The organism is Methanoregula sp., from assembly GCF_041663825.1.
Lineage (GTDB): Archaea > Halobacteriota > Methanomicrobia > Methanomicrobiales > Methanospirillaceae > Methanoregula.
Map to the genome: position 1 here is coordinate 1 of NZ_JBAYLY010000009.1, position 99,637 is coordinate 99,637.

Annotated in this window: 113 protein-coding genes, 1 tRNA gene and 1 pseudogene; 55 read left to right on the top strand and 60 right to left on the bottom strand. The window is 56.3% G+C overall.

Annotation, left to right across the window (positions count from 1 at the left end):
• Positions 1-522, top strand: a 522-nt coding sequence (locus tag WCX19_RS05685; RefSeq protein WP_373006028.1) for a hypothetical protein, incomplete at its 5' end; no start/stop codon positions are given.
• A gap of 239 nt (positions 523-761) precedes the next feature.
• Here the strand turns inward: WCX19_RS05685 and WCX19_RS05690 are convergent.
• Positions 762-2,264, bottom strand: a complete 1,503-nt coding sequence (locus WCX19_RS05690) for a small ribosomal subunit Rsm22 family protein (protein ID WP_373006030.1) — start codon at positions 2,262-2,264, stop codon at positions 762-764.
• A gap of 156 nt (positions 2,265-2,420) precedes the next feature.
• Here WCX19_RS05690 and WCX19_RS05695 point away from each other — a divergent pair, with 156 nt between their 5' ends.
• A complete protein-coding gene (locus WCX19_RS05695; protein WP_373006032.1) occupies positions 2,421-2,696 on the top strand; it encodes a hypothetical protein in 276 nt (91 codons plus the stop codon).
• A 36-nt stretch (positions 2,697-2,732) separates the two neighbouring features.
• Here WCX19_RS05695 and WCX19_RS05700 read toward each other — a convergent pair whose 3' ends face one another.
• The 5 genes from WCX19_RS05700 to nifS are packed head-to-tail and all read right to left on the bottom strand — an operon-like array spanning position 2,733 to position 5,899.
• Positions 2,733-3,155 (bottom strand): molybdenum cofactor biosynthesis protein MoaE, encoded by a 423-nt coding sequence (locus WCX19_RS05700; protein ID WP_373006034.1) that lies wholly within the window; start codon positions 3,153-3,155, stop codon positions 2,733-2,735.
• 17 nt (positions 3,156-3,172) lie between these two features.
• On the bottom strand, positions 3,173-3,451 hold the full coding sequence (locus WCX19_RS05705) for a ubiquitin-like small modifier protein 1 (protein ID WP_373006036.1): 279 nt from the start codon (positions 3,449-3,451) through the stop codon (positions 3,173-3,175).
• The gene (locus WCX19_RS05710) at positions 3,448-4,233 is read right to left on the bottom strand and encodes a ThiF family adenylyltransferase (RefSeq protein ID WP_373006038.1); all 786 of its coding nucleotides are present in this window, start codon (positions 4,231-4,233) and stop codon (positions 3,448-3,450) included. The genes WCX19_RS05705 and WCX19_RS05710 overlap by 4 nt, the downstream gene beginning before the upstream one ends.
• A 43-nt stretch (positions 4,234-4,276) precedes the next feature.
• On the bottom strand, positions 4,277-4,711 hold the full coding sequence (nifU, locus tag WCX19_RS05715; RefSeq protein WP_373006040.1) for a Fe-S cluster assembly scaffold protein NifU: 435 nt from the start codon (positions 4,709-4,711) through the stop codon (positions 4,277-4,279).
• On the bottom strand, positions 4,712-5,899 hold the full coding sequence (nifS, locus tag WCX19_RS05720; protein ID WP_373006042.1) for a cysteine desulfurase NifS: 1,188 nt from the start codon (positions 5,897-5,899) through the stop codon (positions 4,712-4,714). It abuts the gene before it with no gap.
• 258 nt (positions 5,900-6,157) lie between these two features.
• Here nifS and WCX19_RS05725 point away from each other — a divergent pair, with 258 nt between their 5' ends.
• The 3 genes from WCX19_RS05725 to fdhD are packed head-to-tail and all read left to right on the top strand — an operon-like array spanning position 6,158 to position 8,170.
• Positions 6,158-6,499, top strand: coding sequence for a transcriptional regulator (locus WCX19_RS05725; RefSeq protein WP_373006044.1), 342 nt, complete (start codon positions 6,158-6,160; stop codon positions 6,497-6,499).
• Positions 6,500-6,546: 47 nt separating this feature from the next.
• Positions 6,547-7,365, top strand: a complete 819-nt coding sequence (gene larE / locus WCX19_RS05730) for an ATP-dependent sacrificial sulfur transferase LarE (RefSeq protein WP_373006046.1) — start codon at positions 6,547-6,549, stop codon at positions 7,363-7,365.
• Complete coding sequence (gene fdhD, locus WCX19_RS05735) at positions 7,331-8,170, top strand: formate dehydrogenase accessory sulfurtransferase FdhD (RefSeq protein ID WP_373006048.1); 840 nt, start codon at positions 7,331-7,333, stop codon at positions 8,168-8,170. The genes larE and fdhD overlap by 35 nt, the downstream gene beginning before the upstream one ends.
• Here the strand turns inward: fdhD and WCX19_RS05740 are convergent.
• Both WCX19_RS05740 and WCX19_RS05745 read right to left on the bottom strand, forming a co-directional pair.
• Positions 8,156-9,091, bottom strand: coding sequence for a TIGR00269 family protein (locus WCX19_RS05740; RefSeq protein ID WP_373006050.1), 936 nt, complete (start codon positions 9,089-9,091; stop codon positions 8,156-8,158). The genes fdhD and WCX19_RS05740 overlap by 15 nt on opposite strands.
• A gap of 4 nt (positions 9,092-9,095) precedes the next feature.
• Positions 9,096-9,290, bottom strand: a complete 195-nt coding sequence (locus WCX19_RS05745) for a MoaD/ThiS family protein (protein ID WP_373006052.1) — start codon at positions 9,288-9,290, stop codon at positions 9,096-9,098.
• 136 nt (positions 9,291-9,426) lie between these two features.
• On the opposite strand from WCX19_RS05745, the gene nadA reads away from it, so the two are divergent.
• The 5 genes from nadA to WCX19_RS05770 all read left to right on the top strand — a co-directional run bounded on the left by nadA (position 9,427) and on the right by WCX19_RS05770 (position 14,658).
• On the top strand, positions 9,427-10,335 hold the full coding sequence (gene nadA / locus WCX19_RS05750; RefSeq protein WP_373006054.1) for a quinolinate synthase NadA: 909 nt from the start codon (positions 9,427-9,429) through the stop codon (positions 10,333-10,335).
• A 19-nt stretch (positions 10,336-10,354) separates the two neighbouring features.
• Complete coding sequence (locus WCX19_RS05755) at positions 10,355-10,954, top strand: thiamine-phosphate synthase family protein (RefSeq protein WP_373006056.1); 600 nt, start codon at positions 10,355-10,357, stop codon at positions 10,952-10,954.
• Entirely contained in the window at positions 10,926-11,969 is a 1,044-nt protein-coding gene (locus WCX19_RS05760) for an AIR synthase family protein (protein ID WP_373006058.1), read from the top strand. Before WCX19_RS05755 ends, WCX19_RS05760 begins: the two co-directional genes overlap by 29 nt.
• An 858-nt stretch (positions 11,970-12,827) precedes the next feature.
• On the top strand, positions 12,828-13,628 hold the full coding sequence (locus tag WCX19_RS05765; protein ID WP_373006060.1) for a sulfite exporter TauE/SafE family protein: 801 nt from the start codon (positions 12,828-12,830) through the stop codon (positions 13,626-13,628).
• 166 nt (positions 13,629-13,794) lie between these two features.
• Positions 13,795-14,658 carry a methanogenesis marker 8 protein gene (locus tag WCX19_RS05770; RefSeq protein ID WP_373006062.1) on the top strand — a complete coding sequence of 288 codons (864 nt, stop codon included), beginning with the start codon at positions 13,795-13,797 and terminating at the stop codon, positions 14,656-14,658.
• A gap of 337 nt (positions 14,659-14,995) precedes the next feature.
• Here WCX19_RS05770 and WCX19_RS05775 read toward each other — a convergent pair whose 3' ends face one another.
• Positions 14,996-17,290 carry a PAS domain S-box protein gene (locus tag WCX19_RS05775; RefSeq protein ID WP_373006064.1) on the bottom strand — a complete coding sequence of 765 codons (2,295 nt, stop codon included), beginning with the start codon at positions 17,288-17,290 and terminating at the stop codon, positions 14,996-14,998.
• 1,301 nt (positions 17,291-18,591) lie between these two features.
• Here WCX19_RS05775 and WCX19_RS05780 point away from each other — a divergent pair.
• Positions 18,592-19,095, top strand: coding sequence for a hypothetical protein (locus WCX19_RS05780; protein WP_373006066.1), 504 nt, complete (start codon positions 18,592-18,594; stop codon positions 19,093-19,095).
• Positions 19,088-19,243 carry a hypothetical protein gene (locus tag WCX19_RS05785; RefSeq protein ID WP_373006068.1) on the top strand — a complete coding sequence of 52 codons (156 nt, stop codon included), beginning with the start codon at positions 19,088-19,090 and terminating at the stop codon, positions 19,241-19,243. Before WCX19_RS05780 ends, WCX19_RS05785 begins: the two co-directional genes overlap by 8 nt.
• Positions 19,244-19,318: 75 nt before the next feature.
• Here the strand turns inward: WCX19_RS05785 and fen are convergent, their stop codons facing one another.
• Positions 19,319-20,320 (bottom strand): flap endonuclease-1, encoded by a 1,002-nt coding sequence (gene fen / locus WCX19_RS05790; protein ID WP_373006070.1) that lies wholly within the window; start codon positions 20,318-20,320, stop codon positions 19,319-19,321.
• Positions 20,321-20,360: 40 nt separating this feature from the next.
• Positions 20,361-20,675: a hypothetical protein gene (locus WCX19_RS05795; protein WP_373006072.1), complete on the bottom strand. Its 315-nt coding sequence runs from the start codon at positions 20,673-20,675 to the stop codon at positions 20,361-20,363.
• A gap of 57 nt (positions 20,676-20,732) precedes the next feature.
• Here WCX19_RS05795 and WCX19_RS05800 point away from each other — a divergent pair, with 57 nt between their 5' ends.
• A complete protein-coding gene (locus WCX19_RS05800) occupies positions 20,733-21,716 on the top strand; it encodes a presenilin family intramembrane aspartyl protease PSH (protein ID WP_373006074.1) in 984 nt (327 codons plus the stop codon).
• Here the strand turns inward: WCX19_RS05800 and WCX19_RS05805 are convergent.
• The gene (locus WCX19_RS05805) at positions 21,654-22,634 is read right to left on the bottom strand and encodes an NOG1 family protein (protein ID WP_373006076.1); all 981 of its coding nucleotides are present in this window, start codon (positions 22,632-22,634) and stop codon (positions 21,654-21,656) included. The two genes, WCX19_RS05800 and WCX19_RS05805, sit on opposite strands and share 63 nt — an antisense overlap.
• Before the next feature lie 61 nt (positions 22,635-22,695).
• Between WCX19_RS05805 and WCX19_RS05810 the strand changes: the two genes are divergently transcribed.
• Both WCX19_RS05810 and WCX19_RS05815 read left to right on the top strand, forming a co-directional pair.
• On the top strand, positions 22,696-23,574 hold the full coding sequence (locus WCX19_RS05810) for a CBS domain-containing protein (RefSeq protein ID WP_373006078.1): 879 nt from the start codon (positions 22,696-22,698) through the stop codon (positions 23,572-23,574).
• Positions 23,575-23,741: 167 nt separating this feature from the next.
• Positions 23,742-23,996, top strand: coding sequence for a PRC-barrel domain-containing protein (locus WCX19_RS05815; protein ID WP_373006080.1), 255 nt, complete (start codon positions 23,742-23,744; stop codon positions 23,994-23,996).
• On the opposite strand, the gene WCX19_RS05820 is transcribed toward WCX19_RS05815, so the two are convergent.
• From WCX19_RS05820 to WCX19_RS05840, 5 genes are all read right to left on the bottom strand, one after another.
• Positions 23,978-24,676 (bottom strand): phosphoglycolate phosphatase, encoded by a 699-nt coding sequence (locus tag WCX19_RS05820; protein ID WP_373006082.1) that lies wholly within the window; start codon positions 24,674-24,676, stop codon positions 23,978-23,980. The genes WCX19_RS05815 and WCX19_RS05820 overlap by 19 nt on opposite strands.
• Positions 24,670-25,647, bottom strand: a complete 978-nt coding sequence (gene radA, locus WCX19_RS05825; protein ID WP_373006084.1) for a DNA repair and recombination protein RadA — start codon at positions 25,645-25,647, stop codon at positions 24,670-24,672. Before radA ends, WCX19_RS05820 begins: the two co-directional genes overlap by 7 nt.
• An 80-nt stretch (positions 25,648-25,727) precedes the next feature.
• A complete protein-coding gene (locus WCX19_RS05830; RefSeq protein ID WP_373006086.1) occupies positions 25,728-27,035 on the bottom strand; it encodes a nucleic acid-binding protein in 1,308 nt (435 codons plus the stop codon).
• 15 nt (positions 27,036-27,050) lie between these two features.
• Positions 27,051-28,343 (bottom strand): diaminopimelate decarboxylase, encoded by a 1,293-nt coding sequence (gene lysA, locus WCX19_RS05835; protein ID WP_373006088.1) that lies wholly within the window; start codon positions 28,341-28,343, stop codon positions 27,051-27,053.
• Entirely contained in the window at positions 28,340-29,488 is a 1,149-nt protein-coding gene (locus WCX19_RS05840) for an LL-diaminopimelate aminotransferase (RefSeq protein ID WP_373006090.1), read from the bottom strand. Before WCX19_RS05840 ends, lysA begins: the two co-directional genes overlap by 4 nt.
• A 145-nt stretch (positions 29,489-29,633) precedes the next feature.
• Here WCX19_RS05840 and cutA point away from each other — a divergent pair, with 145 nt between their 5' ends.
• The 19 genes from cutA to WCX19_RS05935 all read left to right on the top strand — a co-directional run bounded on the left by cutA (position 29,634) and on the right by WCX19_RS05935 (position 44,964).
• Positions 29,634-29,957 (top strand): divalent-cation tolerance protein CutA, encoded by a 324-nt coding sequence (cutA, locus tag WCX19_RS05845; RefSeq protein WP_373006092.1) that lies wholly within the window; start codon positions 29,634-29,636, stop codon positions 29,955-29,957.
• 98 nt (positions 29,958-30,055) lie between these two features.
• Positions 30,056-30,532, top strand: coding sequence for a DUF1890 domain-containing protein (locus WCX19_RS05850; protein WP_373006094.1), 477 nt, complete (start codon positions 30,056-30,058; stop codon positions 30,530-30,532).
• Positions 30,520-30,804, top strand: a complete 285-nt coding sequence (locus tag WCX19_RS05855; protein WP_373006096.1) for a DUF1894 domain-containing protein — start codon at positions 30,520-30,522, stop codon at positions 30,802-30,804. The genes WCX19_RS05850 and WCX19_RS05855 overlap by 13 nt, the downstream gene beginning before the upstream one ends.
• A gap of 128 nt (positions 30,805-30,932) precedes the next feature.
• Entirely contained in the window at positions 30,933-31,322 is a 390-nt protein-coding gene (locus tag WCX19_RS05860; protein ID WP_373006098.1) for a response regulator, read from the top strand.
• 91 nt (positions 31,323-31,413) lie between these two features.
• Positions 31,414-33,072, top strand: coding sequence for a 2-oxoacid:acceptor oxidoreductase subunit alpha (locus WCX19_RS05865; protein ID WP_373006100.1), 1,659 nt, complete (start codon positions 31,414-31,416; stop codon positions 33,070-33,072).
• On the top strand, positions 33,069-33,917 hold the full coding sequence (locus WCX19_RS05870) for a thiamine pyrophosphate-dependent enzyme (RefSeq protein WP_373006102.1): 849 nt from the start codon (positions 33,069-33,071) through the stop codon (positions 33,915-33,917). The genes WCX19_RS05865 and WCX19_RS05870 overlap by 4 nt, the downstream gene beginning before the upstream one ends.
• Before the next feature lie 34 nt (positions 33,918-33,951).
• The gene (locus WCX19_RS05875; protein WP_373006104.1) at positions 33,952-34,830 is read left to right on the top strand and encodes a hypothetical protein; all 879 of its coding nucleotides are present in this window, start codon (positions 33,952-33,954) and stop codon (positions 34,828-34,830) included.
• Positions 34,831-35,533: 703 nt separating this feature from the next.
• On the top strand, positions 35,534-36,346 hold the full coding sequence (locus WCX19_RS05880; RefSeq protein WP_373006106.1) for a sulfite exporter TauE/SafE family protein: 813 nt from the start codon (positions 35,534-35,536) through the stop codon (positions 36,344-36,346).
• Between the two features lie 53 nt (positions 36,347-36,399).
• A complete protein-coding gene (locus tag WCX19_RS05885; RefSeq protein WP_373006108.1) occupies positions 36,400-36,528 on the top strand; it encodes a hypothetical protein in 129 nt (42 codons plus the stop codon).
• A gap of 5 nt (positions 36,529-36,533) precedes the next feature.
• Positions 36,534-36,695, top strand: a complete 162-nt coding sequence (locus WCX19_RS05890) for a rubredoxin (protein WP_373006110.1) — start codon at positions 36,534-36,536, stop codon at positions 36,693-36,695.
• A gap of 12 nt (positions 36,696-36,707) precedes the next feature.
• A complete protein-coding gene (locus WCX19_RS05895; protein ID WP_373006112.1) occupies positions 36,708-37,892 on the top strand; it encodes an FprA family A-type flavoprotein in 1,185 nt (394 codons plus the stop codon).
• A 14-nt stretch (positions 37,893-37,906) separates the two neighbouring features.
• Positions 37,907-38,287 (top strand): desulfoferrodoxin, encoded by a 381-nt coding sequence (locus WCX19_RS05900; protein ID WP_373006114.1) that lies wholly within the window; start codon positions 37,907-37,909, stop codon positions 38,285-38,287.
• A gap of 78 nt (positions 38,288-38,365) precedes the next feature.
• Positions 38,366-39,823, top strand: a complete 1,458-nt coding sequence (locus tag WCX19_RS05905; protein ID WP_373006116.1) for a TrkH family potassium uptake protein — start codon at positions 38,366-38,368, stop codon at positions 39,821-39,823.
• A 77-nt stretch (positions 39,824-39,900) separates the two neighbouring features.
• On the top strand, positions 39,901-40,713 hold the full coding sequence (gene cfbC / locus WCX19_RS05910; protein WP_373006118.1) for a Ni-sirohydrochlorin a,c-diamide reductive cyclase ATP-dependent reductase subunit: 813 nt from the start codon (positions 39,901-39,903) through the stop codon (positions 40,711-40,713).
• Positions 40,694-41,719: a nitrogenase component 1 gene (locus WCX19_RS05915; RefSeq protein ID WP_373006120.1), complete on the top strand. Its 1,026-nt coding sequence runs from the start codon at positions 40,694-40,696 to the stop codon at positions 41,717-41,719. Before cfbC ends, WCX19_RS05915 begins: the two co-directional genes overlap by 20 nt.
• Positions 41,712-42,842 (top strand): nitrogenase component 1, encoded by a 1,131-nt coding sequence (locus WCX19_RS05920; protein ID WP_373006122.1) that lies wholly within the window; start codon positions 41,712-41,714, stop codon positions 42,840-42,842. The genes WCX19_RS05915 and WCX19_RS05920 overlap by 8 nt, the downstream gene beginning before the upstream one ends.
• A 146-nt stretch (positions 42,843-42,988) precedes the next feature.
• Positions 42,989-43,408, top strand: coding sequence for a hypothetical protein (locus WCX19_RS05925; RefSeq protein WP_373006124.1), 420 nt, complete (start codon positions 42,989-42,991; stop codon positions 43,406-43,408).
• Between the two features lie 175 nt (positions 43,409-43,583).
• Positions 43,584-44,513, top strand: a complete 930-nt coding sequence (locus tag WCX19_RS05930) for a PAS domain-containing protein (protein ID WP_373006126.1) — start codon at positions 43,584-43,586, stop codon at positions 44,511-44,513.
• A 292-nt stretch (positions 44,514-44,805) separates the two neighbouring features.
• The gene (locus tag WCX19_RS05935; protein WP_373006128.1) at positions 44,806-44,964 is read left to right on the top strand and encodes a hypothetical protein; all 159 of its coding nucleotides are present in this window, start codon (positions 44,806-44,808) and stop codon (positions 44,962-44,964) included.
• 112 nt (positions 44,965-45,076) lie between these two features.
• On the opposite strand, the gene WCX19_RS05940 is transcribed toward WCX19_RS05935, so the two are convergent.
• From WCX19_RS05940 to WCX19_RS05950, 3 genes are read right to left on the bottom strand one after another with little or no spacing between them, the layout of a single operon-like run.
• On the bottom strand, positions 45,077-46,195 hold the full coding sequence (locus WCX19_RS05940) for an isocitrate/isopropylmalate dehydrogenase family protein (protein ID WP_373006130.1): 1,119 nt from the start codon (positions 46,193-46,195) through the stop codon (positions 45,077-45,079).
• Positions 46,174-46,722, bottom strand: coding sequence for a 3-isopropylmalate dehydratase small subunit (locus WCX19_RS05945; RefSeq protein ID WP_373006246.1), 549 nt, complete (start codon positions 46,720-46,722; stop codon positions 46,174-46,176). Before WCX19_RS05945 ends, WCX19_RS05940 begins: the two co-directional genes overlap by 22 nt.
• A gap of 17 nt (positions 46,723-46,739) precedes the next feature.
• Positions 46,740-47,990, bottom strand: a complete 1,251-nt coding sequence (locus WCX19_RS05950; RefSeq protein ID WP_373006132.1) for a 3-isopropylmalate dehydratase large subunit — start codon at positions 47,988-47,990, stop codon at positions 46,740-46,742.
• A 154-nt stretch (positions 47,991-48,144) separates the two neighbouring features.
• Here WCX19_RS05950 and WCX19_RS05955 point away from each other — a divergent pair, with 154 nt between their 5' ends.
• The 3 genes from WCX19_RS05955 to hisE all read left to right on the top strand — a co-directional run bounded on the left by WCX19_RS05955 (position 48,145) and on the right by hisE (position 49,788).
• A complete protein-coding gene (locus tag WCX19_RS05955; RefSeq protein ID WP_373006134.1) occupies positions 48,145-48,870 on the top strand; it encodes an SIMPL domain-containing protein in 726 nt (241 codons plus the stop codon).
• 163 nt (positions 48,871-49,033) lie between these two features.
• Positions 49,034-49,477: a NusA-like transcription termination signal-binding factor gene (locus WCX19_RS05960; RefSeq protein ID WP_373006136.1), complete on the top strand. Its 444-nt coding sequence runs from the start codon at positions 49,034-49,036 to the stop codon at positions 49,475-49,477.
• 32 nt (positions 49,478-49,509) lie between these two features.
• Positions 49,510-49,788 carry a phosphoribosyl-ATP diphosphatase gene (gene hisE / locus WCX19_RS05965; RefSeq protein WP_373006248.1) on the top strand — a complete coding sequence of 93 codons (279 nt, stop codon included), beginning with the start codon at positions 49,510-49,512 and terminating at the stop codon, positions 49,786-49,788.
• A gap of 23 nt (positions 49,789-49,811) precedes the next feature.
• Here hisE and WCX19_RS05970 read toward each other — a convergent pair whose 3' ends face one another.
• From WCX19_RS05970 to WCX19_RS05995, 6 genes are all read right to left on the bottom strand, one after another.
• Entirely contained in the window at positions 49,812-50,288 is a 477-nt protein-coding gene (locus WCX19_RS05970; protein WP_373006138.1) for a bifunctional nuclease family protein, read from the bottom strand.
• A 75-nt stretch (positions 50,289-50,363) separates the two neighbouring features.
• Positions 50,364-51,383, bottom strand: a complete 1,020-nt coding sequence (locus tag WCX19_RS05975; RefSeq protein WP_373006140.1) for a YbhN family protein — start codon at positions 51,381-51,383, stop codon at positions 50,364-50,366.
• A gap of 107 nt (positions 51,384-51,490) precedes the next feature.
• The gene (locus WCX19_RS05980; protein WP_373006142.1) at positions 51,491-52,072 is read right to left on the bottom strand and encodes a DUF357 domain-containing protein; all 582 of its coding nucleotides are present in this window, start codon (positions 52,070-52,072) and stop codon (positions 51,491-51,493) included.
• Complete coding sequence (gene dph5 / locus WCX19_RS05985; protein WP_373006143.1) at positions 52,066-52,818, bottom strand: diphthine synthase; 753 nt, start codon at positions 52,816-52,818, stop codon at positions 52,066-52,068. Before dph5 ends, WCX19_RS05980 begins: the two co-directional genes overlap by 7 nt.
• Positions 52,819-52,879: 61 nt before the next feature.
• Entirely contained in the window at positions 52,880-54,043 is a 1,164-nt protein-coding gene (locus tag WCX19_RS05990; protein ID WP_373006145.1) for a GTP-binding protein, read from the bottom strand.
• Positions 54,040-54,747: an RAD55 family ATPase gene (locus WCX19_RS05995; RefSeq protein WP_373006147.1), complete on the bottom strand. Its 708-nt coding sequence runs from the start codon at positions 54,745-54,747 to the stop codon at positions 54,040-54,042. Before WCX19_RS05995 ends, WCX19_RS05990 begins: the two co-directional genes overlap by 4 nt.
• Positions 54,748-54,894: 147 nt before the next feature.
• Between WCX19_RS05995 and WCX19_RS06000 the strand changes: the two genes are divergently transcribed.
• Positions 54,895-55,536: an undecaprenyl diphosphate synthase family protein gene (locus tag WCX19_RS06000; protein WP_373006149.1), complete on the top strand. Its 642-nt coding sequence runs from the start codon at positions 54,895-54,897 to the stop codon at positions 55,534-55,536.
• Positions 55,537-55,539: 3 nt separating this feature from the next.
• Here the strand turns inward: WCX19_RS06000 and WCX19_RS06005 are convergent, their stop codons facing one another.
• The 3 genes from WCX19_RS06005 to WCX19_RS06015 form a co-directional block, all read right to left on the bottom strand.
• The gene (locus tag WCX19_RS06005) at positions 55,540-56,208 is read right to left on the bottom strand and encodes a primase-like DNA-binding domain-containing protein (protein ID WP_373006151.1); all 669 of its coding nucleotides are present in this window, start codon (positions 56,206-56,208) and stop codon (positions 55,540-55,542) included.
• Between the two features lie 79 nt (positions 56,209-56,287).
• Positions 56,288-57,055: a polyprenyl diphosphate synthase gene (gene uppS / locus WCX19_RS06010; RefSeq protein WP_373006153.1), complete on the bottom strand. Its 768-nt coding sequence runs from the start codon at positions 57,053-57,055 to the stop codon at positions 56,288-56,290.
• Entirely contained in the window at positions 57,052-58,083 is a 1,032-nt protein-coding gene (locus WCX19_RS06015) for a radical SAM protein (protein ID WP_373006155.1), read from the bottom strand. Before WCX19_RS06015 ends, uppS begins: the two co-directional genes overlap by 4 nt.
• A gap of 163 nt (positions 58,084-58,246) precedes the next feature.
• Between WCX19_RS06015 and WCX19_RS06020 the strand changes: the two genes are divergently transcribed.
• Both WCX19_RS06020 and WCX19_RS06025 read left to right on the top strand, forming a co-directional pair.
• Positions 58,247-59,032 (top strand): hypothetical protein, encoded by a 786-nt coding sequence (locus WCX19_RS06020; RefSeq protein ID WP_373006157.1) that lies wholly within the window; start codon positions 58,247-58,249, stop codon positions 59,030-59,032.
• 598 nt (positions 59,033-59,630) lie between these two features.
• Positions 59,631-60,065, top strand: coding sequence for a hypothetical protein (locus WCX19_RS06025; RefSeq protein WP_373006159.1), 435 nt, complete (start codon positions 59,631-59,633; stop codon positions 60,063-60,065).
• Positions 60,066-60,376: 311 nt separating this feature from the next.
• Here the strand turns inward: WCX19_RS06025 and WCX19_RS06030 are convergent, their stop codons facing one another.
• A complete protein-coding gene (locus WCX19_RS06030; RefSeq protein ID WP_373006161.1) occupies positions 60,377-60,568 on the bottom strand; it encodes a hypothetical protein in 192 nt (63 codons plus the stop codon).
• Between the two features lie 46 nt (positions 60,569-60,614).
• On the opposite strand from WCX19_RS06030, the gene WCX19_RS06035 reads away from it, so the two are divergent.
• The 5 genes from WCX19_RS06035 to WCX19_RS06055 are packed head-to-tail and all read left to right on the top strand — an operon-like array spanning position 60,615 to position 62,013.
• On the top strand, positions 60,615-61,076 hold the full coding sequence (locus tag WCX19_RS06035; RefSeq protein WP_373006163.1) for a hypothetical protein: 462 nt from the start codon (positions 60,615-60,617) through the stop codon (positions 61,074-61,076).
• Positions 61,054-61,254 (top strand): hypothetical protein, encoded by a 201-nt coding sequence (locus tag WCX19_RS06040; RefSeq protein WP_373006165.1) that lies wholly within the window; start codon positions 61,054-61,056, stop codon positions 61,252-61,254. The genes WCX19_RS06035 and WCX19_RS06040 overlap by 23 nt, the downstream gene beginning before the upstream one ends.
• Before the next feature lie 58 nt (positions 61,255-61,312).
• Positions 61,313-61,456, top strand: coding sequence for a type II toxin-antitoxin system HicB family antitoxin (locus tag WCX19_RS06045; protein WP_373006167.1), 144 nt, complete (start codon positions 61,313-61,315; stop codon positions 61,454-61,456).
• Positions 61,457-61,468: 12 nt separating this feature from the next.
• Positions 61,469-61,810 (top strand): nucleotidyltransferase domain-containing protein, encoded by a 342-nt coding sequence (locus WCX19_RS06050; RefSeq protein ID WP_373006169.1) that lies wholly within the window; start codon positions 61,469-61,471, stop codon positions 61,808-61,810.
• A gap of 35 nt (positions 61,811-61,845) precedes the next feature.
• The gene (locus WCX19_RS06055) at positions 61,846-62,013 is read left to right on the top strand and encodes a hypothetical protein (protein ID WP_373006171.1); all 168 of its coding nucleotides are present in this window, start codon (positions 61,846-61,848) and stop codon (positions 62,011-62,013) included.
• A 193-nt stretch (positions 62,014-62,206) separates the two neighbouring features.
• Here WCX19_RS06055 and WCX19_RS06060 read toward each other — a convergent pair whose 3' ends face one another.
• A complete protein-coding gene (locus tag WCX19_RS06060; protein WP_373006173.1) occupies positions 62,207-62,896 on the bottom strand; it encodes a recombinase RecB in 690 nt (229 codons plus the stop codon).
• A 105-nt stretch (positions 62,897-63,001) separates the two neighbouring features.
• Here WCX19_RS06060 and WCX19_RS06065 point away from each other — a divergent pair, with 105 nt between their 5' ends.
• Together WCX19_RS06065 and WCX19_RS06070 are read left to right on the top strand one after the other, a co-directional pair.
• Positions 63,002-63,298 carry a DUF3467 domain-containing protein gene (locus WCX19_RS06065; RefSeq protein ID WP_373006175.1) on the top strand — a complete coding sequence of 99 codons (297 nt, stop codon included), beginning with the start codon at positions 63,002-63,004 and terminating at the stop codon, positions 63,296-63,298.
• Between the two features lie 59 nt (positions 63,299-63,357).
• Positions 63,358-63,429 (top strand) — tRNA-Thr (locus WCX19_RS06070).
• Positions 63,430-63,560: 131 nt separating this feature from the next.
• On the opposite strand, the gene WCX19_RS06075 is transcribed toward WCX19_RS06070, so the two are convergent.
• From WCX19_RS06075 to WCX19_RS06135, 13 genes are all read right to left on the bottom strand, one after another.
• The gene (locus tag WCX19_RS06075; protein WP_373006177.1) at positions 63,561-64,421 is read right to left on the bottom strand and encodes a pirin family protein; all 861 of its coding nucleotides are present in this window, start codon (positions 64,419-64,421) and stop codon (positions 63,561-63,563) included.
• 110 nt (positions 64,422-64,531) lie between these two features.
• Complete coding sequence (locus tag WCX19_RS06080; protein WP_373006179.1) at positions 64,532-64,957, bottom strand: Rieske (2Fe-2S) protein; 426 nt, start codon at positions 64,955-64,957, stop codon at positions 64,532-64,534.
• A 36-nt stretch (positions 64,958-64,993) separates the two neighbouring features.
• Positions 64,994-65,695 carry a CDGSH iron-sulfur domain-containing protein gene (locus WCX19_RS06085; RefSeq protein ID WP_373006181.1) on the bottom strand — a complete coding sequence of 234 codons (702 nt, stop codon included), beginning with the start codon at positions 65,693-65,695 and terminating at the stop codon, positions 64,994-64,996.
• A 119-nt stretch (positions 65,696-65,814) separates the two neighbouring features.
• Positions 65,815-66,249: an ester cyclase gene (locus WCX19_RS06090; protein WP_373006183.1), complete on the bottom strand. Its 435-nt coding sequence runs from the start codon at positions 66,247-66,249 to the stop codon at positions 65,815-65,817.
• Between the two features lie 203 nt (positions 66,250-66,452).
• Positions 66,453-67,070: an isochorismatase family protein gene (locus WCX19_RS06095; protein ID WP_373006185.1), complete on the bottom strand. Its 618-nt coding sequence runs from the start codon at positions 67,068-67,070 to the stop codon at positions 66,453-66,455.
• A gap of 73 nt (positions 67,071-67,143) precedes the next feature.
• Positions 67,144-67,629, bottom strand: coding sequence for a hypothetical protein (locus tag WCX19_RS06100; RefSeq protein ID WP_373006187.1), 486 nt, complete (start codon positions 67,627-67,629; stop codon positions 67,144-67,146).
• Positions 67,630-67,662: 33 nt separating this feature from the next.
• Entirely contained in the window at positions 67,663-68,043 is a 381-nt protein-coding gene (locus tag WCX19_RS06105) for a DNA polymerase ligase N-terminal domain-containing protein (protein WP_373006189.1), read from the bottom strand.
• Positions 68,040-68,678 carry a thiamine phosphate synthase gene (gene thiE / locus WCX19_RS06110; protein WP_373006191.1) on the bottom strand — a complete coding sequence of 213 codons (639 nt, stop codon included), beginning with the start codon at positions 68,676-68,678 and terminating at the stop codon, positions 68,040-68,042. The genes WCX19_RS06105 and thiE overlap by 4 nt, the downstream gene beginning before the upstream one ends.
• Before the next feature lie 10 nt (positions 68,679-68,688).
• Complete coding sequence (gene thiM / locus WCX19_RS06115) at positions 68,689-69,489, bottom strand: hydroxyethylthiazole kinase (protein WP_373006193.1); 801 nt, start codon at positions 69,487-69,489, stop codon at positions 68,689-68,691.
• Positions 69,490-69,618: 129 nt separating this feature from the next.
• Positions 69,619-72,261: an aminotransferase class V-fold PLP-dependent enzyme gene (locus WCX19_RS06120; RefSeq protein ID WP_373006195.1), complete on the bottom strand. Its 2,643-nt coding sequence runs from the start codon at positions 72,259-72,261 to the stop codon at positions 69,619-69,621.
• A gap of 70 nt (positions 72,262-72,331) precedes the next feature.
• A complete protein-coding gene (locus WCX19_RS06125; protein ID WP_373006197.1) occupies positions 72,332-74,308 on the bottom strand; it encodes a M3 family metallopeptidase in 1,977 nt (658 codons plus the stop codon).
• 87 nt (positions 74,309-74,395) lie between these two features.
• Positions 74,396-74,647, bottom strand: coding sequence for a hypothetical protein (locus WCX19_RS06130; RefSeq protein ID WP_373006199.1), 252 nt, complete (start codon positions 74,645-74,647; stop codon positions 74,396-74,398).
• Between the two features lie 85 nt (positions 74,648-74,732).
• Positions 74,733-75,347 carry an FmdE family protein gene (locus tag WCX19_RS06135; RefSeq protein WP_373006250.1) on the bottom strand — a complete coding sequence of 205 codons (615 nt, stop codon included), beginning with the start codon at positions 75,345-75,347 and terminating at the stop codon, positions 74,733-74,735.
• Between the two features lie 145 nt (positions 75,348-75,492).
• Between WCX19_RS06135 and WCX19_RS06140 the strand changes: the two genes are divergently transcribed.
• Entirely contained in the window at positions 75,493-75,897 is a 405-nt protein-coding gene (locus tag WCX19_RS06140; RefSeq protein WP_373006201.1) for a pyridoxamine 5'-phosphate oxidase family protein, read from the top strand.
• Positions 75,898-75,929: 32 nt separating this feature from the next.
• Here WCX19_RS06140 and WCX19_RS06145 read toward each other — a convergent pair whose 3' ends face one another.
• Complete coding sequence (locus WCX19_RS06145; RefSeq protein WP_373006203.1) at positions 75,930-76,235, bottom strand: carboxymuconolactone decarboxylase family protein; 306 nt, start codon at positions 76,233-76,235, stop codon at positions 75,930-75,932.
• Between the two features lie 141 nt (positions 76,236-76,376).
• On the opposite strand from WCX19_RS06145, the gene WCX19_RS06150 reads away from it, so the two are divergent.
• Positions 76,377-77,150, top strand: coding sequence for a 4Fe-4S double cluster binding domain-containing protein (locus WCX19_RS06150; protein ID WP_373006205.1), 774 nt, complete (start codon positions 76,377-76,379; stop codon positions 77,148-77,150).
• On the opposite strand, the gene WCX19_RS06155 is transcribed toward WCX19_RS06150, so the two are convergent.
• Positions 77,147-77,548, bottom strand: coding sequence for an MTH865 family protein (locus WCX19_RS06155; RefSeq protein ID WP_373006207.1), 402 nt, complete (start codon positions 77,546-77,548; stop codon positions 77,147-77,149). The two genes, WCX19_RS06150 and WCX19_RS06155, sit on opposite strands and share 4 nt — an antisense overlap.
• A gap of 137 nt (positions 77,549-77,685) precedes the next feature.
• Here WCX19_RS06155 and WCX19_RS06160 point away from each other — a divergent pair, with 137 nt between their 5' ends.
• Positions 77,686-78,462: an ArsR family transcriptional regulator gene (locus tag WCX19_RS06160; protein WP_373006209.1), complete on the top strand. Its 777-nt coding sequence runs from the start codon at positions 77,686-77,688 to the stop codon at positions 78,460-78,462.
• Between the two features lie 179 nt (positions 78,463-78,641).
• Complete coding sequence (locus WCX19_RS06165; protein WP_373006211.1) at positions 78,642-79,355, top strand: hypothetical protein; 714 nt, start codon at positions 78,642-78,644, stop codon at positions 79,353-79,355.
• 95 nt (positions 79,356-79,450) lie between these two features.
• On the opposite strand, the gene WCX19_RS06170 is transcribed toward WCX19_RS06165, so the two are convergent.
• Together WCX19_RS06170 and WCX19_RS06175 are read right to left on the bottom strand one after the other, a co-directional pair.
• Positions 79,451-80,368, bottom strand: coding sequence for an AEC family transporter (locus tag WCX19_RS06170; protein WP_373006212.1), 918 nt, complete (start codon positions 80,366-80,368; stop codon positions 79,451-79,453).
• Between the two features lie 205 nt (positions 80,369-80,573).
• Complete coding sequence (locus tag WCX19_RS06175; RefSeq protein ID WP_373006214.1) at positions 80,574-82,298, bottom strand: phospholipase D-like domain-containing protein; 1,725 nt, start codon at positions 82,296-82,298, stop codon at positions 80,574-80,576.
• 124 nt (positions 82,299-82,422) lie between these two features.
• On the opposite strand from WCX19_RS06175, the gene WCX19_RS06180 reads away from it, so the two are divergent.
• Complete coding sequence (locus WCX19_RS06180; protein WP_373006216.1) at positions 82,423-83,076, top strand: hypothetical protein; 654 nt, start codon at positions 82,423-82,425, stop codon at positions 83,074-83,076.
• Between the two features lie 75 nt (positions 83,077-83,151).
• Here the strand turns inward: WCX19_RS06180 and WCX19_RS06185 are convergent, their stop codons facing one another.
• The 7 genes from WCX19_RS06185 to WCX19_RS06215 all read right to left on the bottom strand — a co-directional run bounded on the left by WCX19_RS06185 (position 83,152) and on the right by WCX19_RS06215 (position 93,850).
• Positions 83,152-83,892, bottom strand: coding sequence for an MIP/aquaporin family protein (locus WCX19_RS06185; protein WP_373006218.1), 741 nt, complete (start codon positions 83,890-83,892; stop codon positions 83,152-83,154).
• Positions 83,892-84,104 (bottom strand): DUF2180 family protein, encoded by a 213-nt coding sequence (locus tag WCX19_RS06190; protein WP_373006220.1) that lies wholly within the window; start codon positions 84,102-84,104, stop codon positions 83,892-83,894. The genes WCX19_RS06185 and WCX19_RS06190 overlap by 1 nt, the downstream gene beginning before the upstream one ends.
• 35 nt (positions 84,105-84,139) lie before the next feature.
• On the bottom strand, positions 84,140-85,639 hold the full coding sequence (locus tag WCX19_RS06195; protein ID WP_373006222.1) for a DUF2193 domain-containing protein: 1,500 nt from the start codon (positions 85,637-85,639) through the stop codon (positions 84,140-84,142).
• A 215-nt stretch (positions 85,640-85,854) separates the two neighbouring features.
• Positions 85,855-86,997 carry an aldo/keto reductase gene (locus tag WCX19_RS06200; protein ID WP_373006224.1) on the bottom strand — a complete coding sequence of 381 codons (1,143 nt, stop codon included), beginning with the start codon at positions 86,995-86,997 and terminating at the stop codon, positions 85,855-85,857.
• 84 nt (positions 86,998-87,081) lie between these two features.
• Positions 87,082-87,780: a flavodoxin family protein gene (locus WCX19_RS06205; RefSeq protein WP_373006226.1), complete on the bottom strand. Its 699-nt coding sequence runs from the start codon at positions 87,778-87,780 to the stop codon at positions 87,082-87,084.
• Between the two features lie 165 nt (positions 87,781-87,945).
• Positions 87,946-88,539 (bottom strand): SET domain-containing protein, encoded by a 594-nt coding sequence (locus WCX19_RS06210; RefSeq protein WP_373006228.1) that lies wholly within the window; start codon positions 88,537-88,539, stop codon positions 87,946-87,948.
• A 247-nt stretch (positions 88,540-88,786) separates the two neighbouring features.
• Complete coding sequence (locus tag WCX19_RS06215; protein ID WP_373006230.1) at positions 88,787-93,850, bottom strand: IPT/TIG domain-containing protein; 5,064 nt, start codon at positions 93,848-93,850, stop codon at positions 88,787-88,789.
• A gap of 686 nt (positions 93,851-94,536) precedes the next feature.
• Here WCX19_RS06215 and WCX19_RS06220 point away from each other — a divergent pair.
• Complete coding sequence (locus WCX19_RS06220) at positions 94,537-96,192, top strand: C45 family autoproteolytic acyltransferase/hydolase (protein ID WP_373006232.1); 1,656 nt, start codon at positions 94,537-94,539, stop codon at positions 96,190-96,192.
• 136 nt (positions 96,193-96,328) lie between these two features.
• Positions 96,329-96,649, top strand: a pseudogene (locus WCX19_RS06225) (SAM-dependent methyltransferase); the annotation flags it as partial.
• Positions 96,650-96,716: 67 nt separating this feature from the next.
• Here WCX19_RS06225 and WCX19_RS06230 read toward each other — a convergent pair.
• The 5 genes from WCX19_RS06230 to WCX19_RS06250 form a co-directional block, all read right to left on the bottom strand.
• Positions 96,717-96,848: a hypothetical protein gene (locus tag WCX19_RS06230; RefSeq protein WP_373006234.1), complete on the bottom strand. Its 132-nt coding sequence runs from the start codon at positions 96,846-96,848 to the stop codon at positions 96,717-96,719.
• Between the two features lie 11 nt (positions 96,849-96,859).
• Positions 96,860-97,363, bottom strand: coding sequence for a hypothetical protein (locus tag WCX19_RS06235; RefSeq protein WP_373006236.1), 504 nt, complete (start codon positions 97,361-97,363; stop codon positions 96,860-96,862).
• A gap of 189 nt (positions 97,364-97,552) precedes the next feature.
• Positions 97,553-98,065 (bottom strand): hypothetical protein, encoded by a 513-nt coding sequence (locus WCX19_RS06240; protein WP_373006238.1) that lies wholly within the window; start codon positions 98,063-98,065, stop codon positions 97,553-97,555.
• A 220-nt stretch (positions 98,066-98,285) separates the two neighbouring features.
• Positions 98,286-98,522: a hypothetical protein gene (locus WCX19_RS06245; RefSeq protein WP_373006240.1), complete on the bottom strand. Its 237-nt coding sequence runs from the start codon at positions 98,520-98,522 to the stop codon at positions 98,286-98,288.
• A 218-nt stretch (positions 98,523-98,740) separates the two neighbouring features.
• Positions 98,741-99,304: a hypothetical protein gene (locus WCX19_RS06250; protein ID WP_373006242.1), complete on the bottom strand. Its 564-nt coding sequence runs from the start codon at positions 99,302-99,304 to the stop codon at positions 98,741-98,743.
• A 111-nt stretch (positions 99,305-99,415) separates the two neighbouring features.
• On the opposite strand from WCX19_RS06250, the gene WCX19_RS06255 reads away from it, so the two are divergent.
• Positions 99,416-99,637, top strand: a 222-nt coding sequence (locus tag WCX19_RS06255) for a hypothetical protein (RefSeq protein WP_373006244.1), incomplete at its 3' end; no start/stop codon positions are given.

The following is a 99,637-nucleotide window of genomic DNA, read 5'->3' on the forward strand; positions in this document are numbered from 1 at the left end:
CCATCAACCGGAACCTGGTATCTGGATTATAACTTCGATGGAACGGTCGACAAACAGGTAACCTTTGGCCAGAATGGTGACATACCGGTCGTTGGAGACTGGAACGGAGACGGAATATCCGAGATCGGTGTATTCCGGCCATCAACCGGTACCTGGTATCTTGATTACAACTTCGATGGAACGGTCGACAAACAGGTAACCTTTGGCAAGAGTGGCGACCTGCCGGTTATTGGAGACTGGAACAATGCCGGGCACTCCGATATCGGTGTATTCCGGCCCTCAACCGGTACCTGGTATGCAAGTTATAACTTCAGTTCAACGGTTGCCAGGCAGGCACGCCTGGGTAAGAGTGGGGACCTGCCGGTTATTGGAGACTGGAACAACACCGGGCACTCCGGGATCGGCGTGTTCCGGAACTCGACCGGAACCTGGTACCTTAATTATAATTTCGATGGAAAAGTAGACAAATCGGTAACGTTGGGGATTGCCGGGGATACACCCGTAGTGGGAAAGTGGATGTAAAGGTACCAGTTAAAACAATCTTTTTTTGTTCCGAAAAGACCAGGGAGCAGTATTCTGGGATTTTCAGACCGGGTTCCCCAGGGTTTTGAGTTCTTATCCTTTTCATGGGAGTACAATTCCGTTAAAACTCCGATCTTTATCGTTGTCGGTCTCTACGATATCTGGCGCAACCCGACAGGAATTACATCCCCCACATACACGATCATCACAACCGCCGCAAACGTTGTATATTGGCGGGGTCATGTTTCCATCGGAGTCGATTTGAGTATCTGTGTATTCCTGCTCACGAGCACATTATACGCGTCATGCGCCGGGTTGTACCGTACCAGCACATTCCGTATCACAAGCACCGCCCCATACGGCGCAGACACAAGTTCCTGATTTTCTGGAGTAATATGAAAAGCCGGCAGCACCCCGTACACCGGCTTTTCCGCAGAGCCATCGCAAAGCCTGAACATGTGGGTCTCCTTATCGCCGAGATCCTCGGACATCTTCGCCGCGACAACGTTGATCCGTTTTCCCACGTTCAGGTGTATCCGGGACAAACGCAGGGCATTAGTGTCCTTTGGAATGCAACAGGGAGAACGTGTTTTCCCGTCCTTCCGTAACATCACGTAACTGTACTTGATATCGGTGTTCACGTACCGGAACGGCTCGTTGCACGCCGCAAGCGTGTTCATGATCCGGATGGGCCGGATACAGGGTGCCGTCACAAAACTCCAGCACCGGTCCGGCGTGCAGTTGGTGCCCCAGACATAGGTACAGGGCGCGTAGATCGAGAGCCCCCGCTTTTTCAGCGCAAGGGACATGACACGTAGGCCGGTGGATGTCGCTTCCTCTGCCGGTTCAATAATCAGGATTGTTCCATCTGGCGAGAGCCTTTCTGCGTATTTCATCACGATGTCTGCACGTGCCGCAACAGGAAGGTCGGCAAGTTCGTTGAGAACGTTTGAAAAGACCATAAGGTCGATTCGTTCGGGCAGCGCCACATCCACGGGTGCGGTAATATCCGCTTCGAGAGCGGGTTTTATTGTTACCGGGGAATCCTTTGTGGCTACACTTTTGGCAAGATACGAAAACGCCTCGATGTGCTCTTTTGAACGCTCGACCGGGAATACCGTTGCCCGGGCCGTATCCAGACATGTCCAGAAATCCGCGATGGCAAGCGGTATGACACCCGGCCCGGTACCGAGATCGAGGATCGTCATCTCACGTTTCAGCAGGCCGTCACGGGCGAGCTGGGCAAGCAGGTACCGGCTCTGCATGAAGTAGACCGGGAAATGGTACGCAAGATAGCCAAGCACCGAATACCCTTTTGAATACTGGAGAGACCTTTTGTTTGTCGGTTTCCAGTAATCATCCTTCTGGGCAACAATGGCACGGCGGAGCCGTTCGATGATGACCGGGTCAGACCAGTCTTTGCCGGTTTTTCTGGTGATATACTGCCCGATGGCCTCTTCATATGTCGGGGGAAGGCCTTGGAGGTCAAGGTACTCCCCGAGGCGTTGTTCCTCAACAGCGTTCAGGCAATATGCCGGGGATGGCAGGAGCCGTGAGACCTCGTAATCCTTATCGATCTTTTTTGCAGTGAGCCCGAGATTGGCAAGGTGCGGCAGGAGCGCCGTGTACATCTGATCGACGGTCTCCGACTCATCAAGGTAGACTGCAATCTCGGAAAGCAGAAAAGCCGGTTTTGTGGATGCGACGTATTTTACCGTTGAAAGAAACTGCTTTTCGGACATAACCTGCCGGAATCTTTGCACCGGGCGCTCATACATCTTTGGATAGCAGCCACACGATTCTCCTGCCGTATCCTGCAGGAGACATGACAATAGACCCTATCACTCTCTTTACGAGCCTTCCCATTTATGAGATGAAACGGGAGAACCGTCCGGTTCATGTACCGGGAGGACAACATACGTGAGAGGAATGGCAGCATGTTCGATCACTGTCCCGGTGCGGCAAACATAAGAACACCGACACTTACGATCAAGAAGTGCCCGCAGTGCGGGGAAGAAGTGGAACTTTTCTCAAACGATGTCTCCGTAAAGTGCAGCAGATGCGGGTTTGTTATCTACAACGATATCGCATCGTGCGTGCAGTGGTGTAAGCATGCCAAAGAATGCGTGGGTGAAGAGATATACCGGAAACTCACGGAAAAGAAGGTGGCCTGACAGGAAATACCCAAGCAGTTTCCTGGTTTGCAAAGGTTATTTCCCGGCCCCGCACCCGTGCTGGTGCTCACCGGGCACCCACCGGCCGCCATCTTTTGTCAGCTCTTTTTTCCAGATCGGGACACCGGCTTTTATCGTCTCGATGATATACCGGGAGCCTTCGTAGGCCTGTTTGCGGTGCCCCGCGCTGACAACAATGATCAGGATATTCTCTCCGACGGCAAGGCGACCGATCCTGTGGATGATGTCGACAGAGAGGAGGTTGTAGGTCTTTTTTGCCTCGGTGGCGATCTTCTCCAGTTCAGGGAGCGCAACTTCTTCGTACGCCTCCAGTTCCATCTCGCGGATATCATCGTCCCGGACGATCCCGTCAAAGACAACGATAGCACCGGTTCCCCGCTGCTTTGCCTCGTTGATCAGCATCCCGATATCGACATCTTCGGTCTGGATCGCAATCATAACCGCACCCTTACCGCTTATCCCCCCGCAACCGGGGGGAATACCGCAATCTCATCGCCATCAGCAACCTTGATCTTCGGGGCATCGGAGGTTTCAAGGCGTTTCCCGTTCTGCATCAGGATAACAAACTCGCGGAAGGCGCCCTTCTCATCGAAGATCGCATCGTACCCTTCCTTGTTCCTGCTGACTACATCTTTTATGAGGTCAGACAATCCCTTGTTCTTCGGGACAGCGACCACGATATCGGTCCCGAGCAGTTCCCGGAACCGGGCGAAAAACCGGATCTTGATAGTCATTTTTTCTTCCCCTTTGGTATCTTCTTTGCATTTACTGCGGTTGTCTTCTTTGGTGCAGGCCCTGATCCGCACGACATGCAGGCCGGGTTTCTTACGACAGAAATTTCTTCCGCGTGCGCTGTCATCCCGTCCCAGATCAGGAGGCGGTTTGCCAGGAGTTCACCGGTGCCCAGCAGGTACTTGAGCACCTCGTTGACCTGGATCATCCCGATAAATCCCGGTGTCACCCCGACAACAGGGAAGACTTCCTTTGGGGGAGCAGACGGGAAGATACAGCGCAGGCACGCGGTCTTTCCCGGGATAATGGTCGTCGCCTGCCCATAGAATCCCCGTATGGCACCGTGGAAAAGCGGAATATTCTTTTGAAGTGCGATATCGTTGAGCAGGTACCGGGTGGGATAGTTGTCCATCGCATCGACAATGCCATCCGCCCGGCCGACGAGCCGGGCACAGTTCAATTCATCGATGGTCGTATCGATGACCTTCACAGTAATATCGGGATTGATCGCCCGAAGTTTTTCCTCCGCCGAGGCAACCTTCTTTTTACCGATATCCCGGTCGTAGTGCAGGATCTGACGGTTGAGATTGGTCAGCTCCACGACGTCCTTGTCAACTACCGTGAGGGTACCGACACCGGCCACCGCAAGGTAGATCGAGACCGGGGAGCCAAGCCCACCGGCCCCGGCAATAAAAATATTGGCCTTTTTAAGGCGTTCCTGCCCTTCGTCGCCAAAGAGCATCATCTGCCGTTTGTACCGCTCGCGTTCGCGTTTGGAGAGCATCAGTTTTACCTGAAATTACTGGATCGGATACGAAGTCTCTGCCCTACAGTTGACACCCGGACTCTTCACCGTGTTCATGTGAATGGGGGGACGTTTCTTCCCACTGGGGAAGGCCGTGCTTGACGCGATAATCGTTGATCGCCTTGTGGATGCCTTCTTCGGCGAGCACCGAGCAGTGCATCTTGATGGGCGGCAGGCCGTCAAGTGCCTCGGCGACCGCTTTATTGGAGAGCTTCCACGCATCCTCAAGTGATTTTCCCCGGACAAGCTCGGTTGCCATGCTGCTTGACGCGATGGCCGCCCCGCAGCCGAACGTCTTGAACTTTGCATCGACGACGATATTGTTCTCGATCTTCAAGAAGATCTTCATGATATCGCCGCAGACCGGGTTCCCGACCTCCCCGACACCATCCGGGTTCTCGATCTCCCCGACATTACGCGGGTTTTTGAAATGATCCATCACGGTTTCACTGTACATTTATGACCCTCCGGTCTTTGCCTTCTGGTACAAGGGAGACATGTCCCGCAGACGTGATACCACTTTCGGCAGCACTTCGAGCACGAAATCGACATCCTCTTCGGTATTGGCATCGCCAAGTGTCAGCCGCAGCGAACCATGCGAGATCTCCACCGGGAGGCCGGTGGCAAGCAGCACATGCGAGGGTTCGAGCGAACCTGATGTGCAGGCGCTGCCGGTCGATGCACAGATACCTTCATCGTCAAGCCAGAGAAGCATCGACTCTCCTTCGATAAATTCGAAACTGACGTTGAAGTTCCCCGGCAGCCGTTCGGTCGGGTGCCCGTTGAGCCGGGCATTGGGTATCTTCTCAAGAACGCCCTTAATGAGCCGGTCCCTCATCGCCCGGATCCTGATATTATGGCCTTTGATATCGGCGGTGGCAAGTTCAATCGCTTTCCCGCACCCGACAATCCCGGCAATATTCTCGGTACCGGCCCGCTTCTTCCTTTCCTGGCCGCCGCCGTGGATCAGGTTCTCGATCCGGACGCCTTTTTTAATATAGAGCGCCCCGACGCCTTTCGGGCCATAGAACTTGTGGGCGGAGAGCGAGAGCATATCGATATTCTGCGCTTTCACATCGATGGGCACGTTTCCTATCGCCTGCACCGCATCGGTATGGAAGTACACCTTGTGCTTCTTTGCGACCTCCGCGAGTTCCCGGATCGGTTCAATCGTGCCGATCTCGTTGTTCGCGTACATGATCGAGATGAGGATCGTCTTGTCGGTGATCGCCATCTCAAGGTCCGCAGGATCGACGCGACCGTACTGGTCGACCGGGAGGTAGGTCACCGCAAATCCCTCTTTTTCAAGGAACTGGCAGGTGTGGATGACTGCGTGGTGCTCGATCGCTGTCGTGATGATGTGGTTGCCCCGCTTTCGGTTGGCGTAGGCAACGCCTTTAATCGCCCAGTTGTCGGATTCGCTCCCGCATGAGGTAAAATAGATCTCGTCCGGGTCTGCCCCGAGCGCTTTTGCGACCTGTGCCCGGGCCGTGTCAATGGCATTCTTCGATTCGCGGGCGATCCCGTAGATGGACGAGGGGTTGCCGAAGTGCTGGGTAAAGAAGGGGATCATCGCATCGACGACTTCTTTCTTTGCATACGTCGTTGCGGAATGATCCATGTAGATGATGCGCTGGTGTCCCATACTCTCTTTCCTTCGTGTACGTGAATATGTGCGTTTGTCGTCTGATTATTCTTTTGTTGCCACAATGATGTGGCCCGGTGCTTCCCGGCCGGTGCAGTCATGAGGATGAACTGCCCCGGATCCTGTGGGTAGTGCGCCATGTGTTTCATTTTTTAGCGCACAAAGTAACAACTGTTTTTTATGGTTGAATGACCAATTCACAATTGTGAATACAACGTATTTATGTGACAATTGTAATAACTTAAAGGTTGTGATGTAATGGAAGCCCCCTGCCAGAAGATCGTATGGGATGTCCTGCCGGCGATACGTGCGGCTATCGCGGTGGAACTCGTGAAATGTGGCGTGTCGCAGGTAGAAGCGGCGCGGATGCTGGAGATCGCACCATCGGCAGTCTCCCAGTACCTCTCCGGGAAACGCGGTTACCGCATCGAGTTCGAGAACGATATCAAGCAGTCAATAGAACAGCTTGCCCGGGATTTAAAAGAGGGCAGGGATGTGAACCTCGTGCAGCGCACCTGCGATATCTGCCACCAGCTCCGGGAGGGCGAGGAGTACCAGTGCGGAAGCAGCAGTACCGAGAACCACCGGTGCGGCAGCTGATTTTTCATTTTATTTTAATTCCATTTTTCAGACTTCAGGGAGGTATTATGGACATTACGGCCTGTCGCAAACTTGTCCTTGGAAAGATTGCAGAGCAGGGGTCGATGCTTGTCGCATTCTCCGGTGGCGTGGACAGCAGCCTGCTTGCAGTGCTGGCACGGGAGGCACTTGGGGATAAGAGCCGGTGCGTCCTTCTCGACAGCCCGGTCGTCCCCCGCGAGGCAGTCGAAGAGGCGCGACGGATCGCCCGTGACTACCACCTTCACCTCGAAATCCTCCCGGTCACCGTGATGGACGACGAACGGTTCACGAAAAATCCGGCCGAGCGCTGCTACTGGTGCAAGAAGAACTCGGCGGCGGTCTTAAAACGGCGGGCTCAGGAACTGGGACTTGCCTGTGTCGCCGACGGTATCAATGTCTCGGATACCGGGGAACACCGGCCCGGTCTTGCTGCAAGCACCGAGGAGGGGATCGTCCACCCGTTCCTTGACGCGGGCATGACCAAGAACGATATCCGGGAGTGCGCCCGGGCCGGAGGATTTGACTTCTGGGACAAGCCCTCGGCGGCCTGCCTCTCCTCCCGCATCCCCTACGGGGATACGATAACGGATGAAAAACTCCATATGGTCGAAGAGGCCGAGGCCTTCCTGCACAAAAACGGGTTCCGTCAGGTACGGGTGAGAGTGCACGGGACGGTTGCACGGATCGAAGTGCCTAAAGAGGAGATGCACGCAGTACTGGATATGCATGCTGCGGTGGCAGGCACCCTCTCCGCGCTCGGGTTCTCCTACGTGACACTCGATCTTGCAGGATACCGCAGCGGGAGCATGGATGAAGTGCTCGCGCCTGCCAAAAGAAAATCCTGACCAGAATATTCCCGTGGTGACCCAGATGACCGTACCGATGTTCAAACACATCCCCTGCATAAAGATGGATGGCGACTCAGCGACAGCCGGGACCCACGAGGTCATCGACGAGGTGCCCGAGGCCCTGTTCGTAAACGGCAGGCACGCGATGACCGCGATGATGAGCCCGGTAAACCTTGAAGACTTTGTCACCGGCTACCTCTTTACCGAGCAGATCATCAAGGGCACCGACGAGATTGAATCCATCAGGATCGAGAAGAACCGGATCAGCGTGATCACAAAAAATCTCTTTAAAGTGCTCGGCCCCAAAAAGACCATCCTCTCCGGGTGCGGGGGCGCCACATCCTATATCGATACCGAGAAACTGCCAAAGATTACCTCGGCTCTCTCCCTCACCCCCGAGCTGATCCGGACAACCGTCAGAGACGTGCTCGAATCCGACCTGCATAAAATGACCGGCGGCATCCACGTAGTCGGGCTTGCATCGGCAAACGGTATCATTGCCCGTTCCGAGGACATCGGGAGGCACAACGCGCTCGACCGGGTGATCGGCTATGGGCTCCGGAACAGGATCGATTTTTCAGAGACGTTTGCCATCTGCTCGGGGCGCATCTCCTCGGAGATGGTACGCAAGTGCCTGATCGCAAACATCCCGGTGATGGTCTCGCGGGGAGCGACGACGACGCTTGCCGTCACCATCGCAGAACAGAACGGCTTGTGTATCGTCGGGTTTGTCAGAAGCACGAAACTCAATATCTACTCCCACCCCGGGCGCGTGCAGGGCGCCCCATCACTTGAGAAGTGAGTGCCGGAGCCGGCAGACCTGGCAGAGGTCCCCGGAACAAGGATCGCCACACTCCCGGCAGCGGTGCAAAGAGTCCATGACCGGTGTCCCGGCACAGTACTTTTCGAGGGTTCTTTTGCTTTTTATGAGGTACTGCATCGTCCCGGGGTGGCGGCACTCATACTCCGAAAGCAGGGTGCGGACTTCGGCCCGCAGGGCATACTTCGTGTACGGGCACTCGGGCAGCACCGAAAAAAGGTCCTGCACGAAGAGATAGGATGCGATCTCCTTCTCCGGGATTGCCATGAGCGGTTTGATCCTCGGAAGAAACGCTGCGGATGTACCGGTACCTGTCGTGCGGACAAGCCTGGGCAGGTCTCCCCTGAACGCATTCATCAGCACCGACTGTGCCTCATCATCGAGGTTGTGGCCGGTGGCAATCGCGGTCGCACCGGTGGCCCGCGCAGCATCCGCGAGGGCTTTTTTGCGCAGGATGCCGCAGATGGTGCAGGCCTGCGCCTCCCGCCCGATAAGCAGGGTATCGAGATCGTCACCGATAAGTTCGCGGAACGAGATGATGCGGTGTTCCACGCCAAGTCGTCTGGTAAGGCTCTCCGCTGCACGCATGGTGTCGGCACGGTAACCGGCAATACCCTCATCCACGGTGATGGCAACAAGGCTGGCACCCGGCCATGCAGGCAGGAGCCGGGAGAGGATCACAAGGAGCGCCGTGCTGTCCTTTCCCCCGCTTAAGCCCACCGCGATCCGGTCGCCCGGGTGGATCTGCCCGTATTCCTGTATGGTCGAAAGGACGCGCTCTTCTACATCCCGGACAAGGTGCGGGCCGCAGAGATGGCGCCGGGTGACCGGCTGGTAGACCACTGCTGGTTCGCCACAGCAGGCGCAGACCGGGACTCCAGCGGGTAAGGCACGCGGCTCCACGGACTTATCCCCCGTGCGCGATCCGGATGATCCGTATCTCGTCGTTCCCGCCGATTGGGGCCTGCTCGGGAACGAGCTTCCCGTTCCGGGACACGATCACCTCAAGGGGATTTATCCCGATCTCGTGCAGGAGCGCCCCGACTGTCCCCGGGCCCTCCTCCATCACCCGGACACCCTGATCCGGCAGAATGACTTTCATTGTCTGATGAAATGATAGGAAAGCCGGGGGCATAAACTGCCCGGTACCGGCCACCTGCCCGCAGGCTCCTGATAAGCGGGTATTTGATGCACCACGACATACTATTACGATACAACCGGGAGAGCGTGTTACCGTAATGCAGGACATCACCCTGCTGCAGGAAGAGATCCTGCGGCTTAAAGAGCAGAAGAACGCGATCATCCTCGCGCACAACTACCAGCGTCCCGAGATCCAGGACATCGCGGATGTCATCGGCGATTCGCTGGAACTCGCCCGTGCGGCTGTCGGAAAGAACGGCGACGTAATCGTCTTCTGCGGGGTCGATTTCATGGCCGAGACCGCCGCGATCCTCTCACCGGAAAAGACCGTTCTCCTGCCTGCACCGGATGCCTGCTGTCCCATGGCCGGGATGGTGAGTGCAGAGGAACTCAGGTTCGCACGCACCCGTCACCCCGATGCAGCAGTCGTCTGCTACGTCAACACGACCGCAGACGTCAAGGCAGAGAGCGATATCTGCTGCACCTCGGCAAACGCGGTAAAGGTGGTAAATTCGGTAAAAGAGGATACGGTGATCTTTGTGCCGGACAAGAACCTCGGGCAGTACGCGGCACGGTTCACAAAAAAGACCGTCCTCCCCTGGGAAGGGTTCTGCCTCGTCCACGACCGATTAACCCCTGCCGATGTGGCCCGCGCTAAAAGGGAGCACCCGGGTGCGGTCGTACTCGTCCATCCCGAGTGCAGGCCAGAGGTTATCGATTGCGCTGATCACGTGGCGAGCACGTCAGGGATCCTTACCCATGTAAAATCCAATCCAGAGAACGAGTTTATCATCGGCACCGAGAACGGCATGCTGCACCGACTCGCAAAGGAGTGCCCGGACAAGCACTGTTACCCGCTCTCGGACAAGGCAGTTTGTGTGAACATGAAAAAGACCGACCTTGTAAAAGTCCGCGACGCACTGGTCACGCTCAAACCCAGGATCACGGTACCCGAAGAGATCGCTTCCCGTGCCCGGGGTGCGATCGAACGCATGCTCGCACTCTGAAATGTACTAGGGTGACGAAATGGATGACGAGATAATCGATATGCGGGGAAGGTTCTGCCTTGCCCTTGACCAGATCGAAGAGTGCCGGGAATTTGCATCCCTGATCCCTGAGGTCAGGTCAAACCTTGTGTATGCAAAAAAAGAGGCACGGTCCCGTGACGATGTCCTTGCGGTCGACGGGCGGATCACGGTCATACAGGGTATGCCGCGTGCGGCCGGAAAACCCCGGTTCGGGGCATCCAGCCACATGGCGCGGCTGATTATAGAGTTGCGGAAAGTCGATCCCTCCGTGAGGGCAGGTGTCGATTTCGCAAACACCCCGCACCTTGCGGCATGGCTTGAAGATTACTGCCGTGCACGGGGCTGGATCTTTTCCGTGATTGACCGGAGGGGCGAGCCGGACGAGATCAAAGCGGCGGAAGGGGCGTCGATGCCCTGGAAGGTGGGCGAGGCCGTGCGCGCCGCCGGTGGCAGGGCACCCAAAATATTCTATGAGACGGGGGCAGTGGGGAAAGAGCCGGTCTCCGTTCTTGTCGGACACGATCCGCTTGAAGTCGCCGGCCAGATATGCACACTCGCGAAGGATTACCATGAGTACAGGCAAACCCAAAATCGGTAAGATCGACGTTGAGATCTTCACACAGTTCCTGTTGCACAGGTTAGGAAAACCGGATCCGTCCGTCATTGTACCGCCCGGCACGGGCATTGATGCCGGGGTGATCGATCTCGGTGACGGCCGGGTGCTGGTGGTTGCCGAGGACCCGATCTTTGCGACCCCCGGACAGCCGCTGGAGATGTTCGGCTGGTATACGGTCCATATCGGGGCAAGCGACGTGGCGGTGATGGGGGTACAGCCACAGTACATGACCTATTCCCTGCTGCTTCCTCCCGAGACTCCCGATGCGGACTTCAAAACAATCGTCAACGCTATTCACCGGACAGCCTGCGATCTCGGGATTGCCATTGTCGGGGGACATACGGGATACTACCCGGGATTTGCCTCGCCGACCATCGGGGGAGTGACTGTCTTTGCCATCGCGGACAAAAACACCATTGTCACCCCTGCGGGCGCACGGCCGGGAAACGATGTGATCCTTACCAAAGGGCCGGCGATCGAGACAGCGGCCATCCTTGCAGTCGTGCGCGAAAAAGATCTGCGTGGCAGGTACCCGGACGACCTCATAGGAAAAGCGCAGGCACTCTGCCGGCAGATGAGCGTGGTGCTCGATGCACAGGTCGCCAAAAAAGCCGGAGGAGTTACGGCCATGCACGATGCCACTGAAGGAGGGGTTATTGGCGGCCTCTTTGAGATCGCCGATGCAAGCGGGGTCGGCATGTGCATCGACGAGACCCGGTTTGTCTATCCCCCCGAGGTCCGGATGGTCTGCGAGGCGTTTGGCATCGACCCGGTGGCAGCGATTGCCGAGGGCTCGCTCCTCATTACCGCAGAGCCGGCATCCTCTCCCGCTATCATCCAGGCACTCAAGCTGGCTGGTATTGCCGCGTCGGTCATCGGAACAGTGACGGATTTGCCCCATCACCGGGTCATAACCCGGCGTGATGGATCCACGGTTCCACTTGCCGTTCCGAAGCAGGATCCATTCTGGCCGGTCTTCTTTGAGGGTGTCCGTTGAACGGGACTGTCCTGATTTTCTCTTTTTTTACGAAGGTTACCGCCAGTAGTGGTCTCCACCCCGGTCACGCATGCCGTCCCCTCAATAAACGTGCAGTTCTTAACAAGAATAGTGAAGAAACTCCTCCAGTCCCCAAAGCACTCATCAAAATGATCTGATCACGGATTGGAACTTGATTTTCAGGCATTTTTCACCGGCTCATCGGTACAAATGAACGTGAAAATTTCGGCAAAACCCGTCACTTTACTAACTTATTAATAGGGTACCGGCGCACATAAAATATAGTTCACAATTGTGAACGGAAACGAACCATGAGTTTCACCCTCACTCACCCGGACCATGCAGCACCCAGGGCAGCGCACACCCTGCTTACCGCTGCACTGTCCGGCCGGGACTGCGGGGTCAGGGGATCGGGGCAGGATTGTAGGCCCATGCAGTAATGTCAAGGCTCCACGAGCACTGCAACCAGCACCGGTTCGCAGGCCTCACAAAAGACGCGGGTCAATGTACCCGGCTTCCACACGTCCACGGTCAAACAGCCATCCCGGGCTCTATCGGGACACCACACATCAATAACACCACAGGAGGTCAGCCATGCGACACTCCTATAAGGGACGATCAAATCCCTGCGATCCGGATTATGCATCGGGTACAGGCGCATACGATCCGGATCGCCCACGCCTCATGCAATAACTGTCTTATAAGATATTCACCGGGGGGTACAGCACCTTCAGACCCCCGGTACTGTTTTTTGCAGGTTTTGCACGGGCCTTCCTGTTACGATTGCCACGATACTCCTGCCCGACCTCCCGCTTTCCGTGAGGGATACCAGTTCCTGACCAGTAGAGGTGATCCCGCATGATCCTGCCGGTTTTCGCATTCCTTATTGCCCTTGCAATCGGCATTGTTGCCGCACTCGTCGGACTTGGCGGCGGCTTTCTCTATGTTCCCACCCTTACCCTGATCTTTGGCCTCGACCAGCGGATGGCAGTAGGCACCAGTCTCGCCGTCACGGTCTGCGCCTCTGCTGCCGCAGCGTTCTGTTGTGCGCGGCAGAAAAAGATCCTGTATACGGCAGCCGGCTGCCTGATCATCCCCGGCATGATCGGAGCCGCACTCGGTGCCGCACTCACCGCGTACATCGACACACGAATACTTGTCATCCTGTTTGTCCTGGTCCTGTTCCTTATCTCCGTCCAGATGCTCAGGCCGGCCTGCCGGCTGGTCGGGATCGTCTCCCGGGGCCCGGTACTTGAAAACCACATAAACGGGCCGGGTGGCGAGAACAGTTCTGTCAGTATCCCGTACGCGCACCTGATCCTCTGGGGAACAGCGGGAGGCCTCGTCTCCGGCACCACCGGGATCAGCGGAGGAGTGCTCTTTGTGCCGGCGCTTGTTGTCGCCGGCATCCCGGTCCATTATGCAGTGGCAACCTCGCTCTTTGCGATCGTCCTCACCTCGCTTGCCGGTGCAGGGACGCAGGCAGCCCTCGGGAACGTGTCGCTCCCGTTCCTCGCGGCCTATGGCACCGGGGCGGCGATCGGCGCCTATGCAGGCGCTTCCATCGCCCCGAAGATCCGGGCAGATCGCATCCAGGCGTTCTTCGGGGCCATGCTGCTCGTGATCGCGGTGCTCATGATCCTCCATGGCATTTTTTAAAATAGTTCTTCGCAGAAGTTACCCCACCAGAGGGTATTATTTCATGAACCGCAAAAGATCACAATAGTTAACAATCGTTACGCCCCGGAAAAACGGCAGTATCTGCCCCGCATGCATACCGACGGGATACCAGGTAACGGGACAATGATAAAAACAGAGGGAGTCTATGGCTGAAAAAGAAGAGGATATTCACGTGATCGAAGCGGTAGGACGATCGAAGATTATCATTAAAGACGGGAAAGTGTCGGAAGTCTCGGTCTCGCGGCTCCGCCAGTGCCCGCTTGCAAAAAAATTTGCTTTACCCGTTAACGAGATTACACCCCCTGCAGTAAGAGCAAATATTGAACACCGTATGGCATCGTGGGGCATGTGCCGGCCGTACCGAAAGATCAGCGGGAGCGTGGACTTTGTCGGCTTCGGAGCATCCGAACTAATCAGCTGTGGTATTCTCTCCGGGAGTATCGATGCAGCGGTCCTTGCCTGCGACGGGGCGGGAACCGTAATCGTGACAACACCGGAGTTGGTGCAGGGCATCGGTGGCAGGATGTCAGGACTCGTGAGCACCTCGCCACTGACAGAAGAAATGGATCGGATCGAGCAGGAAGGGGGATTCGTCCTTGACCGGGCCCATGCAACGATAGACCCGGTCCTTGGGGTCTCGCGTGCCTACGAGAAAGGATTTTCCCATGTCGCGGTCACCGTTGCCTCTGCCGATGTGGCAGCCGCGATCCACAAAAAGCACCCGGATGCGTTCATCTTCGGGGTGCATATGAGCGGCATCACCGAGAAGGATGCAGAACGGCTTGTTGCGATCGCGGATATCGTGACGGCCTGCGCCTCGAAATGGATCTGGCAGATCGCGGGAGCCCGGGCACTCCTGCAGGCCGGTACAGCAGTCCCGGTCTTTGCGCTGACCACGCGGGGCAAGCAGCTGATCCTTGATAAGATCGCCCGGTCAGATCGGCCAGTGCTTGTGTCGGGGTCAAAACTTCCGGTCTATGGTCCGGAACTTCCCGATCCCCTGCTGTGAGGATATCTCGTAAAAAAGTCAGGACGGATCCTTCTTTTTTCCCGCGTATTTTGCCCATGTTTCAGGATCCAATATGCCATCCCGTGAGCACGGTCATGAACAGCTCACGGATTTATTCTGACGATTGAGGATGTGGGAACAGCGCTTTTCAGGGAACTCCAGGGATCCGTCTCTATCTCCCGCCCGGTCAGCGAGGATACGCGCTTTCAGGTGGCTGCTGATCGAAACAGTTCATAAAAGACCTTACCACTCCTCCGCAGGGATTGCCGATACCTGATAATCATCGAACTGAAACTTTCCCGACCCTAACAGGTACAAGCGAACAAGAGAAATGTGATTATTTCAGGATCCTGTACGCGCCCCGGGGTACCCGTAGGGTGAAACGAGCCCCTTTCCGGTACTCCCCTGTCTCCTGTATCCCGATCCGGGTGATTGCAAGGATCTCCCGTGTTAAAAAGAGGCCAAGACCGGTATTTTTCCCGACCCCTCGTGCGAAGATCCGCGCCTTTTCATTCTCCATGACGCCAATCCCGTCATCCTCAAAAAAGAGAAGAAGATCGGTCCCGTCCATTACCCCGGAAAGCCTGATTTTCGTAACCCCTTCACCGTAACGGAACGCATTGTCGAACAGGTTGTAGAACACTTTCTCAAGCATCGGGTCTGCATATATCTCGAGATCGCCTATCTCGCAGGCAAACGAGATAGTATTGATGAACTGGGCATATGCTCGTGCCGCCGTTTTCCCGACATGCTGCCAGAGAGGGGCTTTGACACCCAGATCGTCATATGTCCGGGTAAACTCGATCTGGTTGCGGATCGTAAGCAGGATCTTCTCCTGCTTTTCAAGCATCTCCCGGTTAGCGTCATCTGCTTCTCGTCCTCTGAGGATCCCATTATAACCGAGAAGCGCGGTGAGCGAGTTGAGGACATCGTGCCGGGTCACCCCGATCAGAAGATTGAGCTTGACGTTTGCGATCCTGAGAGCATCGCCAATCAGCTGGACGCCGGTCAGATCCCGGATCGACAGAATCAGAACCGACCGGCCCTTGAGGTTAAAGTAGGCAAGTATGATGTCGGCGGGAAATACCATGCCGTCTTTTTTCCGGTGATACCGCAGGGAGACGCGGGGCACCTGACGGTCGAGAGTCTCCTGTGTCTTCTCTGGTTCGGCTGACAGGTCCATGAGCGTCATCTGCATCATCTCTTCCCGGGTATACCCGTACAGCTCCGACGCTGCCTGGTTTAGATCGAGAATCCCCCGGGTTTCTGCGTCGACAATGATGAGGGGATTATTCTTCGCTTCAAAGACGTTCCGGTACTTTTCCTCGCTCTCTTTGAGTTCTTCTGTTGTGGCAAGCAGCGCGAGTTCTGCCTCCTTGCGTGTGGTGATGTCCTGGACAACGCCAATCACTCCCGTGATAGTCCCGTCAGGATCATAGAGAGGGGACCCGACGTATCGCACCCAGATTCTCTTCTTTTTTATATTCAGATCAAGTGGAATATCGGATATCTCCACCATCTCCCCCGCGAGCGCACGCTCAAGATTGCCGGGGATCTCGGTATCATGAAAAAAGGGGAACAGCTCGGTGAGGTGTTTACCCAGGACATCGGCAGCCGGTATCCCGGTCAGTTCTTCCATGAAAGGATTCCAGAGGATATAGCGCAGGTCGGCATCGAAGGCAGTGATACCTTCGCGGACATCGGTGATCACGCAGTTCAGGAAGGCTTCTGAGGCTCTGACCTTATGCTCGGTCTCCGCCAGCCGGTGCTCGCTTATGGCAAGCTCGTTGTAGTTCTGGCGCAATTCTTCTTCGGTTGCGGTCAGCTGTTCAAACGCAGCGTGCAATTCCTCGTGTTTCTTTTTGAGTTCTTCCTCTGCCGCTTTGCGTTCGGCAATCGGGCGGGTCGTGACGACTATGCCGTCGATACCTTCAACACCGATAAGGTTGGTGGCTATCGCTTCAACCCAGAGATACTCCCCGTCTGCCTTTCGTACACGGAATTCAGAGGGTATCCCGGCATTTTTGTTTGCATACACCTGGGCAAGATCAGATCTGATACGATCCTTGTCTTCAGGGTGGAGATCATCCAGCGGGTCTTTACCGATCAGCGACCCGGGGGGATACCCGAGAATACGCGATGAGGTTGAATCGTAGATGATCCTGCCGTTCCGGTCGAGAATCTGGGTGATGTCGGATGCCGTCTGGAAGATCGCCCGGTACCGTGCCTCAGATTCTTTGAGTGCGCGTTCTGCACGTGTTCTCCGGACAATCTGCCGGATTTTTTCCGCGAGTTCGGCGAACTGCGCCCGGGGGTTGCCGCCTTTCTGGATGTAGGAGTCGACACCGTTGTTGATTGCCTCGATCACGATCTCTTCCCGGCCTTTCCCGGTGAAGATTATGAAAGGGATCGCGTTTCCGTCCTTCCTTACCTGTTGTAAAAATTCGATCCCATTCATTCCCGGCATCTGGTAATCGGAGATGATGGCATCGTAGTGCCGGTTTTTGAGGATACTGATTACCTCCTGCGCGGAGGCTTCCGTATCGACGCTGAAATCTCCAGAACGCTCAAGAAACATTTTGGTGAGTTCGAGCAGGGCGGGTTCATCGTCAACGTAGAGAAGGTGGATCACTTAAAGTACACACTCGATAAAAGGACTGTATCTTACCCGTTATTAAACAGTTCCTTTTTTGCGGGGGGAACCTGTGGGAAGATGCGGCCCGTGATCTTTTCTCCGGGGGATTTTTGAGCCGGTCGCTTGTGTCCGGCGCTGGGGGATCTACCGGCAGAACCCGGCGCTGTTTACGGGCGTACGACCGGTTGTTGGTGACGACCCTTTTTTGGGAGTTCTCACGTCCGCTTTTTTCATTCCGGGTCTTGGGGGGTACCCCCTCTTTTGTACGAAGGTGGCACTCCCCCCTCAAAGCCAGAAGAGGGGGGTGGGGGGTAAAAACTTTTAAAAAATCGGTCGGGGGGTAGGGGTACCTCTCCTTTTTGGGAGTGGGTGGTGCCCCTTTAGCCTGAGGGAGGCACCTACCCCCCCAGGACTACGGCCGGTAAAATATGGGTTTAGACGAGAACTCCATGCGAAGCACTGGTCGTACACATGCAGGAACGGGGGGTAGTCCCCTTCATGTGCCCGGACAGGGGGGTGGGGGGTAACACTTTAAAAAAATCGGTCGGGGGGTAGGGGTACCCTCTTTTTTGGGAGCGGGGGGTGCCACCAGTGGCTATGGTGGGGGCCGGGGCTGTCGCTTTCCATCAGGCCGACTCCGGTACATTTTTTAGACAAGCGGACACGCTCGTTCCTGTACCGGAATCGAAAACACCAGAACAAGAAAAACGTGATTCAAATGCAGATTTAAGTACAACAGAAAAGGTCGTGATTGGACCGGGCACAATTGTACCCGGTGCCCTGCAGAGCAACCCGATTAACCCCTGCGAAACCATCGCTGGAACAAGCGGGCTGGCCTCAGGTAAGACAAAAGGGAGATTTCCTGACGATGATGGAGAAACAGGAACTACAAGTGTGGAAAGGAAACAGAAGACCGGACCCTCCCGCCACCGCAGGGTAAAGAAACGGAAGTACGGGAACAGTCGCCGGCACCGCACGAACCCCGGTAGCCGGACCGGGGTGGGAAAAGAGTCCTGGATGCAGTGCTGCTCCACTACCGGGCCTTTGACCAGGGTATTGGGAACATCAGAACAATACACAAAATCCTCAAAACACCGCACGAATCTGTTCCCGATTCAGGAAATGCGCTTGAATGGACTTTGAATCAACGAACCCGTAACTCTCCCTGCCCGGTTGAGGGAACCGGGTAAGCAGGGGCCCCGGATTCTCCTTCTTTTTTGAAGTTATATCCTCCAGGCACCTATGATAGTATGTCAAAGGGCGCCCCGCGACAAAGACAAAAAAGGAGGAAGAAAAAAATGGCAGACTTTACGCAGAACAGCAACGTGAAGAGCGCGGTCCGCAAACTTGCGGTACCGATTACGGACGTGACTGCATTCAACGCACTCATCCAGTCCGTCATCCTGAACAACCCGTTCGGGTGTGTATCGTATATGAACGCGGGCGCCAACCATGCGCCCGTAGAAAAGTCAAGGGAGACCTACACGGCAAGATTCGTATACCAGGACGAGGACGCAAAGAAGATCGGCAGCAGCTCGGAGAGTTACAACACGATCTCCGGCTACAATGTCGGTATCACCGCAGTCCTCGCGAACACCGCAAATATCACAGCCCACGGTGGCGTCCCGGCCCACGATTCGGACGGGGACACATTCTCCGCGACCCTCAAGTGCCACGACCCGAATAACGAACTCTACTTGGTCACATTCTCCCGCCAGCAGGTATCGATCACGTCCTACGAGGATGACTCCATCCGGACCGTTATCGAGACCTGGGCAGACGGGGTACCGGCCCTTGCATAAGGCGATGACGATGGACAACGAGCTCATCATTGTCGGGGCATTCCTCAGCGCAGGACTGCTCGCCTACGTGCTCATCCCGGGCCTGCTCGTGATGTGGGACCGGGTGCTCGACTACATGGGAAGCAATGTAGAATCAGAAAAAAAGTAACCGGCAGGGGAGACATTCCCCTGCCTCTCATTTTATACCGTCCGCCCGGATCATACGGACGCGGGCGCATTTCTCTTAAAACCAGTTTTCAAGAGTCTTCTGCCCGGCTTTTACCGTGTATCGTTCGAGCGCCGCATCGATCCGTTCTTCGGCAAAATCGTACCCTTCGCAGAGCAGTCGTTTGATCCCTTCTGCATCCGGGTGACCCCAAAGGAGGGTGTAATCGCTCGTCACCGGCGGGTGCAGGAAGAACTCCATCACTGGCGCCGGGTCGAAATCCGGGCACTTTTCCGCAATTTTTGCCGCAAACTCCCCCTTCTGCACAATTTTCAGGCCGGTCTTTGCCCCTACGCCGTCGGCGCCCGGGTTAAAGTCGGTCCCCGTCAAGATCCCGATCTCAATGAGCTGCTCCCGGGTCAGTTTCAGGCCGTCAAGTACCTCGGCAAGAACCACCCGCTCAGGGTTTACGGTCACGACCCGGCCCCGGATCTTGCGCTTCCCGCTCACCGTGAGGTTCCGGACCAAAGTAGGGGTACCAAAAAGGAGCGTATCGTAGTCCTGCGAGACCGCGTACCGGGCGTCACCCTTCTGCACCATGTACGCTGCCTGTGCCTCTCCCTCGGTCGGGGCCTGCACATACGGGATACCCATGAGACCAAGCAGTTCCTTTGAAGTCGCAATAATCGTCTTGTCCACACGGGTCGACGACCGGGCCTGCTTGTATGCCTCCTCCTCGTCGCCCCGCTCGATCGCCGCCTTCCACTTCTCCCCTGCCTCGTCCCGGCTTTTGCGGCGCACGGCAATCGTCGCATCCTTAAGTTCGGGCGGCTTCCCGTCAAAGACAAAGACCGGTTTTATCCCTTTTTCAAGGAAGTTGACCATCCGGAACAGGATCCCTGATAGGTGGGAGGTCACTCTGCCCTGCCGGTCCATCAGCGGCGTCCCGTCCGGCTGCCGGATGATCGTTAAAAACTGGTAGAGCGCATTGTTCGCATCGACCGCCGCCACGCCGGAAAGACCCTCCCAGGTGACCGGTGTCTTATAGTCAGCAATGATATCCCGGAGTGCGACACCCATGACTCATATCTCCTGCCGTACCGTTACGCCGGCCGGGCTCTTATTTGTATACCCGCTTTGAGAACTCGCCCACCAATCCTTCGAGATGGGAGGTAGTCTGGTCGTACTTCTCGTTCATACGACTGGAAATCTCCTCAAGGTTTGTGCGCAGCATCCGCTCCCGGGTGATCACGTTCTTTTCGAGGTTTCTGACCTTGATCTGGAGGGACAAAAAGAGCCCGCCAAGCGAGAGCATCATGAGGGCAGCGGCAATAGCGATAACAAGGTCCTGCCAGAACCGCAGGATGAGGAAAAGGGTGGAGATGACCATCACTGCCGTGAGCAGGATGTCAGGGAGATACTCGGGAATGTCCATGCTTTTAGATGATGAGAACGCACTAATTAAGCTAACTATCCATCAGGAGACACCTTTATGGACACCCTGACTGCCAAGCTCAAGAACCACCTACCCATCCTGGCAATGCCGGCCCTCCTCATCGCTGTGGAAATCGGGGCACTCCTCCTCACGCTTCCCGTGCAGGTCTCGGGCATAGTGGCCTTCGAGGACCCCACATCGATGGAGAACCCGCTTATCTTCATTGTGATCCTCCTTATTTTCACCGCGTTCCTGCTCGTGCTGATCAAGTACAATCTTAAAAAAGTAATCGGGGCCGTCATCACGATCGCGATCTTCCTGACGTTTGTGTATATCTTCGCGGCAATAGTCTTTGCAGCAACGGGCGCGACCGCTGTGGCAACAACAGAATGGTGGGAGGCAGTGCTCCCTGCGGTTGTGGTCTATTCAACGACCATTGAGACCATCGTAGCAACGGGTATCATCATTGTCCTCTCCGTGCTCGCGACGGCCCTGTTGTACAAATACCCGGAATGGTATGTGATCGACGGCCTCGGGATCCTGCTCGGCGCCGGGGTGGCCGCGATCTTCGGTGCCTCGCTTGAGATCCTGCCAGTCTGCCTGCTCCTTGTCCTCCTCGCGGTCTACGATGCGATCTCCGTGTACAAGACAAAACACATGATCACGCTCGCGGAAGGCGTGATCGACCTGAAGACCCCGATCCTCTTTGTCATCCCGAAAAGGAAGGACTACTCGTTCATCAAGGAGGGGATCGGAAAACTGAACGACGGGGGCGAACGGGCCGCCTTTATCATTGGCATGGGAGATATGATCATGCCCGCGATCCTCGTCGTCTCCGCCAATGTCTTTTGCGGCGGGATAAAATATTTCGGGCTCATTAACCTGCCGGCGCTCGGGGCGATCATCGGGTCGCTTGCGGGACTTGTGGTGCTCATGCACTTCGTGATGTCCGGCAAACCGCAGGCCGGCCTCCCGCCCTTAAACGGCGGGACTATCATCGGGTTTTTCATCGGCTTTGCTCTCATCGGCGGCTTTGCGTGAGGCTTCCCATGCCGGACGGAACGAGAGGAGCTCTTTGAGCACCTCATCCACACCATCTTTTGTCTCGGTGGACATGGCGCGGTAACCTTCCTGCACCTTGAGATCGGACTTGTTTGCCACGACCACCAGCGGCACGGTTACCATATCTTTAACTTCGTCAAGGAGCCGCAGCTGCATCTCCATGGGGTACCCGCAATGCTCGGACGGGTCGAGGATAAAGAGGATCACGCTTGCCACGTTCATCATCGCGGAAAGAGCCTGCCGCTCGATCGGGTTTCGCTCGTCAGCGGGCCGGTCAAGGATACCGGGTGTATCCACGAACTGGAGACGGATCCTGCCTTCCTCGCGGAGCCCGACAATCACGCCTTTTGTCGTGAACGGGTAGGACGCGATCTCGGGGGTCGCAGAGGATACAAGCCGGATAAACGAGGACTTGCCCACGTTGGGGTATCCTGCGATGACTACCGTAAATGTGTCCTCAATATGGGGCAGCTTCCGCAGGGTGTTTCTTACCTTGTTTAAGAACAGCAGGTCCTTATCAATCTGGTGAACCATGGAGGCGAGGCGTGCGACCGCCCGTCTCCGGAGTACGAGAGTCTCGGTCGACCTCCGGGTCTGCACGGCAATCTCGTGGCCCACCATTTTGGTGTGCTTTGCCGCCCAGCCTACCGCCCCGAGGGACTGCTTGATATTGTCGACCCCGTAGAGGATATCTGCCATCTCCCGGTAAAAGGGAGGGATCTTTTCAAACTCAGGGAATCCCCGGATGATGTAGACCAGCCGGTCGTGTATCGCGGCACCGACGGCCCGGACAAACTCCTCGTTTGCCCGATCTTTGTTTATCTTTTCTTTACGCTTCTTTGCGGCACGGCGAAAGCTCCTGTCAAGGATCTCATCTGCAGTGGGCACTGTTGGCATCCGTTCGAATTCCACAAAACTCCAACCTATATATCCATAGACATTAATACGTCTTATCGTTATGGAGCTGTCCCTTATCCAGAAGGATATCCTGATCACGCTCATTACCCTCTACCACCAGCAGTCTCATTCCATCAAAGGTGAAGAGATCGCCGATATGATCCTGCGGAACCCGGGTACGGTGCGCAACCAGATGCAGTCCTTAAAGGCAGTCGGCCTTGTGGACGGAGTTCCCGGGCCAAAGGGCGGCTACATCCCTACCGAACTGGCGTACAAGGAACTTAACCTGAACACATCAGGAGGGGACTACGATGTGCCGATCAGCCGTGACGGCGCGGAGGTGAAGGGGGCACATGTGCAGGAGATCGATTTTACCACGCTCTGCCACCCGGACATCTGCCATGCAGTCATCAAGCTTGTTGGCAGTGCCAAGATCTTCGAGATTGGAGACAAAATTACTATCGGCCCGACACCGGTGAACAAACTCCTGATCCGGGGGGAGGTCTTCGGAAAAGATGAGTCCAACCAGTCGCTTCTTATCGCCACCTCGGAGATGATCTCGCTCCCGAAGCAGCCGATAAAAGCCTACATGAGTACACCACTCAAGTCACTTACGAGCACCCAGACCCTTAGGGATGCGATCACCCTCTTTAACCGGCATCACATCCACGGCGCGCCGGTCATAGATGGCGAACACCTGGCGGGCATCATTACCATAAGCGATGTCACAAAAGCCCTTGACCGGGGCTTGCCCTTTGAGACTAAAACCTCAGTGGTGATGACACCTGACGTAGTCGAGGCACCATCCGATATTAAACTCTTTGAGGTAATCCGGCGTTTCAAGGAACGTGAGATCGGGCGGCTTATTGTGACCGAAAACGGGAAGCCGGTGGGTATTCTCACCCAGTCGGATATTATCCGGGTCTTTCCCTCACTCTGATGCAACCTCCGCCCTGCCCCCGGTACTTTCTGTACCGGGACGCGTTTTTTTATTTATGCGGGCCGCGCACAAAAAAGAACGAAAATGTCGGATTGATTTTTCAAAATAACCTTCTATGCCCCGCCATTTCAGAACACTTTAAATATTAATACATCGTCATTTTTTTTATGACTCGTACATTTGCCCGCAGCCTCTCACGAAAAAAGATTATGAGCAATGACGGTAAACTTGTCGGAACGCTCAAGAACATCAGGGTCGATTTTGATTCCGGGCAGGTCCTCGATCTGATCATCCACCCGGACCAGTCATTTGTTACCGAGGGATACGATCTTGAGGATGGCAACCTGCTGGTGGTTCCCTTTGAGTCGGTAAAAGACATCAAGGATTATATCGTCGTCGACCGTTACCTTGCCCGAAGGTAAGACCGATACTTTTTTACGGCTTGTATAAAACCCTTTCCGTATCCATCTTCCATCACGTCAGATGCCGCCGCTTTTGTCGCCGGGTGGGCATTTGCGAGGGTCACGCCCCGGCCTGCTGCCGCGAGCATACCGGCGTCGTTAATCCCGTCGCCGATGGCAAAAAAGTCTTTGGGGGAGAGATCCATGTCGCGTGCGAGAGCGACAAGAGTGGTCCCCTTGCTGACACCTTCTGACTGGAGGTGGATTGCATACCCGGTGTCGATCACCTGCACCGGCTGGTCGGCAAGGATCTGCCGGACCTCCTCTGACGGCACAGTCCGGGCGAATGCAAGATCCGCATACCGGTACTCGGCACTGTAGAGCACCAGTTCGATCCCTTGCTTCCGGTAATGGACCTGCACGGTTTCAAGTGCGGCCCGGCAGATCGCCTGATCCCCGGTAATTTTGAGAGTACCGGTGTACCCGATCCGGTACACCCCACCGTTCTCTGCGATGAACGTCCCCCGGGTGCCCGTCATTTTACAGAGGGCATCCATAAAGCAGGCAGTGTTCCCGCTCGCAAGGACGACTTCGATCCCGGCGTCTACGAGCGACCGGATACACTCAATTGCCCCGGTGTCGATCCTGCGGGAGGAGTCCGTTATTGTTCCGTCAACATCTGTCAGCAGTGCTCTTAACACGGCTTAAGTCCTGCCTCTTCAACCATGAATGGTGCTTCGCCCTCAGGAAGGTTGGGGCTGTCCACGAGTCGTGCGATACGTTTGCCGGCCTTGCTCTTCCGCAGGTAGATCCGGAAGGTAGCCGTGTGGCCCACGATGTTTCCCCCGATCGGTTTTGTCGGGTCTCCGAAGAACACGGCAGGGTTGGACATGACCTGGTTTGTCACGAGGCCGACCGCGTTGTGCTCGTCGATGAGCTTGAAGAGATCGTGCATGTGCTTGTTGAGTTTCTGCTGCCGTGCGGCAAGCGTTCCCCGGCCGGCATACTCAGCCCGGAAGTGGGCGGTGAGCGAATCGATGATAAAGAGCTTCACCGGCTTGTCGCTTCCTTTAAGCTCGTTTGCGAGGTCCCGGGAGTTCTCCACAAGAAGCACCTGGTGGTCAGAGGTGTGCGCCCGGGCGATATGGATATTGTTCAGGAACTCCTGGGTATCCGGGACACCCTCGATATCAAGACCCTTGACCATCTGCTCGATACGCTCGGGACGGAACGTATTCTCGGTATCGATATAGATCACGCTGCCGTTGAGGCCACCCTGCTCTTCGGGCAGCTGGACGTTGACTGCCATCTGGTGGACGATCTGGCTTTTACCGGAACCAAACTCACCGTACATCTCGGTGATGGCCTGGGTTTCCATGCCGCCGCCGAGAAGTGCGTCAAGTTCCGGAACCCGGAACGACAGTTTCCGGATGTCCTTTCTCTGCTCAAAGATATCTTTCCCGGTCTTGAAACCGCCGATATCTGCGGATTCGCGGGCCGCCTTGATGATCTTCTTTGCCGTGGACTCTGATATCTCCGTGACCTCGGAGAGCTCGGCCGGTGCGGCGGTTGCGATGCTCTCAATGGATAGGTAGCCTGCTTCGCGAAGCTTGTCGGCAGTAGTCGGTCCGACGCCGGGTAAATCTTCAATTTCCAGTGCTTTGTCAGCCATTTCTAGTACATCTCCTATGGCACAACAACATTTCAACCCCACCCATATAACCCGGGGCCATGCGGGGGGTGAAAGTGATTTTAGGGTCGGGTGGGGGAGTCCAGCCGTGCGGCAAGAGCGGCAAGGCGTCCTGCCACCTCATCTTTTGTCTTCTCCGCCGGTTCCATAGTCTCGGGGATGATACGGCTCCCTGAAAGCACCCCGGTTATTTTCATCTCGCTTCCGGCCGGAAACTCTCCTTCGATAAGGTACCGTTCAGTGCCGTCATCGATAAACATGCACCCGTTGCCGGGAATGAGCGTCCCGGTCATGGAAATCATCCGGGTTTCCTCGTGCGGAACCCGGAAGATGCTCCCCCGGCCCACCCCAAGCTCGATGGCACCGAACCGGCCGGGTTTGGCTGCCGCATGGTAGATCTCGACGCGATCACCGGGGTGCACCGGTACCAGTGCATGTTCCCCCCAGAGTACGACGTTGAGCACTTCATCGCCCTCGCCGATACGGATGTTCCGTACCCACGAGGCCGCCCCGCTCCGCGAGGTAAACGACCGGGGTTCCTGCACGGTCTTTACCTCGCCTTTGACGGAATAATACCCGGTATCGCTGACCGATGCGAGCGCAGCAAAGGGAACCGAGACAACGGCATCGGAAAGACTTACCGCACCCGTATCATCGAGACTGTAGGCCCGGCCCTCGGCACGGCGGTCGGGCTTTGCACCCGTGATATGGATCGCGCTCCCTGCCGGGATATCCCGGAGCAGGTCCGGCGCCCACACGACAAGGCGGGCAGTCCCGGTAGCATCGCCGATCACGCATTCCTGCATATCCCCGGTAGTCCCGTCCCGACGTGTAAACGTGCGGGGTGCATCCGCACCGATCAGGCACACATCGAGATCGACCGGTTCTGTAGAGAGAGCCAGACCATTCCCGACAGGTACCGTGCAGGTGATCTCGCAGGTGGCCTTCCGCAGGGCAAGCGCGTAGATCTCCCGCATATTCTTTCCCGGGTGCCTTCCTATCACTTCCAGCACGTCGCCAAGAGCAATCTCGAGCACCGCACCTGCCCGCTCGTCCCAGAGCACGACCCGGGTGGTGCCGGTCTCGTCTCCCACGAGAAGTGTCGCGACCCAGCCCTTCTCGCCGTCTTTACGGTCGAACTCCTTTGGCTCGGTCTTGTCGACAACTTTTGCAAAAAAACAAAAAAGGCTGGATTTCCCCGAGAGCTCCTTTACCTTGACATGCTGTCTCCCGAGCGCCCCGACAACGAGCATCGCGGCGGTCGGCTCATCGAGGAGGTCGCCGCATTCCTCGATCTTCTCCTCCACGCGCCGTTCGAACTCTTCCTGCGATATCAGGTCGTCAACCAGTGCATAGTGGAAGAGTACCACGAAAACCTCCTTGGGTTACCGCTGCCAGGGCGGCCGCACCATGGTGCCGGTCAGGTCAGAAAGGGTCTCGCCGCGCCGCATGAGGGCGACATCTTTCCCGTGAACCAGCACTTCGGGACAGCGGGGCCGGCCATTGTACTGCGAGGACATCGCGTACCCGTATGCCCCGGTGTCCAGCACCGCGATGAGATCGCCTGCGGCAAGTTCCGGCAGTTTCCGGTCGGGGGCAAGGATATCCCCGGTCTCGCAGATCGGCCCGGTGACCGTGTACTCGGAGGTCAGGGGTGCATCCGCACGGTTTGCCACGATCACCTCATGGTAGGAATCGTACATCGCGGGCCGGATGAGCAGGTTGAATCCTGCATCCACGTTCGCGAACCGCTTATGGGCCGTCTTTGTCGAGTTGACCCGGGTGAGGAGCACGGTCGAGTCCGCGACCAGGAACCGGCCCGGCTCGATCCAGAGTTCGGGGGTGATGCCTGCTGCTTTGATCCCTGCGAGAAAGACCGGCATGACCGCGTTTGCGTAGTCCTCCGGTGTCGGCGCCGGGTCGGAATCGTGGTGGTACGGGATGCCAAGGCCTCCCCCGAGATCGAGGAACTCAAGTTTCACGCCCATTTCGGAGAGTTCCTTTACGATCCTGACCATGACCTCTGCGGCCTTTGCAAACGGCCCGACTTCGAGGATCTGCGACCCGATATGGCAGTGGATCCCGACCGGTTTTACATTCTTGCAGGCCAGCGCCTCCCTGTACGCAGCCGGGATCTGTTCGTGGGGGATCCCGAACTTGCTCGTTTTAAGGCCGGTGGCAATCTTCGGGTGGGTCGGGACTTCGAGCGCCGGGTTGACCCGGAATGAGATCGATGCGATTTTCCCGGCATCCCGGGCCACCTCGTCGAGCTGGTGGAGCTCGTCAAGGGAGTCGAGCGAGACTTTCACGCCATGCTGCACGGCAAGGGCAAGGTCGGCTTTTGTCTTTGAACTGCCGTTAAAGAGTAGTTTTTTTGCCGGCATACCGGCTTCAAGGGCAAGTGCCAGTTCGCCGCCAGAGAAGACATCCGCCCCGGCGCCGAGCTTTGCAAGCGCCCTCATGACGGCAAGGTTGCCGTTTGCTTTTGCCGCAAAGAGCACCTGCACCTTGTCGTACCGGGCAGAGAGGGCGTTTTTGTAGTCCTGGAAATACCCGCAGATCCGGTCCTCGCTCGTCACGTAGAGCGGGGTTCCGTATTTCCCGGCAAGGGCAACGCAGTCATGGCCACCGATGTGGAGGTGCCCTCTCTGTATGGTGAGGTGCGGGGGGAGTTTCATAAGGAAAGCCTCTGCATACGTCCAAGTGCTTCCTGTATCCGTCCTACCGGCCGGGTGATGGCAAACCGTACGTAACCTTCTCCCGCAGAGCCAAAGCCGACACCAGGGGTCACGACAATGCCGGCCTCGTTTAAGAGTTTTGCCGCAAAGGACATGCAGTCTTTGACCGGCATCCAGACATAGAAGGTCGCCTTCGGGGCCGGCACGTCAAAGCCAAGTTCGCGGAGCCCGGCAACGAGCACGTCCCGGCGCTCCTGATAGATGGCGCAGGCCTCCTTTATGCAGTCCTGCGGGCCCGAGAGCGCTGCAATGGCGGCATACTGGACGGCATTAAAGACACCGGAGTCCACGTTCGTCTTGACCCGGCCAAGACCGGAGAGGATCTCCCTGTTCCCGACCGCCATGCCGATCCGCCAGCCGGTCATGTTGTATGTCTTGGAGAGTGAGTGCATTTCGACCCCGACTTCCATGGCCCCTTTTGCTTCCAAAAACGATGGGGCGCGGTAGCCGTCAAAGGCAACCTCCGAGTAGGGGTTGTCTGAGACCACGACAATATGGTGGTCTGCGGCAAAATCCACGACCTCGCGGTAAAAAGAGAGCGGGGCAATGGCGGCCGTGGGATTGTTTGGGTAGTTGATGAACATGAGCTTCGCAGAGTGGACGACCTTCTCCGGTATTGCATCGAGGACCGGGAGGAAGTTGTTCTCCACAAGCAGCGGCATCTCGTGGATCTTTCCCTCGGCAAACAGGGTGCCGGTCGAATACCCGGGATAGCCCGGGCTCGGGGCGAGGACATAGTCACCCGGGTTCACGAATGCTTCCCCGATATGGGTGATCCCGTCCTTTGACCCCATCAGGGCGAGGGTCTCTTTTTGGGCATCGAGCGTGACACCGAACCGATTGTGGTACCAGCCTGCGACAGCCTGCCGGTAGGCCGGCATCCCTGCATACGAGGGGTAGTGGTGGTTGTCCGGGTTATGTGCGGCCGAACAGAGAGCATCGACAATGTGTGGAGGGGTGGGGAGATCCGGGTCGCCCACGCCAAGATCGATAATATCAACACCTTTTTTCTGCTGCTCTGCTTTCATCTCATCGATCCGTGCAAAAAGATACGGCGGGAGATTGCTCATGCGTGTTGAATACATAGGTAGTACACGTTCGTTCCCCCATCACTAGTAATTAACGATCGGGCAGGGATGAACCGGGGATCAAAAGATATGCTTAATAGCGGGCGGGCGCGAACCAGTGACCTAAGGTATGCACAGGTCAGTAAGGCAGGAGTAAACCGGCATGGCAACGGATATTGTGGTGATCCTCTGCACGGCGGCAACGACTGAGGCAGAGTCTATGGCGCAGGCATTGGTTGAACAGCAGATTGCCGCGTGTGTCAATATTGTTCCCGTGCAGTCCACCTATCGCTGGAAAGGCGAGATCTGCAACGATCCTGAACACCTGATGATCGTAAAGACCACAAAAGAGGGTGCAGACCGGGCAGTCGCCGCGATCCGGTCGATGCACAGCGCCGATGTCCCGGAGATCATCGTGCTTCCGGTGATTGCAGGCTACGCTCCCTATCTCGACTGGGTACGGCACGAGACAAAAGGCACTCCCTGACAAACCGCCGCAAATAGATATCCGGCAGGGCAGGATACGCAGGGTTATTGCCCGGGGCTCTAAAATAAGAGAAGTATACACTAAACCGGGAGCAGGTCATGGACTCAGACACAGTTGCACAACCCTCAAAAACGGCACTTCTCGTGCTGGGGTGCCCGCAGGTACCAGTGCAGACCAGTATCGCATTGTACCTTGTCAGCCGGTTTAAAAAAGCCGGAATTACCCCGGTTATTGCCGGGAACAAGGCGGCAAATACCCTGCTTGTCGTTGCCGATCCCGACCGGCACTACCTGGGCGAGATTACCGATCTCGACCGGGTCGTCGCCCAGATCACCGGGAAAAAGCGGGACTTCGACCTGTGTTTCGTGTTCATCCACAACGATGCGGGGATCAGTTATGCGGCGACGATGGGGGTAATATCGAAAGCAAAACTGTATGCTCTTGTGTACGGCGAGCATGAGGAAGATCTTGTGCAGCAGATCACCTTTCCCTGCACGAAGATCGCCGCAAAGGCCGTGCATAACCCCCTGCCACTCAAAAAGGCAATTGATGAGGTGGCACCATGGGCTGCGTAGATGCGCTCAACTACGAGATCGTAATCCGGGACGCTTCATTCAAGGAATGCAGGGAATACATCAGGAGCCACTTCCCCGAATCGATCGATGTTGAGCCGGGGTTCAAGATCTTCGATATTCACACCATAGGCGTCCCCCCGATAGCCGTAGGTATTGACGGGGATTATGTTATCTTCCCGTACACCAAGCCCTGCCACGGGACCTTCCTTCTGCGGGTACAGGACGCAGAAGAAACCGCACGGCTGCGGGCCCTTAAAAAAGGCAGCAAGTAAAGGAAATCAGGCGGGAATCGCAGATTCATAAAAAATCAGGTCAGACCCGTCTTTGAGGGATCAACATTCTTCTGCGGGGGAAAATATATAGTGCGTATAAGTGAAGTATAAGACAAGAGGGATCGGCTGTGGCAGGGAAAGGAAAAGTGCTCCTGGTGGACGATGAGGAGATCATTCTCGATGTGTCCCGCGAGGTGCTCCAGTTCCTTGGATACGATGCTGTCTTCGCAACGGAGGGCGCATCAGCGATCAAGCTGTATGCACAGGAGAAGGAAGCGGGCCGGCCGTTTGACCTTGTCATTATCGATCTCACCATTCCTGAGGGGATGGGCGGCAGGGAAACAATAGAGAAACTCCGCAGTTATGATCCCGGTGTGAAAGCGGTCGTGTCGAGCGGGTATTCCAATGATCCGATCATGCAGGACTTCGTCAGCTACGGCTTTTCCGGCAGACTTGCCAAACCCTACCGGATCAACGAGATGAAACTACTGCTTGAAGATATGATCCATAAGAACTGACTTTTTTATCGTGAGCCTCCTTCATACCGGGAGCGTCACCACCCCAACCTATTTACCGCCCCGGAAAGATCAGGGATGTGAGGGACTGTTCATGAAGGAAATATCCGTGCTCGTGGGGGGCAGGGCCGGGGATGGGATCAACAATGCCGGGGCGATGGTTGCACAGTTGCTCAACCATCTTGGCTATTTTGTCTATATCTATACCGAATACCCATCCCTCATCCGGGGGGGACACAATTTTTCCCTGGTGCGTGCCGCAGATGAACCGGTCGGGGCATACAACACCCGGATCGATTATCTTGTTGCGCTCAACCAGGAGACACTTGACCTGCACCTCCCCGGCAGCCCGGACTGTACCGTGGTGGCAAACGCAGATCTGGTAACCTCACTAAAAAGCGGCCAGACCGTTTCCATAAAAGCCATCCTTGCAGCAGAATCCGCTCCGCCCATTACCGGGAACTCCGCGATGATCGGTGCCTTTGCAAAAGCGGCAGGGATTCCCTGGGGGGTCGTAGCAGACGTTTTTTCCCGCCACATGCCAAAAGCAGCAGATGAGAATATTCGGGTTGCCCGGCGGGCGTACGACCTAATCAATACCACCCGACCGGTACCGGCGATTGCCGGTGTGACGCACAGCCTGCTCTCCGGGAACGAAGCGATCGGGCTTGGCCTTGTCGCCGGCGGCCTTTCGCATTATATTTCCTACCCTATGACGCCATCCTCGACCCTGCTCCACTTCCTTGCCGGGAATGCAGAACGGTTCGGGATAACGGTCATCCACCCGGAGAACGAGATCGCGGTTATCCTTATGGGCCTTGGCAGCGCTACGGCCGGGGCGAGGACCGCGGTCGGTACTTCAGGAGGCGGGTTCTGCCTTATGACAGAGGGGCTCTCGTTTGCCGGTATGGCTGAGATCCCGATCGTGATCGTGGTCTCCCAGAGAACCGGGCCATCGACCGGCCTCCCCACCTACACCGGCCAAGCGGAACTTCAGTTTGTACTGCACGCCGGGCAGGGGGATTTTCCCCGTCTGGTCGTAGCGCCTGCCGATGCCGGTGAGGCGTACCGCTGGTCTCGCGCCGCGATCCGCCTTGCCTGGAAGTACCAGATCCCGGCATTTGTGCTGCCCGACAAGACACTGTCTGAAGGAACCTACAGCGTCGATTATAACCGGCTTACCGACATGCCGGATGCCGATCCTGTGATATGGGACGGCGGGGCACCCTACCGGCGGTACCAGGACACCCCGGCCGGCATCTCCCCTCTCGCGTTCCCGGGCGGGAAGGATGCCGTAGTGAAGGTGAACAGTTATGCGCACGACGAAGATGGTATCACGACCGAGGATGCGGCACTGGTTGCCCTGATGACAGAAAAGCGCCGGAGAAAGGAAGCGCAGCTTACCGAGGAGCTGATCCGGTACCCGTGTATCAGTGTCCGGGGCACAGCCGGTGCCACGACCGCCCTCCTCTGCTGGGGCTCTGTCCGGAATGCCTGCGACGAAGTGGCGGCGCGGCTGGGGCTGCGGGTGATCCAGCCGGTCGTGCTCTCCCCCTTCCCGGACCAGCAGTTTGCCGACGCGTGCCGTGGGGTAGACCACCTGATCGCGGTTGAGGAAAATGCCACCGGGCAGCTCGCGGCGCTTGTCCGTGAGCATGGGGGGCGTGTTGATGCGACCATCCTGAAATATGATGGCCGTCCGTTCACTCCCGATGAACTTCTCCTGCGGTTACAGGAGGTAATCACCTCATGACCCGAAATCTGATTACTCCTGCACAGAACACCTGGTGTCCCGGCTGCGGTAACTTTTCTATCCAGCACACGCTCAAGGATATCCTTGCCGGTCTTGAAAAAGAAGGCCAATCCCTTGACGATGTAGTGCTGGTCTCCGGTATCGGGTGCCATGCAAAGATCGCCGATTACCTTAACATCAACAGCGTCTACACCCTCCACGGGAGGACGATCCCGGTTGCGACGGGGATAAAACTTGCAAACCCGAAACTTACCGTCATCTGTTGTGCGGGGGACGGGGATGCGTATGCCGAGGGACTCGACCACCTGATCTTTGCGGCAAAGAGAAATATCGATCTCACCATGATTGTCCATAACAACCGGGTCTACGGTCTCACCACCGGGCAATATACCCCCACATCGCCGCTGGGGTTCAAGGGAAAATCCACGCCTGCGGGAACCACCGAATACCCTTTTAACCCGCTGGAACTGATGCTTGCCGCCGGCGCCACCTATATAGCACGGGGCTATACGAGGAAGATGCCGCAGCTTGCGCAGCTGATCCGACAGGGTATTGCTCACAAGGGGTTTGCCTTCATCGATGTCCTCCAGATCTGCGCGAGCTTCTTTAACATGACCGAATACTACCAGTCCCGGGTGTACGACCTTGACGGCCAGGATACCTCTGATTTTGAGAAAGCGTGTGTAAAAGCCCGGGAATGGGACTACAACCGCGACGCGCCCATCGCGCTTGGGCTGTTCTACGAGCGAGATCTTCCCACCTTCAATGATCGGTATCCGATCCGCGCTCTATCCTCAGAGGAACGCACGCGCCAGATCCGTGACCTTTTTGAGGCATCGAGGTAACGATTATCCCGGCACGGTACCGGCCGGATCTCCCGTGGGAGGTGATCCCGTGACCGGTGCCGGGGACAGGAACGATCGGATGGACGAACGTGGCGTAAACGGCGCTGAAGTACCCCGGCAGGGCAAATGGCGATCTGGCGGGGTGACCCTGATTCTTATTCCCCTCGTGATAGTAATCGTCTGGCTGCTGGAAAACTACCTGCTCGCAGGAGATACCGGCCTCTTCAGAAAGGCCAGTCTCCCGGGTCTTGTTCTCTATACGGTTCTTTCCGGTATCGTTGTGGGCATTCTCGTTCCCGTCGTGCGTATCCGGGCGGCCTTCCTTTCGGGCGCCGTAAACATGTTCCAGATCGGCTTGCGCTCCCTGCGCCGGACGGTGGCTGCCATCAGTCTGACAGCCCTTGCCGGGTATACCGGGTTTGTCATTATGAGCTTGATCGGGCAGGGTCTGGACCGGTTGACCGGAGCCACGCTTTTTATTCTCCTGCTCCCCACAGCGATCGCAGCGGTGATAATCTGCTGGGCATTTGTCGGGACACATGTCCAGGCTTATGTCCGCAGCAGCGGAGTGGTGATCTCGGTTTTTACCGGAGTTCTTTTGACGGCGCTCATCTTTGCCATCTCCATGTCAATATTGTTTGCAACAGCTGATTTCCGGGAGATGTTTGGCTGGTTTTTTGCACTCGGGTGCGTGGCCGGGCTCTTTTTCTTTGCCGTCCGTGATATCTGGGCGACCATTATAGTCGTCACCTCCGGCCTTGTGGTCCTCCAAAACTCCCGCATCGATCCGGCGTATCTCGTACCGTTCAATCCAGGAGTTGCACTCTGCGGAATCCTTGCCACCTGCGTGCTGGTGGGGGTTCATGGGTATTTTTCCCGGCATTATATGACAGTCATTCTCCCGGGAAAATAACCTGAAGGACCAGATCCCGATGAGAAAGATCCAGTACTTCTCTAAATTTTCCTTTGCAAATCTCAGAATTTTTTAATAGGATTTGCCGAAGCGATTCCCGGTCCATTGGGGGTACCCCCTCCTGCCAGCCCGAGGTGGCACCCCCCACTCCCAAAAACGGGAGGTACCCCTACCCCCCGACCGATTTTTTTTAAGCATGATACCCCCACCCCCCCTGTCCGGGCATAAGAGGAGACCTGCCCCCCTTTCCGGCATTTCCAAAACCTGTGCTTCGCGTGGAGTCATCGTCTGAAGGTATATTTTGCCGGCCAATGGCTTGGGGGGTAGGGGCCTCTTTTCTTACTAAGGGGGGACCCCCCGCTCCCAAAAAGGAGAGGCCCCCCCATACCCCGACCGATTTTTTTAAAGCATGATACCCCTACCCCCCTCTTGTGGCCCGGGGGTGGGGGGTAGCTGTCAAAAAGGATACTTCCGGTTCCAGATCTGGCTTATACGAACTTTTGGTGGTTGTTCATCCAACTTGAAAATAGAGACATACTGAAGAACACGACAATGACGACGCCCGGTCCCGGGAAGCGGATCTTCGATAACCACAATATCCCATGGATTGCATGAGCCGGGAAATTTTTGATCACTACGGCCATTGCATAATTTTTTACCAGATTGATACCCATGTCCCGGAGAGTATGTTTCTGGTGATGGAATGGATATCCTCCTTTTTTCTGCACTGATTCTTGCCATCACCGGAAGTGTGATAGGTTTTGCCTCCGGCTTTTTCGGTGTCGGCGGCGGTTTTCTCATGGTCCCGGTACAGTACTGGTTACTCACCAGCCTCGGGTTTGATCCAACGCTGTCGCTCCGGATCGCATTTGGCACCAGCCTTGCGGTGATACTGCCGACCGCGCTCTCCAGCACCTGGGGCCATCACTGCCGGCGCTGCGTGCTGCTGCGCCCCCTTGCACTGATGGTCGTTCCCGGGATCATCGGCGGTTTTGCCGGTGCGGCGATCGCCACCCACGCACCCGGCAGGCTCATGGCGTGCCTCTTTGGGGTGCTGCTCATTCTTGCCGCGGTACGGATGTTCTTTTCCCATACACCCACAGGGGAAGAGCATATTCCGGAAAGTCTGTATGTATACCTCCCATGGGGCTTTGCTTTTGGTCTTGTCTCGGGGCTGTTTGGTATCGGCGGCGGTATTGTGATGGTGCCGGTGATGACGACCATGCTTCATGTTCCCCTCCGCAAAGCCATCGGAACTTCGACGGCATTCATGGTCTGCTCTTCAGCGAGCGGCATCATCTCCTATGTTATCAACGGTCTTGACGTTGCGGACCTGCCTCCGTATTCGTTTGGTTACATCAATGTTGCGTACTGGTGCATCCTTGTCGCAGTAAGTGTTCCTCTTGCACAGCTTGGTGTCCGTGCCGCCCACACAATCTCCCCGGAGAAGATTAAACTGCTCTTTGTGATCCTCATGATCGGAATCGCTCTCTATATGATCTTCGGCAGCGGGTAAATGTTAACATCACGAGGCACTCCGTCACCGGATCCCATTTTTGTTCCCCTCTGATGAACCCAGACCTTTCCCTCCGGGGAAATAGTATCGTGCAGGTGCGGGAGGGCGAACCCGATTTTGTGCACTATCGAAACGATTATTCCCTGCGATACACCACACTCTACCAGCCACAACAGGAGTGATTTTTATGGACCGATACGTATGCACCATCTGCGGGCATGTTTACAACCCGGAAAAAGGCGAATCGTTGCAGGACATCAAGCCGGGCGTTGCATTTGCCGACCTGCCGGCAGACTGGGCCTGCCCGATCTGTTTTGCGTCAAAGGACCAGTTTAAAAAAGAGGAGTGAAGACTGGTTGTTATGGTCTCCCGTGAACTTGTTTCTGGGGTATACTGGGTAGGGGCCCTCGATTTTGACCGGCGGATCTTCGATGAGTTGATCCCGCTCCCGGAAGGAACGAGCTACAACTCCTATCTTGTCAGGGGCAGCCAGAAGACTGCGCTCATCGATACGGTCGATCCGGCAAAGGAATATGACCTTATCTCGAACCTGGTAAAGCTGGGCATCGAACGTATCGATTATATCGTGATCAACCATGCCGAGCAGGATCATGCCGGTACCCTCCCGATGATCATGGAGTTCTACCCGGACGCACAGGTGGTCACGAACGCAAAGTGCCGGGATCTCCTGATTGCCCTCCTGCATGTCCCGCAGGATCGCTTTACGGTGATCGCTGATGGGGACACCCTTTCGCTCGGCGACCGGACGCTCCAGTTCTTCATCACGCCGTGGACGCACTGGCCCGAGACCCAGATCACCTGGCTTGTCGAGGATAAAATCCTCTTTCCCTGCGACCTCTTCGGGTTCCATGCAGCCACAAGCGAACTGTTCATACCTGATGAAGCATGGGCATACCGTTCGGCAAAAAGGTATTATGCGGAGATCATGATGCCGTTTCGCGGGAGCATCAAAGGCTATGTAGAAAAAGTCCGGGCGCTCTCCCCGAAAATGATAGCGCCCAGCCACGGCCCGGTCAACAAAAACCCGAAGTTTATCCTTGACGCATACGCGGACTGGACATCGGATGCGGTGAAAAATGAGGTTGTCATCCCGTACGTATCGATGCACGGCAGCACCGCAAAGATGGTGGAACACCTCACCGGGGCGCTCATCACCAGGGGGATAGTAGTCAGGCCGTTTAATCTCACCCGGACCGATATCGGGGATCTTGCGTTTTCCCTTGTCGACGCAGCGACCATCGTGATTGCCACACCGACCGTCCTCTTTGGTCCGCACCCGACCGTCGTCTCCGCCACCTACCTCGCAAACGCACTCAGGCCCAAGACAAAGTTTGCATCCGTGATCGGCTCCTACGGGTGGGGCGGCAAGAGTGTCGAGACAATCACAAAGATGCTTGACCATGTCAAAGTAGAACTGATCCCGCCGGTCATGGTGCTGGGGGAGCCTGACGAAGCAACGATGCAGGCCCTCGACCGGCTGGCAGACGAAATCTTAAAGAAACATCAAGGGATCAACATCGCGTAAGGAAAGGAGAAGATATGACAAAACTCTTTGAAGTTTACAAGTGCAGCGTCTGCGGGAACACCACCAAGGTTGTTCATGCATCCGGCGGGACGCTCGTCTGCTGCGGGCAGCCGATGGTACTCCAGCAGGAAAAGACCGCTGACCCGGGTAAGGAGAAGCATGTACCGGTCATCGAGAAGACCGCGAAGGGAATCCTCGTGAAAGTTGGTTCCATACCCCACCCGATGGAGGAGAAGCATTATATCGAATGGGTCGAGGTCCGTGACGGCGAGCAGGTCTATCTCCAATGGTTCAGGCCCGGCGAGAAAGCAGAGGCCGGATTCCCGATTAGTAACATAAACGTGAAGGTACGCTCGTTCTGCAATGTCCATGGTCTCTGGACCACCAAGGCATAACACTGCCTTCACGCAGTTTCTTTTTTTATTTTTTATAAGGCAAATGCTCATAGAGCACCAGCGACAAACCACCTAGTGATGCACCGGCTTGAGTATATCTCGACGATTGCCGCAGACCTCGGGGATATATTCTTCTTTGTGGCCCCTCTCACCGCAGTCCCGCTGGTCGTCACGGTGCTCTTTTCTGAATGGTACCTGTTCCTGTCCATGGCTGCCGTGCCGGTTATCTTTTTCCTGTTGGGGCTGGTCTTAAAACATCTGCCAAGAAACGAACGCGAGAACAGGCTTTCAACCGCGCTCTGCTCGGTTGCCCTCTTCTGGTTTGCCTGCGCCATGGTATGCGGCATCCCGTTCATGTTCGGCCTCAACATGAGTTTTACCGATGCGCTCTTCGAGGGGATGGCGGGGTGGACCGGTACCGCATTTACCATGATGCAGTCCCTTGACACGGCACCCTACACCCTGCTTTTCTGGCGTTCCTTCATGCAGTGGATCGGAGGTATCGGGATCATCGCTTTCGTCATAGCGCTTGCAAGCAGCACCGGGCTCTTCCAGGGAAAAATTTACCGGACTGAGAGCCGGGAAGAATCCCTCATGCCCAGCATTATCTCAACGGGACGGAGGATCTGGAAAATCTACGGGCTTCTCACGTTTATTGCGATCGGGCTTATCCTCTTTACCGGTCTTTCCCTCTGGGATTCCGTCAACCTCGCGCTCACCACAATATCCACGGGAGGGTTTTCCATCCACGATGGCGGCATCCTCGCGTATAACAACATCGTCCTGGAACTGCTGCTCATCCCGCTCATGATTGCAGGAGCGCTCCCGTTCCGCCTGTATTACCTGATCTCGGAGAACCGGCGCTGGAGCCTGTTTGGCGATGAGCAGGTCAAGCTCTTTTTTGTTGTCGTGGCCATCGGGACGGCAGTACTGACCTACGATCTGGTCTACTTTGGGAATACGGAAATCCTGACGGCCCTTCTGCAGGGTCTGTTCATGGCGGTATCTGCCCTGACCACAACCGGGTTTCAGATCGCGAATATCCAGACCTGGGAAAGCGTGACGCTCCTTTTTCTTCTGATGCTTGTATTTGTCGGGGGGGCTGCCGGCAGTTCTTCAGGAGGGATCAAATTAAAACGGGTGGTCCTCGGGTTACGTGCGCTCGTCTGGTGGTTCCGCCGGCTTTTTGTGAGTGGTAAAGTTTTGATCCCCTTTAAAAGTGAGGGGCGGATCATCCCGCGTGCAACTGCCGAGCTGGAGACAGCAAAGACGATGCTTGTGATCATCCTCTCGGTCATCATTATATTCGTCGCCACGATTATCGTGATGCAGTTCCACCTGACCACCTACCCGATCACCGATGTCGTCTTTGATATCACGTCCGCGTTCTCCACCTGCGGAATCTCCTCCGGGTATGTCTCTCCCGATATGCCGGTTCTCTCGAAATGGGTTTTTATTGTCGTGATGTGGCTGGGCCGGCTCGAAGTGATCCCGGTCGTGGTGCTGTTTATGGCATTGTTCCGGGGTTCTGACTAAAAAATGGAACCCAAAAACAAATCTACTTTTCTTAACTTCAGAAGATCTAATATAAACTGCCACCCTATAGTACGGCAATGAAGCAGATCGCCCTGTACGGGAAAGGCGGTATCGGGAAGTCCACGACCTCGGCAAACCTCTCCGCAGCCCTCTCGCTTGCCGGGCACGATATCCTCCAGATCGGGTGCGATCCCAAGCGCGACAGTACGCGTATGCTGATGGCAGGAAGGCTGATCCCCACGGTGATGGACCAGGTACGTGAGCGGGGCGCTGCAGGAGTAACTCCCGCCGATGTGGTCTATACCGGTTTTAACGGGGTGCGCTGCGTGGAGGCCGGGGGGCCGGAACCCGGTGTGGGGTGTGCCGGCCGGGGGATCATTGCCACCTTCCAGCTGCTGGAGAAGTTCGGGACGCTCACCGGCGACGTGATCGTCTACGATGTACTGGGCGACGTGGTCTGCGGGGGGTTTGCCATGCCGATGCGGGAAGGGTATGCACAGGAGGTGTACCTTGTGACCTCGGGGGAACTCATGTCCCTGTACGCGGCAAACAACATCTGCAAGGCGATAGAACGGCTCTCCGCCCGCCCGAAGAGCCGGTGCCGGCTTGCCGGGGTGATCTGCAATGCAAAGAACCAGCCAAAAGAGGAGGAACTGGTGGCCGAATTTGCCCGCCGGGTCAACAGCCATCTTGTCCAGTTCATCCCCAGAGATCGCGTCGTACAGCTGGCCGAGCTGAACCGCAAGACGGTGATCGAGTACGAGCCTGCCTCACAACAGGCACAGAGGTACCGCGATCTTGCCACCCGTATCATGGAGAACACCCATTTTACCATCCCCACCCCGCTCGAGATCGATGACCTTGAGGCCCTTGCCATCGAATTCATGTAGGTCTGCCGGCTGCACCCTCACGGGTGCGCTCTCGGTGACCACCCATGTCCGCGACGCGATAACGGTCGTGCACGGCCCGCAGGGGTGCACGCACCACAATTTTTCTCTCCTGCATGCGACAGGCCTCGACAACGACCGGATCGCCCTCCCCCCGCTCGTCTCGACCGGGCTTTCTGAGACCGATGTGATATTCGGCGGCGAAGGTGCGCTCGACCGGACGCTTGATACGGTGATCGCACGCGATCCCGGGGCGGTCTTCGTGCTCTCCACCTGTATCGTGGATACGATCGGCGACGACGTAGGGTCGGTCTGCGGCACGAAGGCCGGGGTACCGGTCATCGTGGTGCCGACCGCCGGCTTCCTTGGCGGATCATTCCAGACCGGCGTCAATAACGCACTTATCGCCCTTGCGGGCATGGCAGGACCGGCGGAAAAAAACGGGAGGGTGAATATCATCGGCGAGAAGAATCTCGAATACGAGGTCGAGGAGAACTTCTATGAGGTCTCCCGGCTGCTCGCCCTGCTTGGCCTGTCCGTGAACATCCGGTTCGTGCATGACCTTGCAACAGACCGTATCGCGTCCCTCGGGGCTGCCCGGCTCAACGTGCTCCGCGATCCTTCCCTCATACCCGTGGGGGAATTCTTGCAGGAGCGTTTCGGGACGCCGTACATCCCTGCCTATCCGGTCGGGATCCCGGGCACGTTCACGTTCCTCGAATCCGTGGCCGGTGCCTGCGGTATCAATTGCCAGAGTGCAGTAGAAGAGGAACATGCGCTCCGTCAGGAGACCCTTGACGATTTTGCGGATCTTACCGGAGCCGGGGTCTCTTTTTCCCCCCTCCCACCGGATCCCGAAGGGAACCGGGTGGCACAGGATATCGCACAGGCGCTCCGGCTTGAGGTTACAGCATCCGGCTGCCCGGTGCCAGTACCTGTAACGCCACCGATTGGTATCACGGGTGTGCGCCGGCTCCTGCACCGGTGGAGGAGGGCGCTCCATGCCTGAATGCGAGACACCCCTCTGGCCCTGCGCGATGACCGGGGCTGCGGCCTGCCTTGCAGGTTTTGAGGGCATAGCTGTCGTCATCCACGGTTCGAGCGGGTGCTATTACTATCCGGCAACCCTTCTCCAAGCTCCCCTGCACGGGACATTTATCCTTGAAAACGAGGTGGTCTTCGGATCCGGGGACCGGCTTCGCGAGGTGATTCGCGATCTTTCAGGCCGGGGGGGCCGGATCGCTGTTATTACGACGTGTGTCCCGTCACTGCTCGGCGAGGACATAAAAGCGATGCTTGACGGGACCGATGTCATCCTTGTGGACAGCCCCGGGTTTGCCGGGGAACTGGAGACCGGGTACCGGGTAGCCCTTGCAGCGCTTGCCCCGGGGGTCAGCCCTGAACGACGGGGCGTCAATATCGACGGGGTATCCCTCTCTGACCCGTTTTACGAGGGGAACCTCCAGGAAATTTCCCGGCTGCTGCACCGGGCCGGCGTCCCCGTAGGAACAGTGTTCTGCCGGGACTGGGCCGAGATGGCAGGACATGCCGCCCCGCTGACGATAGGGACAAATGACGATTTTACCTCGGGCGTGGGGAAGTACCTTGGCGGGACGCTGGGAATACCCGCGCTCCGTGCGACATTTGAGAACCTTTCCTCCGCGTATGAAAGTGCGGATGCGGACCCGGTCCTTACCGAACTTGACGTGCAGGAAGAACGGGTGATCCAAGCCTGCGACAGGTATCTCCGCCGCTACGATCCCCCGCGTCTCGCGGTCTTTGCCGGTACCGCGTATGCACTCTTTGCCGCAGATACGCTCAAACGGTATCTCGATGCAGAGATCCTTGTGGTCGGGACGCGAAACGACCCCACTGCTTTGCCCGCCCCGCAGTACCCGGTGGAGAAACTGACCGGACTTGAACAGGTCGCCCGGAAGATCGCGGAGGTCTCTCCTGACCTTGTGATCGGCTCGTCATTTGAACAGTCGGTGAGCGGTGATCGGACCTTTGTCGGGATCATCCCCCCGCTCCAGGGGCAGGTCAGGCTCGCCCGGCCCCCGCTTGCGGGTACCGGCGGAACGCTCCATTTTATCGAGGATGTCCTGAACGCCTGCATGGATAAAAAACGGTAAATGTAGGGTACAGTCTTCCGGGCGGGGGAATTGTACCCCGAAAAATGACGGCCATCCCCTTTTTATTTCACTTTCACCCCGCGCACGGCCCCGGGTTATATACCGGCCGGTAAAGATGCACTACTACGACAGAAAGGTGGTCGTGTATGATGCAGAAAGCAGGTTATATCCAGCGGACAGGATGCAGGGCAATCGATCGTGACGGCAGGATCCACGAAGTTGTGGAACTGCATGTAGTAGGCGCCCGGTATGCGGTCCGGCTGGCAGATCTGGCAAAGGGAATGTCCGGGCGGCAGGTTGTTGTCCAGGTAGAAGCGCTTGTCCACGAGTGGAACTACTACCTGGGATCAACCTGCGGTCTCGCGCAGGTGTCGGCATCCGGTAAAGCCCTCAACATCGAACTCTTCGAAGCAGGGAACTTTACGGTTTCGCTTCTTGCCCTCAGATCGGTCATCTACGGCAGGGAGCGGCATGCCACCATTGTAAAGATCCCCGAACAGCCAGCCACCCCGGTCTGGAAAGGCCGCAGGATCTCCGGCCAGCAGCAGATCAGCGCACGTGCCTGATTTCTGCGCACCCCCTCTTTTTTACCCTCTCCTTTTTTTATTAGTCTCATGAATTCCGGAAACCTCCGTGATCTTTTTGTGCAACATTAATACTTCCAGAAGGAGACGTGTACTTACAAAGGAGGGGGACTTTTTCTGGACGGGTACTGCCCCCTTGCCGTACGGGAGACCGCTCATGAGTGCGCACGACGATACAACCTATAAGGAACTGGTGGAGCACCAGCAGGACCTGCTCGTCAAGTTCAGTCCCGAGGGGCGCCTCCTGTTTGTCAATACGGCGTACTGCAAAGCGGTAGGCAAGACAAAAGAGGAACTGGCCGACAGTGTCTTTATGCCGGCAACCGATGAGCGCTACACGGATGTCATTGCCACCCAGATGACAAAGCTCTTCCGCCCCCCCTACACCTGCCAGGTGGAACAATGGATCTCTTCCCCTCTTGGATCGCGGTGCATCAGCTGGTCGGCACGGTCGATAACTGATGCGGACGGGAACGTGACCGCGATTGTCGCCACCGGGCGGGACATCTCCCGGATCAAGCGGGAACACCGGGCCATCAGGAAGCGTGACGAAGAACTGATGCTGCTTCTGGAGAGCGGGACACAGATGTATTTTACCCACTCCCCCGACCATACCCTGCTCTACGTGAGTCCCCGGATACGGGCGCTTCTGGGAGATACCTCTCCTGCAGGCAAGCGGTTGTGGACCGATTACCTGACCGACAACCCACTCAATGCGAAGGGACTGGAGCGAACCCTCAAGGCGATCTCCACCGGCCGGCGTGAACCGCCCTACCGGCTGGAGTTTTACGGCCGTAATACCGCGAAGATCTGGGTGGAAGTCAACGAGATCCCGGTAGTAAAGAACAAAAAGACCGTGGCAATCGCCGGGTACCTTGTGGATGTGACAGAGAAGAAGAAAGTCGAAGAGGGGTTGATTGAAGCCGAAATCCTCCTCAAAGGCTACGGGAGCCAGAAAAAGGGTGCGGTGGAGGCAGCCGGTGAAGCGGGTCGGGGGCCGTTTTCCGCGCTCAAATCCATTTTCTCTCCGGAAAAAACTGAAGAGGACGAGGATATCCCGCTCGACATCCCGGCAAATCTCCGGTAAGGGTTCGGCTTCCTATTCTCTATTCTTTTTGCAGTGCACGTTCGGCTCGACCTGCACGGACAGGAGGGGGCGCCCCTCACGTTTCGTCACCCCCATTCACTTCCCCCGATGGGCCCTTCCCATCTTAAATCCATGATTTAATATAACCCCTCACGTATTCTTTTCCAATGCAGTAGGATCACCGCAACACGGGGGGAACAATCATGACCCGACAGAGCGACGACACAATCCATCATTCCTTCAAGAGGTTTGCCGTTTTTGGGGTGCGACTCCCTGAGGATCGTGAGAGATAATGGTAACGATGTATACGAATGCAGCCGGTCTCGCCCCGACAACTGACCCGATGTCGATGATGTTCATCGTATTCATGGTTGCACTGATATTCACGATGGTTGCAGCAACGTGGTGGATTCGCAGAAGGAATTACCACCAGCAGTTCAGCCGGAAATAGTAATCTGAGATTCCCCGGGATTGCTCAAGAAGGGCTCGCCCCGGATCCAACTCCCTGCCACGGACAAAAACCTGGATTATAAAAAATCAAGATAAGAACGACAAAAAAAGGATTACTTCCCTTTCTTCACGCATTCCGCAATATACGACCCGGCCTTTGCAGTTCCCGCAGTCCCACCGAGATCCTTTGTCACGACGCCATCCTTAATGCTCTTCTCAATGGCCGTGACAATCGCCGCCGCCGCCTTGTGCTCCCCAAGGTGATCGAGCAGGAGCGAGCCGGCCCAGATCGTCGCGATCGGGTTTGCCACATCCATACCCTTGTATTTCGGTGCCGACCCGTGGATCGGCTCGAACATGGAGGTGCCTTTCGGGTTGATGTTCCCGCCCGGGGCAAGTCCGAGACCGCCCTGGATCATCGCGCCGAGGTCGGTGATGATGTCGCCGAACATGTTGGGCGTGACCACGACATCGAACCATTCGGGGTTTTTCACAAACCACATCGTGACCGCGTCCACGAAGTTAAAATCGGTGGCGACATCCGGGTACTTCTTTGCGGTCTCGGTAAAGACGTCGCGCCAGAGGCCGTACACATCGGAGAGGACGTTTGCCTTGTCAACCGAGGTGAGTTTCTTCCGGCGCTTCTCTGCGAGTTCGAACGCATAGGTCTGGACCCGGCGGCTCCCTTCCCGTGTCACAACACCAATCTGGTAGGCCAGTTCCTCTGCATCGGTCTCGACATCGAGACCAAACTTCACGTTGTAGATCTCCCGGGCGACCTCGAGCTCGATCTTCTGGTGCTTCTTGAACCGGGAGCCGATGCCGACATAGAAATCCTCGGTGTTCTCCCGCACGACCACGAAGTCGATGTCCTTTGAGGTCTTGTTCGCGAGCGGCGTCTCGACACCGTCGAGCAGTTTGATCGGCCGGAGGTTCACGTACTCATCAAACGAGAACCGGAGGGCGAGCAGGATCCCCTTCTCAAGGATACCCGGCGGGACCCGGGGGTCGCCGATGGCACCGAAGTAGATTGCCTTGAATTTTTTAAGTTCCTTGAGATCCTCCTCGGTCAGGAGTTTCTTTGTCGCAAGGTAACGATCCGCCCCGATATCGAAATCCGTCCAGTCAATATCGAAATTAAACCGCTCACCGGCGGCTTCCAGTACCTTTTTTCCTTCGGTAACAATTTCGGGTCCGATCCCGTCCCCGCCTATCGCCGCGACTTTGTACATACCGGCACCTCCTGTAAGTTCTTCGCGTAGTTCACGAGACCGCCTGAGTCGATAATCCCCTGCATGAAGGGGGGCACCGGCTCGATGGCGAGCTTCTTCCCGTCAACTTCCGCATAACCGTTTATCAGATCGAGCGTGACTGTTGCCCCGTCCTGGATCTTGTCCGCATCCTTACAGACCACCGGGAGAACCCCGACGTTGACAGAGTTCCTGAAAAAGATCCGGGCAAACGACTGGGCCATCACCACGTGCACCCCGCACCCGACGAGCGCGAGGGGAGCATGTTCCCGCGAGGAGCCGCACCCGAAGTTCTTTTCGCCGACAACAATATCCCCGTCTTTTACCTTTCTGGCAAACTCGTCCCGTGTCCCTTCAAACGCATGTTTCGCCAGCTCGCCGGCGTCGTTGAGGATCAAAAAACGGCCCGGGATGATCGCGTCGGTATCGATGTTGTCGCCGAACTTCCAGACCCTGCCGCCCTTTGTCGCCGGAGCCTTGCCGGCGCTTCCCTTCTTTACCGGGGTCATTTTCTTTGCTGCCATCATCACACCTCCCGCGGATCGGTGATCTCGCCTTTCATTGCGCTTGCCGCTGCTGTCGCCGGCGAGCATAGATACACCATTCCTTCGGTGCTTCCCTGCCGGCCCTTGAAGTTCCGGTTCGATGTGGACAGCGAAACCTCGCCGGGCGCAATAAGGCCAAACGAGCCGCCCATGCAGGGCCCGCAGCAGGGTGCCTCGACCAAGGCTCCCGCCTTCACGAATTTCCCGATGAGTCCTGCTTCAAGAGCCTTGAGATATTCGTCCCGGGATGCCGGGATGACGAGCACCCTGACCTTCGGAGAAAACTTCTTCTTCCCCAGCACTTCTGCTGCCTCTGCCATATCCTCGTACCGCCCGTTCGTGCACGAGCCGATAAAGACCTGGTCGATGTGCGTTCCCTCGACTTTCCCTACAGGCACCCCCTGGTCAACATTGTGGGGGACGGCGACCTGCGGCTCGAGATCAGAAACATTGTATGTCCGTTTCTCTGCGAACTTCGCATCCTCATCACTCGCAAGATCGAAGGGCTTCATTTTTCTGCGGCCTTTCATATAGTCCCAGGTGACCTTATCGGGAGGGACTATTCCCGCCTTGGCACCCATCTCGATGGCCATATTGCAGCAGGTCATCCGGCCTGCCATGTCCATCTTTGCCATGGTCTTCCCTGCAAATTCTATTGCCTGGTAGGTCGCCCCGTCGGCCCCGATATCCGCCGCAATCGCGAGGATCAGGTCTTTTGCCCCGACTCGCCTCTGGAACTTCCCCGAAACCTCGGCCCGGATCGTCTCCGGCACCTTGAAGTAGAGAGAACCGAACTTCAGCACAAAGCCCATGTCGGTCGACCCGATACCGGTTGCAAATGCCCCGACCGCACCGTACATACAGGTATGGGAATCGGCCCCGACCACGATCTCGCCAGGTGCCGCACGCCCTTTCTCCAGGACCACCTGGTGGCAGACACCCTCATTGATATCGTAATTGTGGATGCCCTGCTCCACGGCAAACTTCCGCATGTACACGTGGTTTTTTGCCGCTTCAAGGGAATCTGCCGGGATCTGGTGGTCAAAGAGCATGATGACACGCTTAGGATCAAAGACGTGTTTTCCCCCCATCTCGTAGAACTTCTGGATGGCAAGAGGGCCGGTAATATCGTGGATCATGGCCCCGTCAATCGGCGTCATGACCATTTCGCCTGCCCTGATATCGCTGCCACATTTCCGTGAGAAGATCTTCTCGACGATTGTTGCTCCCATGCTCTATCGCCTGTACTATTGGTTCTGCCGGCACATGTACTTTGGGGACTGACCCTCCGTTGCCATTATCCAAGCATTTTTGATAATTACGAATAATTTCGCAGTCAAAGTAATCTTTAATCCCCCCGGTCTCCAACTATTGGCCTGATATACCATGCAAAAATTGAGATTAGTCATGTGCGCCTTGGTGCTCTTTACCCTGGCGATGATCGGTTGTGTGGCAGCCGCAGACACCACGGATCATGTGATCTCGGTGAGCGGAAGCGGTACCGTGACCGGCACACCCGACCGGGTTACGATCAGTTTCTCGGTCCAGACGGAAAACTCCGATGTCAAGGTTGCGCAGGCAAGTAACTCCCTTACCATGAACAACGTGGTAGACGCACTCGCAGCTGCCGGCGTCCCCCGCGACCAGATGAAGACCACCGATTACTCCATCACCCCGGTGTACCAGGAGGATAAGGGAGTCTTTACCAACAATGTCAAGACCTACCAGGTGACTAACACCCTCCGCGTTACCCTCAAAGATACCAACCAGACCGGCCAGATGATCGATACCGCAGTCAATGCAGGGGCAAACAAGGTGGACTCTATCCAGTTTATGCTCTCCGATGCGCAGGGTCAGGTCCTCCGAAGCCAGGCACTTTCCAAGGCCGTTTCCAATGCACGGGCCGATGCTGACACCGTTGCCGCAGCGCTTAATGTCACTATTACCGGTACCAACACGGCTGACATCAGCCAGGGATACACTCCTGTTGTCTACAACCGGTACGATAACCTCGCTCTCGAATCCCAAAGCGGCAAGGCTGCATCGACCCCCATCCAGTCCGGGGACATTACGGTCACCGCACAGGTCTCCATAACGTACAACTTCCGCTGATCCCCCCTTCCCTTTTTTAACAAATTTTTTTTCCAAACTTTTTTACCCAAGCAGCGTGTGATTATTTCATAAGCCCGCATAAACATATCCGGTTCATCCGGATCTGCATATATCCAAGTATCGAATATCGAAAAATTGCGGATACAATAGGATTGATTTTGATATGGAGCGCAATATCGGCTTTAAAGAGCGAAGGTACATTGAAGAACTGAGGATTCTTACCCGGTCGACAGCCCTCGATTGTGTGATCGATGACCGGTTCGACCGGGTGATCTACGTAATCCGGCAGGGTGACATGGGGCTTGCGATAGGGAAAAAAGGCGACAATATCAAACGGCTCCAGAACGTTCTCGGCCGGCGCATCGAGATGGTGGAGTATGCCGAGCAGCCCGACGCATTCATCGTCAATATCTTTAAGCCTGCCGAAGTGACGGGGATCGAGCGCGGTGCGGAAGGCGGCCCGGTCAACGTGCTCGTGAATAAGAAAAGCGATCTCGGCATCGCGATCGGAAAGGCCGGCTGCAATATCGAGAAGGCGCGCGTGCTGTGCCGGCGCTTCTGTGGCATTGATATCGGGGAAGTCCTGCTCGCCCAGGAGGAATCGTGACCACGGGAGGAATCGACCCGGTCGATCCCAAAGTGATCCGGGAACTCTGGGAAGTCATCTGCGAACGGGCAGAACACCCGAGCGAGGGCTCTTACACAAGCCGGCTTCTGACAGATAAAAAAGGGATCGATAAGGTGCTCGAAAAGGTAGGAGAGGAGGCGAATGAGTTCGTCATTGCCGTCAAAAACGGCGTGCCGGAGCGGACCACAGAGGAAGCGGCAGATCTCTTCTTCCACGTCCTTGTCGCGCTCCGTGCCGCAAACATTGAATTAAACGATGTCATCCGCGAGCTTGAGCGCCGTCGCAAGTGATCGCCGGTTCATTTTTATAACCGTTACTCTTTTCCTGTTTTTTGCAGGAACGTGGCGAGATCGACCATTTCCGAGACACACTCTCCCGGTTCTCCGGGAACAAGGAGACTCTCATCGACAAAGATTGAGGCATTGGCACGCAGGGCCACCGTGATCCCATCGCTCGGGCGGCAGTCGAGACATTCCTCCCGGCCATCCGCGGCAAGGACGAGCTGTGCATAATAAACCCCTTCTTCAATACTGTCGATCTGGAGGTGGTGGACGGAAATTGAGAAACGCCCCATGAGGTCAGTGAACAGTTCGTGCGTGAACGGGCGGGGCGTCACCTCCTTATTCAGTGCGCTGTTAATGGAGACCGCTTCCCAGAGACCGATAAATATCGGCAGCATGCGCCCTACATCGTCGGTCAGCACCACCGCCGGTACGGTGGCCGTATCGTTTATGGCCACAAACACCCCTCGGACTTCGCACCTGACCGGCAGCATGTCTGTTTGAGACATTACCCTGCCGTATGATAAGGCTTGAGATCGGCACGCGGTATATCCGGAGGTTACCGGGGATTATGGGGGGTTGGGTTATGGGGGGTTATGGGCTTCCCGCCGGACAATAATAAGACTGGACATGATCCCAAGAGCGATATTGAAGTAATAGAGCACGATCCGCCAGACCACGACAAACACCCCGACAATGGCCGACGGGAGAAACAGGGCATACATCGAGGTTGCCCCTACTTCTGCGATCCCCGAACTGCCCGGGGTCAAGGGGAGCATCATCAGGATGGCAAGGATGAGCTGGATCACAAACGACTCAAAGAAGAGCGGCGGCTGGCCAAGACCCATGAGGATCAGGGAGGCTGTGACAATCTCGGAGACCCAGTAGAGCAGGGTAAAGACCATCCCCCAGGCAAGACCGCCTTTCGCGGTCCTGACGAATTTGAGCACAGCGGCATGGAAATTTGCGATCTCTTTTTCGATACGTTCGAGCAGTGCCGTAACCTTGGCGGGTTCCCATTTCCGGGTAAAGAACCGGGCGGCCTTATTGGCTATCCGTTTCATCACATCGGGCCTCCGGATAGCAAGGTAGAAGAGGATGAGGCAGCCAGCGACGAAGACCCACGTGATGTAGACCATGACCTCCGAGTATGCCCCGAGACTCTTCCACTGCTCGGTAAGGGCAAACATCGCAAACGCCGCGAGACCGGCAAGGGCAATCCCGTCCAGCACCCGCTCCATGATCACGATCGCTGTTGCATCGCCAAGTGGTACCTTTGCCTTGTAGAGCTCATGCACCCGTACCGGTTCGCCGCCGGCCTGCGCAGGGGTCACCGCAGCGGCAAGAAGGTTTGCAAAAACGAGGTTTAATGAATAGAAGAACTTGATCGGGTACCCGAGCGACCCGGACATCTTTTTCACCCGCATCGCCCAGAAACACATGGTCAGGATATGGGTGAGAAACGCGAGGAGCAGGAACCAGGGGTTGATCTTTTTGAGGTACTGGATCGTGTTCTCATTGATGGTAAAATAAAGGATGACGATCAGCACCACGAGGGAAAACGCGATGGAAATATACAGCCATTTTTTTTGCGATCTTTCCATAGTGCCCTCCCCGGCAGGCGCGGCCTGCTTGTTTTATCTTAAATGGTTATGAGGCATAGTATAAACACTTTTTAGCAGGGATTGGTTTCTCACCGGCTGCCTATTTGTCAGATCGTGAAAATCTCCCGGTTGCCGGTGAGAGCGAGCAACCCGGCCCTGACACCGGCATCCAGCCACCCGTGCCCGTAACTGAAACGTGCGAGGGCCTCCTCCTCTGCACCCGAGGCAAGGCTGTTCTGCCCGCCCCGGGCATAGCAGGTACCGATCGCAATAACGCGCCGGGCAAACATACCAGCCGCCGTCTCAGGTTCGGGGGCCAGGACCACTGATGAGCGTGCGGTGTCGAGCAGGAGGGCATATCTCCGTGTTTTCTCATCGAGTTTCCAGGCAAGAGCCGGGGGGAGTGTTTCTGACGGCCCGGCAAAAGGGCAGGTAACCGGGTTTTCCCCCGGAAGAGAGAGCAGGCCGTACGCGAGGCCAAAATGCAGCCAGCCGGAGCCGTAATAGTATGCGGCCAGCGCATTGACCAGATCCCCCCCGTCAGAGAATGTAGCGCCGTCATTTGCGTAGGCGCGTGCCATGCTTCGGATGGTCCCGGCAAGCGCCCCAAGCGGCGTGCCCTCCGGCGGGGTAACCGTGACGGCATCAAGTTCACGGGAGAGGAGTGCCCCGCACGCGGCGATCAGCATAGGCCGGCAAACCTCTCAAGGTATAACCGCTCCATATCGTGGAGCTCGCCGGGGATGACCAGCACGTGAAGCGGGGGACCGAAATCCATGGAACAAAGTGTTTCAGCAGTGCCGGCCCGTACGACCGGTGCGTCGGAGCCGGCCCGGGCGATGCCCACATACAGCGGGATCGTTGCCTGCTTTTTTCGTGCCATCTCTTCGAGCAGGACGATCGCTTCGTTCACGGTCATGTACCGGTCGTTCTGGATGTCGAGGTACACAAGCGTATGGAGACGCAGGCTTCGGTTTTCTATAATCACATCCATAGGCGATGTAGGTGACCAGTGGGCCTGCGGGAACGGCACCGAGCATGATTTGCCAAACCGGTAGTTCTGGAGGCCTGACAGGCCACAGACTGCGCTTACGATCGAGGCTCCGTGAACGATCGCGGTAGGAATGCCCTGGTCTGCCGCACGGATCCGGAGATCCGCATGGGTGGTCGAGACCATCGGGTCACCGGCACAGAGGAAGACCGTGTTTTCTTTTGCAGCGCAGGTGAGCAATTCTTCCGGGTGCTGCTCCACATCAGCCCGCATAAGCAGCCGGACGGGTTTCTGGTAGAACACTTCGAGTTCTTCTTTTGTCGTCCCCATGAGCCGGGACGTATAGCCCTCAAGAAAGACATGATCCGCGCTCCTGATGAGGGCAAGTCCCTTCTCCGAGATGTCCTGCTTGTCGTAGAGGCCAAGGCCAATAAAAGTGAGCATATCCGGGCTTCTCCTTTAATAACCGGGAACGCCGTTTTTACCGGGGTATCCCTCGCACATATCAGTAGATAAACCGGGTAATCGAATCCACCAGCGATTCAAGGACATCCCGCACATCGTCTTTCTGCAGTGCAGAGATCAAAAACACCGGAATATTCGTATCGATGCCGAGTCCTTTCCTGATCTCCTCTTCGCTCATGAGCCCCGGCAAGTCTTTTTTGTTTGCTGCAACGATCATCGGTACATGCATTTTTGTGATTGTGGTAAAGAGATGCCGGGCACGTGGGAGCTGCTCAGGTTTTGTTGCATCCACCAGTAAAACAACGCCCATCGCATTATGCAGTATCATCGGGAGCATCGGGTCAAACCGGGGCTGGCCGGGGGTACCATAGAGCGTGATGTCAAAGTCCTGCCAGTGCAGCCAACCAAAGTCCATGGCGACAGTCGTAACGTCACCTTCAAGACCCGTGCGATCGACCGACATCCCCAGTTCCGTAGCGTTTGCCACGAACCGGGACTTGCCGGATTCAGGAGGACCGGTCACCACGATCTTGGGAATGTAGGGAACAATATGACCATTCTTGACGAGGAATGGTACCGAACGGCGCAATTGGGTCGACCACGAGGTATACACGATGGTAAAGTAGTTGAAGTGCGGCAGGGGCCTAAACGAGGACTTGATCGCAAGGATAAGGTCAAACGACTTCCTGATGGCAAACGACTCAAGGAGGGAATCTCCTTCGAGATTCAGATGTTCGATAATGATGGTGGCTCCTTGCGGACAGCAGTTCCGCGAGAGCAGGGAAAGTCCATTATCCAGGCCGAAATCCTCGTAGATAATGTCGAAATAGCCGAAAATGACCTTGACATTGTTTTCGGTGCAGAGTTTTTTGATCCGCGCCTGCCATTCCAGTTCTGCAGCGCCACCTTTGCCGGCGCGCCGCTGTATCCGTTCGCGATCGACGCTGTCCAGGAAGGCGATCTTATTTTCCTTTACGTCAAGGGGTTTTCCCCGAAGATGCACAAAGTCGTTCAGAAACGCATCGACTGTCGTGTGAGGAATAATCACGAGACAGGATTGTCCCTTTTGGAGCGCTTCATACAGTGTCGAGATCATGAAGAGCTGCCCGTTAACCCCGGGTTCAAGGCTGTAGAGTACCCGGCTGCCCTCCGGTATCCCCCCACCCAGCATATCATCGATCCCATACATCCCGGTTGAAATCATAATGCCAGAACCACCTGCCCTTTATTTACCGTAAACTTGTGCCAGTCCGCGTTTACGTCACGGATACCCATTACCCGGAAATAGTTGTCCGACCGTTCCACCTTGACCTCGATCACAATGGTCATGAGCTGCTTGATGAGGGAAAGCGTCTTTTCATCAAACGCTTCGTTGTTAAGGATGTAGATACCAAACCCCTCCATCTTCTTGAGTTTTGCGGTCATCACGTGGAGGAACTGGTACAGTACCTCCAGTTTGCGGTACATGAGCATGGTCGAAACCGAATCAATACAGAACCGGATCGGGGGCGGGAAAAGTCCGGACGCGTCCCCGGAGAACGTCCCATCGAAGATCGTCTCGACCATGTGAGAGAACTTGATCCCGATCCCGGTGAGATCGGTCGGGTTCGTGACAAACATTAACCGTTCGGTATCGGTAACCGACGGGGTCGAACTTTTGGTGATCGCATCGATAACGCCGATAAAATGCTTGTCAGAGCCGGCGGCTCTGAACTGGTCGATCACTTCCGAGGCGCGCTCGTTTGTTGAAAGCATAATAGCATACTCTCCGGGTAGGGGTTTTGTCAGGGCATATGCAAGCTGTTCCGCATAACTGAGGGACGGTGCCAGGATGAGGAGGTTGGTTCCCGCATCAAACCCCCCGGTTGCCTGATCAATCTGGGGGATCCCGGACTTGTAAGAGTACATCTGTTATCTGATCATATCACGAGAAGACGTATAAGTGCTTCTGCCGGCAGGACGGAGCCGCAAAAAGAAAACCTCGTGACACGAACCCTCCGACGGGAGGGAGAGAGGTAAATCATCTTAACCTTCGCTGCCAAAAGATTAGGACAGATGTTTTACTGGATCTATGAACGGATGCTTCTCTCGCAGATACAGGTCCTGCCCCGCCATATCTGTTTCATGATCAGCGGTGCCGACCTCGCCGCGGCACCCGAAAAGTGCGTGCAGGTCACGGGCTGGTGCTCTGAGTTAAACACGCTCATTGCCCGGCAGGACCTCCCGGCAGACGCAAAAAACCAGTCAGCGATCCAGGGCCTCACCTTCCACATCAACCAGCTCTCCCCGGAAGAGCTGGCACGTTTCCTCCCCGAGATAAAAAAGATCTCGTCGATTGCCCGGCTTGTCCTCCACTACGGCACGACCGAGGAGGTCTCGGGCACCGGTCTTGAGGTCGTCGTCGCGATAGGAAAGAGCGGGCGGGAAGAGATTACGGAATGCATCCGCAGGCTCGCGGAGAACGGGATCCAGCCATCAGAGATCGATGAGAAAACGCTTGAATCCTGCCTGACATTCCGGTACGACCCGGACATCGTGGTGAAAACCGGCGGCGACCACCTGACCGATTTTCTGATCTGGCAGTCGGTCTACTCGGAGCTCTTCTTCTCCGATGTCAACTGGAAATACTTCCGGCGCGTGGACTTTCTGCGGGTGCTGCGCGATTACCAGTCCCGGATACGCAGGTTCGGGAAATAAAAACTATTTTAGCCGGATACTGATCCAGCTCGGGACGCCGCCCACGGTCCGTTCCGCGAGGGCGTACTTGTTCTTGAGGGCGACGGTAAACGCCCTCCGGTCGGGGATCGTGGTATAATCGTGATCCCGGCACCAGCGTTCGAACCGCTGGTAGAGGTCGTCCTTTGCGATGATCGCATCGGGGCTCTCCTCGGTCTCCCGTACGACAAGGGTGCTGACGAACCTCTTTATTGCGTCCTCTTTCTTGCCTTTCTTTCCGGGCTTTGGCGCAGCCCTGACAGGCACTGCCACCGGTCCGGGAGTCACAGGGCGGGGCAGGGCCGGTTCCTGCGGGAGAACCGGCGGTTTTGCTACCACCGGGGCCTTCCTCTCCTTTTTCTCTTTCATGACCTTTCCCGGCACCGTGGGATCTTCGGCATTGATGACCGGCGGTGCTGCCGGGGAGTTGGTTGCCCGTGTCGGGGCTGCGTCCGGGGCGATGATCACCCGGGGGCTTTCCTTTAAATCGGTCTTTATAGGGGGCTGGTATTCGATCCCGAGATGCTTTGCAAGCGTCCTGTTGCATGCATCGCTGATGTCCAGATGCTCCTGCTCTGCGGCAGAAAAAAGATCGGATCTGATCAGGACTGTGGTCTGCCGCCACCCGGTTCCCGCTGACTTTCCCGCACCCATACGATCACTCGTATTCCATCTGGTATCTTCCGGGAAATATAGTACGCGAATTGGATTTTTTGGGGAGGTGTGAGCAGTGTTAGTGCGCTTTTGCAGTCAGCCGCTGGTCGTAGATCCTGATCGCCCGCAAAAGGTCGATCTTCCGGAAGAGGGGCCAGTACGGGGCGCAGAAATAGACGGCGGATTCATGGCCGGTGGCAAGCCAGGGTAAAAAGTTGGAGGTGCGGTACTCGTTCCCGGTCCGGATGATGAGATCGACCGGGGGGATGCCCTTTCCCTCGTGGAGGTGGGATTCGACCATCTGCACATCGATTGCCGAAGGTGAGATCCTGCCCTCGCGGACATCCGATACGATCTCCCGGGCGGCAAGCACGATCTCGTTTCTTCCGCCGTAGGCGAGCGCAACGTTGAGGGTAAAGCCGTCGTAATCCTTCGTCGCCTCTTCTGCGGCTTCAACGGCGATCCGCAGGTCGTCGGGAAGGAGCGACCGGTCACCGACCATCTGGATGCGGATCCTGTACCGCTGCACTCTCTCGTCGGAGATGGTGCAGAGGAATTTCTCCTTGAAGAGCCGGAAGAGCTCACGGATCTCGTCTTCAGTCCGGTTGAAATTTTCCGTAGAGAACGAGTAGATGGTGATGTACCGGATCCCGAGATCGTGGGCCCAGTCGAGCATCTCCTCGGTCTTGTCTGCCCCGGCCCGGTGCCCACCCGCAGTGTCGATGCCCATCTCTTTTGCAAACCGCCGGTTGCCGTCCTGGATGATCGCGACATGCGCGGGGATCTCTGTGCACTGCATCCGCAGGTACCGCTCGTAGAGAGGTTCGAGAAGCGAGCGGAAGTTCACAGCGGCGTCACCTCGACGACCATGCCCCCGTCAGGGTACCGCTCGACGACCGACTTCTTCCCGGGGATCTTGTCCTTGAACTCTTCGAGCAGCCACCAGGCGGTCTCGACCCGGTCGCCGCAGTCGGCAAACTCGTCCTCTGCAAGGTATTTCCTGCATCTGGCGACGACCTCGTCCCGGGTGCCCGGGTGGAGGTCGAGCACGCCGTACACGATCGTCCCGTCATCGGTCACTTCATCGAATGGCCGGGCGGTGTTCTCCGCGATGCGCTTCAAGCGCTCCCGGAGTTGCACCGAATCCTTGAACGACGAGGCGCACCAGTGGACTTTTGTGTGCTTTACGAGGTCTGCCGCCCATTCTCGTGCGCCGTCGACTGCGTTGTGCACGCCGTCTGCCGGTTCGTAGCCCCGCTCCCGCATGTCGTCGGCGTTCGTCTCTCCCCATTCAAGTTCGTTGATGTTGAGGAAATCGAGGTAGGGAAGGGCCGGGATGAGCAGGTCGAGCCCCGGGAGGGCCGGGACTTCGATGCCGATGTCAAAGCCCATTTCCTTTGCCATTTTTGCGGAGGCGATGAAATCCGTATCGAGGATATGGTCCCAGCACTCGCGGGGCGGGTGGAGCCGGATCTCGTCCACAAGCCTTTTGAGTTTTTCCAGGTCTGCCTTTGCCGGGGCCTGCGCTGTATAGAGGTGGATCTGGTGCTCCGGCCCGAAATGATCCTTGAGCGCCTTGCAATACTGCGCGACCCGGTCGAGACAGAGGAGCGGTTCGCCACCGGTAACACCGGTCCCGAGCGCGCTCATGCGCTCAGCGATCTCGACCGCCTGCTCCGGGCTCTCGATCCGGTGCTCGTTTGCGAAGATCACGTCATTTCCCTTGCGCTCTTCCGAGAGCGGGCAGTACCAGCAGGCACGCCGGCAGCGTCCCGTAATAAAGAGCACCATCTTTGCGCCCTGGTAGCAGAGCACGCAGCCTTTTGCGAGGTTTTTGGGCAATTCCTGCCCGGAGGGGGAACGTGGAGCGGTCATCAGAAGTATGGGTAGTACGTTGGTGCCGGGGATTCAAAACTCTTCTTGATAATTCCTGTTCCGGCAAGGTCCGTTGGCGAAAGCCGGGGGATAGATCCACCTCTTAATCGTCAGCTGCGCATCAGATAAACAGGATTTTATTATATTCCCCGAAATGCTGATCATGACTCCCCCGGCCAGCCGCGAACACGTTCTTGTCATCAGCCCGGGAACCGACCTCCCCGCCATCCTTGCATCGGCCCTCACGGAGCCGGGGGCTGTCACGCACACCGTCGTTATTGCCGAAGGGCCGCTTGTCACCGACCGGACCGGCGAGACAACGCAGGAGCGGGCCGCAAAGGTGGCCGTCCGGGCCGGAATTACACGGGCGCACGACCTTGCGCTCTCGCTTGGGATTCCGGCCGAGCACCGGACGCTCGATCCTGTGACCATCGATACCGTGTGCACTGCGATCATGGGTATTGCCGCGCAGCACCCGGGCGCCCGGTTCTCGTTTGTCCTGTCCGGGGGCACGGCACCGCTTGCGCTCGGCCTCTTCCGGATGGCGGCGTGGCTTGACGGAGACGTGTATTTTGCGTCGCGGAAGGCCGTCCTCCAGAAACTGACAGTACCGAAGATGCCGGCCAGCGCCCTTGCAGCGAACCCGAACTACGAGGCGATCCTGACGCTGCTGCACAAGAAGCCGGCGGTGCCGGGCGTGATCTCGGGGGTCCCCCGGGACGAGCTGTTCCGGGCGATGGCAGATATGTATGTCCCGGTCCGGACGCTAGCGGGCCGGGTGGCCCGTCCGCAGCTGACCCGGGGCAACTTTGGCCAGTTCCTTGCCACACTCGTACGCTGGGGTCTGATCGCAGAAAATGAGATGCCGGGCCGGGAAGCGATCCGGTTGTACGCGATCACACCCGATGGCGAGTTCGCGTTTGCGCTCTATTTTTCACACACTCTCTGACGTGAAGGCGTCTGTAACGTTACAGACGGTCTGTAACTTTACAGCCGGTCTGTAGGGTTAAGTACTCTGGCCGGGCAAGCCGGGCCGGGATTTTTTGGAAAACCAAAGAAGCAAAATAAGAATTTAAATTTAACAAATTTTTCCGCAACGTGATATCAAATCATATAAATCAATAAAAATTAATTACCTTATATGGCAAAAAATCCGGTTCCAAAAACACCAGTACCAAGTACGACACCACCAAAAACAAAAGTGCCAGATACAACTCCACGTAGAACACCTAATCCAGATACTCGCTTGAAGAAAAGATAATGAATTTGCTTAAAGAAATGTATCGGGAATGCAAAAAGAGTCAATGATGGTGGGATTAAACTATGATTGAATGTCCAAGATGTCACACCCTTAATCCAGATGACGATGATACTAATTATTGTAGAAAATGCAATGAACCACTTCGGAAAAGTGATAGAGGTAAAAGACCAAGCACAGGACTTTGTGATGGGATAAAGGTTCCAAGGTCTGGCGGATTTTAACTTCTATCTTTAAAATGCTTTGATTAACTAGACACAATAGATTTCTTTATAGGACCAAGGTAGTTATGGGAAATTACAAGAAATGTTTGGCAATAGCGTTAGTTATTGCAGCGATAATCGCCATAATTACAATGTATTATACAAAAAATCAAGAATATTCCGTCCTAATGTTTTTTGGAATATCTATTGCAATTATGATTTATTTTTTCTCTAATAGTTGTTCACAATGTGGAAATTTAGCTGCAATCATTTTTAATAATACAGAATTGGTCGATACAAATGAGAGAGAATCGCATTTTATCAAGCAGAAGGCAGTGGGAAAATCGGTACGAAGAGATTATGACGGTAATGTAATAGATGAAACCACACATTATAGAGATGTAAATTACGTTAAAACTACTACAATTGACACATATGAAGACATATTTGTATGCAAATATTGTGGGGCGATGTCTAAAAAACGATATAAAAAACGATCATATAAATCTCGTCGTGAATGACTTTTTACAACACTCGATTTTTTTGACAAATTACAAAAAAAAGATAACGGAAGGGGGACAGTGCCTGTCCCCCAGAACCGCCCCTGCACTTTAGCGATGATGTGCGTATTACCTTGTTGGGGATCATCGCTACATGGGGGATGCCCACGCGGCGGGGGCGGAGGCATCAAATGCCGTAGCCCCCAAGAGCGTCTAAAGTAAAAATAATAAGTTTGACAGAATCTTTTTTGAGTCAATGCCCCTCAACAGAGTGGTCCTAAAACCCCCCTCTTTCACAACAGCTCGCTCAGCCGGTGCCCCCCACTCTCCTCTCACCGCCTCTTATACCTGCACCGGTTACATGGTGCATTGAGCGGGTGGGCCGGCGCCTCGCCCCGGTGGATCGCCCGGATCTTGTGCAGGGTCGTGAGGAGCTGGCGCCGGTTCCGGGGCTGGTCGGGAGAAGAGATTGCGATTGTGGAAGAGGCAGGGAAATAATTATCCTCTCCTCCAATAAAACACACTGACAGGATACCTACATCCTTGCGTAACCTTTGACAGGGCGGAGAAATGAAAATCTACATGGATGTCTGCTGTTTGTGCAGGCCGTTTGATGACCAGTTGGTTCCAAGAATCCGGTACGAGAGCGAAGCCATAATCGCCATCCTGAACCGGTGCGAACGCGACTGGGATTTGGTCTGGAGTTTTGCAATCACCTATGAAATCGCAAAGATACTTGATTATCAGAAGAAGCACTACGTCACATCATTTGCAGCAAAAACAAAGATCACGGTCTCTGTCGACGAGAACCTAAAAGAGAGGGCAGCGTTTTTTATGGGCTGGGGGATAAAAGCACTTGACGCCCTGCATGTTGCCTGCGCTGAACGGGCGGGAGCAACGGTCCTTCTCACAACGGATGATACGTTGAAAAACATTATGAGCCACCACAGCGATACAATTTCCATACGAATTGTGAATCCGGCGCAGTGGTACGAGGAGGTGACGGGAAATGAAAGTGAAGACATTGCATGAAATCCATGACGAAGGAATGAATGCGCTCTTAAAAACACTCGGACCCGTCGACCTGATCCGGTTCATCCAGATGTTTGATCACGGAAAAGGCGATTACACAAAAGAGCGCAAGCAATGGCTCAGTAACGATCTTGATGAAATCTGTAAAGAGATCCAGCAGATGCAGAAACAGGCGTGAACCTGATTCTTCTCTCCAATAGTCGGATTCATCTATAGGGAAGTCCCGGGGAGCAGGCATGGACTTCAAAATCGCGATTGAGCAGGACGAGGAGGGCTGGTACATCGTCACCGTACCGGCACTCTCGGGGCTTGCATCTCTCAGGGAAAGACCGGGGCAGAGGCGAAGAAGAACATTGCCGAAGCCATCGAACTGCATGTAAGCGCGCTCACTTATGGTTGATGCAAAAGTCCTCGAAACGGTAAATTTTTTTGGCACACAACTCCGGAATAACGGAGTCCGCATCAACAACCTTATCCTGTTCGGTTCATCGAGCACGGGCACCGCAACTACGGGAAGTGATATCGATATCGCAATAATCTCCGAGGATTTTAAAAACCGGGATATTTTTGATCGGGCACTTCTCACAAAAGATGCGGAGATGCATACCGTGAAAAAATTCAAAGTGCCACTTGACGTCATCACGTTAACCCCGGAAGAATACCTGGATCAAAAATCCCTGATTGCAGGCACGATCAGGAAAGGGATTACACTTCCAACGGTATCTTTGGCATGAAAATGAAAACCCTTCAAGAAATTCATACAATAGGCATGGCCGCACTCTTGACAGCCCTCGGCCCTGATGATACGATCCGGTTCCTCCGGATCTATGAAACACGCAGCGGTGACTGGACAAAAGACCGGGAAAAGATCCTTGAAGATGATCCGGACAAAATTATCAAAAGCATTATGGCGCGAAGAAAAAACGTCCCGCCATGAACATACCTCCTGTTTTTCTCTGGTAAGTACAGTTTGTTCCCCGCCCCTTCCGCTCCATCAACTTCGCCGACCCCGCAGACAAAGCCCGGCACGATAAGATGTATTCTCTCTCGCCACCCAGATGCCGGGCATCCGGAAACTGATCGCACATTCTCGTAAAAATCCACGCAAGAAAAGAGAGTAATTAAAAAACTCACAACAGCTCGCTCAGCCGGTGCCCCCCGCTATCCTCGCACCGCTCCTTATATTTGCACCGGTTACAGGGAGCATTCAACGGGTGGACAGGCGCCTCGCCCCGGTGGATCGCCCGGATCTTGTGCAGGGTCGTGAGGAGCTGGCGCCGGTCCCGGGGCTGGACGGTATGGTACCGCGAGATCCCGTCCGGGATATACTCCACGTTTCCGCCCACCACCTCTTTACCCGTCATCTCCTCAAGGCAGAACGCAATGCCTGCGATCCGGAGCCGGTCTGCCACGTAGGTGCCAAAGGGCATCGCGCCTGCCGCCCGCATGATCGAGAACGTCCCGTCCGCTGCCACCCGGTCGATCATGCCGGCGATGCCGTGCTTCTTTGAGACCACGGTTACATCGGTCTGGGCCGCCGGCTTCCATGCAGACTTTTTGCAGGACGCGATGCAGATGTCCAGAAATTCCCTGAGCGCCGGGTCGGTTTTCGGGCGAACGACGAGCACCTCGTCCCAGATCGCATCTGCCTCAAGGAGCTGGCCGAGATGGTACGACAGCTGTTTGCAGATCGCATACCGGTCCGACTCAAAAATGGGCTCGTTCTTCTCGTAGTAAAACCGGACCGGGCAGGCCTGCACCCGCACCAGCTCCGAGATCGTGACATGCCCGTCCTCGCCCGCCAGAATAATTCCTCTCATCTAATCGAGGAAAACCAGCCACATAAACTTTTGGGAATGTTCCTGGCAGGGGTGCGCGAGGCCTTGTGACCAACTATTCATACCAGAAACGGTAAACAAATCAGTATGACAGGACAGGAAATATCCGTCAATATCCCCCCGACGCTTGACCCCGTCTACAGCAACATGATCCAGATCGCGTACAAGGACGACGAGTTCACCTTCATGTTCCTCCACCAGCTCCCGCAGGTCAATCAGGCGCGGGCAAAGGCCATCGTCTCCATCACGCCGGCGCACGCAAAGAACCTGCTTGGCGTCCTCCAGAAAACCATCACGGACTACGAAGGGAAGTTCGGCACGATCTCCCCGGCAAAGGAAGCGCACCCCGCCGAGAGCGTAACGACGCTTCGCGGGTACTCTTAAAACCCCATTATCCAAACACAGATTTTATTAGCGTACGGGTTGATATTGTGAGGCAGTGCGCCGCCGTGGCTTAGCGGTATAGCGGCTGATTCGTAATCAGCAGGTCGAGGGTTCAAGTCCCTCCGGCGGCTTACAGAGGAGGGGTTAAAGTCCCTCAACGCACTTTTGGATTTTTTTATGCGCAGGGAGCGATCTTTTTTATCGGTGTATCGGGGCCATGCAGTTCCGGATCCGGACATGCGTGCCGGCCGGATGGCAGCGCTTACGCGGGGTGCCGGATAAACGTGCCCCGTTCGTACTCGTCGAATGCCTGTTGCAGTTCTTCCTGTGTGTTCATGACAATGGGACCGCCCCATGCAATGGGTTCGCGAAGGGGTTTTCCCGAGAAGAACAGGAACCGCACGCCACTTTTGCCTGCACGGATGTCAACTGCATCCCCGTTCTCGCCAAATAACACGATCGTACCGTTTTCCCATTCCTCGTCCTGATGCGGATCAAACCTGCCACTGCCGCCGATGACATAGACGGCAGCCATGTACCCGGGTTTTACCGGGTGGGAAAACTGCGCGTCCGGTCCGAGGGTGATGTCGAGGTACTCGGGTTCGGCCATGATATCGCGGACCGGGCCGGAAACACCGTCGACCGTCCCGCAGATGACTTTGACACTCGCACCGCCCGGCAGGGCGACCGTGGGGATCTCACCGGCCTTAATTTCCTGGTACCGGGGTTCCATCATCTTGTGCTTTCGGGGCAGGTTCACCCAGAGCTGGAAACCCCCCATCCGCCCGTTCACCGGCTTTGGCATCTCCTGGTGGATGATGCCGGAACCTGCCGTCATCCACTGGACGCACCCGGCATCGACATTGCCGCTGTGGCCCATGCTGTCGCCATGCTCAACGGTTCCCTCAAGCATATAGGTCACCGTCTCGATCCCCCGGTGCGGGTGCCAGGGAAAACCGGCAATGTAATCCTCCGGCCGGTCGGCCCGGAAGTCGTCGAGCATCAGGAACGGGTCAAAGGCCGGAATCTCGCTGTAGCCAAACGCCCGGCGGAGCCTGACCCCGGCTCCCTCCAGGGTCCCCCGGGAAACAGAGGTTTTTACAATAGTTCTTGCCCGGTGCATATGGTGAGGCAATAGGAAGAAAGGGGAAATAAAGGTACGGGATGTACCAACCGGAAGACCGGTCCTGACACCCGGTGCCGGGCACGGAGTTCGATTCGTGCACCGTTCTCTTACGGTGTGCCTTTGGGGTCGACCAGGATATCACTGCCCTCTTTTTTCACCGGGTAGACGGGCATATTATATGTCTTTATCAGGCGCTGCTCGTCGGCGATTCCCTCAAACATCTGCCCCTCCTTTTCTTTCACCTTGTCGGGACAGCCGGTAAACATTTCCTTAATCCCGTCGAGTTCCAGGACAGGCCCGGACATCAGTTTCCCGGTGGTCAGATCGAACTGCGAGGCATGCATAGGGCAGGTCACGATAGTTCCCATCAGGGAACCCCGGGAGAGCCGGGCGTTCTCGTGACCGCACCGGTCCCCGATGGCATAGAATGTCCCGTTGACATTTACGACGCAGATCTCGGTCTCCCCGATCTCGACATGTTTCATAGCGCCGGCAGGTATCTCACCTGCTTTTGCAACCTTAACAAAACTCATGGTTCTTTTCACTCCCCTCGGATCCTTCCTCTTTTGTCAGTGCTGTACGTGGCTCCCGTCGCAGAACGGCTTATTCTCTGATTTCCCGCACCGGCAGAGCGTGAGCCGGTTCCGGATATGGTACGGTTTCCCGTCGGCAGATACCACCGGGATGCCGCCCCGCACCCAGAGCGGCCCGTGCTCCCCGCGCGGGGGGTACTCGATAATGACAATGGATTTTTCGAGATCAGGCTCGATGACCTTTCCGGTCTCCCGGTCCTTCATGACCAGCCGACCGGACGGGCAGTTGCAGGCCTCCTCAATGGCAATCTCCCGGGCCTCCGGGTTGTCCGACTGCTCGGTGAGGCCCCAGATCCCGCCTGCCCGCATACAGAACCGGGCATGGACGCAGAGGTTCTCGTAATCGTGCAGTTCCAGCTCCGGGCCCCGGATGATCCTCGGGTGCCGGAGCCAGGGTTCGTTTCCCGCGGTCTCGGTACCATCAAAGCCGATCTTCGCATGCATCCCGGTACAGAACGGTTTGTTCTCTGAATGGCCGCACCGGCAGAGGGCGTAGGTCTCCTCTACGGGAAACCTCTTTACCTCACGCCAGGTCCGGCAGTAGCCTTCGTCATCGTTGCAGATCTCCATCTGGATAAGCGGGACGCCGCCGGTCACGATATAGGGACCGTTCTTTGTGACGGTGATCTTCATGGCGTCGCTTTCCTGTTCTCTGGATTTTTTATCAGTCTCTGTCATGGTATGCTACTGTTCCCTGTACTTGTCCAAATCCTGCCAAAAAACGCCGGGACATGCCCGGGGACCAAGCCCTGTAAGGAGACCCCCGGTCACTCCCTGCACTCTTCCCGGTGAGATATTCACATCAGGCCGATCTGCTGCATCAAGGAGATCTTGTCGTAGAAGAGTTTCTCCTCGACGATCTCCCCCTTCTTCCAGTGCGCGACCGTGCAGAAGTCGACCCTGAATTTCTTCCCGTTGGGAGGTATCACTTTTCCGTCAGGTGTGGTCATCGGGCCCTTAAACGTTCCCGTGAAATCGGCGACAGAGCACGTATAGTCTCCCTCACCGAAGAAGATCTTGTACGGCCGGTTCCCGACCTTGTTATCCGGGAAGATCTTAAAGAAGGCGATCGCCTCATCCTTGTGGGATGGCCGGCTGTGGGTCGGTTTTTCCTGGCCGGGCCAGAAGACATCGACATCCTTTGCATGGCGTTTCTCGAATGTCGCCCAGTCCTGGGAGTTCCAGGCATCGTCCAGCGTCTGCATGAGACGCATATTTTCTTCGACTGACATGGTTCTTCACCTTTTTACGATCGTGAATTGCCATGGGGGCTCTTAATGGTTGTGAAACAGACACCTGGGGAGACGGTATAGTACAATCGTGGAATTACCACTGACCGTATAGAAGAACACAGGGCCCGGGTTTTCACGCCGCAGATCCTATAAAAAAAGGCACAGGCCGGGATACCCGCTGCCCCCCGCTTCTCTTCGTGGGATTACTGTCTCCCAAGACCTATCATGTACCCGTACCGGGAATATACCTCTTTTACCAGTTCACCGGCCTTCGGGTTGGTCCAGGCATGCATCCACTCCGAGACCAGCGATTCGACCGTTATAGGGACGACCCCGGCCTGGAGCATCCGTTCTATCCCGTACCGGTGGGCGTCGGGCGTGGAATCCCCGCCAGCGTCCATCAGGCCGTACACCTCGTACCCCTCTCTGATGCCGTGCAGGGCTGTATAGGCAAAACACATGCTGGTCCACAGGCCGGAAACCACAAGCTTCTTTTTGCCGGTCTTTTTAAAGGCGTTCAAGGTCTTTTCATCCTCAAACGCATCGAAACTGGGTACGGCACGGGCATACACTTCCTGGCCCGGGAAAAGGTCTGCGATCTCGGCCAGGAAATTCCCGTTGCCTGCCGGGTTGATCGCCGAGAGCACGACCGGGACATCGAGGATTTGGGCGGCCTTTGCCGCACAGTAGGCTGCGTTCCGGATAATTGTCTTGTCCCCCGATGCAACGCCCGCAAACATCGTAGGCTGGTAATCCACAAGGACGAGTGCGCTGTTCTTGTCGGTCAGCAACTCAAGTCTTCCGTCTTTTGTGCCTGGCATTCCAATTCTCCCCCATTAGTATACCAGTGAATCCCTCCCCCGGCCTAAATAGGTATTGACCACGGCAAACCAGTTACTCGATCACCGCGGTGTCATTTTTTGTATCCCAGTCGATGACCCTCTCCGCATGACCAAGCGTGGCGCCGGTTGCCCTGTCAATAAGGTCGAGCGTGATATGGACCGGGGGCCGCCCGCTGCTCACGTTCTCCCCGACATAGGTCCAGTATACCTTTGTCCCGTTCCCGCTCGTAAAAGTATTACCCTGCTCGCTGACGGTGTAGTCCGGGGCGCTCCAGCGAACGAAGTGGCCGTAGTCGGTCTTCCAGACATACATCGGGTTGTCCGGGGGGAGCGTGCCGTTGATCTGCGGGGTGAGCCCGATCCCCACGGTCGAGGACATGAGCACGGTATAACGTGCAATGTCCGGCTGGATGGAAAGGCTGACGGGTGATCCCGCAGACGGGGTCCCGGTGGGGGCAGGGGCAGTCGTACTGCAGCCTGCCCCGAAAATAAAAAGGACCGCAAGGAAGAGTGCAGGGAAGGCGAAGAGGATCTTCATGCACTCATCGTCGGCGCCCCGGGATAAAATGTTTCAGGCGTCTTTCCCTTTGAGGACGAGCCAGTTTTTCTCCCCGGCTTTTTTGAACCGGAGGAGCACGTACTTCCCCGAAAACCGCCTGCCGTGCAGTACCACCTCGATCCGCTCGTCCGTCCATTCGAGCGTCTCGTACGTGCCCGCATCTGCTATTTTCACTTCTCCCGCGCCATACTGTCCTTCCGGGATCGTTCCCTCAAAGTTACCGTAGGAAAGGGGATGATCCTCGACCGCGATGGCAAGCCTGCGTTCGCCGGGGGTCTCCGGCAGCCCTTTTGGCACCGCCCAGCTCGCGAGTACGCCGTTCCGTTCCAGCCGGAAATCGAAATGGTGGTGCCGGGCGAAATGTTCGTGGAGCACGAAGGTATCGCCCGTCATTTACGGCGCTCCCGTTTTGCCAAGGAAATCCGGTCTTTGAGATCCCGGGCGGCAGCGGTAATATCCGGCTGCCCGACCACTGCCGAGATCACGGCGACGCCGTCCGCACCCGCCCCTATTACTGCGCCCACGTTCTCCCTGCTGATGCCCCCGATAGCGATCACCGGGATCGAGACCGCTGCCCGGATCTCCCGGAGTGCCATAAGGCCGTAACCGGGGCCGGCATTGTCTTTGGAGGCGGTGGAAAAGAGGGGGCTCATGGCCATGTAATCCGCCCCGGCCTCTTCGGCTGCGACCGCCTCCGCGACCGTCCCGACCGAAATACCGATGATAAAGGACCGGGGCGCGATCTGCCGGGCAGTGTCCACCCGCAGGTCGCCCTGCCCGAGATGCACCCCGTCCGCCCCACAGGCAAGTGCAACGTCCAGCCGGTCGTTCACGATAAAGAGCGTCCCGGTCTTTCGGGTGATCTCGCAGATTACCCGGCCGGTTTGGCACAATTCCTTCATGCTGCAACACTTGTCCCGGAGCTGGATTGCATCGGCACCTCCGGCACAGGCAAGCTTCGCGATCTCCGCGTGGGAACGTCCCCTCCCGAGCGTCTCATCGGTGACAACGTAGAGGTCGAGTGCCATAGGATTCAGGTCACGCTGATTTTACCCGGGCCCCGACCCTGAGATCGGCGGGGGTGAGCGCTGCCATCTCGTCAAAGAGCGCCGGTTTGAACGAGCCGGGTCCCTGTGCCCGTGCCGCTGCCCGCTCCCCGGCAAGCCCGAACGCCGCAAGGGCGGTTGCCGCTGCCGTCACCGTATCCTTCTCAACCGCTGCGCAGACCCCGGTGACAGAGGAGGCCATGCAGCCGGTTCCTGATATTGCGCCCATCAACGGGTGGCCGTTCTCGACAAAGAGCACCCGTTTTCCGTCGCTCACGATATCCGTCGCCCCGCTGGCGACAACGGTGATGCCGGTTGATTCCGCAAAGTCCCGGGTGATACTCACAATGTCGCCGGCAACACCGGCCGAATCCACGCCCCGCACTTTCGCGTCGGCACCGGCGAGCACCCCGATCTCCCCGGCATTTCCCTTAATAATGGCAATCTCCAGTTCGTCGAGCAGGCGCCGAGTGCTCTCGGTCCGGAGCCGGGTTGCACCTGCCCCGACCGGGTCAAGGATGACCGGGATCTTACGGTCGTTTGCCGCTTTCCCGGCGATGATCATACTTTCAATGATCCCCGGGTTGAGCGTCCCGATGTTGAGGACAAGCGCCCCGGCAAATCCTGCCATCTCCCCGGCCTCCTCACGGGCATCCGCCATCACCGGCGCACCGCCGGCACAGATGGTGATATTGGCGCAGTCGTTGACGGTCACGTAGTTGGTGAGGTGGTGGACAAGGGGGTGCTGCTCCCGTGCCCGCATAAAGACGTCGGAAAAGATCTGGGTGTCCATACCGTTTCACTGGCTCCCGCACAGTGCTCCCCGTGCGAAACTGTACACGAGTATGGGATGAGGGGCGTAATAAACCGTAGCAGAGCGGCAATAACGCCGGAGAAAAAAAGAGATTTTTCCTGCCCGCATTCAGCGGGTGAGTTCTTCGAGGGTTGCGACCAGCATGTCGCACTCCTGCCGGGTGTTGTAGAGCGCAAGGCTCGCCCGCACGGTCCCGTCGGGAATCCCGAGACTCTCAACGAGCGGCTGGCAGCAGTGGTGGCCGGACCGGACCATGATATCTGCCACCTCATCGAGCTGCTGGGCCACCTCGTGGGGGTGGAAACCGTCGACCGTAAAGGAGACGACCCCGATCCGGTTCTCGGGTTTCTGCGGGGCGTATACGTGAATTTTTGGATTCCCGGAGAGGCCGGCGATGAGCCGGCTCGTAAGATCGGTCTCATAGGTATGGATCTTCTCCATCCCGATTGCCTGGAGATAGTCCACCGCAGCGCCAAGGCCGATACCTCCCGCGATATTGGGCGTCCCCGCCTCATACCGCTGGTAGCCCTGCGCGAACGTGCAGCCGTCGCTTGTCACCGCCTCGACCATCCCTCCGCCAAGCATGGACGGTTCGATCGTGGGCTCCTTCATCCAGAGCACCCCGGTCCCCGTAGGCCCGAGCATCTTATGGCCCGAGAAGCAGTAGAAGTCGCAGCCGAGCATTTCCACGTTCACCGGCAGGTGCGGGACGGCCTGCGCCCCGTCCACGAGGAGGAGCAAACCGTGATCGTGGCAGATCTTCGCGATCTCCGGTATCGGGGTCACGACACCGAGCACGTTTGAGGCCTGAGTGACGGCTACGAGCCGGGTGCTATCCGTGATCGCCCGTTCCAGTGCGGCAAGGTCGAGCGTGTAATCCGGCAGAATGCCAATAATATCGGTGGCAACTCCCTGCCGGGAGAGATTTCTCCAGGGGAGCAGGTTCGAATGGTGTTCGAGGATGGTCGTGATAACCCGGTCGCCGGGCTTCCAGCTCATGCCCTGCGCGACCAGGTTCACCGATTCAGTGGTGTTCTTCGTAAAGACCGTGACACCGTTTTTGCCGCCGATGAACTCCGCGACCTTCTCGTGGGCGTGCCAGTACCGCTGGCTCGCGATACTGGTGAGCCGGTGGACGCCCCGGCCCACGTTCGCCCGGTACCGGTGCTCGAACTCGACCTGTGCCGCGATCACGGGTTCAGGAGAGAAACTCGTCGCTGCATTGTCGAGGTAAATAATATCGCCGAGGATGGGGAAATCCCTGCGGATCGCCTCCACATTGTATCCCCCGGTCTCCTGTGCTGCCATATCCGGTTCCATGGTTCTCTCTTTTGCTATTTCAACCGTTTCTTCCCGTCCTGCCGGCGGTTCTGCCTGCAGGGTATAATCGTCCAGTACCGGGATGCCCCGGTCCCGGCAGAGTTCCCGCATCTTGGGCGGCAGCGCCTTCCAGCGCCAGAGCCCCCATTCGTGGAACGCAGCGGGCAGGCCCCGTTTCTTTGCGTATTCCACGAGAACGGCATCCCAGCGCCGGGCATACTCCGGGTGCATCACCTTGAGATCCTCATACTCGCTTTCGAGCATGGACGGGCAGACATAGCACCCGATCCTCTCGATCCCCTTCTCGTAGAGAGGGTTCATATCGGCCTTCTGCCACCAGAGGTAGAGGAAGACTTCGAGCGCCCGCCAGTTTCGGATCGGGGAGATATTGAGCTGGAGCGGGTTGGCCGGGTTCTGGCTGGTCTCTTCAAGGGAAGCACGGTTCCACGACTCGTACCACCGGTTGCCCTGCACCGTGACACAGGCACCGATCTCCGCGAGATGGAGCTTGAGCGGCCGCAGTTTGAGGAGTTTGCAGCACCACCGGTTGTCCTTCCCCGGGGGCCCGGCCTTCTCGACCGCCTGCCAGAAGTCCCCGGCCTTCTCGATCACGGGAACGCCCTGCGATTTCACAAATGCGATGGTCTCGGGAAACTCGATACCGGTATCGAGGAAGAACGCTTCCGTCACCCCGGCTTTCCTCGCAAGCGTGAGCACCGCCGTGCTGTCCTTGCCGCCCGAGAACGAGACATTGCACTTCGGCCGGTCGTGGATGTGCTGTTTGATCATCCGGACCGATGACCGTTCGAGATTTTTAAGATGGTACCGGTTCTGCTCCACGACCTGTTCCCAGCCCGGGTTTTTCCCGGTGCGGAGATCGACCGGCATGAGTTCCTTGACCCGGACCTGCCCGTCTTTTACCACCCCGGTCCCATACCGGTTTTTGAATTTCACGATTGCAGTTCCGTCGAGCTGGGGCTCTTTGAGCCGGAACTTTTTACCGCCCATCCGCCCGGGCCCGCCGGGGGTATCGATACCGGTTTCGAGGTCGACAATTCCCTTGGTCACATGCTTGAGGATATAGGGCAGCGCCTCGGGAGCGATATCGAGCGAGAATTTCCGGCTCACAGGGTCGAAGGTGAGCCAGCCGAACCGGTGCCCGTGGGCGATCACGAGATCGGCCCGGTCCACCCCGCCGGTCTTGTTGAGGAGGAGAACGGACTGGATCGGGACATTGCCGAACCGTTCGCGGACGAGGTTTTTAATGAGTGTCATATCCGCAGAGAGCGCCGGGCGTACGTCGTAGGGCTGGAGGAGTTCGATCTCCCGCCCGTTTGCACCGCAGGAGCAGGTCCTGCCGATCAGCGGGACGTTACACTGGTCGCACCAGTAGAGGTATCTTTTTACCGGCGGCTCGTGTATCACACTCACATGATTTGAGCGCAGGGGAGATAAGAGGAACGCTTCAGGAACTCCCGTGACGACTGCCGCTGCCTGACCCTTACGGATCTAAAGGGGGCCGGATGTGCAGCCGCTCGTAGAAGACATCCATGCCCGGCTCTCTCCCGAGGAAACCTTTGAGGAGGACAGTCCCGTCCTGCATGTTCCCCTGTTCGAGGATCCAGTGACGGTATGCGGCACCGGTGGCGGCATTGAAGAGGCCGTCTTTTTTGAACCGGGCAAAGACGTTCAACGCGTACACCTCTGCCCAGAGATAACTGTAATACCCGGCATCGTACCCGCCCATGAAATGCCCGATGGTGGCCGGTTCGTGGCCCCCTTCGAGCGGCGGGATGCCCATGAGGTCAAGGTAGGTCCGGTCGGCAATAGCCGTGACATCGACCGGCCCGTCTGTGGTGTGGAACGCCATGTCCTCGGTCGAGATAACCAGCATCCGGGTATAGGTCAGGCCGGCCCCGAGGTCGCGGGCGGCGATAATCCGGTCGCGGAGCGGTGCCGGGAGTTTTTCTTTCGGGTTCGCATAATTCCCGGAGATTGCGTCAAGCACGGAGGGTTCCCAGGCCCAGTTTTCGAGCGCCTGCGAAGGGGTCTCGACAAAGTCCCATTCGACACTCGATCCGGCGAGGCTTGCATAAGGGACCCGGGTCAGGCTGCCGTGGAGCGCGTGGCCGAACTCGTGGAAGAGTCCCTCGACATCGTCGTGGGTTAAAAGCGAGGGGATATCTCCGGATGGCGACCGGAAGTTGCCGACGATGGCGGTGACCGGTACCGAATACCCGTCCGGGGTCTGCCGACCCGCGATCAGGGGTACCATCATCATGTGCCCGTACTTGCCGTCCCGGGGGAACATGTCGAAGTAGATATACGCGAGCGTCCGGTCATCCGCGGCGTTGATAACCCGGCAGAGGATCACTCCTCTGGCCCAGGTCTCTGCCCCGGCAACTTCGGCAAACCTGACCCCGAAGAGCGGGCCGAAACACTCAAACATGCCCTGCACGACCCGTTCGAACGGGAAGTACTTCCGGATCGCCTCATCGTCGAGCGCGAACTTCCGCTTCCGTTCCTGTTCGGTGAGATACGCGAGATCCCACGGCTCGACCCGGTCTGCCCCCGGTTCCAGCTCCTTTTTGAGGGTAAGCAGCGAGGCGAGATCGCACCGGATCTTCTCCTTTAAAGGCGCTTTGAGCCCATCAAGGAATGCAAGAACGGTTCCGGTGCTCTTTGCCATCCGGCCGTCGAGCCGGTAGTCCGCCCAGCTCGCGTAGCCCAGTTCCTGTGCGCACTCCCGGCGCACTTCTATGGCTTCCGTGAGGAGCCGGGTGTTTGCTTCGGCCTGCCGGTTGACAAACTCGGTGTACAGTCTCTTCCTCGTCACGGGATTCTTCGCATTCTGCATCACCGGGATGTAATCCGGGTACTTGGTGGTGACCCGGAAGAGGCCGCTTTCTGTCCGTGCAAAGGTGGCAAGTGCTTCTTTAGGGACACCGTCAAGTTCTGCCGCGGAAAAATCAAGGGAACTCGTGTCATTGTTGAGGTTTGCGGTAAACTCCACTTCGAGTTTTGTGAGCTGTTCCTTTTTGGCACGGACAACTGCGAGCCGGTCATCGGGGAGGGCAAGACCGTTCTTTTTGAACTGACGAAGAGTCTCGGCGAGGAGCCGGTACTCTTCGGGTGTGCGGGGGGCGGCTGTTTTTATCGCGTCGTAAAGGTCCCGGCGGGTAAAGACACTGACCACAAACATCCCTGCCTTCTCCTCGCATGCTGACCCCTCGGCCGCAATTGCCGGGTCGGGATACACGTATCCCATGAGCGTCAGGGGCAGGGTCGAGTCGCCAAAGTCAGCCATCGCGCTTTCAAAAGCGAGCAGCGTGGTATCGATGGATCGCTTTTCGGGTGGCAGGGCAGCAATACGGGCAAGCGATGCGGTGGCGGTACTGATGGCGGCGTCGCACAGAGCCGTAATCTCGCCGGGTCGGAACCGGGATTTTATCGGGGAGGGCAGAACAGGGGATGTCATGGTACACACCTTATGGAAAAATAACAGGTAAACCTGCCTTGTACTGGGATGCAGAAGAGTAAAAGGGATTGTTTGTGGTCGGAAATCTTACGTTCCACAGGCACCGGGCTCAGCAAGGGCAGTGCGGATCATGACCTTGACTTCATCGGGGATATTGAGCCGGTCAAGTGCCCGCAGCAGGAGAAGCCGGGCCATCTCCTGGCCGCCGGGAGTCGAGAGATAGGAATCGATCGCCTCTTTTCCCTGGGGGGATGCGAGAAACTTACGTATCGTCTCCTGCCCGTTCGGGGAAGCAAGGTAGCCTGCGACCATTCCCTGTATGCCGTCCATTGTGCCCATCTGGTGTCACCGTACGAATGAGTACTGGAACAGGGGATACGATAAATGCACCAGAAATTATCCTGACCGGGCAGGGTATAAAAAATTACCAGCCCCGGCTGTACTCGCCGGCGCAGGGCATGCAGACAATTTTCCCGTTTTTGACCCGGGCCCGGTGTTCGGCCACCATCTCGCCGCAGACGGCACACTGCACCGACCCGGAGATCCGTGCCCGTTCGGGGATCTCGGACCGTGCCTCTTTCTCGATAAAGAGTTCCTCAAACGGGATCGCGAGGATCTTTTCGATGATGGCCGCCTGCCGCTCTTCGAACTCTTTTTCCTCGGCAGGGGTCGCCTTCCCGGTCATCACCTTTTTCCGCAGGACCGCTGCCTCGGGATCGATCCGTTCCGTGAGCGGTTCGGGGCGCTGCACAAGCCGGATCGCGGTGCCGGTCTTCCGGTTGATGAATGTGTACGCGTGCTTGCCGATATCCCGCATGATCAGGTTCCCCTTCCCCACGGAACAGCCGGCAATAGCCTGCACGGCATCGACCCCGCAGGCGTCGTTCTCGACGAGGGCCACAAGGTCCTCGTCTGCTGATCGCTCTGCGTTAAGGCGTTTCATGGCATACTCTGCCGCACGGTAGCCGAGCGCAAGGCCGGGGCAGGAGTGCCCGTGGAAGGCAACTGCGTCCTCGTAGGAATGGAATGACCGGGTCATGATCTTCACGAAATCACTTGCCGGTAAGACTGTAAAACTATTTCGTCCGCGAATCCCCGGGTCATTCGGTTGTACCAGTACAGTTTTTTTAAACACTAAGGTATATACGACCCGAACGCAGAGGAAGAGATTGGTGTAATTTACTATGGTCAAATTAACCGCAGAGATGAAAGAGGCAATCCAGAAGATGAAGATCTTTCCGGTTGCGACGGCCGCAAAAGATGGCACCCCGAACGTTGTCCCGATCGGGATCGTCGAACTTGTCAGCGACGACACGATCTGGATCACGGACAATTTCATGAACAAGTCGCTTGAAAACCTCAAGGCAAACCCGAAGATCGCGACCTACATCTGGGGTCCCGAGATCAAGGGCTGCTTCCAGATCAAGGGTCATGTTACCATCAAGACAAGCGGCAAGGAGTACGACGAGATGAAGGCGAAGATCAACAAGAAGAACCCGGCGCTTCCCGCACGGTCGCTTCTTATCGTGAAGATCACCGACGTCTTCGAGTGCAAGCCCGGGGCGACTGCCGGGGCGAAACTCGTCTAACTTTTTTTCATTATCCAGCAAACAAAAAAGATCTATTTCTCAAACTGCGCTACCGCGTCCGGCAGGCAGTGGGCAACGCCCCGGATCCCCGAGACGGTGAGCGTCATGAGAATCGCATCGATCACCTCTTCCCGGGTCGCTCCTGCCGCCTTTGCCATGGGGATATGGGCTTTTACTGCCGTATCGTCACCCATCGCTGCCTTCATCGCGATGTAGATGAGCTGCTTGGTCTTCGCGTCGAGCGCCGGTCGTTTTACGACCGCCATGATCAGGTTGTTGAACGCGGCCGCAACCTCGGGGGCCTCGTCACTGAAAAGTTCCATCGTGTTTTTTGCCATAGATTCTGCCTCAGGGAAAAGGTATGGCCGGGCATCTGATATACTCTTTTTTTCAGGCGGACTATTATCCCGCGGGAGCCACCGCACACGTACCGTAAACCTCACATCATGAGGGGTGCAACATCAGGAACGGGAATCTGCATGGGTCTGGACGGGGAACTCAAATCCTGTGCACTCGGACGCGGGGCGGACTACTTTGGGGTGGCGGACCTTGTATCCGCACGGGACTTTATTCGTGCACAGGGCGGCGACCGGGTGGCACAGTACCCCCGGGCGGTATCGATCGGCATCGCACTCCAGGATTCGCTCGTGGATCTCCTGCCCGAACGGGAGGAGTACGCGGCGGCGATGCTGTACCGGCATAACGGATATGATGTCGTGAACGAAGCGCTCGACCAGATCGCGCTTGCCGTGGCAAATACCCTCCAGCGGGCAGGGTACCGGGCGCTCCCCTCACCGGCCTCAAAACGGGCAAGCGACGAGAAGATCGCCGGCGTTATTTCGAATAAGCTCCCTGCCCATCTCGCCGGCCTCGGCTGGATCGGCAAGAGCTGCCTCCTTGTCACCCCCGATCACGGCCCCCGGGTCCGGTGGGTAACAGTGCTTACCGACGCCCCGCTCGCGCCGACCGGCACGCCCATGGAAGAGCGGTGCGGGATCTGCACGCAGTGCACCGATGCCTGCCCGGCACAGGCGATCTCCGGTCGGGAGTTCCACGAAGACGAGCCACGGGAGGCCCGGTTCGATGCCGCTGCCTGCGACCGGTACTTCAGGGAGATAGAAAAATCAACGGGTATTCCTGTCTGCGGGATGTGCCTGTATATCTGCCCGTACGGCAGGAAAACCCGGGTGCCGGATGAGCCCGGGCACAAGGGACCTGCGAAAAAAGAGAGAAGTAGTGGTAAGCGGGGTTAGAGCCCTGCCCGTTCCACGATCACATCGGCCACAGTCTTTGCGCTTTTGAACGGGAAGTCGGAGGCCTTGAGGAGTTTTCCCGCCTCTCCTGCGGTCATTTTAAGATCTCCCACGCAGCAGGTGGTGTCCGCACCGTCAGGAAATGCTTCAAGAAGTGCCTTTGGTGTCTTTACCGGGAATTTTGCCCCGTGAAGTGCCCCTTCGATCTGCGCGTGAATCTGTTCCTTTACTGAAGGCGTGCCTTCCTGTACCATTGCTGCGACGTCCCCGGCCGCCTTTGCAATCGAGCAGTCGCTGTTGTGCGTGTCGCACCCGAAGCAGGCACTCTTGATGGTCTTAAGAGACTTTTCGGCCTGTTCTTTTGTAACCGTTTTACCGGTTGGTTTCCATACTGGCATTTTTTTTCACCACATACCCATCATGGTGTTTAAAATATATACTTGAGCGTTACTAAAATATACAAACAGAGGAAGGTCATCCATGTGACCTTCAGATTTCACATCAAGGCAAGCCGTAAGAAACAGGGATGAGATGTATGGGTGCAGTACTGGGATCCATTACAGAGATCAGGGAATTAAAAACCGAGATCACCGGGCTCCGAACCGATCTCAGGCGGTTCATCGAACGGGCGAACCAGCAACACGTCGATGTCGTGCTTGATGAGTTGAAGAAGAACTATTCCGGCCTGTTTGCCGACCACCAGGTCGATCGTGCAAAAACAGACCTGACCGACCATATGGTCAAAGACTGTGCGATGCGGGACCGTTGTTTTACGGTTTTCATGGAATTCCTGAAAAACACCTCAGAGCATATCCGCGACGGGTCGGTTTCGGCAGAGATGATCGCTTCGTACCGGGAGGAGATGAAGAACCTGCGAAAAAAAGGCCCATCTCCTCGCTGCGATACCTGTTTTACCGAAGTGTACCGGCTCTTTGAGAAACAGGTCGACCTGATGCAGTCCCTTGGAATCTATGCGAAGAACGAGGATTCCCCGGATTCTTCCGGTAATATACCGGAAGAGCGGGCGGTAAAAGAGATCCTCGAACCGGTGGCAAATGTCCAGCGTATGCAGATCCTCCAGTCCCTTTCCACGCAGACACGGACGTTCTCTGACCTCTCGGCGCTGACCGGTCTGCGGGGGGGAAACCTCCTCTTCCATGTGAAAAAACTTGCCGATACCGGCATGATCCTCCAGCGACACGAACGGGGGGACTACATTATCACGGAAAAAGGGTTTTCAACGCTCCGGGCGGTGTCTGAACTGTACCACGCGATCAACCCGGCACAGGATACTGTGACACCGACAGAATAACCCGATTTTGATTTCATTTTTAGACATGCAGCGTGGTCACCGGTGAAATCCCCGGCGGGAAGGATCCGGTACAGCCGCAGAACACCGGCACACGAACGTTTATATTACAAAATGTAAAATAAACTGTACAAGATGTCGACATTAAGTGCCACATCTCAATTCCATCACGGAGATTGATTATGAAAACAATTACTACAATGGCAGGGAACCTCGGGGTGCTCCTGCTCGTCTTTGCTGTTCTCGGCCTCGGTATCAGCACGGTCAGTGCGGCAACAGGCACGTCGTCATCGGGTAACATGACCTCCCTGCACGGCCAGGGTTCGGGGCATCATTTCGCCCGGAACAGCACCTTCCAGCACCCCCTGCAGGGAACCAACATCACACCGTTCCACAGCCGGGGAGCAAACGTGAACGCTTCAGCGGCTGCGTTCAGGAACACCACCCATGAGAAGAACGGCCAGGGTTTTGCGGTAAATGCAACGTTGCATCAGGCCCGCCTCCAGTCGTTTATCGCCGAGCTCCAGAAACAGGGGGTTGACGTGAGCACGGTGCAGACTGCGCTCCAGAACAACGATACGGCAGCAGTCAAAGCCTGGGTTACATCGTACAAGGAAGCGTACCAAGGGCAATTTGGCAACACCACCCATGAGCAGAAAAGCCAGGGTTTTGCGGTAAATGCAACGATGCAGCAGGCTCACCTCCAGTCGTTTATCACCCGGCTCCAGAAACAGGGGGTTGACGTGAGTACGGCGCAGACCGCACTCAAGAACAATGATACGGCAGCGGTAAATTCCTGGCTCAAATCATACTTCGAGACTCATAAGGATGCCCTGACCAATTCCACCCGGCAACAGGGGCACCCCCGGAATACCACCGTATCCCGTTCAGTGTAAACCGATCAAATCACCCGTCTCATACTTTTTTAGCCGGTGACCCCCATCACCGGTCTTTGTTGAATCCTTTAGCCCCAAAAAAAACAGACTTTTCCCTAGAAGAGCAGGACTTCGAGGAGTGGGATCGTCGCAAGGCACAGGAGCGTCGAGATGAAGACGCCCTGCGAGGCAAGCGTTGAGTCCACCTTGTACTCCTCCGACATCAGCACCGAGTTTGCCGCAACCGGCATGGCGATCAGGAGCACGGCGACGCCAAGCAGGAGCTTGTCCGTGATAAAGGGCGAGAGCACGACAAAGGCGATGACCGGAAAGACGATGAGCCGGAGCCCCGAGAGGAGATAGATCCTCCAGTCTCCCGCCAGCCGTGCGGCAGGCAGGGTGGCAAGCAGTGCACCGACCACGAGCATCGCAAGCGGTGTTGTCACCGACCCGATCAGCTCAAGCCCGGTATGCACCGGGGAGGGGAGAGTATAGCCCACCAAGAAGAGGGCAAGCCCGATAAAGGAGGCCACAAGGCCAGGCGAGAGCAGGACCTTTGGATCGAGTTTCCCGGGCCGGCCCCGGGCGAGCAGCCAGACGCCCATGGTAAAGACGAGGAAGTTAAACGGCAGGTTGAAAAGGATGACGTAGAAGAGCGAGTCCGGGCCGAGGATCGCTGATGCCACCGGGATGCCCATGAACATGGTGTTCGGGAAGACCATCATGAACTGGAAAACACCCTTCTCGGAGGGTGTGGAGGGAAGAAAGTGGCAGATGAGGATGCTCACCAGAAATGCGGCGATGTAATAGCAGCCTGCGACGATAAGCGTGCTGTCGACAATCCCCATGGTCTTTGCCGTGTGGGGCACCTGCATACTGCTGATCGTGATCGCCGGGAGCGCGATGTTGACAAGGACACGGGAGAGCAGGTGGACGAAGTCACTGTTGATAATGCCGTACCGGCGTGAGAAAAATCCCACCCCGATGAGGGCAAAGAGGGAAGAGATTGCGACAAGAATGGTGATGAGCTGCATAACCGTGGTTCCGGGACGGAGGGTCGGTCTCTTTTTCTAGCAACGGATGTGTTTCTGCAAATGCGTGTCAGGACGTGCGGGGACCGTAGCAGGGCAGCCTGATGTGAAGTAGCACTTTATAGATTACTTTGGCCCTGCCATATAAGTTGGGAATCCGGCAGGAGCCACCGGGCCACATCTTTTAAAAAAGGATACTGCGGGTATATTACTTCGGGCTTCCCGCCAGCGCCAGCCGCTCCCGGTACCGGATGCTGCCGGGATCGTAGTAGGGTCTGGCCCAGTCTGCGGTCTTTTTAAGCTGGAGCGGTGTTTTCCCCGTACTCCCTTCCTGCAGGCTGCGGAACCGGAAGTGATCGTAAAGCCGGATCGCCTCAACCGCGTACCGCACCGCAATATCCGGATCGTAGATCGCCATCAGGTTGTCACCGTTACTGGTCTCACCGCCTGCCGCAAGGTTGGACGACCCGCAGAAGACCACCGGGTTCTCACCGTTGAAATCGCAGATGACCATCTTGTGGTGAATCACCTGCCCGGCACCTCCGCGGATCTCCTTGTTAAACGGCGGCGGGACATTCTTTGCCAAAAACGCGGACGAGGCCAGCGTGAAGTTCTCGTTACCTGTGTCTGGCTTAAAGAGCGTGATGTCTCCCTTGTTCTGGATGATGCCCATGGAGAAGAGATCCTCCCGGGAGGGCAGGTCCTCGAGGGCACCGATGGCATCTCCTGAGCCCCGCATCTGCATCATCGCAAAGAGCACAGACTGCTTCGCGCTCCCGATGGCCTCCCGGATGGTGTCGAGCGGGAACGGCTCCTTATGCGGCGCAAAGGAGAACGAGTACCGGACCCCGCCGAGCATCAGGTCGTGCCAGCCGGTGGCGATGGGGGAAGACTTGAATTTCACTGGCGCATTCCATGCCTGGTCGAATGCCTGAGCATACAGCCCGGCAACCTTTGGTTCCTCGAAGACAAGGACGCTGTTTGCCTGCACGTACAGGCCCCGGAGGGTGAAGTTTGCCGACCCGGTGAGCACAGCCTCCGCGTCCCCGTTCCGCCGGCGGATCATCACCTTGTCATGTGCAAGGCCCGAGAAGTGGCCGGTCTTGACTTCTACGCCAGCTGCCCGAAGGGCCAGTACCGTATCGGGTTCAAGCGGTGGTTTTGTGTCCGTTTTGAGCGGTGAACGCCGCATGTCTTCAGCCTCGCTCTCGGGCCATGCGTGGCTCGCGGAATTATCCTGGAAGACCCGTGCCCGTTTCCCGAGCCCGCACAGGGAGCTGATGACATCCGGCTCATTAAAATCGAAGGCGAATACGTCGAGCGTTGTTTTCGTGTTTTTTGTACATGTATCGAGGAAGGCCACGATCATCTCCCGTGCATGGGCCCCGAGCCACGCGTACTGCTTCTGGTACTTTGCCGTATCGAAACTGATGGTCTGGGGTTCCGGGTGAAGGGGGGCGTTTTTGAAGGTATTTGCATATGCCTGCGACGAGATCATCGTCCGGGTAAAGCCCAGTTCAAGCGTCGCCTCTGCCGGGGGCAGGAGATCGACTGCCACATCAACGGACGGGCCGGGCTTAAGCGAGGTCCCTTTTGAGAAGTACCGGGCAGTGACCGTGTAGGTGTACGTCCCGAAACCCTGCGAGGGGTAGTGGGTCCAGTGGAAGGACTGGAAAGGCGCCACGTCAGTGGGTGTCCAGAGGTCAGCGTTGTACGGCGTACCTGCGGTGACCTTGTCGGCAAAGTTCAGCCGATTGGAGAGGTAGTACGGTTTGTCCGGATCGGGTTTCTGACCCGGACCGGCAACGGCAATCGAGAAACCGGCCAGCCCGTCGGTTTTGTCCTCGATAAGGTTAAAGGCGAGCAGAATCGCCCGGTCGCCGGCATATGCGGTGACGAAGAGCCCGTCCCGGGAAGTACGGAAGATGCCCATAGTTGATCCTGTGAGTGTGGGCAAAACAGGGATTTAATATTTTTTATAAAAAGATTTTTTACAAAGTCAAAACGCACTTTTATCCCGTTATCTGGCTGAAATCATAAGGTATACGAGCACCGCTATGGATACACGTACATTTCTCATCCTCGCCGCAGGGCTCATTGCCGGTCTTTGCATCGGCGGGGCGCTGGGGGTATTCTGGCTTGCGCCGGCCGCTGCCGGCCATGAACCTGCTACCTGCCCGGTCTCCCCGGGTACATCGGCCGTTACTGCTGAACCCACCCCGGGTCAGGATCTTATCAGTTTCCTCTTCGTGCAGGAAGGAACGGCAGGATCGCTTGTCAAAGGCGCAAACGGCACCATGACCCTGACCCTTACCGGAGTCCGGCCCGACACGGTCTACTTCTCCGACCGGCCGGCCCGGGTCTCGGGCGGGATCGCGACCGGTGTCTTTACCGGCAGTTCGCTGTGGAACACCACGAACGCCCCGAACGCAGCACTGATGCTCGCAAACGCCCCGGCCGATAACGATACCATAATTATCACGCTCTCAAACCCGGTGTACGACCCGGTCCAGGCAACGCTCCGGTATACCGCAGTCCCGGTCCCGGATTACAAGGGTGAAGGACTGAAGGCATACGAGACCTTTGCTGATCCAAGCGTGCCGGAACAGTTCGGCCAGGCCATGCTCTTTATCGATAACGCCGATATCCCGGTGACGATCATCAATACCACAGAAGACCGGGATCACCCCGATATCATCATCAACCGGTAACTCTTCAACAGAGCCCTGGCTCATTCCTTTTTCTGGTGAATAAAAAAAGGGATAAATTCCCTGCCGGTTTTCGGCTTATTCAGCGGTTATTTTTGTGTAGAAGAATGCCGCTGCCACCGCCCCGATAACCGGGCCGATGACATAGATCGGGAAGAATGCCCAGAGGTTTGCGTCGCCAAGAAGGCCGTCCATCACGTACGGCCCGAATGTCCGTGCCGGGTTGAGCGACCCGCCGGTGATGTTGCCGGCCATCGTGATGAGCCCGGCAACGGTCAGACCGATGACAAGGCCGGCAAATCCCGGTGTGGCACGCGGGTCCACCGCGACACCCATGATAACAAGCATCAGGACAAAGGTTGCAATCGCTTCGACAAGGATCGCCTGCCCGTACCCGATCCCCGGGAACGGGGAGGTCGCCCCGAGCCCGCCGACCGTAACCGCAGATGCCCCCAGTGACAGGTACAGGAGCAGGCTCCCGACCGCAGCCCCGATGCACTGTGCAACGATATACCCCACGGCATCAAGCGACGGGAACCGTTTTGTCGTCCAGAGGGCGATGGTCACCGCCGGGTTGAGATGTGCACCCGAGACCCGGCCGAGCGCGTAGATCACGGCTGCAATGGTGATCCCGAACACGAGGCCAATCGCAAGCCAGTCGCCAAGCCCCCCCAGTTCACCGATCCCGACATTGAATGCGGTCGCGGGTTTTGTCCCCGCCGCAAGGAGCAGCGTGATCACCGCCGCCCCCGTGCCGAAATAGACAAGGAGCAGCGTGCCGATACCTTCCGCAATGCACCGCTGCGAGAGCGACGCCATTATTTCCCCTCATTATATGACCCGGCACAGTCGGGGCAGAACATCCTCGGCATCTTTTTCGGGAGTTTCCGGGACGGGAAGGGATAACCCCCTTCCCATACATCGACCTCTTTTCTCACCGTATGCTTCATGCAGGTTCCCATCCCGCAGACCGTGCAGACTGCAACCGCGTCTGCCTCCTTTCCTTCCTTTGCACACACGTAGCACTTCATGGTTCTTCACTCCCTCTCTTTCCCGCATGAGGACATTAAACTGCTTCCTTCCACTGGCAGGAGCAGTGCCGGAAGTCCATGAGGGCAGCAGAGGCACAGTCCTTGCAGATCCGGGCCGGGGCGGCAGGGACGGTCTTGTTGAGCGCAATGATGTTAGTCATCAGCGTCGCGGTGACCGGCTCGCTTGTTAAGAGGCACGGGTAGTCGGCAAGGCGCATCATTGCCGAGAACCGCACGGTCATCGCACAGGCAGGGTACGCGTACCGCTGCGGGTTTGCGATCACGTCGTTCTTTAAGATCGGCGAGAGATCCACGTTGAACCCGCCCACTTTCGGCGTGAGTGCCCCGGGGGTCCCGGCCTGCATCCGGCGGGCCTTGTCCACGAGTTTCCAGCCCCGGTAGACCATGTCCATGAAGTCGCAGTTGTGCAGTTCGACGGCCGCCCCGCGCTTCGGGTAGAGCTGGACATAGTTGTGGTACCGTTTCGTGAGCATGTCCACGACCATGATTGCGTTGAACCCGTCGAGTTCGAGCAGGTACTCGGCGGCACTCGCAGAGGCGCCGGTCGCGAGTGCAAGCACCTCGTTCTCGGTCTTGATCTTCGGCGCTGCGGCATGGAGCGTCTTATCCATCACTTCGGTCACCGATTCAATGACCGCCATGATCACGTCGTCCTTGCACATGTTGTACGTGGACTGGGAGATGTGGTGGGCGATATCGCCGACGCAGTAGGCCGGGACAGTGACGATATTTGCGTAGTGGACGTCGTCGTCTATCGCGGCCTTTACCGCTCCTGTCATCTTCGTGCGGTAATCCTTCATGTACTTCCGGCAGTCAAACGAGGACTGGCCGACGCTGTCCATGAGTTTTGCCTGGGCTTTGACCGGCGTTTCGTAGATGGACTGGATCATCGCGACCTCTTTTTTGACCGCATCGGCAAGGGTCGCGCCGCCTTCGACTGCGTGGGCAAAGACATCCCCAAAGCCGTACGAGGTGTTCATGCCCCACGACTTTGCCGCGAGGATCGCCTGCTTGTGGGCGACCGGGATCTTCGTGGTTTTGAGGATCTGGTTGACGATGTTGCTGCTGCTGCCGGGGATCAGGGCAAAGTCCACGACACAGGTGGGCCCATAGAACCCGGCGTAGCGCCGGGCCGACTCCTTCCCGATCAGGGCTTCAGCCTTCCCGACTGCTTTTATAAACGTATCCACGCTCTTCTTAAATGCCGGGTCCTCGTCGTAGAGGATCTCCAGGATGACCGGCGTCTGGTAGTGCTCGACAAAGGGATCGTCCTCGGGCCGGATGGTGGTTGTGAGGTTTTTGAGGATCGTATAGTGGGCGTTTACCGAGTCCTTGTGCAGGGCAAAAACCGCTTTGCTCTGGGCTCCCGCCGGTTTCATCTCCTTTACGGCATCGACATAGGCCTTCGTGTCGTCGACGATAAATTTCTGTCCGCGCTTCTTTTTTATCTGGTTCACGTCGGCGTGCTGGGCAGCCATCGCCTCGGTGATCATCTTTTTTACGATCTCCTGCATACGTCCTTGCTTCCTGGCGCCCGTTCAATAGGGAGTGCCTGTAAGGGAAGGATGGTGCGATCAGCTATAATATCCTTCAGTCCGGACACATCGCTGCGTCAGTCGGCAATAGTACGGGAACTGGGAGGGTCTGGTGCCAGAACTGCATAAAAAAGGATTGCCGGGAGGGCCTGATAAGGGGCTGCCCACAGGAGTCTGAAAGGCGCAGCGCCGGCTTATTTCCCGAAATATGCGGCGACCTCTTTGAGGTGCTGTTGTATGGGGAGAGCCTGCGGGCACTTCTCCTCGCACTCGCCGCACGCAAGGCAGCAGGAGGCAAACCCGGGAATGCCGCCGAAGATCCCGCTTAACGCCCACGAATAGATCCCGCCGGACTCTTCCTTTGCATCGTAGATGTGTGCCTGGTTGAAAAACTCGAAGCACCCGGGAATGTCCACACCGTTCTTGCAGGGCATGCAGTACCGGCAGCCGGTGCAGGGGATCTTTACCCGGGCGGCAAGGGCCTTTTTGACCTTGCTGATCACCGCAAGGTCGTCTTTTTTGAGTGAACCTGCATGGCCCTTCTCTGCGCAGGCAATGTTCTGCACCACCTGCTCCAGGGAGTACATGCCGGAGAGAACGACCGTAACTTCGGGGTGGTTCCAGACCCAGGAAAGGCCCCACTCGGCAGGGGTGCGCTGCACGGGGGCCTTTGAGAGAATCTCCTTTGCTACCGGGATCTCCTTTGCCAAGAGGCCTCCCCGGAGCGGCTCCATTACGACAATCCCTAAACCCCTTTTCGCTGCGTACTTCAGCCCTTCCGTGCCTGCCTGGTACTTCTCGTCCATGAAGTTGTACTGGATCTGAGCAAAGGTCCAGTCGTACGCATCGGTGATCTCCTTAAAGAGCGGCAGGGAATCGTGGAACGAGAATGCGGGGAACCGGATCCGGCCGTCTGCTACGGCAGCATCAAGGAATTCGAGGACCCCGAGTTTTGACGTATTCTCCCAGGTTGCCTGATTAAGACCGTGGACGAGATAAAAATCGATGTGATCGGTGGCGAGACGTTCGAGCTGCTCGTCGAGGTACCGGTCCATGTCCTCCCTTTTTGTGATAAGCCAGCTCGGGAGCTTGGTCGCAAGGTTCACTTTCTCCCGGTAGCCATCACGAAGGGCCCTCCCGACCACCGGCTCGCTCTCTCCGTCATGGTACGGGTACGCGGTATCCACGTAGTTGACACCACGGTCGATCGCGTACCGGATCATCTCCGTCGCTTTCGGTTCGTCGATCTGCCGGTTTTCCTGTACCGGGAGGCGCATGCACCCGAACCCGAGGATCGAGAGATCCATGGGAGCCCGTGGAAATTTTCTGTACAGCATGGTGTCCTCCCTATAACGGTTGCCCGTGTACCCCGTTACGATGTCGGGGTATGAATGCTTTTTCCGGCCCTTTTGGCCACCCGGTCAGATCCCTTTTTTGAGGCTGCAGGCAAGGCGCAGCGAACTGTTCACCATGTCGGTGAGGTCTTCCTGCGTGTACTGGTTTTTCTGTATCTGTGCCCAGTCTTTTGTCGTGTCCTCGTCGTTTTCACCGACCCACGAGGCGATCGAGACTTCGGGGCTGTGAAAGCCCATCCAGGCAAAGAAATTCAAAAGGTTCCCTGCTACGTGCTGCATCCCGTCCACGTGGCCGATGATGATAAGTCCCACGACCTTGTTTTTGATCATCCGGTTGCCGAACCACGAATACTGGTTCTCGATGCAGTTCATCCGTTCCACAAACTTCTGGACGAGCGCCGAGTGGTTGTTCCACCGGATGGGGGTGGCAAGAAAGAGGACATCGCAGTCAAGGACTGCCGTGTATACGGTATCCATCTCGTCGTCCTCGTACTTCATCGAGGACTGGCAGGGATAGGTGCAGCAGTTGGGATCCTCCGAGTAGTTCCCTTCGCATTCGTAGATCTTCAGGTCCTTGAGCCGGATGAACTTTGTCTCGCACCCGAGACTCTTGCACCGGTCGAGCGCGGTAAGGAGCAAACGCTCGGACTTGGACATCCCCGGTTCCTGCCGGCTCGACCCCGAGATCCCGACGACTCGGGTGCCCTTCACGTTCGCAGGGTCGGGTGCGGTGATCGCCCCGACGCCGAATTTCCGTCCAACCATGGGAGATGGCATACTGATATGTGTAGGTACAGGATGTGATATGGTTTTGTCCCAATGCCCTGGGGATAAAAACCGGAGAATTGCAGGAACTGATCCTGCACGTAGTATTTCTGGTAAGCGCTGCCTGCCGTTGTTTACAGGTTCACGGCCTCTCGCTTTGAGGTATTAACGTAGAAGCAACCCGGCTTTATTCCATTCAGGCTGACTTACTCCTTCATTTACCCGATCTCCTGACCTGTTCTCGTGCAGTTTTACGATCTTGTCCTGGATATACTGTGAAAAATAGCCCTTGTAGCGATCCTGCAGTTCGGGAAGCATCCAGTCCTGTTCTGTTATCGTTTTCCTGCACTGGGGAGAGCCGCACACACAGTCCATCCGGAAGATCATATCGCTTCCCACCGACTCTGAAACGGTCATGGCATAATCAAAGGTGATCTCCTCACCGGCAGCGATGTCCCGCATGGCAACCAGAAAGACCTGGCCCGAAAAACCACTGTTGGGATCGCAGCTGTGGTTGAAAAAATCCGTATCTTCCGCACGGGCACTGGCCGGCCCCAGAACAAAGCGTTCTTCGATCTGCATGGTGTATCTCTGCATCTCACGAGGGAGCTGGTACATCTCATCGATCGGCATGATCTTTCCCCCAAATATTGCCAGCCGCTCATCTTTTCTGATATCAACTCTGGAAAATATTCCGGAGCCATCGGTATCCGAACTTCGTTTCTCAAGTCGGGGATCCAGCCAGCTGTGGGTATTCATAGACACGCTCTTTTCAGGTACGTGGAGATGTGTAAGATATTGCTATTTTTTATCGGTTGCGGTGAAACCGCTTTTCTCAGGGTAACGGGATATCCTGCCTGATACCAGCTGGCTCTTTCGTAAAGCAGAAATGGGAGGGGTCCCGGGACGTGCTTTCAGGGCTCCCTTCCCTGCCGCGTGGGCAACCCTCCAAAAAAGTGTTCGAAAAAAAGTGATACGCGAGGTGTACGATCAACGGGTCAGTATATCAGTTGTATTTCCTGAACAGTACGGGGTTCTGGTGCCGGATCCACCAGCGGCGGACGAGCCCACTTCCAACAACCGCAAAAACGATCGCCACTGTACCGATGGCCATCCCCAACGGGAACCCGGCAGAACCGGCCGGTGCCGATGCTGCCGCCGGTGCAATTGTAGTCTCTGACGTTGCGGGAGTTAAAGTACGGGCCGTTGTCAGGACCCGGGTCGGTTCCGGGGTGATATCTGTCGTCGTGGCTTTTGTGGAGACAGAGGTAATGACCGATATCGGGGTCTGCGGTTCAGCAGGGGTTACTGCGGGGGTATTCCTGACTACGACTGCAAAGTAGGCGAATCCCGGAGTCGTTGCTGTAAAATAATAATAATTCCCGTTCTGGCACAGATATGTCGTAGAGAGTTCTGTCCAGGTACCATCATAATTTCGGAGCATGACGAGCTGACCAGGTGTCACATGGTTTGCGGTTAGCCAGCTGCTGGTCACCCGGAACGTGATATTCCCGCTGGAGAACATGCTGGGATTGCCACCAATCGGTTCGATCTGCCTGTACCCAGCCACTGCCGGTCTACCTTTGATCTGGTTTGACTCACCCAGCGTTACGGTTTTGACCATGAGGGACATCTCCCCGACAGTCCGGGAGGGGAGGACCTGCACCTGCATGATCTGGAGGGTATCCAGCTCGTCACTCGGGTGGCTGAAAGAGAACGTCATCGCATGACCTGTAGGGGCACCAGGAGCAGTTGCAACTGCTGCAACCGAACCGGAGAAGGATGTGGAATCCTCGCTGTCACTACCGCTGGTCGTTATAGTCGGGAGGGGAGTCGGCGTGAAGGTGGGAGTTGGAGGGAGCGTCGGAGTTGTTCCCGTGACGGTAAATCCGTTCTCCAGCATGCCTGCCTGATTGTCAGTGTTGGTCACCACGACATTGTATTTCCCAGGGGTTGCATCGATCAGGTCAAACATGCAGGTGATGTTTGTAGGTGAAACTACGGTTGCGCTGCTCCCGAGGATATCGGATGACCCGGTACGGTTCAGTTTCACCGTTGCACCCGGTGCAAAGTTTGTCCCGACAAGGTTCGTGATACTGACCGTTCCAGTATTTGCACCGCTCGATGGGGTGATGCCGGTTACGGTGGGGCCTCTGGAGGGGGGTGTTATCGTGAACGTCACTGATGAATTGGACCCTTCCTGGCCGTCAGGGTTGATGATGGTTACGTTCCAGGTTCCGACCGCTGTTCCGGTTATCGGGAGTGAGACATCAGGTATAGACGTTGTCGAAGCCGGTGTGAGTCCGGTTACACTGATGTTCTTATTCCCGGCACGGGTCAGATTAATCGTCGTAGACCCGGTTGTCTGGAAGTAGGTACCGGTTATTGACACAGTTACTGAACCGGTGTTGACTCCGAATCTTGGACTGATATCGGTTACCGTCGGTGCCGGGATCGGCGCTGTGACTGTGAATGTGGTGAGGTTCCCACTTTCCTGACCGTCCGGGTTGATGACGGTTACGTTCCAGATCCCGACCGCTGTTCCGGTTATCGGGAGTGATACATCGGGTATAGACGTTGTCGAAGCCGGTGTGAGTCCGGTTACACTGATGTTATTATTCCCGACCCGGGTCAGATTAACCGTCGTAGACCCGGTTGTCTGGAAGTGTGTACCGGTTATTGACACAGTTACTGAACCGGTGTTGACTCCGGATCCCGGACTGATATCGGTTACCGTCGGTGCCGGGATCGGCGCTGTGACTGTGAATGTGGTGAGGTTCCCACTTTCCTGACCGTCCGGGTTGATGACGGTTACGTTCCAGATCCCTACTATTGCTCCGGTTATCGGGAGGGATACATCGGGCATAGACGTTGTCGAAGCCGGTGTGAGTCCGGTTACACTAATGTTCTTATTCCCGGCCCGGGTCAGATTAACCGTCGTAGACCCGGTTTCGGTCGTGTTGAAACTGGTGCCGGTTATTGACACGGTTACTGAACCGGTGTTGACTCCGGATCCCGGACTAATATCAGTTACCGTCGGTGCCGGGATCGGCGCTGTGACTGTGAACTGGGTGAGATCCCCACTCCCCTGTCCATTCGGGTTGGTTACCGTGACATTCCAGGCCCCGGCTATGATTCCACGGGGTACGGTTCTTTTCAACGATGTCGATGTGCTGCTGGTTCCGTATACATTCAGCATGATAGTACTATACCCGGTTCTCGTCAGATTCACGGTCGGGTCGATTGTTGGGTTGAACCCGGTACCGGTTACCGTTACCAGTCTGGCGCTGGTATTGATTGCACCCGAAGGGTCGATACTTGTTACAATCGGGGCTGCGGCTGGTGTTTGGGTTGCTGTCGGTGTTGGAGTTGGAGTCGGTGCTGGTGTTACCGTAAACGTAGTGAGGTTCCCACTTTCCTGGCCGTCTGGGTTGATGACGGTTACGTTCCAGGTCCCGACCGCTGCTCCGGTTATCGGGAGTAATACATCGGGTATAATCGTTGTCGAAGCCGGTGTGAGACCGGTTACACTGATGTTCATATTCCCGAACCGGATCAGATTTACCGTCGTAGACCCGGTTTCGGTCGTGTTAAAATTGGTGCCGGTTATTGACACGGTTACTGAACCGGTGTTGACTCCGGATCCCGGACTGATATCGGTTACCGTCGGTGCCGGGATCGGCGCTGTGACCGTGAATGTGGTGAGGTTCCCACTTTCCTGGCCGTCTGGGTTAATGACGGTTACGTTCCAGGTTCCGACTCTAACTCCGCCAGGCACCGTCCTGTTCAACGTTGTTGACGTACCACTCACTCCAGTCAACGTGACAGTGCTGTATCCGGTTCTCGTCAGGTTCACAATCGGCGGGGTTATTGTATCGAAACCGGTACCGGTTATCGTTACCGCGGTAGTACTGGTATTGACACCCGTCGAGGGGGTAATGTCGGTGACGGTTGGGGCTGCTGTATACGTAAACTGGTCAGATAATCCCGTATCGGATGTGCCGCCGGGAGCAATAACCGTGATATCAACGGTCCCGGTTCCGGCCGGGGAGGTTGCATTGATTGACGTATCTGTAATGGTTCCCGTGATGGTTCCGGCTGTGCTGCCAAACGTTACTGCCGTCGCTCCGGTAAAGCCTGTTCCGGTGATGGTTACCAGGGTTCCACCAGCCAACGGGCCGGATGATGGCGAGATGCCAGTGATGGCCGGGGCGGGATATTCAGCGAGTGTAATTACATATGCCTGGCCAGCGGTGGAATATCCCCCGGATGTGGCTCCATACGCTCCGATGACAGCGGTATCATTGTAGATCGAAATTGAATCCCCGAAAAATGCCCCACCCATTTTATCTGAAGCGTTCAGAATCGCTACCTGGCTCCAAGTCCCTTTACTATTTTTAAAGACATATACCTGGCCGGCGGAGGAATATTCTCCGGTTGTGACCCCATAAGATCCAATGACAGCGGTATCATTATAGATCGAAACCGATGTCCCGAAATGGGCACTGGCCACCTTATCTGAAGCGTTCAGGATCGCTACCTGGCTCCAGGTCCCCCCACTATTTTTGAAGACATATGCCTGGCCAGCGGTGGAATATCCCCCGGATGGGGCCCCATCTGCCCCGACAACCACCGTATCTTTGTAGAGCGAGACCGAATTGCCGAAACCGGCACTGGCCGCCTTATCCGAAGCGTTCAGGATCGCTGACTGGCTCCAGGTTCCCCCACTATTTTTGAAGACATATGCCTGGCCAGCGGCGGAATATCCCCCGGATGGGGCCCCATCTGCCCCGACAACTATCGTATCATTGTAGAGCGAGACCGAATTGCCGAAACCGGCACTGGCCGCCTTATCCGAAGCGTTCAGGATCGCTACCTGGCTCCAGGTCCCCCCACTATTTTTGAAGACATATGCCTGGCCAGCGGTGGAATATCCCCCAGATGTGGCCCCCTTCGCTCCAATGAGCGCCGTATCATTGTAGATCGAAACCGATGTCCCGAAATGGGCACCGGCTGCCTTATCCGAAGCGTTCAAGATCACTGACTGGCTCCAGCGGTCTTCTGTGTTTTTGAAGACATATGCTGCACCTGCAGCGTCAGTGTGATATTCCAATCCAGACCCGGCTCCATCTGCTCCGACGACTACCGTATTATTGTAGAGAGAAATTGATTGCCCGAAATAGTTCAAATTATGTTTATCCGAAGCGTTCAGAATTGCGGTCTGACTCCATATCCCCTCCAGATCCTTGAAGATATACGCCCGACCCGAGTAGGAATAGGCTCCCTTCGCTCCGACGACAGCGGTATCATTGTAGATCGAAACCGAAGCCCCGAAAAATGCCCCGCCCACCTTATCCGAAGCACTAAGTATCGCCGTCTGCGTGGCAATACACGGGTCGATAGTAACCGGGTAGACCGCGTCCCGGTCATCGACATGCCAGGAAAGCTGGTTACCGTAGAGCATCAATTCAGACGGGAGTACACGACCGGTAGCATCCTGCGCTGCAAGCCCGCCATACTGCATCACCGGGCCATAACGATCAAAGAAGAGGAGGGTCTGCCCATTAAGGACCGTCTGGAGATCCCCGGAGAGGGTATAGGTAACATGCAATCGTCCGGTCCCTTCCGGCCGGGTCGGGAGTGTGATCCCCTGCTCGATACCTTCATCCCGGCTGATGTACCATTCCGTGTATCCGTTGCGGACAATATCCAGCCGGTTCCCGTTTGCCATATTCGTTCCCGGGAGTACCGGCTGAACTGCATCGATATGACCAATACCGGCAAGCTGCATCGCAAACGAGCCGTTAGTACCGGTCACAATAACACTTCCGGCGCCGGTTGCAGTAATGCCAGCCTTCTGCCGGGCATTATATTCGGACCAGATGATGTTCCGGGTCTCAGAAGAACTGGTGAAAATGGTTCTCTTGTAAAGAGATTCGTCACTTGAATCGGATACTTCAGTCAGGGAAAAATCGGGGTTGAGTACTGGAAAAACGGTAACGGCAGATACAATGCCGATAAACAGTTGAAACACGGCAAAAACAATCCCCACGGACACCGCATGTTTCATGGTACCCTGTTCCAGAACGTGCATGAGGCTTCGGTAATTACGACACCGACTCCAACTGCAACCATCGCACTAATCAACAGCCATGCAGGAACCAGACTATACCGTGCGAAACCCATAATACCCAGACCTCATCGTTTCGAACAACTCCGGAGGGATACGAATTTATTTATGTCCAGTTGAGAAGTGCCCCGGTTCGAAAAATACCGTATACTCGGTTTATAAAAATGTGGAAAGAACGGTTAATAAATATTGTTAAATCTTATTCACAACTGGACTCTGGAGAACCGAAGATTATTCGAATAATCTGCCATAATGAATGGAAGATCATGTTTTTCATACTTTTTTTCACGGCAAAACCTTGTTTTCAACAAAAAAACAAGGCACACCGTGACCTGTCAGGAAAGACCAAACGCTCAAATATTTTTTTTTAGAAAATCTGATGCGCGAAAGCGGGAGGGAGCTCTTGCCACGCGATTTCCAGGAGAGATTTCGGAAGCCGGATGAAATGCGCGGGATACTCTTGGCAATGGGAAAGTATTAACCGGGGGAACAATTTTCATTTTTTATTAGTTGCATAAAAAACGGGTACCGATGTCAGGACGCCAGACATTTCCGATGTAGGGTGTGACCGGACCTCTGTAAGATCGTCTCATAAATTATATCCACTCGCATATGATATAATAATCATGAAACGATTTCATAAGAAATTCACCTTCTTTTTATCGCTTCTCCTTGTCATTCTCATCCTTGCACCTTGTGCAGCTACGGCAACAAGTGCTGGCTCAGTCGGCCATTCGACGACATGTGCTGCCAGCACAGCGTCGTGCATCCCACCCCTGTTCACATCGGTATCCGATGCGGCCATAACGGGACCGGTCTCAGATACGTATGTAGCTCCGCCAGGTGTGATGCCCGTCGTTATTCTTACCGGAAGCCCGTACGAGATGGGGTACCAGTACGGTCTTGAAGTGCCGGAATACATCGCCATTGTGAGGGATGCAGCCTGGGCAAGTGCGCTCTCGAAAAATTCGTATGCAGATGTCATGGACAACTGCAGCATCTCCCGCCAGTATATCAAAACCGAACTTACCGGGTTTGACTTCCCGGCATTTTTTAAAGGGATGTCAGATGCCATGAACGACCAGGGGATCCCATTCACCCCAAACGATCCCATCGTTATGTTGTATTATGGCGGGAGGCAGGGTCCCGGTCCCGATGAACACTGTACGGCCTTTGCCGCATTTGGCAATACAACGAATGGCAGCATGATCGTTGGTGAAAATTTCGATTACTATCCTGTGCCCTCCAATTCCTATGCAGTTCTGCTGGCGCTGTATCCCGATAAGGGACATGCCGCAATCCTCCCGTCAGGAGCGGGCCGAACCGGAACCGCTGCGGTGATCAACGACCAGGGACTTGTGTATATCATGAACTCGGGTCCCTCTCAAGGAAAAGGTGACAGCGGACCGGGAATCACTGGCTTTCTGGAACTTCCCTATGTGGGCATGACTGCCGGAACCGTGGAGGATGCAGAACAGTTCCTGCTCAACTCGACCCGTGCATTTGCCCTGAATCATCTGCTTGCCGATAAATCCGGCAACGCTGAGGTGATCGAAGCCAGCCGGTCGCGGTATGCAATCCGTTACCCGGGAGATACGGGGAATACGGACTATATCATTGCTACCAACCATTACCTGAATACTGCCATGAAACCTTCCCAGCTCATCTGGGATCCCCTCACGTATTATCCGTCAAGTTATTACCGCTATATCACGGCACAGAAGGAGATTGTTGACCATTATGGGACGGTAAATTACACGACCGCCCGCAACATCTTCTCGCTGACAGACTGGTGGGACGGTAAGGAGTGGCACCGGGATGATCCTTTCAGCGCCAACACGATCAACCGGTTCCGGCCCGATGCGGCAACGCTGTATTCCTTTATCGCAGTTCCCGGTGAAGGGAAAGTCTCGATCTGTTCCGGAAATCCCGGGATAACATACTGGGGTACCCGTGCATCCGGCCAGACCGGCACCTATGTGAATTATACCGTGGGCAAAACACCGACGGCCATGGTCTACCAGCTCAGGATGGATGCAGATGCCATGCAGTGGAAGACCATGACAGTAATGGGGAAGCATCCGGACAGCGAAGTGACCCGACTTTATGCGGCAAGCGAGGACCGGTACTGGGAAGCAGTCTGGTGGCATGACCGCGGCGTACTCGAGACGGACCGTACTTTACGGGCCGTTGCACTCGGCAAGGCTGCAACCGGTTTCTCGGAAGTGATCGCATGGTCCGGACAGATCCAATCGCTCTGCAGCAGTGGGCAGTGTACGTGAAGGTATAACCCCCTTTTTTAATTTTTTCGATTTGACGATAGTATCTATATAATGCTGTAAAATCGGTACAACCTGTATCCTCCCTGAAAAATTCCAAGTCCAAAAAGCGTTATAATGTGCCCGGGGTGTCCGGGGGAGCGTCGATATCAGGAGCGATCTTGTGGGGGGCCTGGCGGATCTTGGCGGGTTCTCGCATATCATCCTGCTCTACGCCCTTCACCGGTCCACGGGGTACAGCCTGACGGTCACCCCCTTCCTCGATCCCGTTCCCCGCGGCATCTTTGCGACCCGGTCGGCGAAACGCCCGAACGCGATCGGCCTCTCGGTCGTCCGGCTCGTGGGTGTCGAGGGTAACGTGATAACAATAGAGGATGTGGACATCCTTGACGGCACGCCGCTCCTGGATATCAAGCCCTATGTGCCGGCGTTCGATGCGCATGCCGATGCCCGGCACTGATGGTCTGAAGATACAGTCCCATCTAAAAGAAGACCGGCGGGGGAATCTCCCCCACCCGGTCTTGTTCTTACTTCTTTTCTTCGTTTGTTTCCATATGGTCGAGGACCCGGTCCCACATGACGAGCAGGCCGGGGATTACCACGTAGGCGAGGAGGCCGGTGCCCAGAAAGGCACCGATCAGGATGATCTCGTTGTCCATCGGGATCACCTCTAGGCAAGGGCGGTAACACCATCTGCCCAGGTCTCTACGACGGTCAGGATGGCATCGTCCTCGTAGGACGAGATCGATACCTGCTCCCTGCCGAAGGTGACAAGGAAGATCTCGTTGTTTGCCGCGTGGCACTTGAGGGTCGCAGAGAACGTGTCTCCATCGGAGTCATGGGCCGGGGTCCCCCCGTGCGCCGTGACGTTCGCCGAGTTTGCGAGGACTGCTGCGATGCCTGCCTTGTAGCCGGCGACCGTGTTGTAGCTCTCCGAGCCGCTGCCGATCTTTTTCGCGTCCTCATCCTGGTACACGAATTTTGCCGTGTAGTTCTCCTTTGACTTCTCTACGGGCGGGTGGTTGGCGCCCGAGTTCATATACGATACACATCCGAACGGGTTGTTCGTGATGACTGACTGGACAAGCGTGTTGAACGCGTCCACGTCCGCAAGCGGTGCCGCAATCTTGCGGACCGCACTCTTGATTGCACTCTTTGGTGCGAAGTCTGCCATTTTTCTCACATCTCCTTTCTTTTTTTCTTTGTCTCGGGGCGCCCTTTGACATAGAATCATAGGCGTTGGGGGGATATAGGCCTGAAAAAGGAAATGAATCCGGGAAAGAATTATGGCAGGTTGCCGTTTCCGGGGCGTTTGCGTTGCGCCGGCAGATATCGGGGCAGAAATCGGATGAAAAAATGGGAATTATCTTCCTAACTCTTTTGCAAGGTCCCAGTCGTAGGAGATACCGCCGATGTCCACCCGGTAAAATCTCCATCCGGAAACGGGGGAGTTTACCCAGATCATGACCCGGTGCGGCGTGGATTTTACCATGGCGCGGGCCTTGTCCACTTTTTGGGGAAATAGTTCGCGGAGGGTATGGGCGTCGGGCACCTGTTTCTGGGAGTAGATGACGGCGATCAACAACCCCGCGGACTTATCTTTTGTCGCGATGATGGCATCATGGAAGTCCGGGTTGTCAAGGAGACGGAACGGTGCATACCCGTGCTCGTTGAGGATCCCGATCGCTTCGTAGAGGAGCGGCGAGCGGTGCAGGCCTCTCTTTCTCCGGGGTGCGGTCCCGCTCCCCAAGTCTCTCCGAACATTTGTTGTCTCACCTGCGACGTTCTCACAGGGAATAATCCGGTTGCTGTACGAGGCACCGGATGCAATCGCACCCGGCGTAATCACGTCCTGTTCGTTAATTTCGGTTGTCATTGTGTAATCCACCTCTTTTTTGTTCCTGCCCGTGACCCGGGGCCGGGGTATTCTTTTTTAGATCGCGTGGAAGGGCGAACGCTTCCGCTCGTCCAAGAGGATAACAATGCCGGCCCGGTGCAGGATCGTCCCGCTTTTTTTTAGAAATAGTACGAGCCTGATAAACTAGTGTGGCATACGCTGCCAGGCAATCAGATACCAGTAATGACCGGACCGGCGGTCACCGACGTATAGAAGAGATGGCGGGCGAGAACATCCCGGTCCGGGCACCCGCATGCATTGCCCCGGCACCGGCGATCAGGTAGATCGGTGCTTTTTCCTTCTCAAAGAGCCCGAAAAGGCCCCAGGTCAGGGTCATGAGGATGGCAAAGACCTTCGCGAAGCGGCGGGCGACCTTCTTTGTGTACCCGATCTTCGCGATCTTCCTCGTTACCTTCGTGCAGAACGTCAGGGGCATAATTGATTATTCTCTAAAATGATATGTCTGGATATATACTCTGCGGTAGATTCGAAAGAATTGGTAGTTATTGGGGGAATCGGGGGTTTGTGCGGGCCCGGATTGGTATAACCTGCGGGTTAGCTGAATGAGAGGCGCGAAAAGGTGGGGTGGAAACAGGGGATTTGTGGTGATGGAGCGTGGAGGGGCCGGCGGGAAAATCGGGGGCAGAGCACGGTCTACCAGTGGTATATGTCCTGAATACAGTTCAGGCAAAATTGTCTGGCGGGTCGGAATATTTCCTCGATGTCATCGAATTCTCCGACAACCCAGTCATCTTCTTTTATCGCGAGCAACCCTTCACATACTCCACCCATTGTCCCAAGAAGGCCGGTCTCTGCATAAACTGCCACATATCTTTCAGATTTCTGCCCGCATTCACTCAGGGTATGCAGATGTTCAATTTCCATGGAAACCGACTGGATGAGATTATCCGGCTCACCCTCTTTTGCACGAACGAGAATGAAAAGATGGATGTCGCTTTTTGTTATCAGTTCATCACTTAGCATTCGATCCCGCACCGGGTCCGGATTACCACGAACCGTTCCTGTCCTTGTATCGAGATCTTCAGAGATCCGGGCGTTGTAACCGGAGCGTAAAAGGAATTTTTTGAGGGAGAGCAAATCCCGTTTTCTCGATCCATAAAATGATCCGAAAATACCGACAGGAGTCCCCTTTTTGAGACGATCGAACTGCGTTTTCCTCTCTGAATAGTACGAGACTGATTCTTCAGAGAGGGACATTTCAGTGATGGTATATACTTGTTATTAAGATAATTTTCTTTGTGCGGTGTGAAAGTGATAGCAAAAGGATTATCAGTTACTAATATGTAACTAGTTATGTGGTCGTAACTTATGGATGAACTTGCTGTGCAGCACTACCTCGATCAGGTTCCGGTTGAGATCCGCGAAGCGGTCATGGAACTTGACACCCCGCAGAAATGGGCGATTTACATCGCTCTTGCTGTTGACGGGGATAAATACTTCAACCAGTTAAAAAAGCAGTTCAGGGCGAATCCCAATACCATTGACAAAGCACTCAAATCCCTTGTTGAGGGCGGCCTTGTCGCAAAGAAG

Coding starts and splice junctions, on each gene's coding strand:
- WCX19_RS06135 (WP_373006250.1), bottom strand. CDS start 75,347: ATGACCCGGTCATTCCATTCCTACGAGGACGCAGTTGCCTTCCACGGG.
- WCX19_RS06105 (WP_373006189.1), bottom strand. CDS start 68,043: ATGACGGGCGATACCTTCGTGCTCCACGAACATTTCGCCCGGCACCAC.
- WCX19_RS05705 (WP_373006036.1), bottom strand. CDS start 3,451: ATGACTATCAAGATCCGGTTTTTCGCCCGGTTCCGGGAACTGCTCGGG.
- WCX19_RS06100 (WP_373006187.1), bottom strand. CDS start 67,629: ATGAAGATCCTCTTCGCCTTCCCTGCACTCTTCCTTGCGGTCCTTTTT.
- WCX19_RS05970 (WP_373006138.1), bottom strand. CDS start 50,288: ATGTCTCAAACAGACATGCTGCCGGTCAGGTGCGAAGTCCGAGGGGTG.
- WCX19_RS06235 (WP_373006236.1), bottom strand. CDS start 97,363: ATGGCAGACTTCGCACCAAAGAGTGCAATCAAGAGTGCGGTCCGCAAG.
- WCX19_RS05795 (WP_373006072.1), bottom strand. CDS start 20,675: ATGGACATTCCCGAGTATCTCCCTGACATCCTGCTCACGGCAGTGATG.
- dph5 (WP_373006143.1), bottom strand. CDS start 52,818: ATGCTCACTTTTATTGGCCTTGGCCTCTACGACAAGCAGGACATCTCG.
- WCX19_RS06035 (WP_373006163.1), top strand. CDS start 60,615: ATGAAAATCTACATGGATGTCTGCTGTTTGTGCAGGCCGTTTGATGAC.
- WCX19_RS05700 (WP_373006034.1), bottom strand. CDS start 3,155: ATGATTGCGATCCAGACCGAAGATGTCGATATCGGGATGCTGATCAAC.
- WCX19_RS06080 (WP_373006179.1), bottom strand. CDS start 64,957: ATGAGTTTTGTTAAGGTTGCAAAAGCAGGTGAGATACCTGCCGGCGCT.
- WCX19_RS06015 (WP_373006155.1), bottom strand. CDS start 58,083: ATGACCGCTCCACGTTCCCCCTCCGGGCAGGAATTGCCCAAAAACCTC.
- WCX19_RS06060 (WP_373006173.1), bottom strand. CDS start 62,896: ATGAGAGGAATTATTCTGGCGGGCGAGGACGGGCATGTCACGATCTCG.
- WCX19_RS05975 (WP_373006140.1), bottom strand. CDS start 51,383: ATGGAAAGATCGCAAAAAAAATGGCTGTATATTTCCATCGCGTTTTCC.
- WCX19_RS06000 (WP_373006149.1), top strand. CDS start 54,895: ATGTTTTACTGGATCTATGAACGGATGCTTCTCTCGCAGATACAGGTC.
- WCX19_RS06090 (WP_373006183.1), bottom strand. CDS start 66,249: ATGTCAGTCGAAGAAAATATGCGTCTCATGCAGACGCTGGACGATGCC.
- WCX19_RS06130 (WP_373006199.1), bottom strand. CDS start 74,647: ATGGGCACAATGGACGGCATACAGGGAATGGTCGCAGGCTACCTTGCT.
- WCX19_RS05950 (WP_373006132.1), bottom strand. CDS start 47,990: ATGGGAGCAACAATCGTCGAGAAGATCTTCTCACGGAAATGTGGCAGC.
- WCX19_RS06055 (WP_373006171.1), top strand. CDS start 61,846: ATGGCCGCACTCTTGACAGCCCTCGGCCCTGATGATACGATCCGGTTC.
- WCX19_RS05840 (WP_373006090.1), bottom strand. CDS start 29,488: ATGTATTCAACACGCATGAGCAATCTCCCGCCGTATCTTTTTGCACGG.
- lysA (WP_373006088.1), bottom strand. CDS start 28,343: ATGAAACTCCCCCCGCACCTCACCATACAGAGAGGGCACCTCCACATC.
- WCX19_RS06025 (WP_373006159.1), top strand. CDS start 59,631: ATGGGAAATTACAAGAAATGTTTGGCAATAGCGTTAGTTATTGCAGCG.
- WCX19_RS05760 (WP_373006058.1), top strand. CDS start 10,926: ATGAGTACAGGCAAACCCAAAATCGGTAAGATCGACGTTGAGATCTTC.
- WCX19_RS05870 (WP_373006102.1), top strand. CDS start 33,069: ATGACCCGAAATCTGATTACTCCTGCACAGAACACCTGGTGTCCCGGC.
- WCX19_RS05855 (WP_373006096.1), top strand. CDS start 30,520: ATGGGCTGCGTAGATGCGCTCAACTACGAGATCGTAATCCGGGACGCT.
- WCX19_RS05805 (WP_373006076.1), bottom strand. CDS start 22,634: ATGCCAACAGTGCCCACTGCAGATGAGATCCTTGACAGGAGCTTTCGC.
- fdhD (WP_373006048.1), top strand. CDS start 7,331: ATGAAGTGCTCGCGCCTGCCAAAAGAAAATCCTGACCAGAATATTCCC.
- WCX19_RS06005 (WP_373006151.1), bottom strand. CDS start 56,208: ATGGGTGCGGGAAAGTCAGCGGGAACCGGGTGGCGGCAGACCACAGTC.
- WCX19_RS05890 (WP_373006110.1), top strand. CDS start 36,534: ATGGACCGATACGTATGCACCATCTGCGGGCATGTTTACAACCCGGAA.
- cfbC (WP_373006118.1), top strand. CDS start 39,901: ATGAAGCAGATCGCCCTGTACGGGAAAGGCGGTATCGGGAAGTCCACG.
- WCX19_RS05850 (WP_373006094.1), top strand. CDS start 30,056: ATGGACTCAGACACAGTTGCACAACCCTCAAAAACGGCACTTCTCGTG.
- WCX19_RS05690 (WP_373006030.1), bottom strand. CDS start 2,264: ATGTCCGAAAAGCAGTTTCTTTCAACGGTAAAATACGTCGCATCCACA.
- WCX19_RS05780 (WP_373006066.1), top strand. CDS start 18,592: ATGGCAGACTTTACGCAGAACAGCAACGTGAAGAGCGCGGTCCGCAAA.
- WCX19_RS06160 (WP_373006209.1), top strand. CDS start 77,686: ATGGGTGCAGTACTGGGATCCATTACAGAGATCAGGGAATTAAAAACC.
- cutA (WP_373006092.1), top strand. CDS start 29,634: ATGGCAACGGATATTGTGGTGATCCTCTGCACGGCGGCAACGACTGAG.
- WCX19_RS06190 (WP_373006220.1), bottom strand. CDS start 84,104: ATGAAGTGCTACGTGTGTGCAAAGGAAGGAAAGGAGGCAGACGCGGTT.
- WCX19_RS06245 (WP_373006240.1), bottom strand. CDS start 98,522: ATGCCCCTGACGTTCTGCACGAAGGTAACGAGGAAGATCGCGAAGATC.
- WCX19_RS05960 (WP_373006136.1), top strand. CDS start 49,034: ATGGAGCGCAATATCGGCTTTAAAGAGCGAAGGTACATTGAAGAACTG.
- WCX19_RS06240 (WP_373006238.1), bottom strand. CDS start 98,065: ATGACAACCGAAATTAACGAACAGGACGTGATTACGCCGGGTGCGATT.
- WCX19_RS05695 (WP_373006032.1), top strand. CDS start 2,421: ATGTACCGGGAGGACAACATACGTGAGAGGAATGGCAGCATGTTCGAT.
- WCX19_RS06170 (WP_373006212.1), bottom strand. CDS start 80,368: ATGCAGCTCATCACCATTCTTGTCGCAATCTCTTCCCTCTTTGCCCTC.
- WCX19_RS05765 (WP_373006060.1), top strand. CDS start 12,828: ATGATCCTGCCGGTTTTCGCATTCCTTATTGCCCTTGCAATCGGCATT.
- WCX19_RS05770 (WP_373006062.1), top strand. CDS start 13,795: ATGGCTGAAAAAGAAGAGGATATTCACGTGATCGAAGCGGTAGGACGA.
- WCX19_RS05880 (WP_373006106.1), top strand. CDS start 35,534: ATGGATATCCTCCTTTTTTCTGCACTGATTCTTGCCATCACCGGAAGT.
- WCX19_RS06095 (WP_373006185.1), bottom strand. CDS start 67,070: ATGCCAGGCACAAAAGACGGAAGACTTGAGTTGCTGACCGACAAGAAC.
- WCX19_RS05940 (WP_373006130.1), bottom strand. CDS start 46,195: ATGTACAAAGTCGCGGCGATAGGCGGGGACGGGATCGGACCCGAAATT.
- WCX19_RS06195 (WP_373006222.1), bottom strand. CDS start 85,639: ATGCAGGAGATCGTAAAAAAGATGATCACCGAGGCGATGGCTGCCCAG.
- larE (WP_373006046.1), top strand. CDS start 6,547: ATGGACATTACGGCCTGTCGCAAACTTGTCCTTGGAAAGATTGCAGAG.
- WCX19_RS06040 (WP_373006165.1), top strand. CDS start 61,054: ATGAAAGTGAAGACATTGCATGAAATCCATGACGAAGGAATGAATGCG.
- WCX19_RS06065 (WP_373006175.1), top strand. CDS start 63,002: ATGACAGGACAGGAAATATCCGTCAATATCCCCCCGACGCTTGACCCC.
- WCX19_RS06250 (WP_373006242.1), bottom strand. CDS start 99,304: ATGTCCCTCTCTGAAGAATCAGTCTCGTACTATTCAGAGAGGAAAACG.
- WCX19_RS06215 (WP_373006230.1), bottom strand. CDS start 93,850: ATGAAACATGCGGTGTCCGTGGGGATTGTTTTTGCCGTGTTTCAACTG.
- WCX19_RS06185 (WP_373006218.1), bottom strand. CDS start 83,892: ATGGCGTCGCTCTCGCAGCGGTGCATTGCGGAAGGTATCGGCACGCTG.
- WCX19_RS06180 (WP_373006216.1), top strand. CDS start 82,423: ATGGATACACGTACATTTCTCATCCTCGCCGCAGGGCTCATTGCCGGT.
- WCX19_RS05995 (WP_373006147.1), bottom strand. CDS start 54,747: ATGTACTCTTACAAGTCCGGGATCCCCCAGATTGATCAGGCAACCGGG.
- nadA (WP_373006054.1), top strand. CDS start 9,427: ATGCAGGACATCACCCTGCTGCAGGAAGAGATCCTGCGGCTTAAAGAG.
- WCX19_RS06140 (WP_373006201.1), top strand. CDS start 75,493: ATGGTCAAATTAACCGCAGAGATGAAAGAGGCAATCCAGAAGATGAAG.
- WCX19_RS06220 (WP_373006232.1), top strand. CDS start 94,537: ATGAAACGATTTCATAAGAAATTCACCTTCTTTTTATCGCTTCTCCTT.
- WCX19_RS05930 (WP_373006126.1), top strand. CDS start 43,584: ATGAGTGCGCACGACGATACAACCTATAAGGAACTGGTGGAGCACCAG.
- WCX19_RS05815 (WP_373006080.1), top strand. CDS start 23,742: ATGACTCGTACATTTGCCCGCAGCCTCTCACGAAAAAAGATTATGAGC.
- WCX19_RS06145 (WP_373006203.1), bottom strand. CDS start 76,235: ATGGCAAAAAACACGATGGAACTTTTCAGTGACGAGGCCCCCGAGGTT.
- radA (WP_373006084.1), bottom strand. CDS start 25,647: ATGGCTGACAAAGCACTGGAAATTGAAGATTTACCCGGCGTCGGACCG.
- WCX19_RS05900 (WP_373006114.1), top strand. CDS start 37,907: ATGACAAAACTCTTTGAAGTTTACAAGTGCAGCGTCTGCGGGAACACC.
- WCX19_RS05990 (WP_373006145.1), bottom strand. CDS start 54,043: ATGATTTCAACCGGGATGTATGGGATCGATGATATGCTGGGTGGGGGG.
- WCX19_RS05980 (WP_373006142.1), bottom strand. CDS start 52,072: ATGCTGATCGCCGCGTGCGGGGCACTCCTCTCCCGTGAACTTGATGCC.
- WCX19_RS05725 (WP_373006044.1), top strand. CDS start 6,158: ATGGAAGCCCCCTGCCAGAAGATCGTATGGGATGTCCTGCCGGCGATA.
- thiE (WP_373006191.1), bottom strand. CDS start 68,678: ATGGCACTCGACCTCTACGTTGTCACCGATGAGACGCTCGGGAGGGGA.
- WCX19_RS06050 (WP_373006169.1), top strand. CDS start 61,469: ATGGTTGATGCAAAAGTCCTCGAAACGGTAAATTTTTTTGGCACACAA.
- WCX19_RS05885 (WP_373006108.1), top strand. CDS start 36,400: ATGAACCCAGACCTTTCCCTCCGGGGAAATAGTATCGTGCAGGTGCGG.
- WCX19_RS06200 (WP_373006224.1), bottom strand. CDS start 86,997: ATGCTGTACAGAAAATTTCCACGGGCTCCCATGGATCTCTCGATCCTC.
- WCX19_RS06020 (WP_373006157.1), top strand. CDS start 58,247: ATGACTCCCCCGGCCAGCCGCGAACACGTTCTTGTCATCAGCCCGGGA.
- WCX19_RS06175 (WP_373006214.1), bottom strand. CDS start 82,298: ATGGGCATCTTCCGTACTTCCCGGGACGGGCTCTTCGTCACCGCATAT.
- thiM (WP_373006193.1), bottom strand. CDS start 69,489: ATGGACACCCAGATCTTTTCCGACGTCTTTATGCGGGCACGGGAGCAG.
- WCX19_RS05745 (WP_373006052.1), bottom strand. CDS start 9,290: ATGAAAGTCATTCTGCCGGATCAGGGTGTCCGGGTGATGGAGGAGGGC.
- WCX19_RS05710 (WP_373006038.1), bottom strand. CDS start 4,233: ATGCTCTCCAAACGCGAACGCGAGCGGTACAAACGGCAGATGATGCTC.
- nifS (WP_373006042.1), bottom strand. CDS start 5,899: ATGGGACACCAGCGCATCATCTACATGGATCATTCCGCAACGACGTAT.
- fen (WP_373006070.1), bottom strand. CDS start 20,320: ATGGGTGTCGCACTCCGGGATATCATTGCTGACTATAAGACACCGGTC.
- WCX19_RS05935 (WP_373006128.1), top strand. CDS start 44,806: ATGGTAACGATGTATACGAATGCAGCCGGTCTCGCCCCGACAACTGAC.
- WCX19_RS05865 (WP_373006100.1), top strand. CDS start 31,414: ATGAAGGAAATATCCGTGCTCGTGGGGGGCAGGGCCGGGGATGGGATC.
- WCX19_RS05800 (WP_373006074.1), top strand. CDS start 20,733: ATGGACACCCTGACTGCCAAGCTCAAGAACCACCTACCCATCCTGGCA.
- WCX19_RS06165 (WP_373006211.1), top strand. CDS start 78,642: ATGAAAACAATTACTACAATGGCAGGGAACCTCGGGGTGCTCCTGCTC.
- WCX19_RS05810 (WP_373006078.1), top strand. CDS start 22,696: ATGGAGCTGTCCCTTATCCAGAAGGATATCCTGATCACGCTCATTACC.
- WCX19_RS05905 (WP_373006116.1), top strand. CDS start 38,366: ATGCACCGGCTTGAGTATATCTCGACGATTGCCGCAGACCTCGGGGAT.
- WCX19_RS06205 (WP_373006226.1), bottom strand. CDS start 87,780: ATGGTTGGACGGAAATTCGGCGTCGGGGCGATCACCGCACCCGACCCT.
- WCX19_RS05920 (WP_373006122.1), top strand. CDS start 41,712: ATGCCTGAATGCGAGACACCCCTCTGGCCCTGCGCGATGACCGGGGCT.
- WCX19_RS05925 (WP_373006124.1), top strand. CDS start 42,989: ATGATGCAGAAAGCAGGTTATATCCAGCGGACAGGATGCAGGGCAATC.
- WCX19_RS06155 (WP_373006207.1), bottom strand. CDS start 77,548: ATGCCAGTATGGAAACCAACCGGTAAAACGGTTACAAAAGAACAGGCC.
- WCX19_RS05895 (WP_373006112.1), top strand. CDS start 36,708: ATGGTCTCCCGTGAACTTGTTTCTGGGGTATACTGGGTAGGGGCCCTC.
- WCX19_RS06045 (WP_373006167.1), top strand. CDS start 61,313: ATGGACTTCAAAATCGCGATTGAGCAGGACGAGGAGGGCTGGTACATC.
- WCX19_RS06075 (WP_373006177.1), bottom strand. CDS start 64,421: ATGCACCGGGCAAGAACTATTGTAAAAACCTCTGTTTCCCGGGGGACC.
- WCX19_RS05955 (WP_373006134.1), top strand. CDS start 48,145: ATGCAAAAATTGAGATTAGTCATGTGCGCCTTGGTGCTCTTTACCCTG.
- WCX19_RS06230 (WP_373006234.1), bottom strand. CDS start 96,848: ATGGACAACGAGATCATCCTGATCGGTGCCTTTCTGGGCACCGGCCTC.
- WCX19_RS06125 (WP_373006197.1), bottom strand. CDS start 74,308: ATGACATCCCCTGTTCTGCCCTCCCCGATAAAATCCCGGTTCCGACCC.
- WCX19_RS05945 (WP_373006246.1), bottom strand. CDS start 46,722: ATGACCCCGGTAAAGAAGGGAAGCGCCGGCAAGGCTCCGGCGACAAAG.
- WCX19_RS06210 (WP_373006228.1), bottom strand. CDS start 88,539: ATGAATACCCACAGCTGGCTGGATCCCCGACTTGAGAAACGAAGTTCG.
- WCX19_RS06150 (WP_373006205.1), top strand. CDS start 76,377: ATGGGTCTGGACGGGGAACTCAAATCCTGTGCACTCGGACGCGGGGCG.
- WCX19_RS06085 (WP_373006181.1), bottom strand. CDS start 65,695: ATGACAGAGACTGATAAAAAATCCAGAGAACAGGAAAGCGACGCCATG.
- WCX19_RS05755 (WP_373006056.1), top strand. CDS start 10,355: ATGGATGACGAGATAATCGATATGCGGGGAAGGTTCTGCCTTGCCCTT.
- nifU (WP_373006040.1), bottom strand. CDS start 4,711: ATGTACAGTGAAACCGTGATGGATCATTTCAAAAACCCGCGTAATGTC.